113 protein-coding genes and 1 tRNA gene (2 of these 114 running past the window's edge) are annotated in these 113011 nt (G+C 63.3%); 47 read left to right on the forward strand and 67 right to left on the reverse strand.

The window, feature by feature from the left end; genetic code table 11:
* Positions 1 to 239, reverse strand: partial view of an alpha/beta hydrolase gene (locus EOA16_RS04870; RefSeq protein ID WP_127255972.1) — the beginning only. Its footprint begins 628 nt before the window's first position; only the first 239 of its 867 coding nucleotides appear in the window; it begins with the start codon at positions 237 to 239; its stop codon lies beyond the left edge, outside the window.
* Between the two features lie 82 nt (positions 240 to 321).
* Entirely contained in the window at positions 322 to 1137 is an 816-nt protein-coding gene (locus tag EOA16_RS04875; protein ID WP_127255974.1) for an oxidoreductase, read from the reverse strand.
* 102 nt (positions 1138 to 1239) lie between these two features.
* Here EOA16_RS04875 and EOA16_RS04880 point away from each other — a divergent pair, with 102 nt between their 5' ends.
* Positions 1240 to 1803, forward strand: coding sequence for a TetR/AcrR family transcriptional regulator (locus EOA16_RS04880; RefSeq protein WP_127255976.1), 564 nt, complete (start codon positions 1240 to 1242; stop codon positions 1801 to 1803).
* Positions 1804 to 1892: 89 nt separating this feature from the next.
* Here EOA16_RS04880 and EOA16_RS04885 read toward each other — a convergent pair whose 3' ends face one another.
* Positions 1893 to 2090, reverse strand: a complete 198-nt coding sequence (locus EOA16_RS04885) for a hypothetical protein (RefSeq protein ID WP_127255977.1) — start codon at positions 2088 to 2090, stop codon at positions 1893 to 1895.
* Between the two features lie 120 nt (positions 2091 to 2210).
* Positions 2211 to 2444, reverse strand: a complete 234-nt coding sequence (locus EOA16_RS04890; protein WP_127255979.1) for a hypothetical protein — start codon at positions 2442 to 2444, stop codon at positions 2211 to 2213.
* 310 nt (positions 2445 to 2754) lie between these two features.
* Here EOA16_RS04890 and EOA16_RS04895 point away from each other — a divergent pair, with 310 nt between their 5' ends.
* Positions 2755 to 3294 (forward strand): hypothetical protein, encoded by a 540-nt coding sequence (locus tag EOA16_RS04895; protein WP_245455853.1) that lies wholly within the window; start codon positions 2755 to 2757, stop codon positions 3292 to 3294.
* Between the two features lie 15 nt (positions 3295 to 3309).
* Here the strand turns inward: EOA16_RS04895 and EOA16_RS04900 are convergent, their stop codons facing one another.
* On the reverse strand, positions 3310 to 3585 hold the full coding sequence (locus EOA16_RS04900; protein WP_127255981.1) for a hypothetical protein: 276 nt from the start codon (positions 3583 to 3585) through the stop codon (positions 3310 to 3312).
* A gap of 145 nt (positions 3586 to 3730) precedes the next feature.
* On the opposite strand from EOA16_RS04900, the gene EOA16_RS04905 reads away from it, so the two are divergent.
* Entirely contained in the window at positions 3731 to 5752 is a 2022-nt protein-coding gene (locus tag EOA16_RS04905; RefSeq protein WP_127255983.1) for an amidase, read from the forward strand.
* A 10-nt stretch (positions 5753 to 5762) separates the two neighbouring features.
* Here EOA16_RS04905 and EOA16_RS04910 read toward each other — a convergent pair whose 3' ends face one another.
* The 8 genes from EOA16_RS04910 to EOA16_RS04945 all read right to left on the reverse strand — a co-directional run bounded on the left by EOA16_RS04910 (position 5763) and on the right by EOA16_RS04945 (position 13764).
* On the reverse strand, positions 5763 to 6251 hold the full coding sequence (locus EOA16_RS04910) for a hypothetical protein (protein ID WP_245455854.1): 489 nt from the start codon (positions 6249 to 6251) through the stop codon (positions 5763 to 5765).
* 50 nt (positions 6252 to 6301) lie between these two features.
* Positions 6302 to 6949: a ThuA domain-containing protein gene (locus EOA16_RS04915; protein ID WP_127255985.1), complete on the reverse strand. Its 648-nt coding sequence runs from the start codon at positions 6947 to 6949 to the stop codon at positions 6302 to 6304.
* 42 nt (positions 6950 to 6991) lie between these two features.
* Complete coding sequence (locus tag EOA16_RS04920; protein WP_164754127.1) at positions 6992 to 8014, reverse strand: LLM class flavin-dependent oxidoreductase; 1023 nt, start codon at positions 8012 to 8014, stop codon at positions 6992 to 6994.
* A 68-nt stretch (positions 8015 to 8082) separates the two neighbouring features.
* On the reverse strand, positions 8083 to 8970 hold the full coding sequence (locus EOA16_RS04925) for an ABC transporter permease (protein WP_127255989.1): 888 nt from the start codon (positions 8968 to 8970) through the stop codon (positions 8083 to 8085).
* Positions 8967 to 9926: an ABC transporter permease gene (locus EOA16_RS04930; protein ID WP_127255991.1), complete on the reverse strand. Its 960-nt coding sequence runs from the start codon at positions 9924 to 9926 to the stop codon at positions 8967 to 8969. Before EOA16_RS04930 ends, EOA16_RS04925 begins: the two co-directional genes overlap by 4 nt.
* A 7-nt stretch (positions 9927 to 9933) precedes the next feature.
* Positions 9934 to 11580, reverse strand: a complete 1647-nt coding sequence (locus EOA16_RS04935) for an ABC transporter substrate-binding protein (protein WP_127255993.1) — start codon at positions 11578 to 11580, stop codon at positions 9934 to 9936.
* Between the two features lie 34 nt (positions 11581 to 11614).
* Positions 11615 to 12391 (reverse strand): DUF427 domain-containing protein, encoded by a 777-nt coding sequence (locus EOA16_RS04940; protein ID WP_127255994.1) that lies wholly within the window; start codon positions 12389 to 12391, stop codon positions 11615 to 11617.
* A 14-nt stretch (positions 12392 to 12405) separates the two neighbouring features.
* Positions 12406 to 13764 (reverse strand): LLM class flavin-dependent oxidoreductase, encoded by a 1359-nt coding sequence (locus tag EOA16_RS04945; RefSeq protein WP_127255996.1) that lies wholly within the window; start codon positions 13762 to 13764, stop codon positions 12406 to 12408.
* A gap of 190 nt (positions 13765 to 13954) precedes the next feature.
* On the opposite strand from EOA16_RS04945, the gene EOA16_RS04950 reads away from it, so the two are divergent.
* From EOA16_RS04950 to EOA16_RS04970, 5 genes are all read left to right on the forward strand, one after another.
* Complete coding sequence (locus tag EOA16_RS04950) at positions 13955 to 15763, forward strand: ABC transporter ATP-binding protein (protein WP_127255998.1); 1809 nt, start codon at positions 13955 to 13957, stop codon at positions 15761 to 15763.
* A gap of 199 nt (positions 15764 to 15962) precedes the next feature.
* The gene (locus tag EOA16_RS04955; protein ID WP_127256000.1) at positions 15963 to 16385 is read left to right on the forward strand and encodes a hypothetical protein; all 423 of its coding nucleotides are present in this window, start codon (positions 15963 to 15965) and stop codon (positions 16383 to 16385) included.
* 277 nt (positions 16386 to 16662) lie between these two features.
* Positions 16663 to 18522: an ABC transporter ATP-binding protein gene (locus EOA16_RS04960; protein ID WP_127256002.1), complete on the forward strand. Its 1860-nt coding sequence runs from the start codon at positions 16663 to 16665 to the stop codon at positions 18520 to 18522.
* Positions 18522 to 20414: an ABC transporter ATP-binding protein gene (locus tag EOA16_RS04965; RefSeq protein WP_127256004.1), complete on the forward strand. Its 1893-nt coding sequence runs from the start codon at positions 18522 to 18524 to the stop codon at positions 20412 to 20414. Before EOA16_RS04960 ends, EOA16_RS04965 begins: the two co-directional genes overlap by 1 nt.
* A gap of 815 nt (positions 20415 to 21229) precedes the next feature.
* Positions 21230 to 22087, forward strand: coding sequence for an alpha/beta hydrolase (locus tag EOA16_RS04970; RefSeq protein ID WP_127256006.1), 858 nt, complete (start codon positions 21230 to 21232; stop codon positions 22085 to 22087).
* A 160-nt stretch (positions 22088 to 22247) separates the two neighbouring features.
* Here the strand turns inward: EOA16_RS04970 and EOA16_RS04975 are convergent, their stop codons facing one another.
* The 8 genes from EOA16_RS04975 to EOA16_RS05015 all read right to left on the reverse strand — a co-directional run bounded on the left by EOA16_RS04975 (position 22248) and on the right by EOA16_RS05015 (position 30635).
* Positions 22248 to 23039 (reverse strand): ABC transporter ATP-binding protein, encoded by a 792-nt coding sequence (locus tag EOA16_RS04975; protein WP_127256008.1) that lies wholly within the window; start codon positions 23037 to 23039, stop codon positions 22248 to 22250.
* 10 nt (positions 23040 to 23049) lie between these two features.
* Positions 23050 to 23889, reverse strand: a complete 840-nt coding sequence (locus EOA16_RS04980; RefSeq protein ID WP_127256223.1) for an ABC transporter permease — start codon at positions 23887 to 23889, stop codon at positions 23050 to 23052.
* Positions 23890 to 23917: 28 nt separating this feature from the next.
* On the reverse strand, positions 23918 to 24925 hold the full coding sequence (locus tag EOA16_RS04985) for an ABC transporter substrate-binding protein (protein WP_127256225.1): 1008 nt from the start codon (positions 24923 to 24925) through the stop codon (positions 23918 to 23920).
* 200 nt (positions 24926 to 25125) lie between these two features.
* The gene (locus EOA16_RS04990) at positions 25126 to 26424 is read right to left on the reverse strand and encodes a hypothetical protein (protein ID WP_127256010.1); all 1299 of its coding nucleotides are present in this window, start codon (positions 26422 to 26424) and stop codon (positions 25126 to 25128) included.
* Positions 26425 to 26533: 109 nt separating this feature from the next.
* Complete coding sequence (gene hutC / locus EOA16_RS04995; protein WP_127256012.1) at positions 26534 to 27265, reverse strand: histidine utilization repressor; 732 nt, start codon at positions 27263 to 27265, stop codon at positions 26534 to 26536.
* A gap of 32 nt (positions 27266 to 27297) precedes the next feature.
* Positions 27298 to 28323, reverse strand: a complete 1026-nt coding sequence (locus EOA16_RS05000; RefSeq protein WP_127256014.1) for a zinc-binding dehydrogenase — start codon at positions 28321 to 28323, stop codon at positions 27298 to 27300.
* 15 nt (positions 28324 to 28338) lie between these two features.
* Positions 28339 to 29661, reverse strand: coding sequence for a histidinol dehydrogenase (gene hisD, locus EOA16_RS05005; protein WP_127256016.1), 1323 nt, complete (start codon positions 29659 to 29661; stop codon positions 28339 to 28341).
* Positions 29662 to 29861: 200 nt separating this feature from the next.
* Positions 29862 to 30635 carry a glucose 1-dehydrogenase gene (locus tag EOA16_RS05015; RefSeq protein ID WP_127256018.1) on the reverse strand — a complete coding sequence of 258 codons (774 nt, stop codon included), beginning with the start codon at positions 30633 to 30635 and terminating at the stop codon, positions 29862 to 29864.
* Between the two features lie 130 nt (positions 30636 to 30765).
* Between EOA16_RS05015 and EOA16_RS05020 the strand changes: the two genes are divergently transcribed.
* Together EOA16_RS05020 and EOA16_RS05025 are read left to right on the forward strand one after the other, a co-directional pair.
* On the forward strand, positions 30766 to 31869 hold the full coding sequence (locus EOA16_RS05020; RefSeq protein WP_127256020.1) for a histidinol-phosphate transaminase: 1104 nt from the start codon (positions 30766 to 30768) through the stop codon (positions 31867 to 31869).
* A 126-nt stretch (positions 31870 to 31995) separates the two neighbouring features.
* Positions 31996 to 32349, forward strand: coding sequence for a hypothetical protein (locus EOA16_RS05025; protein WP_245455855.1), 354 nt, complete (start codon positions 31996 to 31998; stop codon positions 32347 to 32349).
* Between the two features lie 146 nt (positions 32350 to 32495).
* Here the strand turns inward: EOA16_RS05025 and EOA16_RS05030 are convergent, their stop codons facing one another.
* The 5 genes from EOA16_RS05030 to EOA16_RS05050 form a co-directional block, all read right to left on the reverse strand.
* Positions 32496 to 33179 (reverse strand): SGNH/GDSL hydrolase family protein, encoded by a 684-nt coding sequence (locus EOA16_RS05030; protein ID WP_127256022.1) that lies wholly within the window; start codon positions 33177 to 33179, stop codon positions 32496 to 32498.
* A gap of 63 nt (positions 33180 to 33242) precedes the next feature.
* Positions 33243 to 34196: an ABC transporter permease gene (locus EOA16_RS05035; RefSeq protein WP_127256024.1), complete on the reverse strand. Its 954-nt coding sequence runs from the start codon at positions 34194 to 34196 to the stop codon at positions 33243 to 33245.
* A gap of 3 nt (positions 34197 to 34199) precedes the next feature.
* On the reverse strand, positions 34200 to 35162 hold the full coding sequence (locus EOA16_RS05040) for an ABC transporter permease (RefSeq protein ID WP_127256026.1): 963 nt from the start codon (positions 35160 to 35162) through the stop codon (positions 34200 to 34202).
* Positions 35163 to 35170: 8 nt separating this feature from the next.
* Entirely contained in the window at positions 35171 to 36682 is a 1512-nt protein-coding gene (locus EOA16_RS05045; RefSeq protein ID WP_127256028.1) for a sugar ABC transporter ATP-binding protein, read from the reverse strand.
* An 81-nt stretch (positions 36683 to 36763) separates the two neighbouring features.
* Positions 36764 to 37843, reverse strand: coding sequence for a substrate-binding domain-containing protein (locus tag EOA16_RS05050; protein WP_127256030.1), 1080 nt, complete (start codon positions 37841 to 37843; stop codon positions 36764 to 36766).
* A gap of 345 nt (positions 37844 to 38188) precedes the next feature.
* On the opposite strand from EOA16_RS05050, the gene EOA16_RS05055 reads away from it, so the two are divergent.
* The 9 genes from EOA16_RS05055 (at position 38189) to EOA16_RS05095 (ending at position 46557) form a co-directional block, all read left to right on the forward strand.
* Entirely contained in the window at positions 38189 to 38839 is a 651-nt protein-coding gene (locus EOA16_RS05055; RefSeq protein WP_127256032.1) for an SGNH/GDSL hydrolase family protein, read from the forward strand.
* A 57-nt stretch (positions 38840 to 38896) separates the two neighbouring features.
* A complete protein-coding gene (locus EOA16_RS05060; RefSeq protein WP_127256228.1) occupies positions 38897 to 39991 on the forward strand; it encodes an ROK family transcriptional regulator in 1095 nt (364 codons plus the stop codon).
* A 135-nt stretch (positions 39992 to 40126) separates the two neighbouring features.
* Positions 40127 to 40819 (forward strand): XRE family transcriptional regulator, encoded by a 693-nt coding sequence (locus tag EOA16_RS05065; RefSeq protein ID WP_127256034.1) that lies wholly within the window; start codon positions 40127 to 40129, stop codon positions 40817 to 40819.
* A 3-nt stretch (positions 40820 to 40822) separates the two neighbouring features.
* A complete protein-coding gene (locus EOA16_RS05070; protein ID WP_127256036.1) occupies positions 40823 to 41902 on the forward strand; it encodes an extracellular solute-binding protein in 1080 nt (359 codons plus the stop codon).
* 24 nt (positions 41903 to 41926) lie between these two features.
* Positions 41927 to 42835, forward strand: coding sequence for an ABC transporter permease (locus EOA16_RS05075; protein ID WP_127256038.1), 909 nt, complete (start codon positions 41927 to 41929; stop codon positions 42833 to 42835).
* On the forward strand, positions 42832 to 43620 hold the full coding sequence (locus EOA16_RS05080) for an ABC transporter permease (protein WP_127256040.1): 789 nt from the start codon (positions 42832 to 42834) through the stop codon (positions 43618 to 43620). The genes EOA16_RS05075 and EOA16_RS05080 overlap by 4 nt, the downstream gene beginning before the upstream one ends.
* Position 43621: 1 nt before the next feature.
* A complete protein-coding gene (locus EOA16_RS05085; RefSeq protein ID WP_127256042.1) occupies positions 43622 to 44731 on the forward strand; it encodes an ABC transporter ATP-binding protein in 1110 nt (369 codons plus the stop codon).
* A 29-nt stretch (positions 44732 to 44760) separates the two neighbouring features.
* Positions 44761 to 46143: an FAD-binding oxidoreductase gene (locus EOA16_RS05090; protein ID WP_127256044.1), complete on the forward strand. Its 1383-nt coding sequence runs from the start codon at positions 44761 to 44763 to the stop codon at positions 46141 to 46143.
* Between the two features lie 57 nt (positions 46144 to 46200).
* Positions 46201 to 46557 (forward strand): cupin domain-containing protein, encoded by a 357-nt coding sequence (locus tag EOA16_RS05095; protein ID WP_127256046.1) that lies wholly within the window; start codon positions 46201 to 46203, stop codon positions 46555 to 46557.
* Positions 46558 to 46574: 17 nt separating this feature from the next.
* On the opposite strand, the gene EOA16_RS05100 is transcribed toward EOA16_RS05095, so the two are convergent.
* The 10 genes from EOA16_RS05100 to EOA16_RS05150 form a co-directional block, all read right to left on the reverse strand.
* Positions 46575 to 46841, reverse strand: coding sequence for a BrnA antitoxin family protein (locus EOA16_RS05100; RefSeq protein ID WP_127256048.1), 267 nt, complete (start codon positions 46839 to 46841; stop codon positions 46575 to 46577).
* Between the two features lie 100 nt (positions 46842 to 46941).
* Positions 46942 to 49788: a nitrate reductase gene (locus tag EOA16_RS05105; protein ID WP_127256050.1), complete on the reverse strand. Its 2847-nt coding sequence runs from the start codon at positions 49786 to 49788 to the stop codon at positions 46942 to 46944.
* 4 nt (positions 49789 to 49792) lie between these two features.
* A complete protein-coding gene (nirD, locus tag EOA16_RS05110; protein WP_127256052.1) occupies positions 49793 to 50122 on the reverse strand; it encodes a nitrite reductase small subunit NirD in 330 nt (109 codons plus the stop codon).
* A gap of 217 nt (positions 50123 to 50339) precedes the next feature.
* Entirely contained in the window at positions 50340 to 52790 is a 2451-nt protein-coding gene (gene nirB, locus EOA16_RS05120) for a nitrite reductase large subunit NirB (protein WP_127256056.1), read from the reverse strand.
* Positions 52791 to 52794: 4 nt separating this feature from the next.
* Positions 52795 to 53592, reverse strand: coding sequence for an ABC transporter ATP-binding protein (locus EOA16_RS05125; protein WP_127256058.1), 798 nt, complete (start codon positions 53590 to 53592; stop codon positions 52795 to 52797).
* Positions 53593 to 53603: 11 nt separating this feature from the next.
* Positions 53604 to 54494 (reverse strand): nitrate ABC transporter permease, encoded by an 891-nt coding sequence (gene ntrB, locus EOA16_RS05130; protein ID WP_127256060.1) that lies wholly within the window; start codon positions 54492 to 54494, stop codon positions 53604 to 53606.
* A 67-nt stretch (positions 54495 to 54561) separates the two neighbouring features.
* On the reverse strand, positions 54562 to 55878 hold the full coding sequence (locus EOA16_RS05135) for a CmpA/NrtA family ABC transporter substrate-binding protein (protein WP_127256062.1): 1317 nt from the start codon (positions 55876 to 55878) through the stop codon (positions 54562 to 54564).
* Positions 55879 to 56234: 356 nt separating this feature from the next.
* Complete coding sequence (locus EOA16_RS05140) at positions 56235 to 57473, reverse strand: CmpA/NrtA family ABC transporter substrate-binding protein (RefSeq protein ID WP_164754129.1); 1239 nt, start codon at positions 57471 to 57473, stop codon at positions 56235 to 56237.
* Between the two features lie 2 nt (positions 57474 to 57475).
* The gene (locus tag EOA16_RS05145) at positions 57476 to 58078 is read right to left on the reverse strand and encodes an ANTAR domain-containing response regulator (protein ID WP_013530455.1); all 603 of its coding nucleotides are present in this window, start codon (positions 58076 to 58078) and stop codon (positions 57476 to 57478) included.
* Between the two features lie 82 nt (positions 58079 to 58160).
* Complete coding sequence (locus EOA16_RS05150) at positions 58161 to 60230, reverse strand: NAD(P)-binding protein (RefSeq protein ID WP_127256066.1); 2070 nt, start codon at positions 60228 to 60230, stop codon at positions 58161 to 58163.
* A 274-nt stretch (positions 60231 to 60504) separates the two neighbouring features.
* On the opposite strand from EOA16_RS05150, the gene argE reads away from it, so the two are divergent.
* On the forward strand, positions 60505 to 61671 hold the full coding sequence (gene argE, locus EOA16_RS05155; RefSeq protein WP_127256068.1) for an acetylornithine deacetylase: 1167 nt from the start codon (positions 60505 to 60507) through the stop codon (positions 61669 to 61671).
* A gap of 39 nt (positions 61672 to 61710) precedes the next feature.
* On the opposite strand, the gene EOA16_RS05160 is transcribed toward argE, so the two are convergent.
* The 10 genes from EOA16_RS05160 to EOA16_RS05205 form a co-directional block, all read right to left on the reverse strand.
* Entirely contained in the window at positions 61711 to 62667 is a 957-nt protein-coding gene (locus EOA16_RS05160) for a LysR family transcriptional regulator (protein ID WP_127256070.1), read from the reverse strand.
* Positions 62668 to 62818: 151 nt separating this feature from the next.
* Positions 62819 to 64309, reverse strand: a complete 1491-nt coding sequence (locus EOA16_RS05165; RefSeq protein ID WP_127256072.1) for an aldehyde dehydrogenase — start codon at positions 64307 to 64309, stop codon at positions 62819 to 62821.
* A gap of 21 nt (positions 64310 to 64330) precedes the next feature.
* Positions 64331 to 65005, reverse strand: a complete 675-nt coding sequence (locus EOA16_RS05170) for a DUF1028 domain-containing protein (protein WP_127256073.1) — start codon at positions 65003 to 65005, stop codon at positions 64331 to 64333.
* A 5-nt stretch (positions 65006 to 65010) separates the two neighbouring features.
* On the reverse strand, positions 65011 to 65451 hold the full coding sequence (locus EOA16_RS05175; protein ID WP_127256075.1) for a RidA family protein: 441 nt from the start codon (positions 65449 to 65451) through the stop codon (positions 65011 to 65013).
* Between the two features lie 56 nt (positions 65452 to 65507).
* Complete coding sequence (locus EOA16_RS05180; RefSeq protein WP_127256077.1) at positions 65508 to 66782, reverse strand: NAD(P)/FAD-dependent oxidoreductase; 1275 nt, start codon at positions 66780 to 66782, stop codon at positions 65508 to 65510.
* A 153-nt stretch (positions 66783 to 66935) separates the two neighbouring features.
* Positions 66936 to 68540, reverse strand: coding sequence for a GMC family oxidoreductase N-terminal domain-containing protein (locus EOA16_RS05185; protein WP_127256079.1), 1605 nt, complete (start codon positions 68538 to 68540; stop codon positions 66936 to 66938).
* Positions 68541 to 68635: 95 nt separating this feature from the next.
* Positions 68636 to 69439 carry an ABC transporter ATP-binding protein gene (locus tag EOA16_RS05190; RefSeq protein WP_127256081.1) on the reverse strand — a complete coding sequence of 268 codons (804 nt, stop codon included), beginning with the start codon at positions 69437 to 69439 and terminating at the stop codon, positions 68636 to 68638.
* A 13-nt stretch (positions 69440 to 69452) separates the two neighbouring features.
* Positions 69453 to 70319 carry an ABC transporter permease gene (locus EOA16_RS05195; RefSeq protein ID WP_127256082.1) on the reverse strand — a complete coding sequence of 289 codons (867 nt, stop codon included), beginning with the start codon at positions 70317 to 70319 and terminating at the stop codon, positions 69453 to 69455.
* 96 nt (positions 70320 to 70415) lie between these two features.
* Positions 70416 to 71405 carry an ABC transporter substrate-binding protein gene (locus EOA16_RS05200; RefSeq protein WP_127256084.1) on the reverse strand — a complete coding sequence of 330 codons (990 nt, stop codon included), beginning with the start codon at positions 71403 to 71405 and terminating at the stop codon, positions 70416 to 70418.
* 436 nt (positions 71406 to 71841) lie between these two features.
* On the reverse strand, positions 71842 to 72114 hold the full coding sequence (locus tag EOA16_RS05205; protein WP_127256086.1) for a hypothetical protein: 273 nt from the start codon (positions 72112 to 72114) through the stop codon (positions 71842 to 71844).
* Positions 72115 to 72633: 519 nt separating this feature from the next.
* Here EOA16_RS05205 and EOA16_RS05210 point away from each other — a divergent pair.
* Positions 72634 to 73755: an NAD(P)/FAD-dependent oxidoreductase gene (locus tag EOA16_RS05210; RefSeq protein ID WP_127256088.1), complete on the forward strand. Its 1122-nt coding sequence runs from the start codon at positions 72634 to 72636 to the stop codon at positions 73753 to 73755.
* On the opposite strand, the gene EOA16_RS05215 is transcribed toward EOA16_RS05210, so the two are convergent.
* The 6 genes from EOA16_RS05215 to EOA16_RS05240 form a co-directional block, all read right to left on the reverse strand.
* On the reverse strand, positions 73752 to 74573 hold the full coding sequence (locus tag EOA16_RS05215) for a carbohydrate ABC transporter permease (RefSeq protein WP_127256090.1): 822 nt from the start codon (positions 74571 to 74573) through the stop codon (positions 73752 to 73754). The two genes, EOA16_RS05210 and EOA16_RS05215, sit on opposite strands and share 4 nt — an antisense overlap.
* A gap of 2 nt (positions 74574 to 74575) precedes the next feature.
* Positions 74576 to 75442: a sugar ABC transporter permease gene (locus EOA16_RS05220; protein WP_127256092.1), complete on the reverse strand. Its 867-nt coding sequence runs from the start codon at positions 75440 to 75442 to the stop codon at positions 74576 to 74578.
* Positions 75443 to 75498: 56 nt separating this feature from the next.
* Complete coding sequence (locus tag EOA16_RS05225; RefSeq protein WP_245455856.1) at positions 75499 to 76794, reverse strand: extracellular solute-binding protein; 1296 nt, start codon at positions 76792 to 76794, stop codon at positions 75499 to 75501.
* A gap of 82 nt (positions 76795 to 76876) precedes the next feature.
* Positions 76877 to 78424: a putative N-acetylmannosamine-6-phosphate 2-epimerase gene (locus EOA16_RS05230; RefSeq protein ID WP_127256096.1), complete on the reverse strand. Its 1548-nt coding sequence runs from the start codon at positions 78422 to 78424 to the stop codon at positions 76877 to 76879.
* Positions 78425 to 78492: 68 nt separating this feature from the next.
* The gene (locus tag EOA16_RS05235) at positions 78493 to 79242 is read right to left on the reverse strand and encodes a GntR family transcriptional regulator (protein WP_127256098.1); all 750 of its coding nucleotides are present in this window, start codon (positions 79240 to 79242) and stop codon (positions 78493 to 78495) included.
* A 129-nt stretch (positions 79243 to 79371) separates the two neighbouring features.
* Positions 79372 to 80184: an IclR family transcriptional regulator gene (locus EOA16_RS05240; protein WP_164754112.1), complete on the reverse strand. Its 813-nt coding sequence runs from the start codon at positions 80182 to 80184 to the stop codon at positions 79372 to 79374.
* Between the two features lie 68 nt (positions 80185 to 80252).
* Here EOA16_RS05240 and EOA16_RS05245 point away from each other — a divergent pair, with 68 nt between their 5' ends.
* From EOA16_RS05245 to EOA16_RS05280, 8 genes are all read left to right on the forward strand, one after another.
* The gene (locus EOA16_RS05245; protein ID WP_245455857.1) at positions 80253 to 81356 is read left to right on the forward strand and encodes a succinylglutamate desuccinylase/aspartoacylase family protein; all 1104 of its coding nucleotides are present in this window, start codon (positions 80253 to 80255) and stop codon (positions 81354 to 81356) included.
* A complete protein-coding gene (locus EOA16_RS05250; protein WP_127256100.1) occupies positions 81346 to 82290 on the forward strand; it encodes a threonine/serine dehydratase in 945 nt (314 codons plus the stop codon). The genes EOA16_RS05245 and EOA16_RS05250 overlap by 11 nt, the downstream gene beginning before the upstream one ends.
* Before the next feature lie 153 nt (positions 82291 to 82443).
* Complete coding sequence (locus tag EOA16_RS05255; protein ID WP_013530435.1) at positions 82444 to 83463, forward strand: sugar ABC transporter substrate-binding protein; 1020 nt, start codon at positions 82444 to 82446, stop codon at positions 83461 to 83463.
* Between the two features lie 116 nt (positions 83464 to 83579).
* Positions 83580 to 86123, forward strand: a complete 2544-nt coding sequence (locus tag EOA16_RS05260; RefSeq protein ID WP_127256102.1) for an ATP-binding cassette domain-containing protein — start codon at positions 83580 to 83582, stop codon at positions 86121 to 86123.
* A gap of 11 nt (positions 86124 to 86134) precedes the next feature.
* The gene (locus EOA16_RS05265; protein WP_127256104.1) at positions 86135 to 87157 is read left to right on the forward strand and encodes a Gfo/Idh/MocA family oxidoreductase; all 1023 of its coding nucleotides are present in this window, start codon (positions 86135 to 86137) and stop codon (positions 87155 to 87157) included.
* Between the two features lie 10 nt (positions 87158 to 87167).
* Positions 87168 to 88142: an ABC transporter permease gene (locus EOA16_RS05270; RefSeq protein ID WP_127256106.1), complete on the forward strand. Its 975-nt coding sequence runs from the start codon at positions 87168 to 87170 to the stop codon at positions 88140 to 88142.
* Positions 88139 to 88945: a creatininase family protein gene (locus EOA16_RS05275; protein ID WP_127256108.1), complete on the forward strand. Its 807-nt coding sequence runs from the start codon at positions 88139 to 88141 to the stop codon at positions 88943 to 88945. Before EOA16_RS05270 ends, EOA16_RS05275 begins: the two co-directional genes overlap by 4 nt.
* Positions 88945 to 90471 (forward strand): aldehyde dehydrogenase family protein, encoded by a 1527-nt coding sequence (locus EOA16_RS05280; protein WP_127256110.1) that lies wholly within the window; start codon positions 88945 to 88947, stop codon positions 90469 to 90471. The genes EOA16_RS05275 and EOA16_RS05280 overlap by 1 nt, the downstream gene beginning before the upstream one ends.
* 177 nt (positions 90472 to 90648) lie before the next feature.
* Here EOA16_RS05280 and EOA16_RS05285 read toward each other — a convergent pair whose 3' ends face one another.
* Positions 90649 to 92211, reverse strand: a complete 1563-nt coding sequence (locus EOA16_RS05285; protein ID WP_127256112.1) for a GMC family oxidoreductase N-terminal domain-containing protein — start codon at positions 92209 to 92211, stop codon at positions 90649 to 90651.
* On the reverse strand, positions 92201 to 92587 hold the full coding sequence (locus EOA16_RS05290) for a hypothetical protein (protein WP_127256114.1): 387 nt from the start codon (positions 92585 to 92587) through the stop codon (positions 92201 to 92203). The genes EOA16_RS05285 and EOA16_RS05290 overlap by 11 nt, the downstream gene beginning before the upstream one ends.
* 62 nt (positions 92588 to 92649) lie before the next feature.
* Between EOA16_RS05290 and EOA16_RS05295 the strand changes: the two genes are divergently transcribed.
* Positions 92650 to 93168 carry a ferritin-like domain-containing protein gene (locus EOA16_RS05295; RefSeq protein WP_013530428.1) on the forward strand — a complete coding sequence of 173 codons (519 nt, stop codon included), beginning with the start codon at positions 92650 to 92652 and terminating at the stop codon, positions 93166 to 93168.
* Positions 93169 to 93280: 112 nt separating this feature from the next.
* Here the strand turns inward: EOA16_RS05295 and EOA16_RS05300 are convergent, their stop codons facing one another.
* Positions 93281 to 93478: a hypothetical protein gene (locus EOA16_RS05300; RefSeq protein WP_013530427.1), complete on the reverse strand. Its 198-nt coding sequence runs from the start codon at positions 93476 to 93478 to the stop codon at positions 93281 to 93283.
* Between the two features lie 303 nt (positions 93479 to 93781).
* A tRNA-Ile gene (locus EOA16_RS05305) sits at positions 93782 to 93857 on the reverse strand.
* A gap of 134 nt (positions 93858 to 93991) precedes the next feature.
* On the opposite strand from EOA16_RS05305, the gene EOA16_RS05310 reads away from it, so the two are divergent.
* Positions 93992 to 94702 carry an SIMPL domain-containing protein gene (locus tag EOA16_RS05310; protein WP_127256115.1) on the forward strand — a complete coding sequence of 237 codons (711 nt, stop codon included), beginning with the start codon at positions 93992 to 93994 and terminating at the stop codon, positions 94700 to 94702.
* Positions 94703 to 94930: 228 nt separating this feature from the next.
* Here the strand turns inward: EOA16_RS05310 and EOA16_RS05315 are convergent, their stop codons facing one another.
* Both EOA16_RS05315 and EOA16_RS05320 read right to left on the reverse strand, forming a co-directional pair.
* The gene (locus EOA16_RS05315; protein ID WP_127256117.1) at positions 94931 to 95287 is read right to left on the reverse strand and encodes a hypothetical protein; all 357 of its coding nucleotides are present in this window, start codon (positions 95285 to 95287) and stop codon (positions 94931 to 94933) included.
* Positions 95288 to 95542: 255 nt separating this feature from the next.
* On the reverse strand, positions 95543 to 95989 hold the full coding sequence (locus tag EOA16_RS05320; protein ID WP_127256119.1) for a YcgN family cysteine cluster protein: 447 nt from the start codon (positions 95987 to 95989) through the stop codon (positions 95543 to 95545).
* A 197-nt stretch (positions 95990 to 96186) separates the two neighbouring features.
* On the opposite strand from EOA16_RS05320, the gene EOA16_RS05325 reads away from it, so the two are divergent.
* Entirely contained in the window at positions 96187 to 98337 is a 2151-nt protein-coding gene (locus tag EOA16_RS05325; protein ID WP_127256121.1) for an OmpA family protein, read from the forward strand.
* Between the two features lie 320 nt (positions 98338 to 98657).
* Positions 98658 to 99176, forward strand: a complete 519-nt coding sequence (locus EOA16_RS05330) for a TIGR00645 family protein (protein ID WP_127256123.1) — start codon at positions 98658 to 98660, stop codon at positions 99174 to 99176.
* A gap of 104 nt (positions 99177 to 99280) precedes the next feature.
* Here the strand turns inward: EOA16_RS05330 and EOA16_RS05335 are convergent, their stop codons facing one another.
* Positions 99281 to 100147, reverse strand: coding sequence for an NAD(P)-dependent oxidoreductase (locus EOA16_RS05335; protein ID WP_127256125.1), 867 nt, complete (start codon positions 100145 to 100147; stop codon positions 99281 to 99283).
* A gap of 21 nt (positions 100148 to 100168) precedes the next feature.
* Here EOA16_RS05335 and EOA16_RS05340 point away from each other — a divergent pair, with 21 nt between their 5' ends.
* Genes EOA16_RS05340 through EOA16_RS33055 form a run of 3 tightly spaced genes read left to right on the forward strand, consistent with a single transcriptional unit; the run spans position 100169 to position 100786 of the window.
* Positions 100169 to 100405: a protein transcription factor gene (locus EOA16_RS05340; protein WP_245455858.1), complete on the forward strand. Its 237-nt coding sequence runs from the start codon at positions 100169 to 100171 to the stop codon at positions 100403 to 100405.
* Positions 100402 to 100659 carry a type II toxin-antitoxin system VapC family toxin gene (locus EOA16_RS05345; RefSeq protein WP_245455859.1) on the forward strand — a complete coding sequence of 86 codons (258 nt, stop codon included), beginning with the start codon at positions 100402 to 100404 and terminating at the stop codon, positions 100657 to 100659. Before EOA16_RS05340 ends, EOA16_RS05345 begins: the two co-directional genes overlap by 4 nt.
* Complete coding sequence (locus tag EOA16_RS33055; protein WP_245455865.1) at positions 100553 to 100786, forward strand: type II toxin-antitoxin system VapC family toxin; 234 nt, start codon at positions 100553 to 100555, stop codon at positions 100784 to 100786. The genes EOA16_RS05345 and EOA16_RS33055 overlap by 107 nt, the downstream gene beginning before the upstream one ends.
* A gap of 6 nt (positions 100787 to 100792) precedes the next feature.
* Here the strand turns inward: EOA16_RS33055 and EOA16_RS05350 are convergent, their stop codons facing one another.
* Both EOA16_RS05350 and EOA16_RS05355 read right to left on the reverse strand, forming a co-directional pair.
* Positions 100793 to 101422, reverse strand: a complete 630-nt coding sequence (locus tag EOA16_RS05350) for a helix-turn-helix transcriptional regulator (RefSeq protein WP_127256127.1) — start codon at positions 101420 to 101422, stop codon at positions 100793 to 100795.
* Between the two features lie 8 nt (positions 101423 to 101430).
* Positions 101431 to 102303 (reverse strand): S1C family serine protease, encoded by an 873-nt coding sequence (locus EOA16_RS05355; protein WP_127256129.1) that lies wholly within the window; start codon positions 102301 to 102303, stop codon positions 101431 to 101433.
* Between the two features lie 168 nt (positions 102304 to 102471).
* Here EOA16_RS05355 and EOA16_RS05360 point away from each other — a divergent pair, with 168 nt between their 5' ends.
* Complete coding sequence (locus tag EOA16_RS05360; protein WP_127256131.1) at positions 102472 to 103422, forward strand: trypsin-like peptidase domain-containing protein; 951 nt, start codon at positions 102472 to 102474, stop codon at positions 103420 to 103422.
* An 18-nt stretch (positions 103423 to 103440) separates the two neighbouring features.
* Here the strand turns inward: EOA16_RS05360 and EOA16_RS05365 are convergent, their stop codons facing one another.
* Entirely contained in the window at positions 103441 to 103863 is a 423-nt protein-coding gene (locus EOA16_RS05365) for a VOC family protein (RefSeq protein WP_127256133.1), read from the reverse strand.
* 66 nt (positions 103864 to 103929) lie between these two features.
* On the opposite strand from EOA16_RS05365, the gene EOA16_RS05370 reads away from it, so the two are divergent.
* Positions 103930 to 104556: a TetR/AcrR family transcriptional regulator gene (locus tag EOA16_RS05370; RefSeq protein ID WP_127256135.1), complete on the forward strand. Its 627-nt coding sequence runs from the start codon at positions 103930 to 103932 to the stop codon at positions 104554 to 104556.
* Here EOA16_RS05370 and EOA16_RS05375 read toward each other — a convergent pair.
* The gene (locus EOA16_RS05375) at positions 104489 to 105445 is read right to left on the reverse strand and encodes a LysR family transcriptional regulator (protein ID WP_127256136.1); all 957 of its coding nucleotides are present in this window, start codon (positions 105443 to 105445) and stop codon (positions 104489 to 104491) included. The two genes, EOA16_RS05370 and EOA16_RS05375, sit on opposite strands and share 68 nt — an antisense overlap.
* A 110-nt stretch (positions 105446 to 105555) precedes the next feature.
* Between EOA16_RS05375 and EOA16_RS05380 the strand changes: the two genes are divergently transcribed.
* The 3 genes from EOA16_RS05380 (at position 105556) to EOA16_RS05390 (ending at position 106869) form a co-directional block, all read left to right on the forward strand.
* Positions 105556 to 106191 carry an FMN-dependent NADH-azoreductase gene (locus EOA16_RS05380; protein WP_127256138.1) on the forward strand — a complete coding sequence of 212 codons (636 nt, stop codon included), beginning with the start codon at positions 105556 to 105558 and terminating at the stop codon, positions 106189 to 106191.
* 141 nt (positions 106192 to 106332) lie between these two features.
* The gene (locus EOA16_RS05385) at positions 106333 to 106572 is read left to right on the forward strand and encodes a CopG family ribbon-helix-helix protein (protein WP_127256140.1); all 240 of its coding nucleotides are present in this window, start codon (positions 106333 to 106335) and stop codon (positions 106570 to 106572) included.
* 3 nt (positions 106573 to 106575) lie between these two features.
* Positions 106576 to 106869 carry a type II toxin-antitoxin system RelE/ParE family toxin gene (locus tag EOA16_RS05390; protein WP_127256142.1) on the forward strand — a complete coding sequence of 98 codons (294 nt, stop codon included), beginning with the start codon at positions 106576 to 106578 and terminating at the stop codon, positions 106867 to 106869.
* A gap of 20 nt (positions 106870 to 106889) precedes the next feature.
* Here EOA16_RS05390 and EOA16_RS05395 read toward each other — a convergent pair whose 3' ends face one another.
* Entirely contained in the window at positions 106890 to 107189 is a 300-nt protein-coding gene (locus EOA16_RS05395) for an AzlD family protein (protein ID WP_127256144.1), read from the reverse strand.
* A complete protein-coding gene (locus EOA16_RS05400; protein ID WP_127256146.1) occupies positions 107186 to 107920 on the reverse strand; it encodes an AzlC family ABC transporter permease in 735 nt (244 codons plus the stop codon). The genes EOA16_RS05395 and EOA16_RS05400 overlap by 4 nt, the downstream gene beginning before the upstream one ends.
* A gap of 169 nt (positions 107921 to 108089) precedes the next feature.
* On the opposite strand from EOA16_RS05400, the gene EOA16_RS05405 reads away from it, so the two are divergent.
* The 5 genes from EOA16_RS05405 to EOA16_RS05425 all read left to right on the forward strand — a co-directional run bounded on the left by EOA16_RS05405 (position 108090) and on the right by EOA16_RS05425 (position 111317).
* Positions 108090 to 108548 (forward strand): Lrp/AsnC family transcriptional regulator, encoded by a 459-nt coding sequence (locus EOA16_RS05405; RefSeq protein ID WP_013530158.1) that lies wholly within the window; start codon positions 108090 to 108092, stop codon positions 108546 to 108548.
* Between the two features lie 126 nt (positions 108549 to 108674).
* Positions 108675 to 109877 (forward strand): MFS transporter, encoded by a 1203-nt coding sequence (locus EOA16_RS05410; RefSeq protein ID WP_127256148.1) that lies wholly within the window; start codon positions 108675 to 108677, stop codon positions 109875 to 109877.
* A gap of 187 nt (positions 109878 to 110064) precedes the next feature.
* Positions 110065 to 110328, forward strand: coding sequence for a YMGG-like glycine zipper-containing protein (locus tag EOA16_RS05415; protein WP_127256150.1), 264 nt, complete (start codon positions 110065 to 110067; stop codon positions 110326 to 110328).
* Positions 110329 to 110378: 50 nt separating this feature from the next.
* Positions 110379 to 111014 (forward strand): outer membrane lipoprotein carrier protein LolA, encoded by a 636-nt coding sequence (locus EOA16_RS05420; protein WP_127256152.1) that lies wholly within the window; start codon positions 110379 to 110381, stop codon positions 111012 to 111014.
* A gap of 93 nt (positions 111015 to 111107) precedes the next feature.
* Positions 111108 to 111317, forward strand: a complete 210-nt coding sequence (locus EOA16_RS05425) for a hypothetical protein (protein ID WP_127256154.1) — start codon at positions 111108 to 111110, stop codon at positions 111315 to 111317.
* Positions 111318 to 111409: 92 nt separating this feature from the next.
* On the opposite strand, the gene EOA16_RS05430 is transcribed toward EOA16_RS05425, so the two are convergent.
* Together EOA16_RS05430 and EOA16_RS05435 are read right to left on the reverse strand one after the other, a co-directional pair.
* Positions 111410 to 111709 carry an HlyU family transcriptional regulator gene (locus tag EOA16_RS05430; RefSeq protein ID WP_027039266.1) on the reverse strand — a complete coding sequence of 100 codons (300 nt, stop codon included), beginning with the start codon at positions 111707 to 111709 and terminating at the stop codon, positions 111410 to 111412.
* Positions 111710 to 111821: 112 nt separating this feature from the next.
* On the reverse strand, positions 111822 to 112511 hold the full coding sequence (locus EOA16_RS05435) for a PadR family transcriptional regulator (protein WP_127256156.1): 690 nt from the start codon (positions 112509 to 112511) through the stop codon (positions 111822 to 111824).
* 270 nt (positions 112512 to 112781) lie between these two features.
* On the opposite strand from EOA16_RS05435, the gene EOA16_RS05440 reads away from it, so the two are divergent.
* Positions 112782 to 113011, forward strand: the 5' portion of a protein-coding gene (locus tag EOA16_RS05440) for a DUF2798 domain-containing protein (RefSeq protein WP_127256157.1). Its footprint extends 28 nt past the window's final position; only the first 230 of its 258 coding nucleotides appear in the window; its start codon is at positions 112782 to 112784; its stop codon lies beyond the right edge, outside the window.

Raw genomic sequence — 113011 nt, forward strand, 5'->3', positions numbered from 1 at the left:
GCACCGATGCCCCTGTTGTCGAAGGCAATCACTCGACGGTTCGCGGCGAGGCCATCGACGATGCGTGGATCAAAATTGTCCAGTTGAGCGCCGAGATGGTTGAGCAGGATCACCGGTACGCCGGTCTTGGGGCCGAGCTCCCGGTAGACGAACGCCGTGCCGCCGACATCCACCGAGCGCGTTGGCGTATCCTGGAACGATACCCGTGAGCGGGGCAACTGATTGAATCTATGCGTCATGCTTGGCACCTCCATCTGGTGGGGCTCGGGCAATTGTGTCGTTGCTAGTCGCATGTGGGTGAAACCTTCTGCTCGCAGTTCTTCAAACCGGCAGGCGGAACTGCTTGCGAAGGCTCTTGTCGAATACTCCTGCGGGGGCAAAGCGGCGCAACAGGCTGACCTGCCGCGCTGCTTTGCCGGCAGTGTAGCGCCGTCGCGGATTGGCATCGGTCGCCGCCTTGACGACCACCTGCGCCACCACTTCCGGCCGGTCGGCTACAGGCATCACATCGCGAAGCAGCGCTTCGAGCCCGGCTCGAGCCCGATCGTATTCTTTCAACAGAGAATCCGGCTGAATCCCGTTCTGGTCGAAGACAGTACGAACGAATGCCGGCTCGATGACGGAGACGCGGATATTGAAGGCACGAACTTCGTGGTCGAGCGATTCCGAATAGCCCTCGAGCGCGTGCTTGACCGCCGAATAGTGCGCTGAATACGGCGCCGGCACCAGGCCGAGCACCGAGCCGATATTGACGATGCGCCCTTCGCCACGCCGCCGCATCGACGGCAACATCGCATTGGTCATGCGGATGACGCCGAACAGATTGACGTCGAACAAGGCCTGCACCTGTACAATCGAGAATTCCTCGGCGCCTCCAAGCTGGCCGACGCCGGCATTGTTGACCAAGAGGTCGATTCGGCCGGTCTGCGACAGCACCGTCGAAACGAGTGCGGCAACGGCCTCACTGTCGGTCACGTCGCAAGCCAGCATGGTCACCCCGCCCGGGCCATTGTCGGCCTTGCGGCGGCTCGTTCCGAAGACAGTGAACCCCGCACGCGCCAAGGACTCGGCGCTGGCGCGGCCGATGCCTGAAGAGGCTCCTGTCACAACAGCGGTTTTTCCGGAATTTGTATTCATTTCGCGCTCCAAAATCGTCAGGCTAGCTTTTTCGAGCCATTTGCATTACAGTCATACTATCAGATTATGAACATAATGCAATAGCAGAAAGGAATAGCAGCCATGCGCTACGAAAAGGGTCGGAAGGACGCCTCGCGCGGACGGATCATGGAGGTCGCAGCGGAACGCTTTCGCGGCGACGGCATAGCCGCGTCCGGACTGGCGACCATCATGAGCGACGCCGGGCTGACGAACGGCGCCTTCTATCCGCACTTTCAATCCAAGGCGCAGCTTGTCCGCGAAAGCGTGGCGGCGGCGATGGAGCTTCAGGCGCAGCAACTGGCGGAAGCATTGGCTTCGGGCGTGGAGATGGCCATCGACACGTATCTGTCGGCCGAGCACCGGGACAATCCCGGAAAGGGCTGCGCGTCAGCTGCGCTACTGCCGGAACTCGCCCGTCAGCCGTCTGAAACGCGTGAAGCCTATACAGACCACCTGCTGGCTTTGGTGCGCCAGTTGGCGCAAGCGCTACCGCGGGCCAGGGATCCGGAGGGCGTGGCGCTGGCTGTCTTTGCAACGCTCCTCGGCACGCTGCAAATGGCCCGCGCCGTGGGCGGAACGGAATTGTCCGATCGCATCCTCTCGGCGGGGAAAGACGCGGCGAAGACGCTGATCGAGCAGCGTTAGCGCAATTCCAGGAAAAGTGTGAAACCGCAATTGCGTCAGGACAGAGGGATAAGGCGGCGCACCACCCTCGGGGCGGTCCGCGCCCGCCCCTAAACGTCGAGAGTGACCCTCATGCCGCGGACTTCGGCCATTTCCAGCAGCAGGTCCTGCAGTCTTTCATCCAGCGCGGCACCGGTCAGCGCCAGAAGCTCGGTGATGCTCTCTCTCATCGATATGACGGTGGCGCCTGTCTTCTCGGCGAGCAGCCGTCCGATGGCAGCTCGGATCAGCTCGTCCTGATCAGACATCGCTTCACCTCCCGACGCACTGCAACCTCCCCTTGCTTTCCATGCCTCACCGCCGCTTTCGACAACAGGGCGTGATTTTCCATACGGTATGATTTTCGATGCGACATCGGGCAGCTTTGCTCATGCCAGCAGATCGTCTCGATGAGCCCGCCAGTCGTTCAACACCGACAAGGAGGGCAGCAGCGAAAAATCGCCGGGCTGGACCGTTTCAACCGCTGCAAGCAGCGCCAGCGCCACTTCGTGTCGATAAAGCCCAATGCAAACGCCCCCTTCGACCGTTGCCGGCAATTCCGTGATTGTGTCGAAAATCGAAAACGTACCCGTTGGCTCTTCCACGATTTCGAAACGCCCCACCCGAAACCTCCCTCTGCACAAAAGTAGCGACCAACGCGGACATCCCCCAAGTGGTTCCCTGAGGCCGGCACTTTTTTCGCGCCTTGGTTGTAGCGCATGCCGGCAGGACAGTCATGCCCGCAGGGCGCGCACAGTCAAAACCGCTACGCACATTTTAAATCTTGACGCGTGTCAATTTTTTATAAAACATGCGCAAACGCCGGCATGGCATCAGCCGGCGCTCTGGGAGGAGCAATGCCTGACATCGAAAAACGCCCGAACCGGGGCTGCAGTCCGCACACCACAGGCGGGCAGCAGCCCTGTTGGCGGATTGTCGCGCCAGGCATCGGACTGGCCTTGCGCCGTTGGCGCCGATGCGCCGGCCGATCTGGTGCGCGCCTATCGCGGGCTGACGGCGCTTTCCTCGCACCACATTTCGGCGATGCGCGGGCTGATCGGCGAGCCGGCACGCGTGCTGGCCGCGCACCGCACCAATGGCGGCGCCAACACCAGCATTACTTTCGATTATGGCCATTTCGCTTGCCTGTATGACGCGGTGGTCGACGATCTCGGCCTGTTCGACGCCATGATCGAGGTGCGCTCCAACACCAGGCGCGTGCGCATCATCTACGACACGCCCTACATCCGCAGCCTGCCGACGCGGCTGGAGGTCACCGATGCTGGCCCGCTCGGCCCGGTGACGAAAACCTTCGGGCCTCTCTACGGCGATGCTTTCTCGAATGAACTCGAGATTTTCCACCGCCACATCACCGAAGGCACAAAGCCGTTGACCGACCTCGCCGATTCACGCCGCGACCTGGCGCTGATGGCCGAAATCATCGAGCGGATGAAGGAGAGTGGCGGGCTCTGAGGCGCTGCCTGCCGCCTACTTCCCACAGTGATGATCGTTGATCTTGTTCACCGCATTCGCGTCGGGTCCGACTCGATGATAGGAGCACGCGCCGGCCGCCGTCGTCACCAACTGCTGATCGTAGTAGCGCGGGCCGCCGAATAGGATGTCGATGAGATCGCCTTCGGCGGGAACGTAGCGTTCGGAGTGGACCCGGCGGTCGTGATGCCGGTCGCCAGCCAAGGCCAGATCGCAAACGCTTGCGCCCATGGCGACAGCGAGAGCTAGGATCGCAACGTATTTCGTGGTCATCGCCAATACCCTCCTGGCCATTCCGCAATCACACCATACATCCAAAACCGCCAGCCGGGCAAAAGTTCCGGAGATGGCCGCGATAGGCTCTTGCCGAAGCCGGCTGCCTCGCTCATCCATGCTGCGTGGAAATGAGGGATCCGTGATGACCGACGCCAGCCTTCACCTCGTCGAAGCGACGATCGACCAACTGCGCCGCGCGCTCGATGACGGCACCGTCACCAGCGTCGAACTGGTCGGGGCGTATCTCAGGCGCATCGCGCATTTCGACCGGCACGGTATCAGCCTCAATGCCGTCCCAGTGCTCAACCCTGACATGTTTGAGGAGGCGGCGGCCTCCGACCAGCGCCGCCGCAACGGCACCGTGCTCGGGCCGCTCGACGGCATCCCCTACACCGCCAAGGACAGCTACAAGGTATCAGGCCTGACGGTGGCCGCCGGCTCGCCGGCCTTCGAGCATCTCATTGCCAATGAGGACGCCTTCACCATCGCCCGGCTGCGCGCCGGCGGCGCCGTGCTGATCGGCCTGACCAACATGCCGCCGATGGCCAATGGCGGCATGCAGCGCGGCGTCTATGGCCGCGCCGAAAGTCCGTACAATGGCGACTATCTCACCGCCGCCTTCGCATCGGGCTCGTCGAATGGGTCGGGCACGGCGACAGCAGCCAGCTTCTGCGCCTTCGGGCTTGGCGAGGAAACATGGTCGTCCGGGCGCGCGCCGGCCACCAACAACGCGCTGGTCGCCTACACGCCGTCGCGCGGCGTCATTTCGGTGCGCGGCAACTGGCCGCTGGTGCCGACCATGGATGTCGTGGTGCCGCATACGCGCAGCGTCCCCGACATGCTCGAACTGCTCGACATCATCGTCGCCGACGATCCCGAGACGCGAGGCGATTTCTGGCGCGCGCAGCCTTGGGTCAGGCTGCCGAAAAGCTCCGACGTGCGGCCGCCGCGCTATACCGATCTCACGCTGGCCGGGTCGCTGAAAGGCAAGCGGCTGGGCGTGCCCAGAATGTATATCGGCCGCGACAGCGAGGCGGATGCGCCGATCGAAACCCGCGCCTCGGTGCTTGCCCTTTGGGAACAGGCGGCGGCCGATCTCAGGCGGCTTGGCGCCGAGGTAGTCGAGGTCGATTTTCCCCTCGTCTCCAACTACGAGCGCGACCGCCCCGGCGCGCGCACCATGCTCGAGCGCGGGCTGGTGCCCCAGGACTTCGCCGAGCGCGAACTCTGGGATCTCTGCATCTGGGGCTGGGACGACTTTTTGCGCGCCAATGCCGACCCGGCGTTGCCCGATCTCGTCTCGGTCGACGGCCCAAAGATCTTCCCGCAACCGCCGGGCACGCTGCCCGACCGCTATGAGGGCGGCTTCGACCTGAGGAAATATGTCGAGCGGGCGCGGTCCGGCGTCACGCCCGTCACGGAAATCCCGACGATTGAAGAAGGCCTGAAGGGCCTCGAAGCGACAAGGCGGATCGATTTCGAGGACTGGCTGGACGCGCAAGGCATCGACGCCGTGGTGCTGCCCGCCGCCGCCGATGTCGGACCGGCCGATGCAGACATCGACGAGGCGTCCGCCGCCCTTGCCTGGCGCAATGGCACCTGGGTCGCCAACGGCAATCTGGTCTGGCGCCATTTCGGCATCCCCACCGTCACCGTGCCGATGGGAACCATGGCCGATATCGGCATGCCGGTCGGCCTGACTTTCGCCGGCAAGGCCTATGATGATGTCAGGTTGTTGCGCATGGCCGGTGATTTCGAACGTGCCACGCAGCGCCGCGCCAGCCCGCCGCGCACGCCAGAACTTGCCGACGATATATTTTCAGGCCGCCCCGCCCGAGCCGACGACAGCAAGGCGCCAGCGTTCGCCATCACGCTTGCCGCCGAGACGCGGCCTTCCGGCGATCAGGACGAGATCTTCATCACGCTCAACCTGCCAAATGAGGTGTCTGGGACGGCCAGCCTCAAGGTACATGTCAACGGAGAGTCTGTCGCGCTGCAGCGAAGCGGTGCGTGCTTCAGCGGCCGCGCACTCGTCCCGGCCGCAGAGCATCAGCGGCTGCACAGCGCCTGGCGTGGCTCCTACGGTTCGATCGTCATAGCGGTGGTGCGGCTGGAGGATGGGCGCACCACTGGCGCCTTTGCGGTCACCGGCGGGATAAAATGAGTGCTGGGCACTAGGAGGGCAGAGAGGCCAGCCATTCTTCCCAAAATTCCTGCTGCATGTGGACGAAAACCGGAACCACGTCGACGCCGTCGTCAAATATATCGACCAGATCCGTCTCTTGGGGAAATTGTCCCATCTTCACCTTGCAGGCCATCAATCCGCGACTCTTCTCCATCACTATATTTTCGGGATAAACATTGGCACTCGCCCCGTAGCAGAAGGGCAGCAAACCATCGGCTTCGAGGCCCTGACGAATCTGGAACAGAGCTTCGAAAAAGTCTTCCTCTTCGGCCCTGATCACCTTGTCCCGGTAGCCGCATGTCAGGCTGCAGACGGCGCCCTCTACATGCAGTGTAAACACGGCTTCCTCGTCTCCGCCCGTGCCCCCTCCGACCAAAAATACTGTCCGCTGATGATCCATTCCGCCCCCCCCTTTGCTGTTCACCGGATGGTAGTTCAACAGCGGCCGGCTTTCTAGCCATTGCAGGGACTCAGACACCGCTGCTCCACGGTTCGCCGCTCGCCTTTCGCAATTGGTGCCGACAGAGGCTAGCCCCGCGCCGCCCAAAGCAAACCCCGCTCCACCATCAGCGCCATTTCCGGCACCGCGAACTCATCCGCCGTGTGACCAAGGGCGCTGTAGAAAACCTTCCCCGCTCCATAGCGACGCTTCCAGACGATCGGCATCACGACGCCGCCTATCCCCGGGAAATGCGCGTCGGTGAAGGTGGTCGTGGCCAGCACCTCGTTGCTCGGATCGACATGCATGTAATACTGCTCCGACCGATAGGCGAAATCGCTGACGCCTGATGTGATCGGGTCATCCGGCCTGGTGATCGCGACGTGATAGTCGATGATGTCGCCGGGATGCGCGACCCATTGGCCGCCGGTCATGAACTGATAGTCGGGCTCGTTGCGAAAACTGTCGCCCATCGTGCCATGGAATCCGCCGAGCCCGCTTCCCCCGCGAACGGCAAGCGTCAGGTTCTGCAGTTCGGTCTTCTCGATCGTCGACATCGTGATGACAGGCACGATGAGATCGAAGGAAGCAAGCTGCGGATCGGCGAACATCGCCGTGCCCTGGCCCAGCGTGACGTCGAATCCATTGCGTTCAAGCAGCGCGCGCACGACGTTGGCGCTGCGCTCTGGCGTGTGGCCTTCCCAGCCGCCCCAGGCAATCAGGGCCTTCTTCGGCATGACTTTACCTCCCTGGAAAACTCCGCTTCGATCGATCAGGCGTCAGCGCCAGCCCAGAGCCGGCGCGACATGAGTTAGTATCGCCTCGATGACATGCGCATTGTAGTCGACGCCGAGCTGGTTGGGCACGGTGAGCAGCAGCGTATCCGCCTCGGCGATCGCCTCATCCGCAGCCAATTCCTTGATCAGCACATCCGGCTCGGCCGCGTAGCTGCGCCCGAAGATCGCCTTGGTGTTCTCCTCGATGAAGCCGATCTGGTCGCGACTTTCGTTGCCGCGGCCGAAATAGCCACGGTCGCGATCGTCGACCAGCGCGAAGATGCTGCGGCTGACCGAGACGCGCGGCTGACGCTTGTGGCCGGCGGCCTTCCAGGCCTCGCGATAGATGCGGATCTGCTCGGCCTGCTGGATGTGGAACGGCTTGCCGCTCTCGTCGAATTTGAGCGTCGAACTCTGCAGGTTCATGCCGAGCTTCGCCGCCCATTCCGACGTCGCGTTGGTGGCCGCGCCCCACCAGATCCGCTCGCGCAAACCCTCCGAATGCGGCTCGAGCCGCAGCAGGCCGGGCGGATTGGGGAACATCGGCCGCGGATTGGGCTGTGCGAACCCCTCGCCGCGCAGCGTCTCGAGGAAGACCTCGGCGTGATGCCGCGCCATGTCGGCGTCGCTTTTGCCTTCCAGCGGCGCGTAGCCGAAATGGCGCCAGCCATCGATCACCTGCTCGGGCGAGCCACGGCTGATGCCAAGCTGCAGGCGCCCGCCGGCGATGATGTCGGCCGCACCTGCATCCTCGGCCATGTAGAGCGGGTTCTCGTAGCGCATGTCGATGACGGCGGTGCCGATTTCGATGCGGTTGGTCTTGGCGCCGACGGCGGCCAGCAGCGGGAACGGCGAAGCGAGCTGGCGGGCGAAATGATGCACGCGGAAATAGGCCCCGTCCGCGCCCAGCTGCTCGGCGGCGACGGCCAGCTCGATGGATTGTAAAAGCGCGTCCGAAGCCGAGCGCACTTGCGATTGCGACGAGGGCGTCCAGTGCCCGAATGACAGGAAACCGATTTTCTTCATAGCCATGCGATATAAGGATGCGCGTCAGGCTTCAATGGAAAAGAGATTTTCGACGCACCCGATCAGGCTCATGCATCGATGTTCTCGAAGGCGCCGATGCCTTGTGCGATCAGGTTCGTCGCCATGACCAGCGAGACGATTGCCGCGGAATTGAAGACGACGACCCACCATTTGCCGCCGGTCAGGAAGCCGTAGCCGTCGGCGACAGCCAGTCCCCAGTCGGCCGATGGCGGCTGGATGCCGAGGCCGAGAAAGCTGAGTGTCGCGATCGAAAAGAAAGCGTAGCCCAGCCTTGTGACAAGCTCGATGAGAATCGTCTCCCTGATGTTGGGCAGGATCTCCAGGAACATGATGGCAAGCGCGCCCTCGCCGCCGAGCCGGGCGGCGCTGACATAGTCGCGCTGCTTCTGCTCGCGCACGGCGGCGCGAACGGTGCGCGCCACCAGCGGCGCGTAGGCGATGCCGATCACCAGGATGACGGTCAGGTTCGACGGCCCAATCGCCACCAGCGTCATGGTGACGAGAACGATGAACGGAAACGCCATCAGCGTATCGAGCAGCCGCGCGCCGATGGCATCGGTGAGGCCGTCGAAATAGCCGAGCACCAGGCCGATGATGCTGCCGGCGGCAACGCCGGCCAGCGTCGCCAGCGGCGCAACCAGCAGGATATCGCGCGATCCGACGACTACGCGCGACAGCACGTCGCGGCCGAGCTGATCGGTTCCAAACCAGTGCAAGGCGTCGGGCGGCGTCAGCATCGCCAGGAAATCCTCGGCATAGGGATCGTAGGGAACGAAGAGGTTGCCGAACAGCGCGCAAACGACCCAGAGCAATAGCAGCAGCGATCCGACCACGACCGACGGGGCCAGTCCGGAGAAAGTGCTGCGGATCCTGCGCGCCACCGCAAAGCTGGCCACCGCGCGCCGCGGTGCGGGAAACTCCGCCAGATCCGTCATGGCGAGGTCCGGCGGCGTTGCCGCGGATCGAGCAGGGCCAGCACGAGGTCGCCCGCCGCCGCCGCCAGCACGAAGATTACCGCCATCACCAGCACGCCGGCCTCGAGCATCGGGAAATCACGGGCCTTGGCCGCGTTCAGGACCAGATTTCCAAGCCCCTGGATGCCGAACAACGCCTCGATCACCACCAGCCCGCCAAGCATGTATCCGGTCTGTGTCGCCAGCACCGCGACGGTCGGCGTCAGCGCATTGCGCAGCACGTGCCGAAAGATGATCTCACGCCGCTCGAGCCCTTTCAGGACGGCGGTGCGCGTGTAGTCGGCGGCCATCGCCTCGATCACCCCTGCCCGCGTCATCCGAGCGATGTAGCCGGCAAGGTTCAGCACCAGCGGCAGCGCCGGCAGGATCAGATAGTAGCCATGCGTCCAGAAGCCCGCGCCATCGGGCGCAACGCCGGAGATCGGGAACCAGTTCAGCCACAGGCCGAAAACAATGAGCAGCATCAGGCCGGAAACGAAATCAGGCACAATGCCGAAGGAGACGCCCGCCATCACGATCAGCCGGTCGATCAAGCGGCCGGCATTGAGACCGGCGATGACGCCGGCACCAACGCCCAGCGGAACGAGGAAGAGCAAAATAATCCCGGCAAGGGCCGCGGAGCGCTTGAGACTTTCCAGCACGAACGGCGCCACGGGCCCGCGCATCGACAGCGAGGTGCCGAAATCACCGGTCACGGCCTTGCTGAACCAGAGCCAGTACTGGACGAGAACCGGCTGGTCGGCGCCCAGCCGCTTGTTCAGTTCCGCCACCGCTTGCGCATCGGCAAAGGGACCGAGCATGACGCGACCGACATCGCCGGGCAGGACCTGCCCGGCGAAGAACACCAGGATGCTGACCAGCCATAGCGTGAGGACAAGTGTGCCCAGGCGCGCTGACAGAATGCGGCCGGTCAGCATGTCGCGATCATGCCTGGACGAAGGAAACGCGGTCGAGCAGGAGATGCGAAATCGCGGTGAAGCGCACGCCCTCGACCTTGGAGCTGACGATCCGGCTGTATTGCGAGAAGTAGCTGATGATCGCCGGAGTCTCGTCGAGCAGCAAGGTCTGGATCTTGCCGGCAACGAGGCGCTGTGCCTGCAGGTCGCGCGCCTTCGAGTAGTCGAGCAGCAGCGCATCATAGGCCGGGTTGTTGAAATGCGCCGCGTTCCAGGCTCCTGAACTCTTCAGCGTCGCGTTGAGGAAGATGTCGGGCGTGCCGCGATGGCCGTAGTCGGTGATGCCGAGCACCGAATCGAGCCATGGCGAGCTGCCGAAGGTCGCGGAGCCGTAATAAGCGTCCTGCGGCAGGACATTGAGCTTGACGTCGATGCCGGCCTTCCTGGCGAAGTTCTGGATGATCACCGCATAATCGGGGATGTCATAGGCGCGCTCGGTGGTCAGCGTCACCTCGAAGCCGTTCGGTACGCCCGCCTCGCCAAGCAGGCGCTTGGCCTCGGCAATGTCTTGCTTGCGCTGCGGCACAGATGGATCGGCCGAAGGGAAGATCGGCGCGAACGGGGTGTCGTTGCCGACGATGGCGCGGCCCTTGAGCAGGCCCTTGACCACCGCCTCACGGTCGATGGTAAGCGCCAGCGCGCGGCGGATGCGCTTGTCGGTGAACGGCGCCTGGTCGGTCCTGAGATGCACCTGGTCATGCGAGCTTGCCTGCACGCTGAGCAGCTTGAAGTTGGGATTGCCCTCGATCGCCAGTTCCAGGCGCGTCGTGCTCGGGATGACGTCGAGCTGGCCGGCCTGCAAAGCCAGCACCTGCGCTTGCTCGTCGTCGAAGAACTTGATCTCGACGCGGTCGGGCAATGCCTTGTCGCCCCAGTAATCCTCATTGCGCACGAAGCTGGCGCCCTGCTTGGGGCGGAAAGATTCGAGCTTGAACGGGCCGGTGCCGTTGAAGTTCTTCTCGAAATCGCCGGCATAGTCGGCCGGCAGGATGACGGCATTGTAGACGTCGGACGAGACATAGAAGGGGAAGTTGCTGTTCGGGCCGTCGAGATCGAAGGCGACCGTCTCGTCATCGACCAGCTTGGCGCCGCCCTTGGACAGGATGCCCTTGTAGGCCGACAAGGCCGACGAGCCGCTGGCTGGATCGACCAGCCGCTCGAAGCTCGCCACAACATCCCTAGCGGTGACCGCGCGACCATCGTGGAATTTCACCCCTTGGCGCAATTTGAAGGTCCAGCGGCTGGCCGTCTCGTTGGCCTCCCAGGACAGAGCGAGCTTCGGCTGCAGACCATCCTTCGGGTCGTCGAGGATCAGATACTCGCCGACCTGGCTGATCACCCCGATGCTGGCCGGATCGGTGACCGAAACCGGATCAATCGCCTTGGTCGGCTGGCCGAGCCCGACACGCACCGTGCCGCCGCCGGCACCCGCCGCGCGCGCCACGCCGGGATAGCCAAGCCCCTGCGAGACGGCAAAGCCGGTGAGGCCGAGCAGTGCGGCATATCTGAGGAGATCGCGGCGCTTGAGAAAGCCGCCCTGGTATTCGTCGACGGCGACATTCCAGATGTCCCCCGAAAGGTTACGAACTGAGTCGATATCTCTCTGTTTAGTCATGTTAAACCCCTGCTCTGAAATGAAGATTGAAAAGCTATGCGACGGGTTCGCCGTCGAGATGGATGCGGTCGACGGCCTGCGGATAGAAGGCGATGAGGCCCTTGATCTTGGGCATTTCCTCGATGGGATCCCGGTAGCTCCAGGCGATGTCCGGGCGCACCGTTCCGTCGCTCAGCAGGCCGGACCAGTAGGAGGCGATGCCCTTGTAGGGACATCGCGTCGTTGCGGCGGACGCCGTCAGCCGCTCCAGATTGACGTCGTCTGGATGCAGATAGAAACGCGTCGGCAAATGCGTCTCGAACAGCAGCACCGGGCGGTGGCTGTCGGCGATCGGCTCGCCGTCGAACCAGATTTGCACGTGGCTCGAGCTCTGCAGCACATCGATGCGCGCGTAGGGATCGCGGGCATGGACGAAGACTTCCTCTTCCTCCTCGAACCACTGGTCGACGGCTTTCCAGGTGAAGGCGATGCGGCCGGCCAGCGGCGCCAGGTTTTCATCCGGCGGCGACACGAACGACCACGCCGCGTTGGCACTGCGCCTGTCGCCGCTGTCGATATCCCAATAGGCGGTCTCGCCACCGACAGGGTGCGGCTCGCGATGCAGCGAGGGTTTCAGCACCGACGGGTCGACCGCTGACGGCGGGAAGAAATAGATCGGCAGAAAATGGTTCGAGCGCAGCACCAGCACGTTGCGGCTGTCGGCGATGGTGCGGCCGCCGAATTTGACGCGCACGCGCTTGGGGCTGTGCAGGACATTGACAAGCTGCGGAGCGGTCGCTTCGCGCGGCTGCAATCTTGGTGCGACAGTCATGATTGTTCTCCCGGTCAGGACACGGCGCGCGCATTGTCGCGCTGCTCGGCGAAGCGGTTGGCAGGCCGCGCCAGGCCGAAGCGGTCGCGCAGCGTTCCCGGCGCGTATTCGGTTGGGAACACGCCGCGGCGCTGCAGCTCCGGCACCACCTGTTCGGCGAAGTTCACCCAGTCCTCCGGCAGCAGCGGGAACATCAGGTTGAAGCCGTCGGCGGCACCGGAAACGAACCAGTCCTGCAACTGGTCGGCGATCTGTACCGGCGTGCCGGCGACGGTCGGTACCGAACCGCTGTTGGCGAGCTTGCGGGCGATCTCGCGCAGGCTGAGATTCTGCTTTGCCCACTGCTTGACCCGGTTGAGCGATGTGCGCCCGCCATTGAACGTGCTCTCGTCCGGCAGCGGCGGCAGCGGCCCGTCCGGCGGGAACACCGACAGGTCCAGCCCGCTCCAGCTCGACAGAAGGTCTATGCCGACCTGGTCGGGCAGCAAGGTCTGCAGATATTCCTGCTTCTCCCGGCCTTCCGCCTCGGAGGCGGCGACGATCGGCAGGATGCCGGGCAGGATCTTGAAGCTCTCCGGCCGCCTGCCGTGGCGGGCGAGACGCTCGTTGATGTCCTGCCGGTATTTGATGCCATCCTCCTTGGTGCTGTAGATGGCAAAGTGCGCATCGGCCTGGGCGGTGGCGAAGTTCTTGCCGTCCTCGGAGGAGCCCGCCTGGACAATCAGCGGATGGCCTTGCGGCGACCGCGAGACGTTAAGCGGCCCGCGTACCTTGAAATGCTTGCCCTTGTGATCGATGGGATGAACCTTGTCGGGGTCGGCGAAATAGCCTGACGCCTTGTCGATCAGCAACGCCTCGTCTTCCCAGCTGTCCCACAGCGCCTTGACGATATCGAGGAATTCGGCCGCGCGCTCGTAGCGGAACGCATGCTCGATGTTGCCGTCGCGGCCAAAATTGCGCGCCTCCTCGTCCATCGCCGAGGTAACGACGTTCCACGACGCCCTGCCCTGGCTGATATGGTCGAGCGAGGCGAACATGCGCGCCACATTGTAGGGCTCGCTGTAGGAGCTCGACGCCGTGGTGATCAGGCCGATATGCTTGGTCACGCCGGCCAGCGCCGACAGCAGCGTCAGCGGTTCGAGGCGGGCATTGGCGTAGTGGGCGACGCCGCTCTTGACCGAATCCCAGATCGAAACGTGGTCGGCGACGAAGATGGTGTCGATCCTGGCGCGTTCGGCCGCCTGCACGAGATCGCGGTAGAATTCGAAATCCAGCACTTCCCGGCCCGGCGCCCGCGGATGGCGCCACGACATCCGATGATCACCCTGCGGATTGAAGAAGAATGCGCTGAGGATCATGTGGTCTCGAGCCATGAAGGCCTCCTTCCAGATCTGCTCCGGAGACGGTCCCGCTGCCTCGGCAGACGGCGACAATCTCTCCTGAGCCGAGAAAGGTAGATTGCGCTCCGGTTTAATCCGAGTAATTTTATAGAGATAATGCATTGCAAAAGCGGAAGCGATTGCCCTTGATGGCGGCGCTGGAAGAAAGTGGTTTCAAGTCCCCATGTCCTCCTCGGTTCTGAACGTAGACCAGCTGTCCGTCGCCTATGACGGGCGCAAGGGATCGCATCCCGCTGTCAGCGGCGTGTCGCTGCACATCGGCGAAGGCGAAGCGCTCGGCCTGGTCGGTGAGTCCGGATCGGGCAAAAGCTCGGTGGCGCTCGCCATATTGCGCTATCTGCCGAAGAACGCCCGCATCGCGGCGTCGGCGCTGGAATTCCAGGGCCAGGAAATCCGCCATCTCTCCACCGAACAGTTGCGCCGGCTCAGGGGAGATCATATCGCCGCCGTCTACCAGCATCCGGGCGCGGCGCTCAATCCAAGCATGACGATCGGCCGGCAGATCACCGAGACGATCATGCGGCACCGCCCGGTTCGCCTCGACGAGGCGCGCGAGCGTGCCGTCGAACTGCTCGGCCGCGTCCGCGTCAGTCATCCGGAGCGTGTGCTGGGGCTCTATCCGCACGAACTGTCCGGTGGCATGCAGCAGCGCGCCAACATCGCCATCGCCATTGCGCTCGACCCGTCGCTGCTGGTGCTGGACGAGCCGACGACGGCACTCGACGCCAGCGTCCAGTCCGAGATCATCGCCATCCTCTCCGACCTGCGCAAGGATCACAAAACCAGCATCCTGCTGATCAGCCACGACATCAATATGATCCGCCGCTCCTGCGACCGGGTGGCGGTGATGCAGGCGGGCACGGTGGTCGAAAGCGGCGTTGCGGGCGATGTCTTCGACAACCCCTCGCATGTCTACACAAAGGCGCTCATCGCCTCGATCCCGGCGCTCAACTACACCAAGCGGGACGGAAGACTGGCGGAGACGGACGGCGTGCCAGCGCACCTAACAGCCCAAGGCGAAGACGCCGGCCTGCCAAAAGAACGCCGGATCGCGATCGTCTGCAAAGGCATCAGCCATGCCTTCGGCAGCCAGCCAGTGCTGCACCACGTCGATCTCGACATCGGCCAGGGCGAGACCTTCGGGCTGATCGGCGAGTCCGGTTCCGGCAAGTCGACACTGGCAAGGATCGTTACCGGCCTGCAGACGCCCAGCGCCGGATCGGTCGAACTGTTCGGCAAGACGGTCGCGCCGCGCGTCGAGAAGAGAGACCTTGCCGAACGCCGCGACGTGCAGATGGTCTTCCAGTCGCCGGACCGCACGCTCAATCCGCGCCAGCGGATAGGCAGGATCCTCGGCCGCCCGCTGCGCCGGCTCGCCGGGCTGCGCCGCAGCGAGGTGAGAGCCCGCGTCAGCGATCTGCTGGCCTCGGTCCGTCTCACTGGGGCCACGGCCGAGCAGAAGTCGCGGTCGCTGTCCGGCGGCCAGCGGCAACGGGCGGCAATCGCCCGGGCCTTTGCCGGGGTGCCGAAGGTCGTCGTGCTCGACGAACCAACCTCCGCGCTCGACGTCTCCGTCCAGGCGACCGTTCTCAACCTGCTCAACGACCTGCAGCGCGACAAGGACACCACCTATCTGTTCATCAGCCACGACCTCAGGGTCGTGCGCTACATGGCCGATAGGATCGGCGTGCTCTATCGCGGCCGCCTCGTCGAAACCGGCTCATCCGACCAGATTTTTCGCGGCCCCAACCACCCCTATACGGCCCTGCTTCTGGCCGCGTCCTCCGATGACGCCGAGCCGAAACTGTCCCCTCCAGCCGAGATCGAGGCTACAGCTGTCCCGAACACGGGATGCGCCTTCGCCGACCGCTGCCCCCTTGTCCTGCCCGAGTGCCGAAAGGCGGAACCATCAGCCATGGAGGTCGCAGCCGGCCACCGGATTGCCTGCTGGCGGCACGGCCAGGGTTTTTGAACGGCCCTACAGCAGTCCGAAGGTCCGCAGCGGCAGGGCGGCAAGCAAATCGTCGATGAATGGAACCTCTCCGACGGCTGCTGCGAAGTTCATGCCACCATGCCGGGATTGGGTGCTTCTTCGCATACAAGTATATATGTTTGTGCTAATATATAGAGGTCATGCACATTCGTTCATGACGAACATGTGGGAGGATGCGATGAAAACCATGAATCGCAGATCTGCGATTGCTCTCGGTGTGACGGTTGCCGCGATAACGCCTCTGTTCACCCTGGTGGCGTCCGCGAAGGTCAAGAAATACGGCCCGAAGGAAGGCAAGGAGATTGCGCCCGGTGTCAGAGTGGTTGAGGTCAGCACCGGCAACTCCGACATTCCCGCCTACAAGAGCATCGCGATTGTCGACGTGGTGTTTCAGCCCGGAGCACACGCGCCTCAAATGATGATGGACAACGACATGGTATGCACCATTACATCAGGCGCATTCACCATCAAGAAAGTAGACAAGGAATTCAAGCTCAAGACAGGTGACATGTACACCTGCGCCAAGGGCAAGACAGACGAGGCGACGAATACAAGCAAGGAGGTCGGCGTGCATCGTATCGCCGTGCTGATACCTGCCTAGCAGACCGCATTCCGGCCGGATGGAAGGTCGCACGCCGTCCGGCCGTCGCTTGCGTACAGCCGGGTGCTGGCCTCGTCCGGCCCTTCAGCAAGATCGGCAGGATCCCGCCGCTGGTGCCAGCCGGGTCGCAGTCGCATGCTCGCTTTCCGTTCAGGCACAGTGCGATACCGGAATTGGCTCTTGAACGGCCAAGTCGGACACGCGTAACATCGCGCCATCTGGATTGAGTCTGCTTTATTAGTCCGGGCTAACCTCCGGATTGGTTTGGATATTTCCCTTGAACACGCAAGCAATCGGCGGCGCGCCGGAGCGCGGCAAATCGTTTGCCCATGTCGCGGAAGCGTCGTGGGGCAAGGGCCTCAGCACCTTGCTCCGCATCGTGCGCATGACGCTGCGCCATCCCTGGCAGGTCGCCATCACCATCGTCTCGACCTTCATCGCCGCGACTTTGCAGCTTTTCATTCCGCGCCTGTTGGGACGCGCCATCGACCAGGCGCAGGGCGTGATGGCCACCGGTGCCGGAGCCGCGGCGGAACAAGCGCTGTGGAACACGGCGCTGACGCTGCTCGTCGTCTCGATCCTGCGCGGCCTCTTCACCATGGCGCAGAACTACTATGGCGAGGCCGTAGGCCACCGCACCGGCTATGAACTGCGCCTGGCTTTCTACGAGAAGATCCAGCGCTTGAGCTTCGCCTACCACGACAGGGTCCACACCGGCGACTTGATCACGCTCGGCCTGCTCGATCTCGACGGCGTGCGCATGTTCTTTTCCACCGGCATTTTGCGCGTGGTGCTGCTCGGCGTGCTGATCGGCGTCGGCGCCTATCTCTTGATCAGCACCGATCTCGTGCTCGGGCTGCTCAGCCTGAGCTTCGTGCCTTTCGTCGCCTGGCGGTCCTCGGTCACCCAGCTGGCATTGCGCAGCACCTGGCTGACGTTGCAGGAGCGCCTGTCGGTGCTGAGCCGGGTGATGGATGAGAACCTCGGTGGCATCCGCGTCGTGCGGGCTTTCGCGGCACAGCGGCACGAACTGGAAAAATTCGACCGCGCCAAGCTGTCGGCGCTGGAGCTTGCCAATCAGCGCGTCGACATCCGCGTCTCGAACACCAGCGCGATGAACTTCTCGTTCCTGGCCGCCATGGGGCTGGTGCTCTGGTTCGGCGGCCAGAAGGTGATCGCAGGCCAGATCAGCGTTGGCACGCTGGCCCAGTTCCTGACCTTCATGACCATCCTGCAGATGCCGGTGCGCCAGCTCGGGCTGATGGTCAACTCCTTCGCGCGCGCCTCGACCTGCGGCACCCGGCTGTTCGAGCTGCTCGACGCCGAGCTCGACATCGAGGACGCGCCTGATGCCAAGGACCTCGTCGTCACCGATGGCGTGCTGCGCTTCGACAATGTCGGCTTCCGCTATGAGGGCGCGGGCGATCGGCCGACGCTGTCGGGCATCTTCTTCGAGGCCCGGTCCGGCGAGACCATCGGCATCGTCGGTCCGCCGGGCAGCGGCAAGTCCACCATCGCGCACCTGATCCCGCGTTTCTATGACGTCACCTCAGGTAAGATCACCATCGACGGCCAGGATATCCGTGCGGTGACGCTGCAATCGCTGCGCAAGGCGGTCGGCGTGGTGCAGCAGGACGCGTTCCTGTTCACCACCTCGATCGAGAACAACATCGCCTACGGCAATCCCTGGGCGCGCGAGACCCGCATTGGGCAGGCAGCCGAGTACGCGCAACTGCACAATTACATCATGGGCCTCCCAGCCGGTTACACCACGGTCGTCGGCGAACGCGGCGCATCGCTTTCCGGCGGCCAGCGGCAACGCCTGACCATCGCGCGCAGCCTGATGCTGCGGCCATCGGTGCTGGTCTTCGACGATTCGACCGCGGCAATAGACGCCGGCACCGAGCAGCGCATCCGGGCGGCCATGAAGCGCTTCGCCAGGGACCGTGTCACGCTGATCATCTCGCACCGGCTGAGCTCGCTGGTGCATGCCGACCAGATCCTGTTCGTCGAGGGCGGCCGGATCGTCGAGCGCGGCACGCATGAGGAATTACTGGCGCTCGGTGGCCGCTATCGCGCGCTCTACGACCTGCAACTGCGCCCGGACGACGATCGGCCCTTGGTGGGAGCCGCGTGATGTCGACACAGAGCGAAGACGACAAGGAAGACACCAGCGGGCGGCCGACAAAGGCTGTCGTCGGCTCGCATCGCGACGAGGAAGAGGTTTTCGGCAAGGCCTACGATCCACACATCGTCAGGCGCATCTGGAGCTTCGTGAGGCCGTACCAGAGCCGGATCTTCATCTCGGTCGCCGCGGTGCTGGTGTTCACGCTGACGCAATTGGCGATCCCTCTGGTCATCCGCTACGCCATCGACCACGGCATGACGGCAGGCAGGCTCGACCGGTCGGTGATGATCGCCGCGATCGGCGCTTTCACGGTGATCATCCTCATCAACTACGCCGCCTCCTATGTACAGGAAAGCGTCGTCGGCAAGGTGGCCGAAAATGTGCTCTCCGACCTGCGCCGTGCCATGTTCAGCCATCTGCAGCGTGTCTCGCTGAGCTTCATGGACAAGACCGAGGTCGGCCGGCTGATGTCGCGTCTGCAGGGCGACGTCAATTCGATGCAGGAATTCCTCGAAACGTCGGTCATGTCGGTTGGCGACATCGTGCTGTTGTTCGGCATCGTCAGCGTGCTTTTGTGGCTGGATTTCCGGCTCGGTCTGCTGACGCTGTCGACCATGCCGGTGCTGTTCATCGTGCGCCTGTTCTGGCTGCCGCGCGCCAAGGTCGCCTTCATGGCCGCGCACGAAACCAACTCGATCGCCAATGGCGCGCTGGCCGAAGGCATCCACGGCGTGCGCACGGTGCAGAGCCTGGAGCGCCAGCACGTCAATTTCGACCTTTATGACGAGAAGGTGCTGGCCAACCTCAATGCCCATTTGAGGTCGGCGAAATACGCGCAGGTAATGGTGCCGATCGTCGACACGCTGACCGGCATCGCCATGGCGACGGTCATCGTCGTCGGCGGGTCGATGGTGCTGTCGCACAGCCTCGACATCGGCGTCATGGTGGCGTTCCTGTTCTACATTCAGCGCTTCTTCGACCCGATCCGCTCGCTGACCATGCAGTACAGTGTCATGCAGCGCGCCATGGCTTCGGGCCAGCGCATCTCCGAAGTGCTCGACGTGCCGGTCGATGTCAGCGACAGGCACGGTGCCGTGGCGCTGTCGCGCGACATGGACGGCTCGGTCGAGTTCAGGAACGTCACCTTCGGCTATCGGCCGAACCAGCCAGTGCTGAAGAACATCTCGTTTCGCGTCAATCCGGGCGAGACCGTGGCCCTTGTCGGCCCGACCGGGTCGGGCAAGTCGAGCTCGATGGCGCTGGTGCACCGCTTCTACGATGTCTGGTCGGGTGAAGTCCTGGTTGGCGGCCATGATGTGCGTGACCTGACGCAGGATTCGCTCGGCGATCAGGTCGCCATGGTGCTGCAGGAGCCGTTCCTGTTTTCCGGCTCGGTGCTGGAAAACATCCGCTACCACAAGACATCAGCCAGCCGCGAGGAAGTGGTGCGCGCTGCACAGGCCGTCGGTGCGCACGATTTCATCGAGAACCTGCCCGACGGCTACGACACCGAACTCGAGCAGCGCGGCGGCAATCTCTCGCTCGGCCAGCGCCAGCTGATCAGTTTTGCGCGCGCACTGGTGGCGGATGCGAAGATCCTGGTGCTCGACGAGGCCACGGCGAGCATCGATTCCTACACCGAGATGCTGATCCAGAAGGCGCTGATAACACTGCTGGAAGGCCGTACCGGGCTGGTCATCGCACACCGGCTGGCGACCATCCGCGGCGCCGACCGCATCATCGTGTTGCAGAACGGCGAGATCGTCGAAAGCGGCAACCACGAGCAGCTGATGGCAAGAAAAGGCCTCTACGCCCGCCTCTACAACATGAACTACGCCTCCTTCGACGACATTTCGGAAGGCGAGATGGAACTGGAAGCGGCGGTCGGCAAGGCGACGTGAATGGCCCAGCCTCGACCAACCGCAACCGCCTGACAACCCGATCTCCCTCGCGTCAGCTCGCCATAACATCTGCGGCGATGGGGATTGGCGCGCCTCTGGTCACAGCGACAGCCTACTGGACAGCCGGCGCAAGGTGGGCGGATTGGTACGCCGCTACGGCCATGAGGGTGGCAATTCCAAATGCAGGATGTGGAACTTCCGGTTCACCGCCAAGGTTTAGCATCTTGATGTTCGAAAAAGCCCGCGCTTCTCTGCCAGAGACACGGGCCCTTCAGGAGTACCGACTGACGCGGTTCAGGCAAGGACGCAGCTGGCCAAAAGCACCGTAAGAACAAGAGAGAGAGAGAGAGAGAGAGAGAGAGAGAGGTACGGCAAGAAGCCAGCGAGCCTCTTGAATGCTATTGCGCTGATTATCCGTTACCGGACCTAGTACCAGCGTCCGCGACCGTAAAAGCCGCCGCCGCCCAGAACAATAACAATAAGAACTATGACCAGAATTGTGGTGATATCCATATGCAACCTCCTGAGCGCGCTCGGATTTCGCCGTCGCCGCTCTTGCCCCGTAGGGCATGAATTGTTCCTGTCACTTTGACATCCACCAACGTTTCGCACGGCATTCTTGTTCCAATGGATGTATCAAGCATGATCAGCCCAACGGCCCCCGTTCGCGTAGGCCATTTGTGCCTCGCATGAGGGATAGTCTGGTTCGGCTTCGGCCTCTTCCGCCCGCCCAGTCTGGTACATCAACCTTCGACGACAGGCCAAGGTTCCGATGAGAGGTGGAACCTCCGACCGCAGCCGAGGTTAGCAGCTTGATGTTCGAAGGTTTCCAGCTTGAGAGAATCCAGCTACCCGAGGCGACTCTTCGGGTCAGACACGGTGGTTCAGGACCGCCGATCCTGCTTCTGCACGGCCATCCGCGTACACATGTCACCTGGCATCGTGTTGCGCCGCTTCTAGCCGAAAACCACACGGTGGTTTGCCCCGACCTGCGCGGCTTCGGGCAGTCTTCGATCCCCGAGGACACACACGATCATATAGGATCATCCAAGCGCGCCAACGCAAAAGACTGTGTCGCGCTCATGCGCCGTCTGGGTTTTGACCGCTTTGCGGTCGCCGGTCACGATCGCGGAAGCTATACCGCTTTCCGCACGGCGATGGATCATCCGACCGCGGTAACGCATCTCATCGTTCTGGACGGCGTTCCTATCCTGGAGGCGCTTGAGCGATGCGACGCCCGCTTCGCTGCCGAGTGGTGGCACTGGTTCTTCTTTGCCCAGCCCGACAAGCCGGAACAGGCGATCATGGCCAACCCGCAAGCCTGGTATGGCGGTTCCGGCGCTCAGATGGGCGCGGAGGCGTTTGCGGACTACACAGCCGCAATTCTCGACGCTCGTGTCATTCATGGGATGATCGAGGATTATAGGGCCGGCCTCTCGATCGACCATCTGCACGACGCGGACGACCGAACGGCCGGCCGACGGGTGCAATGTCCCACCATGGTTCTATGGTCGATGCGCGATGATCTGGAACGACTCTATGGCGATGTTCTCGGCGTATGGCGCCCGTGGACGACAAGCTTGCAGGGGAAAGGCATCGCCTGTGGACACCATATGGCTGAGGAGGCGCCAGATGCGCTCGCGACAGAAATCCTGGCTTTCTTGCGTCCTTAAAGCCGACCTCCGAGGGCGGCCCCGCCCTCGGTCAGTTGGAAAGCACGCATCCCGCCCTTGGCGCAACCAATCTGCAGCCTATCCGACCTGAGAACTCCGCGCCATAGACACGACGTCCCGAGTCATCACAGGCACGCAATCGTTCCGGGGCGCGGATGCGTCACCCCACCGATGCCATTTCGGGGCGTTTTGAACCCTCGCGAATGGCCTTGTGCACGCCGCGCTGCAGATCCATGAATGCAGGGCTTTCCATCACCTCTTCGCGGCGCGGGCGCTCGATATCGACGTTGAAGGTCTGCGTGATGCGTCCCGGCCCGATGCCCATGACGACGATGCGGTCCGACAGATAGACGGCCTCCTCCACGTCATGGGTGACAAACAGGACGGTCAACCTGTGTTCCTCCCAGATCTGGGTGAGCAGTTCCTGCATCTGATGCCGGGTCAAGGCATCGAGCGCGCCGAAGGGCTCGTCCATCAACAGCATCTTGGGGCGATAGGAAAGCGCACGCGCGATGGCGACGCGCTGTTTCATGCCGCCCGAGAGTTCGGCCGGATAGCGGTCGGCGCTGTCGGACAGCTTGACGAGTTCGAGATGCTCCAGCGCGATCCTGCGGCAGGTCGCGCGATCGTAGCCGGCGGCCTTGAGGGCAAATTCGATGTTCTGCCGCGCCGTCAGCCAGGGAAGCAGCGTGTAGGATTGGAAGACGACGCCACGGTCGAGACCAGGCTGCAGGATCGGCGCGCCATCGATGCTGAGATCGCCGACATCGAAGTCCTGCAGTCCGGCCACGATCGACAGCAGCGTACTCTTGCCGCAACCCGACGTGCCTACCAGGGAGACAAACTCATTGTCGGCAAGATCGAGGTTGATGTCGCGCAGCACTTCCGTGCGCCGCTCGCCGGTGCCGAAGCTCTTGTGGAGACCGGCGATCCGCAATTTGGGGGGCCTCATCGGCTGGACCTCATTGCGAGCGGCCCTCTTGCTTGAACAGCACCTTTTCCAGCGCCTTCATCACCTGGTCGGTGATGAGGCCGAGCAGACCAAGCAGCAGGATGTAGCCGATGATGGTGTTGGTCTGGAAATAGCGCTGCGACACGGTGATGCGATAGCCAAGCCCCGAAGTCGCGGCGACGAGTTCGGCCAGCACCAGCCACGTCCATGCCCAGCCCAGGCTGATGCGCAGCGTATCCCAGATGCCCGGCAAGGCGCTGGGCACGACAATGCGCGTCAGGATCTTGCGATCCGGCAGGCCGAGCGTGCGCCCAAGGCCGATGAAATCGGCGGGAACCCGTTTCACATTGTCCATGATCATCAGGACCTGCTGGAAGAAGGTGCCGATGAAGATGATCAGGAATTTCTGCGAATCGCCGGTGCCGGCCCAAAGGATGGAGAGCGGCACGAAAGCGACGACCGGCATGTAGCGGATGAAATCCACCAGCGGCTCGATGGCCGCTTCCCAGGAACGGAAACTGCCGATCAGCACGCCGATCGGTATCGACAGCGCCGAGGCGATGAGGAAGCCGATGGAGATGCGATACATCGAGGCTTTGAGGTCCAGCCACAACGTGCCGTCGGCAGCGAGCTTGGCGATCTGCGTCGCGACGCTGCCCGGAGAAGGCAGGAAGATCGGCTTTACCAACCCCAGTCCGGTCGCCGCCCACCAGGCAAGGCCCAGCCCCACGAACACGGCCACGGCGATCACCAGGAAGCGCGACCTGGCGATGGGCACGCCGATCCCGGAGGATCGGCGGCGCCTCGCCGGTTTCGCGATCGGTCCTGGCGCCGGTCGCTCCCCGGGCATCTGCGTCACCACCGCGATCCGGCCTTGATCATTCCGCCGCCTTGACGAAGGCCGGGTCGATCATCTGCTCCGGCGTCACATCGGCCTGCAGCAGCTTGGCGTTCTTGGCGGCGGCTTCGACATCGGCGAAGGTCTTGGTGGTGAAGTCGCCTATCAGCGCCGTCTTGTTTTCGGCGAGTGAGTAGTAGCGCACGCCGTCAAAGGCGGTGTTGAGGTCCTTGACGTCCGAACCGACAGCCTTGGCGATGATGGCGCGCCCACCGGGCGTATCAGCATTGTAATCCTTGAGCGCCGCGTCCCAGCTCTTGATCATGGCCAGCACCTGGCCGGGCCGCGACTTGATCACCTCGTCACGCACAACCAGCACGTCGCTGATCAGGCCGGGATCCTCGCCGGCGGTGAACAGCAGCTTGAGGTCCTTGTTCTGCGCCATGGCGACGGTGAGGTACGGTTCATAGGTCACCGCGACCGGTACCTGACCGGCGATCAAGGCGCTGCCGGCATCGGACGCCGGCATCGGAACCGGCTTCACGTCGTCGATCGACATGCCGTTCCTGGCGAGCGCGTATTTGAGCAGGATGTCGCTCGTCGTCCCTTCCTCGAAGGCAACCTGCTTGCCTTTGAGGTCTGTGATGGAGGTGACGTCCTTGCCGGCGATGATGGCGTCGGCGGTCATGGAGACGTCGAGCAGCAGCACGATCTTCACCGGCAGGCCGGCCGCAACCATGCCCATCGCCGTGTGGGTGGCGATGTTGGCGGCGTCGAGCTGGCCGCTTGCAAGTGCTGCATTGATGTCCTTGTCCTCGGCGAAGTTGACGATCTGGACGTCGCTCAGCCCGTTTGTCTTGAACAGGCCCTTGGCCTCGGCGACATGCCACTGGCCATAGCCGAGCCAGGGCTCGAGGCCGATCTTGAACGCTCCTGCCTCGGGCGTGGTGGGAATGGCCGCATCGGCCGCGTAGGCTGCCGGGGCGGCGGCGAGCCCGATGGCGGCGGCCATCACGAGCGCGCGAAATTGTCCTGTTAGGTTACGCATCATCTTTGTTCCCCTTGATGATCAGACCGCTTTTTCCAACTGAGGTAGCCGGTCTGGTGAGACTGCGGGTTTCTGCTCTTGCGGCACTGTGCCTCGGCGTCTTACCTGCCACTTCATGGTGAAGTGCTGACATATTTCAGCGTCAGCGGGCGCGGATGTCAAGGCTAAAATACATACATGCATATACAAGTTGGAAAGACTTAATTTTCACGCTTTTCCGGATCGATCCGGTCGAGGAAACCGGTCACCCGATCGGCCCCGGCAACGGGTTCGCTGCCGACCATGACCGCCACTGAAAAGGCAATGAGGGAAGAGACCGGCGTGTGGCTGCGCGCACCGGCGCGCAGGTTCATGACCAGCGTCGGCGAAAGGAAAAGACCTGCCCGCAACACCGCCCGCCAATCGGCCGGCAGCATGCCGCGCCGTTTGAGTTCCAGCAGCAATGGCCGCCACAGCGCGATCGCCTTGACCTCCAGCAGATCGCGGCGGACCGGGCTCAGGTCCCAGTCGGTGTCGACATGGAGCAGGTTTCCGTCCAGCCGCGCCTGGGCGCGAAAAGCCTCTGTCGCGGTCGCCGGATCATAGAGCCAGAACGGATGGGCGAAGATGTTGTGGAACGTCGCCTTCACCTCCGCCAGCAGCGTCGGGATGTGCGAGCCGGCAAAGGCGGGATCGAAGAAGGACAGCTCCGCCCTCCCCGCCTTCGCCGTGTACCAGACATTGGCGTTGTGGGCGTCGCCATGCGCGACCACGCCGCCTGCATCGGCAAGCCGCTCCGGCCGCAAGCGCACCGCCGCGGCATCGAAAAGCTCACCAACGCTATCGGTGTACTGCTGGCCGTTGATGACGAGTTTCAGCCGGGAAAACCGATCCCAATCCAGCTCCGCACCGGGAAAGACGAACGGCTTGCCGACATAGAAATCGGCCAGCCGGCCACCTGGCGACAAGCGTGTCTCGGCATCGATCAGGCGCTCATGAAACAGCCTGTGGATCGGCTCCGCCGCTACGTCTTCGACAGTCACCGGATGCAGCGTCTCGAGATAGACCTTGAGCAGCGTGGCTGACAGGTCGCGCTCGGCAAGAACGGCTTCTCGCCGCTTGCCGGCATCGTCCTGCGCATCCAGCGCGAACAGCACATCCGAAAATCTCGGATCCGTGCGGCGGCGATAGACAAGGATCTGCTCGCCGGGTTGGGCCGACATATGCACGGGTTGGTCGACCGGCAGGCCGGCGCGCGACAGAATCTCGGCGCGGTAATACTCGCCCGTCATCGCCTCTTCCCGCTCCTCCTGATGGAACTTGAAGAAGTAGGGGTTGCCGTCGTCTTCGAAGAAGCCGTTCAACGAATTGAGGCTGTATTTATCGAAGTTGATGCGGACATTGCGGGGACGCATCGCGAACAGGTCGCCCAGCAATGCCGCCAGCGCGCTTTGTGCTTCGGTAACATCATGCTGCGCGAGTGCCCGGATCCGCGCCGTGCGGCTCGGTGTCGGCGTCATCTGTCGCTCCTTCCGGCCAGTTCGTCCGCCGAGGACGGAGCCGTTCTCATCAGTACATGTATATACACTGGCAGCGAAACCGCTCCGACTTGCATTCGACCTGCTTCCGTTAGCTGCTTTTTGAAGGGGAATAGCGGCTGCCGAGCGAGTAGCGGCTGCCGGCATAAGTCAGCTTGCTGATCGTCGCCACCACCGCGCCCGTCCATGTCCGGCGGTGCAGGAAAAGGCAGCAGGCGCCGACATCGATGCCGAGATGTCGCGCCGTCTCGGCGTCGGCCGGGATTGCCGAGATGATATGCTCGACCTCGGTCACCGGGGTTTTCTGCATGAGGTAGTCATAGGTCGCAGTCTTCGAAAAATCCTGCTTGTCATAGTCGGGGATGAGGCTCGGATTGACGAAGCGCTCTTCGAGCTGCACCGGCAAATCATTCTCGAAATTGACGACGACGGAATGATAGATCGAGACGCGCTTTGCGAACTCGAACGACAGCGCCAGCTCCTTTGCCGGCATGATGGTTTCGAGGACGAGGACTTCGGAACGATGCCTGTTGCCGCGCTCGACGATCTCGGCTGCGATGTTGTTGATCTCGATCAGCGTCGACTGCGGCCGCGGCGGCGCGATGAAGGTTCCCACACCTTGCAGACGGATCAGGAACCCCGCCGAGGTCAACTCCCTGAGGGCCCGATGGACCGTCATCCGCGACACGCCGAGTGAAGCCACCAACTCATTCTCGGACGGCAGCTTGCGATCCTTGCCCCACCGGCCCGTTCCGATGTTCGCCAGGATGTAGTCCTTTACCTTCTCGTAGAGAGGGCTGGCCGTGTCGGGCAAAGTGATCATTTCAAAAGTCCTTTCCGGCGATTCATCGGAAATCACGAGTGCTCGACAGGCCGCCGCATGCGGATGATTGTTTTCAAGCCGTCGCTGCGCCCCGCCAACAGCCGCTCATAGGCAGCCGGAATGTCATCCAGGCCGATCTCCTGGTCGATCAGCGCCAGCAGCGGCTCGCTCAATTCACCCAGCATCCGCACGGCCTCGGGCAGTTCCTCGGCAAAGGCGTGGCATCCCAGCAACCCGATCTCGCGTTCGACCAGACTATTGGGATCGATGTCGAGGCGGTCATGGAAGATTCCGACCATGGCGACGGTGCCGCCGGGATCGAGAACGCCGAGCAGCTGATTGAGGGCCGCGACGCTGCCGGTCGCCTCAATGGCCGCGAGCAGCGGGGCATTGGCGGTTGCGGCGGCAATGGCATCCCGGTTCAGATCGACAATCGTGGCACCCGTCACCCGCGCCACGCGGGCGCTGCGAGCCTGGTTGCGGTCGGCGACGAGCACGGGGCCGGCAAAGATCCGCGACAGCAGCAGAGCGGCGAGACCGCCGATAGGCCCGCAACCGACGACAAGCACGGCGCCTGCCGTTTTCGGCAGCCGCCGCACCGCGTGCAGCGCCACCGCCAGCGGCTCGGCCATCGCCGCTACCCGCTCGTCGAGCGCGGCATCGATGACATGCAAAAGCCGTGCGGGCAGCACCGCCTGTTCGGCAAAGCCGCCGTCGCAGATCTCTCCCACGAAGCCCAGTGACGCGCAGAGATGCCGCCTGCCGGCATGGCATTGCGCGCAGTCTCCGCACCAGAACCTGGAATCGGCAACCACCCTGTCGCCGATGGCAATGGTATCGACGCCCGCGCCGACGGCAGTCACCGTGCCGGTCAGCTCATGGCCGGCCGTCGAAGGCGACCGGCTTATCCATTGGCCGGTGCGGAAATTGTGCAGGTCCGAGCCGCAGATGCCGGCGGCGGCGACCCTGAGCTTCACCCAGCCCGCATCCGGCGCGCCCGGCGTGGCGATGTCCTCGACGCGCAGATCGCCGGGTCCATAAAGTCGAGCGGCCTTCATCGCGATCGTTTCCGCTCAGCCGGCGAGATAGCGGTCGCGGATTTCCGAGACCGCGTTCTCATGCGAGCTGAACCCTTCGTAGCGGGCGAGCCTGCGGGCGTGCAGAGCGAGTTCCGGATAGGCCGCCGAGGTGACATAGCCGACCGACGAACGCTTGACGAAATCCGTCACCGAAAGTGGCCCGTAGGTTCGCGCCCAGCGGCTGGTCGGCAGCACGGCATTGGGTCCAAGCACGAAGTTGGCCAGCGTCACCGGCGTGTGCGGACCCATCAGGATCTCGGCCGCCTCGGTGATGCGCCCAAGATGCGCGAACGGCTCCTTCGACAGGATTTCGAGATGTTCGGGCGCATAATCGTTGATGAAGCGGTAGCTGTCTTCCAGCGACGCCGTCAGCACGATGCCGCCGCGCTTCCCGGTCAGCACCGCGCGCGAGAACTCCACACGTTGCTCGGTCATCCGCGACCAGTGCTCCGGAAGCGCAGCCAAGGCGGCTTCGGCGACCTTGCGGCTGTGCGTCACCAGATAGGCCGAGGAATCCGGCCCGTGCTCTGCTTCAATGAGAAGATCAAGCGCGGCAAGGCCGCCGTCGACGCTGTCATCGGCAAAGATGATCGCTTCCGACGGGCCGGCCGGAAGGCCTGTGTTGATGACCGAGGACAGGACGCTCTTGGCCGCCACCACCCACGGGCTGCCGGGGCCGACGATCTTGAGCGCGGGCTTCACCGTCTCGGTGCCGTAGGCGACGGCGGCGACGGCTTGCGCGCCACCGCATTTGTAGACAGTCCCGACGCCGGCGAGGCGCGCGGCGACGAGCGTTGCCGCATCCACCGAACCATCCGATGTCGGCGGCGTCACGATGGCGATCTGCGGCACGCCGGCAATCACCGCCGGCACCGACGTCATCATCGTCACCGACGGAAAGGCGCCCTTGCCGCGCGGAACGTAGAGCGCGACGGACGCGATCGGCGTGTACCGGTCGCCGGCATAGGCGCCCGGCCGGACTTCCTTGAGCCACATCGTTTCCGGCTTCTGCTCTTCGTGGAAGTGCCGGATGTTGTCGATGCCGAACTGGATGCTCTCGACGACATCCTTTTCGACCTTGTCGAACGCCGCGTCGAACTCGGCTTCCGACACCTGCAGTTCGCCCTCGGCGACATCGGCCTTGTCGAGTTCCCTGGCGAAGCGGATCAAGGCGGCGTCGCCTTCGTCCTTGACGGCTTGGATGATCGGCCGGACCTTCTCGACGAAGACCGTCAGATCGGCCTCGGCGCGCTTCAGCAGACTGGCGCGCTGGTCGGCATCGACGGATGACAAATCGTGGAAACTGATGTCGGACATGGCTGCTCGTTCTCCTGGAACTCTTGGAACGCAAGGACGGTTGGCGCAGGTCGGCCATATCGGCCGACAGGCCGACCCGGACAAGGATCAAAGCCGTCGAGAGGCTTCACTGGGTTAAAAGTATATACATGTATGTATGATGGTCGCCAGCAATTTTTCCATCGTCCTTCCCGTCGAAACTGCGGAGACAAACCGCGTCATCAGATCGAGGCGAGAAAGCCGCCATCGACTGGAATGGACTGGCCGGTTATGTAGGTCGCCGCATCCGAAGCGAGGAACACCGCGATGCCGTGCAGATCGGAGAGATCGCCGAAACGGCGCTGCGGGATCTTGGCCAGCATCGACTGCTGCCATGCCTCGTTGCTGTAGAAAACGTCAGTCATCGCGGTCCTGAAATAGCCCGGCGCGATGGCGTTGACCCTTATGCCAAGCTCCGCCCACTCCGCCGCCAGCGCCCGCGTCATGCCGAGCAGGCCCGACTTCGACGAGCCATACGGCACCGCGGTGGGGATTCCGACTTCGGATGTCAGCGAGCACAGATTGATGATGGCACCAGGACGGCCGGCGTCCCGCATCTGCCGCGCGGCGGCCTGGGCACAGAAGAACGCTCCCTTCAGATTGGTGTCGACGATCCTGTCCCACAGCGCCTCGTCGACGTCGAGCGAGGCCCGGACTTCCTCCATCCCGGCATTGTTGACGAGAATGTCGAGGCCGCCAAGCAGGCCGGCCGCCTCGTCGGTGGCTGCGCGGCAGCGGCCGACATCGGTGACGTCGAGGGCAACGGCGTGCGCCACCCCGCCGGCGGCGCGGATGGCCGTCGTTGTGTCCTGCAATGAGGCCAGGCTGCGCGCCGTGACCGCGACGTCGGCGCCGGCAGCACTCAGCGCTTCGGCGATGCTGCGTCCGATGCCCCGGCTTGCGCCGGTGACAAGCGCCTTCCTGCCGGAGAGATCGAAGAGAGAAGCATTGCGCATGTGATCCTCCTTGCCGGTGTCGATTTCCGCTTCAACGTCGAGACTACCAGATCAGGTTACATATACAAGCATATACAAACTATCTCAGCTACGGTACGGATGACGGAATCCACCGCAGAGGAGCCCGCCCGTGTCGAAAGCCTCGGATATGGTCCGCACCGAAGTCAACCGCCTGTCGCCTTACAATTCGGGGCTGACCATTGACGAGGTGCAACAACGATACGCGCCGGCCAGGATCGCCAAACTGGGCTCGAACGAAAATCCGCTCGGACCCAGCCCGACCCTTGCCACGATGATGCATGCCGGCTCCGAAATGTTCCGCCTCTATCCGGACCCTGCCGGGCGCAAGCTGCGCCAGGCGATCGGCGACAAATATGCCGTCACCGAGGACCAGATTATCCTGGGCAACGGTTCCGAAGACCTTCTCTCCATCATCAGCCGTGCCGTGTTGCGGCCGGGCGACGCCGTCGTCACGCTCTATCCGTCGTTCCCGCTGCATGAGGACTACGCGACGCTGATGGGGGCGACCGTCAAGCGCGTTGTCGTCAACGACGATCTCACCATCAATGTCGATGCGCTGGTCGAGGCGGTGCGCGAACGGCCGCGCATGCTGCTGTTCTCGAACCCGATGAACCCGGTCGGCAGTTGGCTCTCCGGCGGCGATCTGTCGAGGGTTCTGGATGCGACGAGCGACGAGACGCTGATCGTCATCGATGAAGCCTATGCCGAATATGCCGTGGGCGACGACTATACGTCGTCCCCGCCTTACCTAAGCCGATGCGACCGGCCATGGATCGTGCTACGGACCTTTTCCAAGGCATTCGGCCTGGCCGGATTGCGGATCGGCTTCGGCATTGTCGGCGACCCGGAACTGCGCGCGCTGCTCGACCGTGTCCGCACACCTTTCAACGCCAACGCCATGGCCCAGGCCGCCGCACTGGCGGCATTGGCCGATGAGGATCATCTTGCCAGGGTCGTTGCGCTGGCCACGGCGGAGAGAGCACGTGTCGAGACTTTCCTCAGGAGCAAGGGCCTCGACGTCGCCGCCTCCAGGGGCAATTTCCTGTTCTTCAACTGCCGGCAAGATGCTTCCGTCATCGTCGAGAGCCTGCTGCGCCAAGGCGTCATCGTCAAACCGTGGAAGCAGCAAGGCTTCAACACCTATGTGCGCGTCAGCATCGGTTCGGCTTCGGAGAACGACCACTTCATGGCCGCTCTGTCGGAGCTGTTGTGAATACACGCTTTGGTCGGGATTCGGGACGGACTGACCAATGACCTGCCCCTTGCGGCTGCGCTGTACCAGTCCGGACACCCCAGTCACTCTGCGGCGTGGTTGGTCCAACGAAGGCAGTGGATTTTTTTGAGCTTCAAGCCGACCGCAGGCCTTAACTTTCGTAGCGTGGGTTTCTACATCTTTGGGGTCTGCAAACGATCGAAGCTTGAGGAGCCTCCCTTGCAGCAAACAGATGACATCGCCGCCCGCCGATTGGGCATTCTCATCGAGCAGTATGTGGAAGCGCGCAAAAAGCGCTACGACTATGTGTCGACCGAGCAGGCCTATCAGGCCATCCGGCACGTCCTCAAACCTGCCATTCCCGATCGCGAACTCGACAACATGGTCGCCTCGCTTGCCGTCAAGAACGGGCTGGCGGTCGTTTTCGATCGCCAAACCAAAGCGTCCGCCGATGATATTCCTCTGGGGCCAAAGCCCTAGATCGATGCACATCCGCCGGAGGCTTGGCCACATCAATACGGGGCCAAACGCATCGTTCGGCCCCGCATCGATGTGTATCGCCGGAGGAACCTGCGATACACCTGCGCCGTGGGCCTGTGTGCCGCAAGCCTACGGGCGTGGCGGATTTAGGCGGCGGTGCTGACCTGGCCCGGCTCGAGGATCGACTTGACCTTGCCGGCCACCGCGCGTCCCAGATCCGCGTTGTTTGCGGCGGTGAAATGAATTCCGTCGACACCGTCCGTGGTGAGGTAATCGCCGGCATTGAGGAAATCGATCTTCATAAAATCCGCCATCGCCTTGTACTGCCTGGCAAGATCCCTGGATTTTTCGTGCCCGCCGCCGAACATGCCCTCGAACCACGGATCGGGCATCGGGGTCAGCGGCGGCGGCGCAATGACCAACGCCTTGGGGGCCGGATAAGGGGTGCCGATGCCGCCGGCACTGGTCAAGATCTGCCCGACCAACTTCGCCATTCCATTGGCGATCTCATAAGGCGTCCGGCGGAAATAAGACTTGGTGTCGTTGGTGCCGAGCATGACGATGACCAGGTCCAGCGGCAGATGGCTGGCGATGGCCGACGGCAGGTAATTGGCGCCGTTCAGGCGCGGATCGTTGGGGTCGTCGAGACAGGTCGTGCGCGCGCTCAGGCCTTCCTCGATGATGTGGTACCCCTCCCCCAGCGCCGCCGCCATCACACCGGTCCAGCGCTGGTCATAGGGGTAGCGGTAGGTCGGCGACCCCTCCTTGACCGGAACCCAGCCCCAGGTCAGCGAGTCGCCGTAGCACATGATGTTTTTTGGCGGTGACATCCATGTTTCTCCATCTGTTTGCAATTGTCTGAACGCTGGCGCGCCTGCTTTCGCCGTCTCAAGTCAGGAGTTTCGCACGCGCACTCCGTAGAAGATCGCCGCGCCGAGAATGATGACGCCCTGCGCGATGAGCTTGCCGGGCTCGTCGATGCCGAGCACCGTCATCACCACGAACAGCAACGCAAAGCACAGCGCCCCGAAGAAAGGCCCCCAGACGCCGCCGTCGCCACGACCGAAGACGACGCCGCCGAGGATCGTTGCCGCGACCGCCAGGATCGGCAGGTCGAGACCGACACGAACGCTGCCGACGGCGATCGAACCGGTCTGCACCAGGGCCGCGATCGCCGCGATCAGGCCGGCCAGCGTATGCGCCAGGATGACCGTGCGCTGGACCGGAACGCCGGAAAAATGCGCGGCTTCGGCATTCTCCCCGACCGAGGCGACGTAGCGGCCAAAGACGGTCCGCGACAGAAGCAGCCACACCAAAGCGGTCAGCAGGACCCAGAACAGCACCGGCGTCGGAACCGACAGGAATTTCGTGTTGTAGAGGTCGTTGAACAGCTTCGGCACATCGCCGGGCGGATTGCCGCTGGACAGGAACTGCACCAGCCCGACCAGGATGATGCTGACCGCCAGCGTGACGATGACCGCCGACACGCGCCGGCTCCCTATCATGAAGCCGTTGAACAGGCCGATGACGAGGCCGGTGGCGAGCGCCAGCACGACGAAGAAAGGCATCGACGCGCCGGGGAAAGTGCCCGACGAGATGAAATAGTTGATGAGCAGGATGATGCCGCCGCCGGAGAGGTCGATCGACTTCACCCGCATGACGACAAGCTGCCCCAGCACCAGAATGCCGAGCGGGACGATCTGCCTGACGAAGATACCCATGATGTTGAGGTTGAGCATGTTCGGCCGCGCGATCCACAGCGTCGCCAGCAGCACGAGAAAGACGAAATAGGACGGCGGTATGCGCAGCAGGCGCCGGGCGATCGGATTTGCGAGAACGGCAGCCATCTTTCAGAGCCCCATCTTCTTGCGGGATTGCAGCCCGACCACCGCCAGCAGGATGCCGCCCTTGATCGCCGTCTGGACAAAGGGCGAGACGTTGGCGAGGTTCATGCCATTGGCCAGCAGCGCCATGACCAGCGCGCCGATCACCGTGCCGTGCAGGCTGCCTATGCCGCCGGAGAGCTGGGTGCCTCCAAGGGCGACGGCGGTGACGGTGTCGAGTTCGAAAAGCAGCCCGACATTCGGATCGCCCGACACGATGCGCCCGGCCAGGAAGACGCCGGCAACGGCCGCGAAACAGGAACAGACCACATAGGCGAGGATGATGTTGCGGCGGTCGGAGACGCCGAAGTTGCGGGCAGCACTCTCGGCGCCGGACGAGATGCCGCCGCCGATCGCAAACAGATGCAGCCCGTACCGGGATCCGTAGAGCAGTTTCCACGCTGCCAGGATCACGATGATGCCCCAGAAAACCGGATAGGGAATGCCGAGGAAACTGCCCGAGACGGCATCGATGACGATCTCCGGCACCGTGCCGCCGGAGACGGGCCGCAAGATGCGCGTGATGCCGAGCACGATGTACTGCGTCGACAGCGTCGCGATGATCGGATGGACGTTGAAGCGGGTGATCGCCAGGCCGTTGATCAGCCCGATGAGTGCCGCTAGCACGAAGACCGCCGGGATCAACACGATCGCCGGCTGGTCGAGCGCCAGCACCGCGGTGGTGAAGCTGATGACCGAGCCGACCGATAGATCGAGCCCGCCGATGAGCACGACGACGAGCTGTCCGATGGCCGCGATGATCAGCGGCATCGCCTGGGCAACCAGGTTGAAGAGGTTTTCAGCCGTGGCGAACTGTGTCGTCTCGACGGTCAGCCACAGCGAAATGAGCAAGGCGACCAGCAGCGGCAGGCCCCACAGGCCCTGCCGCGTATTCCGGCCACTCAGGATGTTGAAAAGCGAACGATGCATGGAGGCCCCTAATGCTGGCGCGCGGAGCCGCCCGTCAGGGCCGCGTCGAGGATTTTGTGCTCGGTCGCCTGCACTGCCGGCATTTCGGCAACGATAGTGTCCTGGTGGACGACGTAGATGCGGTCGCATAGGCCGATCAATTCAATCGTCTCGCGCGACAGCACCAGCGCGGCGCCACCCTTGCGGGTGAAGTCGCGCAGCAGATGATAGATCTCGGACTTGGCGCCGATGTCGACGCCGCGGGTCGGCTCCTCCACCAGCAGAAGGTCGAGATCTGCGGCGAGATAGCGGCCGAGCAGGACCTTTTGCTGGTTGCCGCCCGACAGCGAGCCGACCGCAGCCGATGGCCCTGCCGCCTTTATGTTCATGACCTCCATCATGCGGGCGATGACGTTTCGATACGGCCGCGCCGGCGCAAGTTCGGGTCGCCTCGAATGCAATCCGATGGCGATGTTGTGGGCGATCGGCAAAGCGAGAAAGAGCCCCTCTTCCTTGCGGTCCTCGGGAACGAAGCCGACCTTCAGCCGCTGCAAATGGCGAACGCCTGATGATGCCGGGAGCGGCATCTTCAGCGCCTTGCCGTTGATGGAAATCGTCCCGGCAAAAGGATGGTAGCGGCCGATCAGCGATCTCAGGAAGCGCTGCTGGCCCTGCCCTTCCAGCCCGGCCAGGGCGACGATCTCGCCCTTGTGCAATGTCAGCGCCAGCGGCCGCGAAGTCTCGGTGATCCTGAGGTTCTCGACGCGCAGGATCTCGTCGCCCTTGTCGCCCGTACGATCGGGAAAAAGGTCCTGGAGTTCGCGTCCGACCATCATGGCGATGAGTTCGTCGGTGGTGATTTCGGACACCATCCTGGTACCGACCAATGCGCCGTCCTTCAGCACCGTCACCGTGTCGCACAGCTCGAAGATCTCCTCCATGCGATGCGAGATGTAGACGATGGCCTTTCCCTTATCGCGCAGGCGGCGGATGTTGCGGTTGAGCACATCGACATCGGCCGCGTTGAGCGCCGCCGTCGGCTCGTCGAGGATGAGCACGCCGGCGTCGGCCTGGATGCAGTGCGCGATCTCGACGAATTGCCGCTCGGCTATGGTCAGGTTGGAAACGAGCTGCGACGGGTCGAGCGCGAGTCCGAGTTCGCCAAGCGCCCTGGCGGTCTGGCTGTACATCGCGGGATAGTCGATCGAGCCGAACCGGGTCGTCGGCTCCCGGCCGAGAAACATGTTCTCGGCGATCGACAGATTGGGCAGCAGCGAATGCTCCTGGAAAACGGTCGAAATGCCGGCATCGAGCGCGGCGCGCGGCGATTTCAGATCGAGCTTCTCCCCGTTCATGAAGATCTCGCCGGAATCGGGCTGATGCACGCCCGCCAGGATCTTCATCAACGTCGATTTGCCGGCGCCGTTCTCCCCCATCAGGGCGTGAACACTGCCCGCCTTGAGATCGAGGGAAACGGAATGGAGCGCCTTGCTCCCTCCGAACGCCTTCGAAATGTGGGACATCTCGATAAGATTGGTCACGAAGCCCTCGAACGAACCGGATTCAACAGATGGAACGGCCTGCGGGGAATGCTTGTCCACTCCCCGCCAGCCACGGCGCCGTCACTTCTTGCCGTAATATTCCTTGAGCTTGTCCTCGGGCAGTTCGCTCGGCCACCAGACGTTGGCGGTCAGGTCGTCGCGATAGTATTTTTTGGCCTTGTCCTGGTCCCATCCGTCGGGATTGTAGACATAGCGCTTGTAGAGCTGCTGACCCTGGAGCAAAGCGACAGCGGCGCGCACGCCGGCAGCGCCCTGGGCGGGGCTGTATTCCGGCGAGATCGACTTGAAGCCGTCCGTGATCCACTGGCCGAAATAGCCATTGTTGCCCTCGCCCGAAATCGGCGGAATGGGCGTACCGAACTGCTTGAAGACATCGACGCAGGCGCGCGTCATGTCAGCGCCGGACGACCAGATGCCGTCGACCTGCGGATTGTTCAGGTAGAGCGTCTCGCACAGCTTCTTGGCCTTGTCGTACTGCCAGTCGCCATGCTCCTCGGCGATGATCTGCACATGCGTGCCCTTGAGCGATTCCAGCAGGCCGTTGTAGCGGTTGGTGTCTTCCGGATGGCCGGCAAGGCCACGCAGGACCCAGATCTTGCCGTTGTCGCCGACGGTCTTCACCAGCCAGTCGCCCATCACCTTGCCGAAATGCTCGGCGCCGCCCTGGATTTCTGTGGTGTAGGCGTCGGAATCGATGCGGCCGGTGTGAAGGATGACCGGGATGCCGGCGGCGACCGCCTTGGCAATGCTGGCATTCGCCGACGTGCTGGTCACCGGCTGAACGATGATCGCGTCGACATGCTGTGCGATCAGGTCCTCGATGTCGGCCACCTGTTTCTTCTGGTCGAAGCCGGCATCGAGCAGGATGAATTTCGAGATGCGCTTGTCCTTGGCCGCGGCGTTCTCCGCCTCATGCGCCACCTGCACCGTCCAGGTGTTTGCGTTGACGCCGAAGTCGCTCATGCCGATGATCCAGGGCGGATCCTTCTTGAACGCGCCGGCCGCGGTCATGCGCGTGTCGTCGGGGCGCGGCGCGACGCCGTCCATCAGCTTGACGTCTTCCGCATGCGCCAGGGACGTAACGGCGAGCGCTGATGCGACGAGCACTCCCAGACCGACGGTTTTCAGCAATCCTAACATTGAACTCTCCTCCTTGTGGTTGCCCCGGCCTACGAATTCGTATGGCCGGAGGTACGAATGCGTACGGGCCGCGAGACGCTCTCCCAATGCATGCTCGTCGTCGCAAACCGACCGATGCACGCAATTCTCCCGCCCCCGACCACATGCGTGGCGAGGCCCCAACACAGGCTGGACGACGATGACGGTTGAGAACTCCTCCGGCCACTTTAGAAGCACAGCGGATTCGCCCTGTCAATAGTTAGTCATGTTGAATGACTATTCCCTTGCTTGCCTTTCACCGCTCCGCTATCCATCATGAATGGCGCTCGCCGGCATCGGCGCGCTGTCAGTCCCGGCGGGAAAAACATGCGATCAGTCTTGTGCTACGGCGACTCCAACACGCACGGCCAGATCCCCGGCAGGGGGCCGCTCGAGCGCTATGGTCCAGATGAGCGCTGGCCGGGCATATTGCGTTCTCAGCTAGGTCCCGACTGGTATGTCATCGAGGAGGGATTGAGCGGCCGGACCACCGTCCACGACGACCCGATCGAGGGCGCACACAAGAACGGCCGAACCTATCTTCGCCCATGCCTGCAGAGCCATGCGACGCTCGACCTCGTCATCATCATGCTCGGCACCAACGACCTGAAGATCCGCTTCAACAAACCGCCGTCGGAAGTGGCCATGGGCATAGGCTGCCTCGTCTACGACATCAAGGAGCTGGCGCCCGGGCCGGGCGGCTCGACGCCCGAGATCATGATCGTGGCGCCGCCGCCGATGCAGGACGACGTCAAGGAATGGAAGTCGATCTTTGCCGGCGCGCCGGAGAAATCGCGCCTGCTGGCGCTCGAGTTCGAGGTCCTGGCGGACTCGCTCGAACTGCATTTTTTCGATGCCGGCTCGGTGGTGTCCTGCAGCGAAGCGGACGGCTTTCACATCGATGCCGAGGCGCACAGATTGCTGGGCACCGCACTTGCCCGCGCGGTCGACGCCATCGGCTGGAGCCGCTCGACATGAGCGACCATAGCGCCGCCAGGCAACGCGCTCTTACCGACGGGGCGACCCTTGCCTGACATGAGATTCGCGCCACCCAACCCCTTGCGCATCGCCGATCGTGCGAGCGGGCTGAATGCATTGAGCGTGCGCAGCTACAATGAGCGGCTGGTGCTCTCGCTGCTGCTTCAGAACGAAGGCATTTCGCGGATGGAAATCGGCGAGAAGACCGGCCTGTCGGCGCAGACGGCCTCGGTCATCGTCCGCTCGCTGGAACAGGAAGGCCTGGTCTCGCAGGGCGAGGCGCAGCGCGGCCGCGTCGGGCCGCCCACCATCCCGCTTTCACTCAACCCGGAGGGCGCCTATGCGGTTGGCGTCGGCTTCAGCCGGCGCAGGATCGACATCGCGCTCATCGATTTCATCGGCACCGTGCGCTTCCACATGCAGTTGCCGGCGGATGAAGCCAATCCCTTTCCGCAAAGCGGCGATCTGCTGGGTGCGATCAGGCAAGCCATGACCAGCCTGCCGGTCGAGGCGCGCAGCCGGGTCGCCGGCATCGGGCTGGCCGTCCCCGACGATGTCGACACGATGGCTGCAACCCGCAACGGATCGAGCACCTCGCTGAAGGCCTTGCAGGCTGAGATCGAGGAACAGATCAAGCTGCCGGTTTTCGTGCAGAACGACATCACCGCGGCAGCCGGCGGCGAGAGCATGTTCGGCGTCGCAAAGCCGCTCAACGACTATCTGTTCTTCTATCTCGGTGCACGGCTGCAGAGCAGGCTCATCCTCAACCACCAAATCTACAAGGGAAACTCCAGCGCCAGCTTCGATCACGGCCTGATGCGCCTGGAGAGCGAACTGGCCATGCGCGGGCGACCGTCCGAAATCATCTGGAGCAGCAGCCCTGAGTGGCCTGGTCTGGGCGAGGCCTACAGCACATGGCTGGGGGAATGCTCAAACCGCTTGAAAACGTCGATCTCAGCGCTGACCCAGTTTGTCGAATTCAGGACGGTCGTCCTGTCCAGCTATGCCCCGCAAAAGATCGCCGAGGCCCTGTGCGACGACATCGGCCGGGAATTCCCCGCCATCGAAGCGCTGCCGGCGCGCGTCACCATCAGCCCGAAGGCCGTCGGCGCGGCAAGCCTGCCATTCAGTTCGCGCTTCATGATCCAGTGATCGAGCCGAACCGGGGCTGCCGGTCGGCCGATCATGCCCCGCTGCAGGTCCATCGATGATTTTCAGGTGACCCGAGCGAATCCGCTTGCCAGGAGGCGTCACTTAATAGCATGTTAAGTGAACCCTGAGATCGCCATGAAAATCGCTGCGGATCACGCACTCAACGACAATGCCGCGACCAGCGCCGAAGCGCGTCGCTCGACGGTGTTGGGCAATCGCATCAAGGCCTATCGCACCACGCGGCGCCTGACGCTGCGCCAACTGGGCGACATGATCGGCACCACCGCCAGCTTCCTGAGCCAGCTCGAGCGCGGCCTTTCGGGAGCCAACACCAGCACGCTGATGCTGATTGCCAATGCGCTCGGCATCAGCCTCGCCGATCTTTTCGACGAATGCGAAGTGTCGCCGCACGCGGTGCTGGCACGCGCCGAGCGGCCGGCGCTGCCGACCAGCGAGGGCTACCGCAAGACGCTGCTGTCGCGCCGGCCGATCCGCGAGATGGAAGTCTATTGCGGCGAGTTCGCCGTCGGCGGCTCGACCGGCGACGTGCCCTACACGCACGGCAACGCAAACGAGATGTTCCTCGTGCTGCGCGGACGCGTGCAACTGACGCTCGGCGACGAGAGCTTCACCCTCGAAGAGGGCGACAGCATCGAATATTCGACCTCGACGCCCCACCGGACGATCAATGTCGGCGATACGGTGGCCGAAGTGCTGTGGATCATTGCGCCGCCGACAAGCGGCGCCATCGACCTCGACCAATATGTAGCCCGGAAAACGCTCGCGCCCGGTCTGCCAAAATCAAACAGCGAGCCATCGGAGGGTTAGAAAATGGGAAGCAGATCAAGATTGGCCGGGTTCGTCGGCGCCGCCGCACTGGCCTTGCTTGCGGCCGCCGCTCACGCGCAGAACGCACCGCCGGCCGGGACCGTGGTGGACGGGTCGCTGAAGGGCAAGACGCTGACCTTCGTCTCCTATGGTGGCATCTACCAGGACGGCCAGGTCGCCGCCCTCAAGGAATTCGTCGACAAGAGCGGCGTCAAGCTGCTGAACGACGGGCCGACCGAAATCGCCAAGCTCCAGGCGCAGGTGGAATCAGGCAATGTGACCTGGGATGTCGTCGATACGGACGATTTTCCGCCCTTCGTGCATTGCGGAAAACTGTTCCAGAAACTCGACCTGACCAAACTCGACATCTCGCACATCCCGGCGGGCCAGGTCGGTGAGTGCAGCGTGCCGGCGATGAACTACGGCATGGTCCTGATGTACAAGAACGACAAGTACAAGGACAATCCGCCGAAGGACTGGAAGGATTTCTTCGACACCGCGAAATTCCCCGGCACGCGCGCCATCGACGGCAGCGGCAGCCCGCTCGGAGGCCTGATCGAACAGGCCATCCTGGCCGATGGCGGCAAAGTCGACGCCATGACGCCGGCCGACATCGACAAGGGCATCGCCAAGATCAAGGCGATCGGTCCCGACACCATCTTTTGGAAGACCGGCGCAGAATCCCAGCAGCTCGCCGAATCCGGCGAGGCCGACATGATCATCATGTGGACCGGCCGCGCCATGACGGCGGTCAAGAATGGCGCTGCCTACACGCCGGTGTGGAAGGACTGGCTGGTCGTCATGGACCAGTTGACCATCCCGGTCGGCGCCAAGGACACCGACGCCTCCTACGCGCTCATCAACGCCTATCTCGGCAAGAAATCACAAGAAATCCTGACCGAGCAGACCTCCTACTCGCCAATCAACAACGAGGCACAGCCGAAGGTCGACGCATCCGTCGCAGCCTTCCTGACCAACACGCCGGACCACGCCAAGCTCGGCTACCAGCAGAACATCAAGTTCTGGGTCGCCAACTTCGCCGCCGCGTCCGACAAGTGGACGGCGCTGATGGCCGGCAACTGAGCCGGCTACCACTGAGGTGACGGCGTGAGCCAGACATCGCATACGCCGACGGCCGGGGGTGATCATCCCCGGCCGTCAGGTGCCGTGCAGGGGCCGCAGCCGCGCCTGCGCCTTGCCACCTATCCATCGCTGCTGGCGATGCCGGCCCTGCTCCTGCTTATCGCGGCTATGGGCTATCCCTTGCTGACCGTCACGCTGCGCAGTTTTTCGGACCCGGCCTGGGGCCTGCAGAACTATGTCTGGTTCTTCTCCACGCCGGTGAACGTCACCGTCCTGTTGCGCACCTTTTCCATCGCCGCCTGGGTCACCATCGTCTGCGTGATCGCAGCCTATCCCTATGCCTATCTCATGACGGCCGTCGGGCCGCGCCTGCGGCTGGTCCTCATCCTGTGCGTTTTGGTGCCATTCTGGGTCAGCGGCGTGGTGCGCACCCTGGCCTGGGTCATCCTGCTGCAGGATTCCGGCATCATCAATTCGGTCATCAGGCTGTTCGGCTTTGACGGCGTGAAGCTGATCCGCACGCAGACCGGCGTGGTCATCGGCATGGCGCAGGTGCTGCTGCCGTTCATGATCCTGCCGCTCTATTCGGTCATGCGCGGCATCGATTTGCGCCTCGTGCAGGCGGCGCGCAGCCTCGGCGCGCGCCCGGCACGCGCCTTCCTGCAGATCTACCTGCCGCTATCGCTGCCCGGCGTCTTCGCCGGCGCCATCATCGTCTTCATCCTGTCGCTCGGCTTCTACATCACCCCAGCCCTGCTCGGCGGCCCGCGCAGTACCATGCTGTCGACGCTGGTGCAGAGCCAGGTGCTCAGCCTGCTCAACTGGGGCCGCGGCGGCGCCATGGGCGTCGTGCTGCTGGTCGCGACCTTCGTGCTTCTGGCGCTCGCCGCCCCGCTGATGCGCCAGCGCCACAAGCAGGCGTCCAGATCATGAGACTAGCTCCGTTCCGCATTCTGCTCGGCCTGTTCTGCCTGCTGGTCGCCGTGTGGCTGGTGATGCCGACGCTGGTCATCATCCCGATGTCGTTCAACGAGAAGAAGTCGCTTGCCTTCCCGCCCTCCGGCTTCTCCTGGCAATGGTACGAGAATTTCTTCACCAACCCAGATTGGCTGTCGAGCTTCTTCAATTCGCTCAGGGTCGCGGGCCTCGTCGCCGTCGCCGCCACGCTGATCGGCACGCTGGCCGCACTCGGCCTGAGCCGCATGAAACATTCCGGCGCCGGCTTGTTGCGCGCCATCCTGATCACGCCGATGATCGTGCCCGGCGTGGTGCTGGCGATCGGCATCTATGCCGTCTACCTCGACTACCAGCTCGTCGGCACCACCACCGGCTTCGTCATCGCGCACACGATGCTGGCGATCCCTTTCGTCATCATCGCCGTATCGGCAAGCCTCGAAGTCTTCGACGTGCGGCTGGAGACGGCGGCGGCCAGCCTCGGCGCCGACCGCTTCACCGCCTTCCGCACCGTGACCTTGCCGCTGATCGCGCCCGGCATCCTGTCCGGGCTTTTGTTTGCCTTCGTCACCTCCTTCGATGAAATCATCGTCGCGCTGTTCATCACCAGCCCGTATTTGAAGACCTTGCCCGTGCAGATCTTCACCAGCATCACCCGAGACGCCGACCCGACGGTGACGGCCGTCGGAACCATCATCTTCATTGCCACGACGCTGATCATCAGCGCGGGGCTGATCATCAGCTCGAAATCGACGAGGAGTTGAGATGACTGCGAGGGAACGTGGCGCGGCCATCGACATCAAGGCCGCAACAAAGCGTTACGGCAATTTCACCGCGCTCGACGATGTCACCCTGCATATCGAGCCGGGCGAGTTCATGACGCTGCTGGGGCCTAGCGGCTCCGGCAAGACCACCACGCTCAACGTCGTTGCGGGCTTCACCGACCTCACATCAGGCGATCTTGCCGTCGGCGGCAAAAGCATCGTCGCCCTGCCGGCGCACAAGCGCAACATCGGCGTCGTCTTCCAGCACTACGCGCTGTTTCCGCACATGACGGTCGGCAAGAACGTCGCCTATCCCCTCACCTTGCGCGGCATGGACAAGCAGGCGCGCGACCGTCTCGTCGTACGCGCGCTGGACATGGTCAAGATGGCCGACTTCGCGCATCGCTATCCCTCGGAGCTCTCAGGCGGCCAGCAACAGCGCGTGGCGCTGGCGCGCGCCATCGTCTTCGATCCGCCGCTGCTGTTGATGGACGAGCCGCTCGGCGCGCTCGACAAGAAACTGCGCGAATGGCTGCAGCTGGAAATCAAGCGCATCCACCGCGAACTCGGCACCACTTTTGTCTATGTCACGCATGACCAGGAAGAGGCCCTGGTTCTGTCCGACCGCATCGCCGTGTTCAACCAGGGACGCATCGAACAGGTCGGAACCGGCCGCCAGCTCTACGACGAGCCGACGACCTTGTTCGTAGCCAAGTTCATCGGCGAATCGACCAGCCTGCGCGGCGAGGCCCAGACGTCCGGAAACGAGACCAGCCTGACGATCGCCGGCCAGAAGATCGTGGCCAACGGCAAGCTTGCCGGCGGCCGCAAACCGGTGGTCCTGCTGCGCCCGGAAAAGCTTTCGCTTGCCGGCACCAACACGCCGCCCGCTGCCGGGCAGAACAGCCTCACCGGTGAGGTCAGCGAAGCGATCTATCTGGGGTCGGGTTCGAAATACCAGGTGACGCTTCGCGACGGCTCGGTCGCCATCGTGCGCTCGTCGCTGGAAGCCACACCGTTCTCGATTGGTGACACGGTCGATCTGCGCTGGTCGGTCGTCGATGCAAAACTTCTTGCCGACGACGACCGCGCCGACATGACGATGACCTGATCGCTCTTTTCCCCGCAGGAATTTTAGACATGGACGCCAAAGTCAACGGCAACGTCTCGTTCTGGTATGCAGACATCGGTCTGCCGGCCTATCGCGCGCCGCTCCCGGGCGACCTCGAAGCCGATGTCTGCATCGTGGGCGCCGGCTATACCGGCCTATGGACAGCCTACTATCTCAAGCAGGCCGATCCATCGATCCGCATCGCCATCGTCGAGCGGGAGTTCGCCGGCTTCGGCGCGTCGGGCCGCAATGGCGGCTGGCTGTCCGGCGGCTTCAGCTGGTCGCGCGAGAAATATCTGCAGACGTCGACGCGCGGCGCCGTCATCGACATGGAAACCGCCATGCATGGCACGGTCGACGAAGTGATCAAGGTGACCGAGGCCGAAGGCATCGATGCCGATATCCGCCGCGTCGACAATCTGACAGTCGCCACCAACCCGCCGCAGCTCGAACGGATCAAGGCCGCCTATGCCGATGCGATCGGTTGGAGCGTGCCGCAGGACCGCGTCAGCCTGATCGGCCAAGAAGACGCCAAGGCCCGCATCAACATCAAAAATGTGCTTGGCGGCTATATCCACCACGGCACCGCGCGCGTGCAGCCGGCCAAGCTGGTGCGCGGCTTGTCCGAAGCCGTCGAACGGCTTGGCGTGCCGATCTACGAACAGACCACCGTGACCGGCATCGAGAAGGGCAAGGTCATGACGAACCGCGGCACGGTGCGCGCGCCGATCATCATCCGCGCCACGGAAGGCTTCACGGCCGGCATACCAGGCAACGAACGGCTCTGGCTGCCGCTCAACAGCGCGCAGATCATCACCGAGCCGCTGCCGCAGTCGCTATGGGACGAGATCGGCTGGCAAGGCCATGAACTCCTGGGCGACGCCGCGCACGCCTATTGCTATGCCCAGCGCACGAGGGAAGGCCGCATCACCATGGGCGGACGCGGCGTACCCTATCGCTACGGATCGCAAACGGATGTGCGCGGCCAGACGCAGCAGGCGACCATCGAGAGCCTGCATGCCATCCTCACCCGGCTGCTGCCGCAGACAGCCAGGCTTCGCATCGACCACGCCTGGTGCGGCGTCCTGGGCGTGCCGCGCGACTGGTGCACGACATCAGGCCTCGACCTTGAAACCGGCATCGGCTGGGCTGGCGGCTATGTCGGGCTCGGCGTCTCGAGCTCCAACCTTTCAGGCCGCACGCTGCGCGACCTCATCCTGCGCCGCGACACCGAACTGCCCCGCCTGCCCTGGGTCAACCGAAAGGTCAGCAAATGGGAGCCCGAGCCGATGCGCTGGCTCGGTGTCCACTCGATGTATCAGCTCTACCGCGTCGCCGACGAGCGCGAGGAAGCCGGCCTCCAGCACACGTCGAAACTGGCCGCGATCGCCGACCGCATCACCGGGCATTGAGCCTTCGGCAAAAGTCCAAAAACCTTCTGCATTTTCAGTGCCTGCCCGGAGACTGCCATGACTGACTTCCAGATCTTCGCCCACCTCGCCTCGATCGATCTCGGCGAGCCCGAACCCAAGCCGACCTCGATCAGCGGCGATCAGCTCGAAGCGTCGAAGACGCTGTGGACCTCGCCGGACGGCACACTGGAAGTCGGCGTTTGGGAGTGCACATCAGGCCGCTTCACGGCCTCGCGCGACAGCAATTCCGAAACCTGCCACATCGTCTCGGGCCGCGTCTCGCTGCATGGTCCCGATGGCCGCAGCGAGGACGTCGGCCCGGGCGAAATGCTGGTGCTGCCGAAAGGCTGGAAAGGCGAATGGACGATCCACGAGAAGACGCGGAAGCTCTACATCCTGCACTTCGAGGCGTGATCCGGCTGGTACAGCCGCTACTCGTCGTCTGAACGATTGCTCTCGGTGACAACAGGCTTGCCTTCTATCACCTGCCGCAAGGCGTCGTTGATGCGGTCCTGCCAACCGGGACCGTCCTCCTGGAAATGGTCAAGCACGGCGCGGTCGATCCGGATCGAAACAAGCTCCCTGACGCCTGGAGCGGCCGAAGGCTCACGAACCGGGGCAGCCGGCTTCTTTACTGGCTTGAAAGCCGCCTCGGCGGCCGTCATTGGATTTGTCGGTCGGCGCGGAGGATTTGCCATTGGGTGCCCCTGACTGAAGACGATTCGTGCTCGACACTGCAAGCTTGCACCACCTTAGCCCAACCAGCGTCGTCGCGCAGGTCCCCTTTGGTCAGGACGATCACTCGGCTGCCTGGAGACTCTGTGCGTTGATGATCACCCTGATCTCGGCGCGGCAGGAGCCGCAATTCGTGCCGGCATTCAGGGCCGCACCGATTGCCGCGACGCTGCCGCAGCCGCCGCGCACCGCTTCCGCGATCTGGTTGGCGCCGACGCCGAAACAGGAGCAGACGATGGCGCCGCGGTCGACGTCGATCCCGCCCGGCCGCCCGGCCACGATAGCCAGCCTGCCGCGCCGATCGACATGATCGGCGCTCAACTGTTCCGCCGCCCAGCCGCGCGACACGGCCACCGGGCCGGGTGCGACGAACAAGGCCCCGGACAGTTGATCCCCGTCGAAGGCGGCGATGCGATGCTGGCCGGCGTCGCGGTCGTGATAGGCAAGCATTTCCGCGCCCGGTGACGCGCCGGACAGCGACCCGGCAAAGCTGGCCCAGTCGATCTGGTCGTCGGCAAAGGCAAGTTCGACCCGCCAGCCGCCCTTGCATTTGGCCATGGCCCAGTAGGCCGCAGTATCAGGCGCCGGTCTCTGCCGCGTCACAGCAAAGCCGAAGGCCTTTGCCGTGAATTTCTCAATACGGGCAGCGACATGTTTCAGCGCCGGCTGGCCGGAAATCGGATCGGTGAGCGGCGCGGTCAGCGTGTCGAGCCGGCCCTTGGCGGAAAACTGATCGGTCCAGTGCATCGGTGCAAACAGGCTGCCCTGGCGCTGGCGCGCCGTCACCAACGCACGCACCAGCACGTCGCCGCGCGGACTGGAAACGCGTGCGATGTCGGCGTCGCCAATGCCAAAGCGCTGCGCATCCGCCGGGTGGATTTCGACGAAGGGTTCGGCGATGTGCTGCGAAAGCCGCGGGCTTTTCCCCGTCCGCGTCATGGTGTGCCAATGGTCGCGGATACGGCCGGTGTTGAGGATCAGCGGATAGTCGGGGCTGGTGCGGACTTCCGTGGTCGGGCGGATGGCGATGAAGCGCGCTTTGCGGTCGGGCGTGTAGAAATCGCCGTTGGCGAAGAAGCGGGTGTTTTCGCCCCCTGGTTTAAGTCCAGCTTGAGCGCCCCCCTCTGGCCTGCCGGCCATCTCCCCCTCGAGGGGGGAGATTGGCAGCTTCGCCGACTGCCCTTGGTTTGCGAAGTTGGTAATTGGCGAAAGCTGTAGTGACAGCCGATCTCCCCCCCTGAGGGGGAGATGGTCGGCAGGCCAGAGGGGGGCGTCTTGGCTCGGCGCTGGCCATTGAAAGGGCTCAAGCGCCTCATACCCCTCCGTATCGATCCCGGCATGAGCCCCAATATCGAAATCCCGCACGCCGTCATTCTCGAACCCCGACAGCGCGGCGTGCTCGGCGAACACCCCCGCCGGCGACGCATAGGAAAACGCTTCGCCAAATCCCATCCGCTTGCCCACCTCGGCGACAATCCGCCAGTCGGGCCTTGCCTCCCCGGGCACGGGCAAAAAAGCGCGCTGGCGTGAGATACGGCGCTCGGAATTGGTGACGGTGCCGTCCTTCTCGCCCCAGGCGGCGGCGGGCAGCCGGACATGGGCGTGCCGGACGGTGTCGGTCTGGGCCAAGACGTCTGACACCACGACGAACGGGCACGCCTTGATCGCCGCTTCGACGGCGCCGGCATCCGGCATCGAATCGACCGGATTGGTGGCCATGATCCACAGCGCCTTGATGCGCCCGTCGGCCAACGCCTGGAACATCTCGACCGCCTTCAGGCCGGGCTTCTGCGCGATATCAGGCGCGTTCCAGAAGCGCTGCACACGGTCGCGATGGTCTGGGTTTTCGATCTCCATATGGGCGGCCAGCATGTTGGCCATGCCGCCGACCTCGCGCCCGCCCATGGCGTTGGGCTGGCCTGTCACCGAGAACGGCCCAGCGCCGGGTTTGCCGATGCGGCCGGTGGCGAGATGGCAGTTGATAATGGCGTTGACCTTGTCGGTGCCCGAAGACGACTGGTTCACCCCCTGGCTGTAGACGGTCACTGTCTTGGCCGTCGCAGCAAACAGGCTGTAGAAACGACCAAGCTCGTCCTCGCTCAGGCCCGTGGCGGCGGCGACGCCGGCCAGGTCGAGCGCCGATGCCGCGAACAGCGCTTGCCCGAAGCCGGTCGTGTGCGTCGTGATGTAGGTACGGTCGAGCGCATTGTGCTGGCCGAGATAGGCGAGCAGGCCGGTAAACAAAGCGACGTCGCCATCGGGCGCGATCGCCAGATGCATGTCGGCGATGTCGGCGGTCATGGTGCGGCGCGGATCGACCAGCACGATCTTCATCTCCGGCCGCTTTTCCCGGGCCGCCGCGATGCGCTGGTAGAGCACCGGATGGCACCAGGCGAGGTTGGAGCCGACCAGCACGATCAGGTCGGCAAGCTCCAAATCGTCATAGGTTCCCGGCACGGTGTCGGAGCCGAAGGCGCGGCGGTGGCCGGCGACCGAGGAGGCCATGCACAGGCGCGAATTGGTGTCGATGTTGGCGGAGCCGACAAAGCCCTTCATCAGCTTGTTGGCGACGTAATAGTCCTCGGTCAGCAACTGGCCGGAGACGTAGAAGGCGACCGCATCCGGGCCATGCTGGGCGATGGTTTGCGAGAAGGTCGAGGCGACCAGGTCGAGCGCTTCGTCCCAGCCGGCGCGGCGGCCGTGGATCTCCGGATGGAGCAGCCTGCCGTCGAGGTCGATGGTCTCGGCCAGTGCCGAGCCCTTGGAGCAGAGCCGGCCGAAATTGGCCGGGTGGTCGGGGTCGCCGCGGACGGACACCTGCCCGTCCGCGGCGACCTTCGCCAGCACGCCGCAGCCCACCCCGCAATAGGGGCAGGTGGTCCTCACCTCGCGCGCTTCGTCGATCTCCATGAGTTCAGGCCGCGCGGCTGGCCAGCGCTTCCAGCGCAATGAACAGACGCTCGCCTTCGACCCGCACCGGAATGGTGCGCACGGCGCCCTCGTCGGCGCCGAGCGCCTTGCCCGTCTCCAGCAAAATCCCCCAATTGTGCAAGGGGCAGGTCACCGCCGTGCCGTGCACGATGCCCTGGCTGAGCGGTCCGCCTCTGTGCGGGCATTGGTCATCGATAGCGTAGACCTGATCGTCCTGGGTGCGGAAGATCGCGACCTTGCCTTCCGGGGTGGCGAGGCAGCGTGCGCCGCGGCGCGGGATGTCGGAAAGGGAGCCGATCGATATCCAGTTCATGGGGCATTCCTCGGCTTTGCTTGATCTGAATGCGCCAAGGCACCCCCCTCTGTCCTGCCGGACATCTCCCCCTCAAGGGGGGAGATTGGCAGCTTCACTCCCGGCGCCTTTTCTTCAACACTGGAGATTGGCGAAAGCAGGTGTAACATCCCATCTCCCCCCTTGAGGGGGAGATGGCCGGCAGGCCAGAGGGGGGTGGCTCGCGAAAACATCTCCATCACTCCGCCGCCTGCGCAAACCCGACCGAGGCCATCGGCCGGAATTCGTGCTTGTCCTTGCCGGAAACGCGTTCCGACCACGGGTCGACCTGGGCGAATTTCTGGCTGAAGACGAAGCGCTCGTAGAACGCCTTGCGCTTGTCGCCATCGTCCATGATCTGGCGCTTGATCTCGGGGATGCCGATGCGCTTGGCCCATTTGTAGATGCGCTCCAGATAGCGTCCCTGCTCGCGGTACATCTGCGTCAGCGCCACGATATGCTCAAGCGCCTCATCCTCGGTCCTGACCAGGCCGAGCACCTCGGTGCCCTTGATGTCGAGGCCGGCCGCCCCCGCGAAATGGATCTCGTAGCCGGAGTCGACGCAGATAACGCCGACATCCTTGCAGGTCGCCTCCGCGCAGTTCCTCGGACAGCCCGACACCGCCATCTTCACCTTGGCCGGCGTCCACGAGCCCCACATGAATTTCTCGATGCGGATGCCGAGGCCTGTCGAATCCTGCGTGCCGAAGCGGCACCAGTCCGAGCCGACGCAGGTCTTCACCGTGCGCAGGCCCTTGGCATAGGCATGGCCGGAGACGAAGCCGGCCTGGCCGAGATCGGCCCACACCGCCGGCAGGTCCTCCTTGCGGATGCCGAGCATGTCGATGCGCTGGCCGCCGGTGACCTTGACCATCGGGATCTCGAACTTGTCGACGACGTCGGCGATGGCGCGCAGTTCGGCGGCGTTGGTCACGCCGCCCCACATGCGCGGCACCACCGAATAGGTGCCATCCTTCTGGATGTTGGCATGGACGCGCTCGTTGATGAAGCGCGACTGGTAGTCGTCGGCATAGTCGTCCGGCCAATCGCAGACGAGATAGTAGTTGAGCGCCGGCCGGCATTTGGCGCAGCCGCAGGAGGTCGTCCACTCCAGTTCCTGCATGACAGCGGGAATAGTCTTCAGGCTCTTGGCCTTGATCAGCCGGCGCACCTCGTCATGGCCGAGGGTGGTGCAGCCGCACATCGGCTGCACCGCCGCCGGATTGTATTTGTCGCCAATGGTCAGCACCATCAGCTTCTCGACCAGCCCGGTGCAGGAACCGCACGAGGCAGAGGCCTTGGTGTGGGCGCGCACATCGTCGAGCGAGGTCAGCCCCTTGGCAGTGATTGCGCCGGTGATCTTTCCCTTGCAAACGCCGTTGCAGCCGCAGATTTCCGCATCATCCGGCAAGGCTGCAACGGCCGCCATAGGGTCCAGCGGAGCACCCCCCTGGTAGGATTGGCCGAAGATGAGCGTATCGCGCATCTCGGATATGTCGGTCTGCTTCTTCTTCAGATCGTTGAACCAGGCGCCGTCGGCCGTCTCGCCATAGAGCACGGTGCCGATGATGCGGTCGTCCTTGAGCACCAGGCGCTTGTAGACGCCAGCGGCCGCGTCGCGCAGCACGATCTCCTGGCGGTCCTCACCCTCGGCGAAGTCGCCGAGCGAGAACAGATCGATACCGGTGACCTTGAGCTTGGTCGGCGTGTCCATATGGACGAAGGCCGCCGCCTCGTTGCCGGCAAGCTGGCTGGCTGCAACCCGCGCCATCTCGTAGAGCGGTGCGACGAGGCCATAGACCTGGCCGTCGACCTCGGCGCATTCGCCGAGCGCGTAGATGTCGGGATCGTTGCTGCGCATGCCTGCATCGACGACGATGCCCCTGTTGACGGCGATGCCGGCCTGTTTGGCCAGCGCCGAATTCGGCCTGATGCCGACGGCCATGACCACCAGCGTCGCCGGAATGATGGTGCCGTCGGCCAGTTCCACCTGCCCGACCTTGCCCTTGCCTGTGATCGCCTGTGTATTGGCCTTGGTGATGACCTTGATGCCGCGCTGCTCCACTGCACGCTGCAGCAGATAACCGGCAGCCGGATCGAGTTGGCGCTCCATCAATGTCGGCATGACATGCAGCACGGTGACGTCCATGCCTTGTGCGTTCAAGCCCGCCGCCGCCTCCAGCCCGAGCAGGCCGCCGCCGATGACCACCGCCTTGGCCCGCGACTGCGCGGCGAGCATCATCGCCTGCACGTCGTCGAGATCGCGATAGGTCAGCACGCCCGGCAGATCGTGGCCGGGCACCGGAATGATGAACGGCACCGAGCCGGTGGCGATGACGAGCTTGTCGTAGGGCTCGGTGACGCCATGGTCGGAGGTGACGGTCTTCGCCGTCCGGTCGATGGCGACGATCTTGTGGCCCTTGTAGAGGGTTATGTTGTTGGCGATGTACCAACCGTCGCCATGGATGATGATCTCCTCATAGGCCTTTTCGCCCGACAGCACCGGCGACAGCATGATGCGGTCGTAATTGACGCGCGGCTCGGCGTTGAAGATGGTGACGGTGTAGCGGCCCGGAGCCTGTTCCAGCAGGTGCTCCAGCATGCGCCCAGGGGCCATGCCATTGCCGATGATGACAAGTCTTTCACTCATGGTGCTACTCCGCGGCTTCGACGAAGCGGTGGCGTTCGTAGAGGAACTTCAGCACCGCCTCGCGGCAGCGCAGGAAGGTCCGGTCGGAAGAGAGTTCGACGCGCCGGCGCGGCCGCGCCAGCGGCACGGCAAGCACCTCGCCGATGGTCGCGGCCGGGCCGTTGGTCATCATGACGATGCGGTCGGACAGCAGCACCGCCTCGTCGACATCATGGGTGATCATGATCGTCGTCGAGCCGAGCCTGGAATGGATGTCCATCACCGCGTCCTGCAGATGGGCGCGCGTCAGAGCGTCGAGCGCACCGAACGGCTCGTCGAGCAGCAGGATCTTGGGCTCCATGGCCAGCGCCCGGGCAATGCCGACGCGCTGCTTCATGCCTCCGGAGATTTCCGCCGGGCGCTTGTCCTTGGCATGCGCCATCTGCACGAGATCGAGATTGCGCATGATCCAGTCGTGCCGCTCGGCCTTGCTCTTCGAACGGCCGAAAACCTTCGATACCGCGAGGTTGATGTTTTCGTAGACGGTCAGCCACGGCAGCAGCGAATGGTTCTGGAACACCACGGCGCGTTCGGGACCGGGGCTGTCGACCTCCTTGTCCTCGAGCAGCACGGCGCCCGCGGACACCTTGGTCAGCCCGGCGACCAGGTTGAGCAAGGTCGACTTGCCGCAACCGGAATGGCCGATGATGGAGACGAATTCGCCCTTGTCGATGGTCAGCCTGATGTCTTTCAGCACCTCGCTGACCTGATTGCCACGGGCAAAGGATTTGTCGATATGGTCGAGCTTCAGATAGGCCGTCATCGCCGCTCTCCTCACTTTGCCGTTGTGCCGCGGGTGACGAAGGCGCCGACTGCCGCGACCAGCCGGTCGAGGCAGAAGCCGGTGACGCCGATATAGGCGAGCGCGACGATGATGTCGGGCAGCCGCGACGAGTTCCACGCATCCCATATGAAGAAGCCGATGCCGACGCCGCCGGTCAGCATTTCGGCGGCGACGATGGCGAGCCAGGACAGGCCGATGCCGATCCTCAAGCCCGTGAAGATGTAGGGCGCGGCGGCCGGCACCATGATCTTGACGAAGAATTCGAACTGGTTGAGCCGCAGGATGCGCGAGACGTTGCGGTAATCCTCGGGGATGTTGCGCACGCCGACGGCGGTGTTGATGATGATTGGCCAGATCGACGTGATGAAGATGACGAAGATCGCCGACGGGCTGGAATCGCGGAACGCGGCGAGCGACAGCGGCAGCCAGGCCAGCGGCGGCACCGTGCGCAGGATCTGGAACACCGGGTCGAGGCCGCGCATCGCCCAGATCGACTGGCCGACCAGCGCGCCGAGCGCGACGCCGACGATCGCCGCCAGGCCGAAACCGATGGCGACACGCTGCAGCGAGATCAGCACGCGCCATGCCAGCCCGATATCCTGCGGACCATTGTCGAAGAACGGATGCGCGATCAAATCGTAGGCCTCGTTCCACACCTGGGTCGGCGGCGGCAGGCTTGATGTCGGCGACGAACAGGCGATCTGCCAAACGACCAGCATCAGCGCGATGACGACGATGGGCGGTACCAGCGCGCTCGCCAGTTTGCCGGCGATGGCGAGCGGATCGAAGCGACGCCGCGCCCTGGCGGTGAAGGCGATGACCGCTGCCGGCTTCGCAGGAAAGGCCTTCACCTTGGTGTCCTCGATAGTCTGGATCGACATGTCTGGGGAAAACTCCTTGGGGGCAGGTAGTGATCGCAAGCGGCGCAGGGCGCCGCTTGCTGTTAGGCTACGCCGAGGCCTTGATCTTCAGGCTGTCGAGATAGGCGGACGGGTTGGCCGGATCGAAGATCTTGCCGTCGAAGAAGGTCTCGACGCCGCGCGACGACGACGCCGGAACGTCGGCTGCCGCGACGCCGAGATCCTTGGCCGCCTCGCGCCACAGATCCTCGCGGTTGACCTGATCTACCAGCGCCTTGATGTCGGTGGTCGGCGCGAACTTGCCCCAGCGGATGTTCTCGGCGAGGAACCACGTATCGTGGCTCTTGAACGGATATGAGACGCCGCCCTTCCAGAACTTCATGTAGAGATCGGTGCCGTTGGCGACGCGGCCATTGCCGTAGTTGATGTCGCCCTTGAGGCGGCCGATAATGTCGGCGACGGGCACGTTCATCCATTGCCGCTTGCCGATGATGGCGGCCATCTCGTCCTTGTTCTCAGCAGCCTCGCACCATTGCTGGGCTTCCATGACGGCCATCAGGATCGCCTTGGTGGCGTTCGGGTACTTGTCAATGAATTCGGCGCGCAAGCCGAGCGCCTTTTCCGGATGCCCCTTCCACAATTCGCCCGTCGTGGCGGCGGTGAAGCCGACGCCCTGGTGGACGAGCTGCTCGTTCCACGGCTCACCGACGCAGAACACGTCCATGTTGCCGACCTTCATGTTGGCAACCATCTGCGGCGGCGGCACGACGATGGTGGAAACGTCCTTGTCGGGATCGATGCCGCCGGCGGCCAGCCAGTAGCGCAGCCACAGATCATGGGTGCCGCCCGGGAAGGTCATGGCGGCCTTGATTTCCTTGCCGGCCGCCTTCTTGGCGGCGAAGGCGTCTTTCAGCTTCGAGGCATCGAGGCCGGCACCGGTGCCGGCATATTCCTGGGCGACCGAAATGCCTTGGCAGTCGTAGTTGAGCCGCGCCACGATCGCCATCGGCATCGGCTGGTTGTTCTGCGTCACCTTGCCGGTGTGCATGAGGTAAGGCAGCGGCGTCAGGATATGGGCGCCGTCGATGCCGTTGGCCGCGCCGCCGAGCATCAGATTGTCGCGTGTCGCACCCCAGGAGGCCTGCTTGAGCACTTCGACATCGGGCACGCCGAACTTGGCGAACAGCCCCTTCTCCTTGGCGATCATCAGCGGTGCCGCATCGGTGAGCGCAATGAAGCCGAGCTTGGCGCCGCTGACCTCCGGAGTGGCGGTCGCAGCATAGGCGCCGGAAGGGAAGAGCTTGCGGGCCGCCACGAACAGTGCCCCCGTCATCGCGCTGCTGACCAGAAAATCGCGGCGCGTCATGTCCTTGAGGGTCGTTCCAGTCCTGATCCGTTTCGTCATCGTCGTCTCCGGTTGGGCGCGGCCTGGGATCCGCGTCGTCGATTGCGTGTTGATCAAAACAAAAAAGCCGCCAGCCAGGTCTTCGCGTCCGGGTGACCGGGAGCGCGCATTGACCTGAGCGGCAGCTTTGCCTGTGGCGCCCGCCATTGGACGCCTGTTCCGTGACCCGCGAAGGGCCTGTCTATTTCAAAGCAGGAACCGTGCCAGTTTCGATAGGAATGAAAAAGATCAATGAAATCAGCAATGCATGCCGGTCACCGACACGTCGGGGCCTATGGCTGGCAGGCAAAAGATTGTTCATTAGAGCAATCGGCCGCACAATTTTTGTGCAATGCACAAGAATGGCGCGGAAATGATCAGGCTTTTGCGCGAGCCGATTTCAGGCCGGTAATGTACGCGTCGATCTCGTCCGGATCGAAGATTTGGCCGTCGAAGAACCCGTCCGGGCCAAGCACGAGGCCAGCGCCTGTCGCGCCGACCGCGGTTGCAACCTTGAGCGCGCCCTCGACTTTCGAATTGGCGCCAGGAAGCGCCACGCCAAGCGGCTTCAGCGCCGAACGATAGAGGTCTGGCCGGTAGCAGTCGCGGGCGATGGCAAGGTTTTCAGGCGTGTGCGCCACGTGCCCCCAGCGCACCATCTGGGTGTAGAACCACAGCGCATGGCTCTTCCACGGAAAGTTCGCCGCCTTGTCGAAGGGGAGGAAGAAGTCGTCGATGGTCCGCTCCCCGCCGCCGCCCAGTCGGAGATGGCCGGTCAGGATCGGCATCTGCACGGCCGGCGGCAGGCCGAGGAAGCCGGCCTGCGCCATTACAGCTGCCAATTCGCCATGGTTTGCCGGATCCTGGCACCAGCGCGCCGAGTGATGCAGCGCGCGCAGCAGCGCCGCCAAGGCCTCGGGGTTTTCGTCTGCCCAGACCTTGCGCACGCCGATCACCTTCTCCGGGCTGTTACGCCATATCCGCGCCTTGACGGTGACGATATGCCCGGTACCGGCGGCCACCGCAGCACTGTTCCAGGGTTCGCCGACGCAGTAGCCGTCGATGCGGCCCGTGGCCAGCGCATCCGCCATGAAGGGCGGCGGCACGATGACGATCTCGATTTCGCGCGTCGGATCGATGCCGCAGGCGGCGAGCCAATAGCGCAATTCGTAATTGTGCCCGGAATGGGGATGCACCACGGCAAAACGCAGCGGATCGCCACCGGCCGCAGCGCGCTCGCGGATGAGCGCGCCAAGGGAGGCGCCGGCGCGCGCCGGATCGAGGTCGGCCTCTGCGCCATGCGCCACCATCCCAGCCCAAACGGCGTTGGAGACGGTGACGCAATTGCCTCCAAGCCCGAGCGAGAACGGCACGATGGTTTCCGAAGCGAGCGGCGTCAGCCCGAGATTGCAGGCGAGCGGCATCGGTCCCAACATATGCGCGAGATGGAAGTGACCGATGGCGATGCGGTCGCGGATGTTGGCCCAGGACGTCTCGCGGTGCAGGGTGAGGTCGATGCCTTCCCGTGCCGCGAAGCCGAGCTCGCCGGCCGCGACCAGCACTGCGCTGTCGAATAGCGGCATGAAGCCGGCGGTGACCTGGTGCGCGGCAATCATGCTCATTCGTCCTCCGCCGGTCCGAGCAGCCCGGCGGCAGTCACCAGGCTCTGGGCGATGTCGCCGATCTTGCGGTTCTGGTTCATCGCCGTCTTGCGCAGCAGCGTGTAGGCTGCCTCTTCGGAGAGGCCGCGCGATTTCATCAGGATGCCCTTGGCGCGGTCGATCACCTTGCGGCTTTCGAGCTCGCCGCGAACCTCTTCCAGTTCGCGCGCCATGCGCGAAAAGGCGTTGAAGCGGCTGACCGCCATGTCGAGGATCGGCTTGACGCGCTCCTGCCGCAGACCGTCGACGACATAGGCTGAAACGCCGGCATCGACCGCCGCCTCGATCGAGGCCTGGTCGGAGCGGTCGACGAACATGGCGATCGGCCGTTTTACGGCGCGCGACAATTGGAACATGTTTTCCAGCATGTCGCGGTTCGGGTTTTCGAGATCGATGACGATGACGTCCGGCTCGATCTCGGCGATCCGCCGCGCAATGCCCGTCACGTCATGGATGACGGTGACCCGCTCATGGCCGGCCTCGCGCAGCCCCGCCTCGATGATCGCGGCGCGGATGCGGTTTTCATCGATCACCAGGACGGCGAGTGCGGTTCGAACCATGCCTGCATTGTGACCAAGCGAAGGAATTGTGCAATGCGGTATGGTTGAACAACCCGATATTCGCCGACCGCGCTGCAGGAGCCTAATCCGCCGCCAGCGCCGTCACCTCGCGGCGGAAGGGCAGTGCGTCGCCGATATCGGCTTCGTCCAACTCGCGCGCGAAGCGGTGGCCGGCATAGGTTGCCCAGGCGATCGGACCCGGAGCTTCGGCGTCGCCGATGACCTTGATCGAGCGGATTCCACTGTCGGCCCATTCGTCCCGCCGCGCCTTCAGCTCGTGCCAGGCGCCGTCGTCCTGCTGGCGCGACGTCACCAGCACGACCGCGTCAGCGGCGATGTCGCTTCGGGCGCCCGTATAGGCGCAGGCAGTGACAACCCCATCAGCCACGATGCGCGTCACGGTCCGGTTCAGCACGATCTCGACGCCGAGCTCGGCCAGCCGGCGATGGATGGCGCCCTGCTCCAGTGTGTTGCGGGTCCAGTCGGACACATAGGCCGACGGCGTCACCAGCGTCACCTTCGCGCCCTGCCGCGCCATCAGCTCGGCCAGAACACCGCCCATGTAATAGTGGTCGTCGTCGAACAGCACGACACTGCCGGTCGGCACATTGCCGCCCATCAGATCGTCCGGCGTGTAGACCGGCATGGCCGGGTCCACCGGCATGGGCACGACATGCGCGCGCGCCACGCCGTCGCGGCGCCATGTCGAGCCGGTGGCGATGGCAATGTTTTGAAAGCCGAAGGCCAGTATGTCGTCGGCCGACAATCGGCTTTCGAAATAGACGTCGACATTGGACATCTGGCTGAGCTGATACTGGCGATAGTCGCGGACGCGTCCCCATGCGGAGAGACCGGGCAAGCGGCATTCGCGCGCCACGCGGCCGCCGAGCTCGGTGCCGGCTTCGGCGATGGCCACCTGATAGCCGCGCAGGCCAAGCGCCCGGGCGGCCTCCAGCCCAGCGGGACCGGCGCCGACGATGAGCACACTGTCGCTGTCGCCTTTGGGCTGCATGCGTTCGGGATGCCAGCCCTTGCGCCACTCCTCCATGAAGGTCGGGTTCTGCGTGCAGCGCGAAATCGACATGGTCATGTCGCCGGTGATGCAGATGTTGCAGCCGATGCATTCGCGGATGTCCTCGATCCGCCCCTCCTCCACCTTCTTCGGCAGGAAGGGATCGGCAATCGACGGCCGCGCGCAGCCGATGAAATCGAGCGTACCGGACTTGATCATCTTCACCATCACGTCAGGCGACGTGAACCGCCCGACGCCGACGACCGGCTTCGAGGTCAGTTTCTTGATGCCGGACACCAGGCTCTCCTGCGCCCCCTCCTCCTTGAACCGCGACGGCCCCGAACAATCCTCCCAGGCGCCATGCGCCAGATCCCAGAGGTCGGGCAGGTCCGCATGCATCTCGATCATGTCGCGGACTTCGGAATTGGCAAAGCCGAGCTCGCCGATCATCTCGTCCAGCGACAGCCGCAGCGTCAGGCCGCAGGTGTCGCCGATGGCATCCCTGCCCTCCTCGATCAGCTCGCGCATCAGCCGCGAGCGATTTTCCAGCGAGCCGCCATATTCGTCGCTGCGCTGGTTGGTGGCCGTGGACAGAAAGTGCTGGATGATGCCGAAGCCATGCGCGCCGTAGAGGCAGACCAGGTCGAAGCCCGCCAGCCTGGCGCGTTTGAAGGCATTGCGGTGCCAGCGGCGCAGGTCACGAATATCCTGCTTGTCCATGGCGCGCGCCTGCACCGGATCGTTGGTGAAGGTCCGGATCGGCAGAGCCGACGGTCCGCGCGGCACTTCCTTGGTGTAGAGGTTCGGTCCGTTGATGCCTGAATAGGCCAGCTGGATGCCGGCCAGCGCGCCATGCTGGTGCATGGCCTTGGCCATCTTCGCCAGGGCCGGGATATCGGCATCGTCCCAGAGCCTGAGTTCGATGAAGGGCGTGATCTCCGAAGTATGGTGCATCTCGGTCTGCTCGGTGAAGATGACGCCCCAGCCGCCTTCCGACTTGATGCGGCGCATCTCGGCCGCGGCCGAGGGGTCGCGGTAGCCGCCGCCATTGCAATGCGGAACCTGATAGAAGCGGTTCTTGGCGGTCACCGGACCGATCTTCACGGGCTCGAACAGAATGTCGTAGCGTGGATCGCGCATGGAACGTGCCTTCCTGCCAGCGTCGCCTGCGGCATGCCCGATCATGGTTCGAGCCGTAGCGCAAGCGGCCCAGCTCAGTGGGTTGATGCCGTGAGACCATTCATAAGTTGCGGCAAGCGCCGGAAAACAACAGATTTCTTCTGTGCCGGTTAGGCCGCGCCTAATCGCACTTACCGGGATTAGCATCCGCTGAATCCCGGCTGAGCCAAATGCGACTTCAAGGCCACTGCCGCGCGATGCTAGATACACGCACGGCCAACGAGACATGAGACGCATGGACAGCATCCGGATTCTTGAAAAGCTGATCGCATTCCCGACGGTGAGCCGCGACTCGAACCTCGATCTCATCGGCTATGTCACGGATATGCTGGACGCGCATGGCATTGCCAGCCACATCATCCACAGCGAGGACGGCCACAAGGCCAACCTCTTTGCCACCATCGGACCGGCCGACGCTTCCGGCATCATGCTGTCCGGTCACACCGACGTCGTTCCCGTCGACGGCCAGGCCTGGACGCTGCCGCCCTTCGAGATGACGAATCGCGACGGCAAGCTTTACGGACGCGGCGCGGCCGACATGAAGGGTTTTGTGGCCTGCGCGCTCTCGGCCTGCCTCAAGGCCTCGAAAATGACGCTGCGGACACCGCTGCACCTGGCGCTTTCCTACGACGAGGAGATCGGCTGCATCGGCGTGCGCAGCCTCATCGACATGCTGCAGGCGGCCCCGCAGCGGCCGTTGCTGTGCATCGTCGGCGAGCCGACCGAGATGCATGTGGCGACGGGCCACAAGGGCAAGCTTGCCGCACGCGCCCTGTGCAAGGGACGCGAAGGCCATTCGGCGCTGGCCCCGCTGGCGCTCAACGCCATCCATCTCGGCTGCGACTTCGTCGCCGCCTTGCGCCGCGAGCAGGACAGGCTGGTGCGCGATGGCGCCCGCGACGGCGACTACGACATTGCCTACACGACCGTCCATGTCGGCAAGATCAATGCCGGCGTGGCACTGAACATCGTGCCGAACCTCTGCCAGGTCGACTTCGAAATCCGCAATGTCGCCGCCGACGATCCGCACGAGATTCTCGACCGCCTGGGCATGGAGGCCACGCGCATTGCCGCTGAAGCCTCGATCATCGCGCCCGAGGCGGCGATCGACATCGACATCACCAACACCTATCCCGGCCTGGCCACGCCAGCCAGTTCGCAGGCCGTCGCCTTCATCAAATCGTTGACCGGCGCCAACAACACCATCAAGGTGGCCTTCGGCACGGAAGGCGGCCTGTTCAGCCGTGATCTCGGCACACCGACGGTCGTCTGCGGGCCAGGATCGATGGCGCAAGGGCACAAGCCGGATGAATTCGTCAGCGTCGAGCAGATGCGCCGCTGCGACGACATGCTGGAGAAATTGCTGCAGCGGCTTGCCGACCAACAGCTTCAGCTGGCGTAGCCGGACGATTCCGGTTCCGCTGAATAGCCGAACCGGGCGCTACTTCTGCGGAAGCGCTGCCTGGCCGACGGCCCGCTCGGCGCCGAACACACCTTGCTCGACGACAAAATGCCGGCAGTGGTCGATGAACGCCTGGGCGGTTTGCGTCCGGTGTTCGGAATTGGGCAGCGCGACGCCCATGGTCAGCGGCCGCAGATCACCATCCAGCGGCACAAAGACCAGCGGCTTGCCGTCCGGCGCCAGCGTGTTGAGCGGCCGCATATTGGCGATGCCGTAGCCGAAGCCGTTGGCCACCATTGAGCGCATGACCGCGATGTCGCCGGTGCGCTCGGCAATGTTGGGCCGGATACCCCGCTGGTGGAATGCCGACAGGAAATATTCGCGGCTGTACGGCAGGTCGAGCAGCACCATCGGCTCGTCGGCCAGTTCCTCCGTCGTGATCGACGCCTTGGCCGCGAAACGATGCCCCGCCGGCAGCATGACATAGGCCGGCACCAGCATCAGCGGCTCGAAGGTCATGTCCTGCGACAGTTCGAGATCGTAGGTCAGGGCAAGGTCGATTTCACCGCGCTGCAGCATCTCGAGCAATTGCCCCTGATTGCGCTCGAACTGGCGCACGCGCACATCGGGATAAGCGCGCTCGAACCGCATCCGCAGCGCCGGCAGCACGATCTGCGCAAAGGTCAGCAGGCATCCCACGGCCAGCGGGCCGCGCACCTTCTCGGCAAAATCGCCGGCGACGTCATGCAAGGCATCGGCATCGTTGAGCAGCCGGGCGGCTTCCTTGAGGAAGATGCGGCCACCGGCGGTGAGCGACAGGCCATGCGAATGCTTGCGGACAAAAAGCTGGACGCCGAACTCGGTTTCCAGCTGCGCGATGGAGGCCGAAATCGATGGCGGCGACACATTGACCTGTTCGGCCGCCTTGGCGATGGAGCCGGCTTCGCCCACGGCAACGAAATATTCCAGCTGTCTGAGCGTGAAGCGTAGCGGCATGGCTGGCTATGTTGCCGGTTTGAGGGCTTCGATCAAGCCTAATGCATGTCGCGCAAAAGTGGCCCCGGTTTTGCGCAAACGACATGCATGGAGCAAAGGCCTGAAGCGCATTGCTTGAATCCGTTCAATCGCGATGCGCTTTGGGCGCCCATCAGTATTTGATCCATGTCGTTTTGAGCGCGGTGTATTTGTCGAGCGCATGCAGCGACAGGTCGCGGCCGAAGCCGGATTGCTTGAAACCGCCGAACGGCGTCATCGGGCTCAGCGCATCGACCGTGTTGACGGAAACCGTGCCGGCATGCAGCCGGCCGGCGATGCGATGCGCACGCGACAGGCTGTCCGTCCACAGCGATGCGGCGAGCCCGTAGGGGCTGTCATTGGCAATGCGGATCGCGTCGGCCTCGTCGTCGAAGGCGATGATCGAAAGCACCGGCCCGAAGATCTCGTCGCGGGCGAGCGGATCGGCAGGCGCGACATCGTCGAAGATGGTGGGTTGGACAAAGCTGCCGCGCCCGTTGACCATGACCAGGTCGCCGCCCGCGACCAGGCGCGCGGTTTTCTTGCCGGCCTCGACGAAGCGCATGACATTGGCCGCGTGGCGGCTATCGACCATCGCGCCCATCTTCGAAGCCGGATCGAGCGGATCGCCGGGTTGTGTGGCCGCCGCGCGCTGCACCAGTTTCTCCACCAGGGCATCCTTGACGCCGCGCTGGACGAGCAGGCGTGAGTTGGCGGAACAGACTTCGCCCTGATTGAAGAAGATGCCGAACGCCGCCATGTCGGCCGCCGCGTCGAGATCGCTGCAATCGGCAAAGACGAGGTTCGGGCTCTTGCCGCCGGTTTCCAGCCAGACCTGCTTCATGTTCGACTGCCCGGAATACTGCAGGAACATCTTGCCCACCGCGGTCGAACCGGTGAAGGCAAGGCAATCGACATCCATATGGCGGCCAAGCGCCTGGCCGGCGGTTTCGCCAAGGCCGGGCACCACATTGAGCACGCCGGCAGGCAGGCCCGCCTCCATCGCTAGCTCTGCCAGAAGCAGGGCCGACAGAGGCGACTGCTCGGCCGGTTTCAGCACCACCGAATTGCCCGCCGCCAGCGCCGGTGCACACTTCCAGGTCGCCATGTCGAGCGGGAAATTCCACGGCACCACCGCGCCGACCACGCCAAGCGGCTCGCGCCGCACCAGCACCAGATCGCCTTCGCCGGTCGGCGCAACCTCGCCATAGATCTTGTCGATGGCCTCGCCATACCACTGGAAGATCGCCGCCGAACCGGGAATGTCGACCGAGGCTGCATCCCTGACGAGTTTGCCCATGTCGAGCGATTCGAGAAGGGCCAGTTCATGCAGGTTTTCGCGCAGCAGCTGCGCCAGCCGCAGCAAGACCTCCTTGCGGTGCGCCGGTCTGGTGCGTGACCAGACGCCGGCGTTGAAGCTGCGCCGGGCGGCGGCAACCGCCAGATCGATGTCTTCCTCGCCGCAGGACGCCACCTCTGCCAGCACCTCGCCGGTTGCCGGATTGACGCTGGCGAAGGTCCGGCCCGAACGCGCCGCGACCGTCTTGCCGTCGATGAACGCCTTGTCGCGAAAGCGGATCGCGGACGCCTTGCCGATCCAGTCCTTGTGACTTAGCTCGCTCATCGCAGGTGACCCCTGTCTTGACTATTCATCGCCCGGCACGCCGTAGCTCGGCGCGTCGGATGGGTTGATGGCGCGGGTCACATACGCATCGAGCTGTGGCTTGTAGAGTTCCCACAACCTTGCCAGTTGCTCGATCGGGCAGTCGTCGGTCCAGTCGCAGCGCAGGTCGGCCACCGGCCATGCAACCTCGCGCACCAGCTTCATCCCGGCGGAATGGACAGGGCCGGCCTCGCCGCCGGCTTTCAGCGCGGCGCGCATAGTCGCGACGAGGCGGTCGCCGAGATGCCCCTCGGACGCCAGGAAGGCCTCGACCATGGCTTGCGGCACGCCGTCATGGGCCAGCATGTTGCCGCCGCAGGCGACATTGTCTGCTCGCGCCTCCGCCCAGATGCCAAGCGCCCTGGGTCCCGAATGGATCGCGGTCGTTCCGGCGGCATCGACAGCCAGCACCTGCCGGTATTCAGGATAGGCGCCGGTGCGCTTCAATATGGCAATCGCCTCCGCCGCCGACGCGCCGCGCGCCAGCAATTCGAGGCCGCGCAGGCCCAGCGTCGGATCGGTGACGTTCTGGCTGGCAATGGCGCCGGCGCCTGCCTGCGCATAGGCGCAACGCGCAGCCACGGCGGGCGACGAGGAGGACACCGCGACCCCGAACATGCCGGTGCGGCTGCACCGCGCGACAATGGAGAATGTCATGACTTTTAATCCGGGATGATCGAAGTGCGATCATCCGGGATGACGGCGGTGCCATCGATCTCGACCAGCCAGTCCGGCCGCGCCAGGGCCTGCACGACAAGGCCGGTCGAAACCGGATGCACGCCTTTGATGTACTCGCCCATGGTGCGGTAGATCGCTTCGCGATGGCGCACGTCGGTGATGTAGACCACCACCTTGACCAAATGCTCCATGGTGCCGCCGCACTCCTCGATCAGCTGGCGGATGTTCTGCATGACCTTGTGCGTCTGCTCGACCGGATCATGGCTGTCGATGTTCTTGGCCGTGTCGAGATCCTGCGGGCATTGGCCACGCAGATAGACGGTCTTGCCGCCCCGCGTAACGACCGCCTGGCACAGATCATTGTCGAGCTTCTGCTCGGGATAGGTGTCCTTGGTATTGAACTTGCGAATTCTTGTATGCGCCATCTTGGTCTCCGTCGGATCAGGCTCGAGGTCGGAATGTCCGTTTCAGGTGCCGTCTTCTATGCCACCTTGGTCTCGCGCTTTGCGAACGCATGGTAGGCCAGGTATTTGCGCTGCGTGGAAATATGGTCGGCCACATGCTGGGCGTCGTGCCAGACGCCCCAGATGAAGCTCGACCCCCTGCGCGATTGCCAAGGCAGGCCCAGGAAATAGATCCCAGGCTCGGTCGACACACCGCGCTGGTGCCTGGGCTTGCCCTTTTCGTCGAACACATCGACCTTCAGCCAGTTGTAATCGACGGTGAATCCCGTTGCCCAGATCATCGAACCTATCCCGGCTTCCGCCAGGTTCAGCTCGAGAATGGGATCGGTCATGCATTGCGGGTCCGGGCCGATCTTGCGGGCCTCGGGCTCCGGGGGAAGGTCGAGGCCGTTGCGGGCGACATAGGCATCTGCCTCGTCCAGAACCGACATGTAATTCGCATCGCCGCGCGCGATATTTTTAGCCAGATCGGGCGCGAAGGTCATCACACCGTCCCTGTAGGATTCCGTCCGGCCAACCAGCGTCATCCCTTGCCCGGCAAGACGCCGGAAGTCGATCGTCTGGCCGCCCCGCGCACCGCTGACCGCGATGGTGACATGTTCGGTGCCGGGCGCCGGCGCCTGGGCGTCCCACTTGCCCAAAACCCCAAGCCACCAGCAGAAGTCACGCTCGCGATAGGCCCGCGGCGGCCGATCGTGCGGCCCGACCGAGAGATATACGCGCCTTCCCGCGCGCTGGAGCTCGTCGGCGATCTGCACGCCGGAAGATCCCGAGCCGACCACCAGCACCGCCCCTTCGGGCAGCTGGCCGGGATTGCGGTAGGCGCTGGAATGGATCTGCATCGGTCCGACATCACCGGGAACGACGGCCGGGATGACCGGATGCTGGAAAGCGCCGGTGGCGGCAACCACGCTCCTGGCTTCGATCAAGCCATCCGAGGTTTCGACCTGGAAGCCGGGACGGCCGACAAGCCTTTGCACTTTCCTGACCTCCACGCCGCAGCGGATGGGGGCAGCGATCATGTCGGCGTAAGCGACGAAATAGTCGGCGACCTTCTCCTTGCCGATAAAGGCATCCGGGCCGGCATTGGGAAATTCCATGCCGGGAAAACGGTCATGCCAGGCGGGACCATTGGCAACCAGCGAGTCCCATCTTTCGGTACGCCAGCGCTCGGCGATGCGGCTCCGCTCGAGGACGAGATGAGGCACGCCGCACTTGCTCAGATGCTCGCTCATGGCCAACCCCGCCTGGCCGCCGCCAACAACAAGCGTGTCTACTGTTTCGACTGGCATTTCAGCGGCCCTTTCTGGCTCTCCCCGAGAGTTCTGCGCATGCGGCGGAGGTCTGGTCATTGGTTTACTGGAGGGACCGGACAGCGAAAATTACGATTTCACGTGGCAGTGGTTAGCTTGTCCCTAAATGCTGAATTGGCCGCGCGCAGACGGTTACGCCAGTATTGCCATAGCCGCCTTTTCGCCAATCATCATGGAGGGCGCATTGGTGTTGCCACCGATCAATGTCGGCATGACGGAGGCATCGGCGACGCGCAGATTGTCGAAGCCGCGCACCTTGAGGCCGGCGGGATCAACCACCGCCATGGCGTCGTTGCCCATCCTGGCCGTGCCAACCGGATGATAGACGGTGAGAGCCTCGGCACGCAGATAGGCGAGAATCTCGTCGTCGGTGTTCACGTCAGGTCCAGGCAGGATTTCCGGTCCGCGGATGCCGTCAAAAGCCGGCGAAGCAAGGATCGAACGCGCGACCTTTATGCCCTCGGCGAGGGTCAGGGCATCCTGTTCGTCACTGAAGAAGCGATGGTCTATGAGCATATTGCGGCGGGTGCCGTCGCGTTGAAGCGTGATTTCGCCGACGCTCCCGGGTCTCAACACACAAGTGTGCACGGCATAGCCGTGGCCATATTCGACGAGCCGGCCGCGATGGCTGCGATAGCCCGGCACGAAGTGGAACTGAATGTCGGGTATGCTCCCGGCATACTTCGTCCTGGCAAAGCCGCCGGCTTCGACATAGTTGGTCGTCAGCATGCCTTTGCGCCGGGCGAAATACTGGAACGGCGCCGCCAGCATCGCCGGAAGATTGCCGACCGAAAGGCCGAGCGTCTTGCGGCTGTTCGATCGCACCGTGATCATGCCATCGACATGGTCGCGCAAGTTCTTGCCGACGCCCGGCAGGTTCGCGACCGGTTCAATCCCCGCTGCTTTCAGCTCCCCGGCCGGGCCGACGCCGGAAGCAAGCAGAATGCGCGGCGATCCGATCGCACCCGCGCTGAGGACCACTTCGGCTCGACATCCTAACCGTTGGGTTGCGCCGTCCCTGATAACGTTGACGCCGGTGACGCGCCCGCGTTCAATCGCCAGATCGAGAACCTCGACGCCTGACAATATCCGCAGATTCGAGCGGCCGAGAACCGGCCGGACAAAGGCGCTGTAGGCCGAGAAGCGCTCGCCTCTGTTCTGGGTGACGTTGTAGATGCCGAGGCCGAGTTGGCCAGCGGCATTGAAGTCGCGGTTCTCGGGCAGGCCTACGCCTCTGCCCGCCTCAACCCACAGCCTGGATATGACGCTGGGATCGCGCGGATTGTCGACCAGCAATTCGCCGTCGAATCCATGATAGGCGGGGCTCTGCAACAGGCAGTTCCGCTCCAATTTCTTGAAGACCGGCAGGACATCGGCATAGGACCACCCGGCGCAGCCAAGCGCTGCCCATTCATCGTAGTCCTGCGCGGCGCCACGAATATAAACCATCGAGTTGATCGAACTCGACCCGCCAAGAACCTTGCCCCGGTTGACCGGTATGCGGCGGTTGTTGAGCAGCGGCTGCGGCACACCCTTGTAGCCGTAGTCGAAGTTCGGATTGCCGTAGAGCGAGAGAATGCCGGCCGGCACGCGCACCCTGGTGCGGTCGTCGCTACCGCCCGCCTCGATCAGGCAGACTCGAACTGCCGGGTCTGCGCTCAGCCTGTTTGCCAAGACACAGCCGGCCGAACCCGCACCAATGACGATATAGTCAAATTCCGTCGCCTCGATGCTCATGCCTTGCCCGTTTCGTGATCCACACCGAAGACTGCCGACGTCTGTTTCATGCATGTCGTCTTCCCAAAACCGGGGTCACTTTTGGGCGACATGCATTAGTGCTCGTCGTCTTCGTCGTTCTTCAGGAGCTCGAGGATCTCCCGCTTCATGGCGATGAAGTTCGGCTCCATGACCAGATCCATGCTGCGTGGGCGCGGGAGGCCTACGCGGATTTCCTTCTTGATCTGACCGGGCCGGCCGGACATGACGAGCACCCTGTCCGCCAGCAGGATCGCCTCGTCGATGTCATGGGTAACGAACAGGACCGTCTTCTTGGAATGATCCCAGATCCTCAGCAGAAGCTCCTGCATGCTGTGACGGGTTTGGCTGTCGAGCGCTCCAAAAGGCTCATCCATCAGCAGCACGTCCGGATCATTGGCGAGCGCGCGCGCAATTGCAACGCGCTGCTTCATGCCGCCTGAGAGCTGCGACGGGTAATGGTTGGCGAACTTTGCCAGACCGACCTCGCGGAGAAAATGCTCGACAATGGCCCTGCGCTCGGCTGGCGCAATGCCCTTCCGCTTCGGGCCATATTCGACGTTCTGCGCCACCGTAAGCCAGGGAAACAGCGTATAGGCCTGAAACACCATGCCGCGATCCGGGCCCGGCTCGGTGACTGGCTTGCCGCCGACAACGATCATGCCCCCGGTGCGCTCCTCAAGACCGGCGACGAGATAAAGCAGGCTCGACTTGCCGCAGCCGGATGGGCCGACGATCACACAGAACTCGTTGGGCACGACATGAAAGGAAATGCCATCCAGCGCCAGCACCGCATTGTCACCCTTGCCGTAGCGCAGGACCACATTGTCGATGCCTATGTCGGAACTCTTTGGTTTCGTCGTAAGATTCAGGGCGTCCATGTGTGCGCGTTCCTCAATTGGCCCAGGGAGCGACGAGGCGGCGGATGCCCCGGAACAATTGGTCGGTGCAAAGACCAAGGATGCCGATCATGGCGATGGCCATGAAGATCACGTCGACCTGAAAGCCGCGCATGGCTTTGAGCGAGATGTAGCCAAGCCCGCTGCGGGCGGCGACGAGTTCGGCCACGACGAGATAGGTCCAGGCCCAGCCCATGGTGACGCGCAGCACATCCAGCACGCTCGGAAGCGTGGCCGGAAAGACGATGTGGAAGACCGTGTCGCCTCGTTTCGTGCCGAGCGTATAGGCTGCGTTGACGAGGTCGCGCTGGACGCTGCGGGCGCTGTCGGCGACCATGACGAGCTGCTGGAAGAAGACGCCGAAGACGATGACGGCAACGCGCTGCTCGATGCCGATGCCGATCCACAGGATGAAAAGCGGCACGAAGGATGTCACCGGCAGATAGCGTATGAAATTGACCAACGGTTCGAGAACGGCCTGGACGATGCGGTAGGTGCCCATCGTCAATCCAAGCGGCACCGCAACGATGCTCGAAAGGACGAAGCCGATCAACACCACCTGGACGCTGGCGAAAACATGCTCCCACAACGACCCGTCAAGCGCCATGCTGATGGTGGTGGACAACACGGATTCGGGGCGAGGCAGGAACATTTCCTTGACCGCTCCGGAATAGGTCAGTGCGAACCAGCCGCCGATGACGGCGATCCAGACCATGAAGCCCAGCGTGATGGAAAGAGAGCGCGGCACAGCCCGAAACGGTGTGGCGATGACTTTCAGGACGGATCGACCGGCCTGACCTGCTTCCACTCTCGCGGTCACGCCATTGCTGACCAGAGAGCTCGTGTTCGGTGCTAGTGTCACGGGATACCCTTTTGGGCCGCTTGGACCGGAGGCGCGAGGTCCGCCTCCGGTTCAGCCAAATCACTTTGCAAGGCCAAGTTACTTTCCAAGGCCAAGCTATTTTGCAAGGAAGGACGTATCGACTAGGTCGTCGTACTTGATGTCCATCTTGAGCTTGCCGAAGCCGCCCCAGATATCGCCACCCAGCTTGATCAGCTTGCCGGCTTCGCCAGTCTCGCCACCGGCGAAGAATTCGGCGTTACGCTGCTTGCCGTAGAAGTTCACGCCAGCGGCCGAGGAGGCGAAGTCCTTCGGATCCTTCAGCCAGCCGCCGACGCCTTTGGCCATCACCTCATACGCCTTCTCAGGATTCTCCTTGATGAACTCGTTGGCCTTGTAGAGGCCCTTCACCAGCGCCTCGACATCTCCGGGGTTCTTCGTGATGTAGTCGCAGTTGAGCGCCACCACATCAACGATCAAGCCGGGCGTCTTGGAGGAGTCGATCAGCACCTGGCCCTTGTTTTCCTTCTTGGCCAGCGTCAGATGCGGTTCCCAGGTGACGGCAACGGGAATGCGGTCGGCCATGAAGGCGGCGGCGGCATCGTCCGCCGTCATATTGGTGATCTTCACATCGGCCTGGGTCAGACCGGCCTGCTTGAGCAGGACATTGAACCAGAACTGCGACACTGACCCCTCGTTCAGCGCAACGTCCATGCCCTTGAGGTCGGCGATGCTCTTGACCCCGCTAGGCGCGAGCACGCCATCGCCGCCATGGCTGTCATCCAGCGCATAGACAGACTTGAAGCAGACATCCTTCGAACGATACTTCATGATCTCGTCGACGGTCGAGGCGCTGCCGTCGAGCTCGCCCGCGGCAACAGCCGCCATATACAGCGATGCTTCCTCGATGATTTCGAGCGAGACATCGAGCCCACCTTCCTTGAAGTAGCCCATGTCACGGGCAAGGAAGAGCGGCCCGTATCCCACCCAGGTCGTCATGCCCAGTTTCAAGCTGCCAGCTTCGGCGTGGAGGCTCACCGATATGGCGCTCAGGGCAATGCCGGCCACAAGCGCGGCCCGGCGAAACTTCGAGATTATTGTTGTCATCACGTTCCCCTGTTTTTCTGAAGTCGGGCGTTATCCCGGCCCGAACGAAACCCGCTCCGGACGCATCGCCGAAGCCTGTCGCCTGACGTTCTTTTCTTGTTCTCTTTCAGCCGATGCCGGAGCAAAGCACGTTGGGTGCGCTGCACAAATTATGATTTTCAGTAGTTCGGCTTAGGCTGGACCTAACCAGACCGCACTGCGTCTGCGTCTGCGCCTTCGCGATTTCGCCTTCAGCAAGCTGCGCCATTTCTTCCTCGGTCAGCCTGGGAGCAACGCGGATCTATTTCCAGACTCCAGCCTTAGACCGCGCCAGCGATCGTGGACCCAATATCTGCTGGGCAACTCCGGGAAAAGCGTATGGCAGCCTTCCGTCGGGAATTGCGTGAAAACAAGGAGTTGGAGCGGCTCGATGAATCAAACTCTGAACCGCCTCCTTTCAGCGGTGCGCCAGCCTCAAGCGAGCACGTGCGCCCTCGAACTCAAGCGGCTTGATCGTCCCGCCATCCGTCTCGCCGTTGATCTCGCGCAGCAGCCTTTCGACGTTGGCCTTCGAGAACCGCTGGCGAAACGTTCGGTCGAAGGGCGTGAAGATGCCCACGAACGAGTTGGCGCGGTGCTCCAGCATCGTGTCCGCCTCCTGCGCGGAGATGCCGAACTGGCCTTGCAGAAAGACGATGAACTTTTGCCGTGCGTCCGGATTCTGAAGCACGAAGACGGGTTGCCCTTTCGATGCGCCGAGACGGCTGAGACGGTTCGCAGATCCGCCGCCAGCCGTGTTCGCGAGAGGACGCACCGATCGCGATCGTATCGTTGTCGAGCGTCCGGTCCCCGTGCATCGGATCGAAGGCGCAGAGATCCTGCGCCGTCAGCTCGACGGCGACCCTTGCGGCTCTCGCCTGGAAGCAGCGCAACCTTGCAGAAACCTTTCAGTTCGCGAATTCGCCGTTTGGCTTGCCGTAACGGGCATAGAGCCGGTAGATTTCCTTGCCTTCCACTACTCCGATATTGGTCAGGTGAAGAGGTAGGACTCGGCAATTTCCCATCAGCCCTGGTGCGGATATATTGGGCAGCCTGAGGCTTCGTGCTGTCGCTCGATGGCCTGGACACATCGTTCTATTTGCTCGGCGGGTGGAGTGACGTATCATGCTTGTAATGCCTTCGGCGGGCCGGAATTCTGGTGAGGCCTGCTTGCACGCCCTGCATTGTTCCTAGGGTCTGGCGACTGACGATGGGGAGCCCCGACGAGAAAGTCGATTGCATTGTCATCGGCGCCGGCGTCGTCGGCCTGGCGATTGCGCGGCGGCTGGCGCTCGATGGACGCGAAGTTCTTGTCGTGGAGGCCGAGGACAGCCCTGGGCTGGGCACGTCGAGCCGCAACAGCGAGGTCATCCATGCCGGAATCTACTATCCGAAGGGCAGCCTGAAAGCGCAGCTATGCGTCGAAGGAAAGAACGCGCTTTACCGCTATTGCGAAGCGCACGGGATTCCGCACAAACGCATCGGCAAGCTGATTGTCGCTGCCAGCGACGCGGAATTGCCGATCCTGGAGGGGATCCGGACCAAGGCTGCGGACAATGGTGTTACAGACCTGGAGATGCTCGGCCGCACGGATGTCGAACGGCTTGAGCCTGAACTGGATGTCGCCGGCGCGCTTTTGTCCCCGAGCACGGGGATCGTCGACAGCCGCGCGCTGATGCTGGGGTTACAGGGCGATGCCGAGAATGCCGGTGCCACCTTTGCGTTTCGCGCGCCGGTTCTCGGCGGCAGCGTCGCCGAAACGGGCTGCGAACTCCAGTTTGGCGGCGATATGGAAGGCTATCGGATTGCCGCAAATCTCGTCATCAATGCGGCCGGATTGTCAGCCCATCTCATGGCCCGGGGCCTTGCGGGAGGGTATGGCGGCAAAATCCCAGATGTCACCTACGTCAAAGGCAATTATTTTGCGCTTGGACGCCGCCCGTCCTTCAACCACCTTGTCTATCCGGTTCCGGAACCAGGCGGCCTCGGAGTTCACCTGACGCTGGATATGGCCGGATCCGTCCGTTTCGGGCCGGACGTCGAGCCCGTCGATGAGATCGGCTACGCGGTCGACCCAAATCGGGCCACACCATTCTACGCGGCCATCCGACGCTATTGGCCGGGGCTGAGAGACGGGGAACTGGAGCCGAGCTATTGCGGGTTGCGGCCTAAAACGAACGGGTTGCAGTTCGGCGATTTCGACATTCTGGCAGATCCGTCCGGACGGCTGATTAGTCTTTTCGGGATCGAGTCACCTGGCCTGACAAGTGCGCTCGCCCTGTCGGAGAGGGTTGTCCAGCTTGTCAGAAAGACGAACTTCTTCTTGCTTTAGCCTTTGACCGCTCCAGCGGTCATGGATCCTGATATCTGCCGATACATCACAAGCCCCAGCAAGGCCGGCGGCAAGGCGCCCAGCATCATGACGGCGGAAGCGGTTCCCCATTTTACGCCACCGCCGCTGGCGGCGAAAAAGAAGGACGCGCCGACCGTCATCGGCACGGCACGGCTGGTTGTCAGCATGAGGCCGAAGAGGAATTCGTTCCAGGCGGTGATGAAGCCGAAGATGAAGGTTGTGACGAGCGCCGGTCGGATGACGGGCCGGACGATCATCATCATCACCTGCAAGGAGCTTGCGCCATCGACTTTCGCCGCCTCGTCGAGTTCGGCCGGCACATCTGAAATCGCGTTCACCAGGATGACGAGTGCAAGCGGCACGTTGACGATGGTCAGGATGAGCCCGAGCCCGATCCGCGTATCGAGCAGGCCCAGCCACTGGTACATCATGTAGAGCGGGATCGCGAAGATGATCAGCGGCACGGCACGAAGATTGATGACGATCGGCAGAACCAAGCGCTTTCCCGCCTCGCTGCGCGCGATCGCATAGGCAGCCGGGAACGCGAGCACGATCGCAAGGCCGGTTCCGATCAGCGCCGCCACGGTGCTGTTCAGCAGATAGGCATAGATGTTGAAGCGGCTGGTCTGCGTCAGGACCTCCAGATAGTTGTCGAGCGTCGGCTGGCTGATCCACAAACCGGGGTTCGTCGAAAGCTCGCGCTGGCTTTTGAGCGATGTGATCAGCGTCACGACAATGGGGAAATTCATCGCCAGCACGGCGATGGCAAAAACGATCCAGCGCAGTACCCTGACCATCGTCAAAGCTTGCCGCGGCCGGCAAGCCGGTTAAGGCCGTGGAGAACGATGAACGACGCCACAAACAGGACAACCGAGGCGGCGACCGCCTTGCCGATAGCCCCTTCCTTGAAGAAGGCCTGGTAGACGTAGATCGACAGGGATGTCGTCGAGCCGCCGGCACCGCTGCCGGTCAGCGCATAGACATTGTCGAACACCCGGAAACCGTCGATGAAACGGATGAAAAACGCGATGACCAGCGTCGGCTTCATCAACGGCAGGTCGATCCAGCGGACGATCTCAAACGGTGATGCGCCATCGAGCGAGGAGGCTTCGCGCACGTCGAGCGGTATGGCCGAATAGGCCATGTAGAAGAGCAGGAAGGCGAAAGGCGTCCATTGCAGCGTCTCCACGACGACAAGGGTGCGGAACGCATTGTTGATGTCGAGGAAGGCCGGGCTGTCGCCGAACCATTCGAACAGATAGTGGGGGATGGGCCCCGCGAATTCATGCAGCACCAGCCGGTACATGAGACCGACCATGGCCGGCGCGACCATCAGCGGCAGCATCAACGGCGCCATCAGGACTGGGCGCTTGCTCAGAAGCGGCGCCAGGAAGATGGCTAGGAACAGACCGATCAGACATTCCGCTGATGCGGTAAGAATACCGAAGCGCAGAGAGAACCAGGCCGAGCTCCAGAATTCGCGGTCATTCAACACCGCGACATAGTTGCCGAAACCGCTCAACACCGGACTGCGCAGCGTCTCGAATGTGACGGTCGAAACGGAATAGATCAGATTGACGATCGCCGGAAAGCCGAGGAACAGCAGCAGGAAGCCGACCAGCGGCGTCAGATACATCCTGCCTTCGGCACGTGTCACAAGGGCCATGTCGATCCGCCAAACGCGCCGGACACCGGGCCTCGGCCCGGCGTCCGGCAAATGGTTCATTTCTTCAGAAGGTCCTGCATGCCCGCCTTGGTGTGGGCGAACGCATCCTCGAGGCTCTGCTGGCCGGACCAGTAGCCGGTAAACTCCTTTGCCTGCAGCTCATAGACCGGAAGCGCACCCGCGGACGTCGCTCCGGTCATGACATACCCGTACTTGCTGGCGAATTCGCCAAGCTTGACGAGGTCGGGACGTTCCTTCGCAACCTTGGCGACGACATCGGGAGACAATGCCGGCGAACCGCCGCTGCGCGCATAGAGCAAGGCCGCATCCTCGGTGGCGAGCCACTTCAGGAACTTGACGGCGCCTTCCTTGTTCTTGGCGTTCTTGTTGAGGCCCAAACCAAGGCCGTGGATATGATCAGCGCGTCCATCGGGACCTGCCGGCGGCGCGACGATCCCGGTCGCCTCGGCGACGGCCGGGGATTTTTCGGTGCTGGTCAGATCCGCCGCCGCGGCATTCCACTGCAGCGCCGTCGCGGCCTGACCGGATGCGAAGGCCGCGTTGGTTTCAGCATATTCGTAGCTCAGCGAATCCTTGGGCGAAGACCCGGCATCATAGAGTTTCTTGTAGAGCTCGAGGCCGGTCTTGTAGGCATCGGAATCCACCGTGACATTGCCGTCCTTGTCCATCCAGTCGCCGCCGTAGGAGCGCGGCAGCGACTGGAAGACCATCATGTTGAACAGCAGGTTCTTCATCTGCAGGACCGTGCCGTAACGCACCGGGCTGTCGGGGTTCACCTGCTTGGTGAAATAGAGGGCGGTGGCCGCCCAGTCGTCCCAGGTCCAACTGTCCGGGTCTTTCGGCTGCAGCGGCTTGCCGAGATATTTCTGGGCGATTTCACCATAGGTCTTCTTGGCGGCATCATCCTTCATCAAGGCGTCGATGAGATCCCTGCGGTAGTACATGAAGTGCAACGAAAGGTCTGTCGGCACGCCGTATTGCTTGCCGTCGAACTGCATCGTCTTGAGAACGGATTCGCCGAAAACCTTGGCCGCGTCCGCGCCAAGATCGACCGGCTCCATATAGGGCGCGTAGCGACCGAGGGAATAGGTGGCGACGAGGTTCACGTCGAATGCACTGGATCCGGCCGCCATGTCGGCCTGCAGCTTGTCGTAAAAGCCTTCGCGGTTGAAGAACAGCAGCTCCACCTTGTCGGCATCGCTTGCCTGCTTGTTGTAGGTTTCCACGGTTGCCCGCAGTGCGGTTTCCTCGGAGCCGCCAGGCCAGCCGAGCACGGTCACGGTTGCGTTGGCAAAGGTCGGCAAAGCCGTCCCCGCAAGGAGGGTGGCCATAAGCGCAAAAGACGTCCTGCTCAATTTCATGATCGTTCCCTTCTTTTTTGATGATTTTTGCATGGCATGACCGGGGACGCCGTTACCTTGCCCATTCGGCAAGGTCGGCAACACCGATGACGCCGGCGTGGCCTTCGAGCTTTGCCGCTGCGAGATCGGGGGAAAGGCGCGAGGGAACGTCGCTCAGATGCGCGCGCACCCGGTCGAGATAACCCTCGGCAAGACCGATACTGCCGCCGATGACGATCGATTTCGGATCGAACATCATCTGAATGTCCCGGCACAGCGTCGCGACCCGCGAGGCGCTCTGCGAGACGATGGCGCCGGCCCAGGCCTCCCCCTTCAGCGCACGCCCGAACACATCGGCGGCATCGGCCTTGAAGCCGGCCTTGAGGGCTTGCGAGGCGATCCAGCGGCCAGAGGTGCCGTCTTCGAGCGGAGCCCGGTCTTCAGACAGGCCACGGATCAGACCGAAGTGACCGGCTAGACCGGACAGCAATCGGCCGTTGCAAACGATGCCGCCGCCAATTCCGGTCGAGATGGTCAGAAAGACGATGTCGCGACCTTGCCCGGCGCCGAATTTGTATTCGCCCCAGGCAGCTGCCTGGGCATCGTTGAACGCACAGACCGGCTTGCCGAAAATAGCTGATGCCCTTTCGACCAGCGGGTAGTCATCGGGAATGCCAAGCGTCGCCGGGTTCAACGCCGACCAACGTCCATCCTGCACCAGTCCGGTCACCGCGATGCCGACGCGACGGAAGCGGCCGGACCATGCCGACGTGCTTTGCGCAAGGGATGCCAGCCAGGTGTCGGGCCCAGTCTCTCGCGCGGTCGGCACGATCGTGTCCTCGGTCACCTTGCCGCCGCTGACCAGCGCGGCCATGGTCTTGGTTCCCCCGATGTCGATGCCCAGCACGGTTGGGCCCGGCACGGTTGGGCCAAGAACGGTTTGCGCGCCTCTTGCCGCATAGGCGTCGGAAATCGCCTGGTGGAACCATGAGGTGACATGCTCGGTACGGGTGATCGCCGAGCCGACAACCACGGCACAGGCGCCGGCGCGCGCGGCGGCAGCCGCCTGCTCCGGCGACCGGATACGCCCTTCGGCGATGACGTAGGGCGTCAGGGTTCGCATTTGAGCGACGAGGGCGATGTCCGGATCTTCCGGCTCCGGCCCGCCGACATAGCCGGAAAGCGTCGTGCCGACGAAATCGACACCCGCGGCAAGGGCTCGGCGCGCGTCGTCAAGGCAAGAGCAATCGGCCATGGTCAGCTTGTTCCTGGCCTTGACGGCTTTCACAAGCGCTTCGACAGGAACGGGACGGACACGGTCCGTCGCATCGAAAGCGATGATATCGGCGCCCGCCTCGGCCAGGGCCTCGACATCGGCCAGATAGGGTGTGATGCGCACGGGGCTGTCGGTGAGATCGCGCTTGACGATACCGATGATCGGCACGCGGACCGCCAGGCGGGCGGCCGCGACATAGGGCACGGATTCGATGCGCAGGGCCTTGGCTCCGGCTTCAAGAGCGGCCCTGGCAAAACCTGTCACGAATTGCGCACTGTCCATCGGGCCGCCGGGAACCGGCTGGCAGGACACGATGAGACTGTTGGCGATGTCTTGGCGCTGCACGTCGGCACTCCCCTGTCGCCATCACGATAGATGGAAAATACCAGATTACAACCAGTTCATAACTGGTATTACCTTTGCAGCTCGAAGACGAAATCGTAGACGTCGCCCTTGTATCGTGTCTCGCAGTATTCGACGATCTGTCCGTCGGCGAGAAAGCAGCGGCGCTCGGTCATCAGCAGCGGTGCACCCGCCTCGCAATGAAGGTGTTTTGCATCCTCCAGCGACGCGCCGCGCGAGCGCATGCGCTGGATTGCCCTCTGAGGCAGGAGGCCGCGTGCATCAAGCGCTTCATAAAGGGAGTCCTGAACCATCTCGGGCGAAGGAAGGAAGCGAACCGGCACGGCCGAGACCTCGACGGCGATTGGCGCGCCATCGGCTGTCCGCACACGACGCATGCGAACCACATTGGTATTGCCCGCAATACCCAAGGCCATCATTTCGGCTGGGGATGGACGGCTTATCTGCTTGGAAAGCCATAGACATCCAGGCTTCAGGCCGCGCGCCAGAATATCCTCCGAAAAGCTCGTCAGCGTCGAAAGCGATTTTTCGACCCGCGACCCGATCTCGGTTTTGGAACCATGCCGGCGATTGAGCTGCCCTTCCTCTTCGAGCAGCGCCAGAGCTTTTCTCACAGTGACACGCGAGATCGACAGGGCTTCCGCCAGAACCCGCTCGCCCGGCAGAACCGCGCCGGCCTTCAACGCATTGGAGCGGATCGCTGCCTCGATCGCCGATTTCAACCGTCTGTAAAGCGGCACATCGGACGCTGTCGCTTCCATTTCCCGACTGACAAGCCCGATCAGGTTCACGGTTGTCATTGCCTTCCTCCCGCGCGAGAAGCACCCAGGATCAAAACATTCCTGACTGGACCTATACTGGTATTATCAATCCGGTGCAAACGGCCCGCGGACGGTGCCTCGTCCGCGCCCTCAGCGCACCACGATCCCTCAGCGAACCCGCGGTGACAGCTTCATTGAGATGCGGTCGCAGGCAGCACGCAGGACCTCCAGAGTATAGGCATGGCGGCTTTCACGCGTATGGCGATTGATATAGGCGACGATAATGGAGGCGACGGCGCTGCCGTCCGGTCCGATGACCGGACAGCAGATATCGGTGATGCCGACGAAGTCACGGCTCTCGCGCATCCAGTAGCCGTCCGCGCGGATGATACGAAGCTGCTTTTCCAGCGCGTCACGATCCAGCGGCGCCGGCGAATGCGCCGCACATTCATCGATCATCCGCGTCGCGACCTTTGGCGGCTGGAAGGCAAGAATCACATGGCCGGAGGTCGCGTCCGTAGCCAGGCGGCCGTAGCCGAGGCGCAGCGTGAACGCCATGTCCTCGCCGCCGGGAACGGCCGCGGTCACAACGGTCAAGCCATGATTGAAGACGACCAGGTGCGGCGACTGATTTGAGTCCCCGGCAATCTGCGTCAGCTCGGGCATGGCGGCGGACATGAGATCCTGAGCGCTCGGCGTGTGCAGTCCCAGCTTGAAAAGCTTGTCGGTCAACGAATAGGCGTCGGTCTCGGCGTTGCGCTCGATATATCGTCGCTCCTGCAGCGCGATCAGCATCCGGAATATTTCATTCTTCGAACGGCCGAGGCCTTCCGCGATCTCCTTCATCGTCAAGGGCGCCCGCGCCTCCGCCAGCAGCTCCAGGACATCCAGTCCCTTGGTCAGCGCCGGGGCCGAATAGGTCGGTTTGCCACTCTCTTTTGCGTCATCTGCCATTCGAAGAATCCCCGGTGGTCCACGCACGATAGAGACAAGAAATCGGAATTGCCATTGGTTTTATATCCAAACTTGACACCATATATAAAACTGACATGATGACGGGGACAATGAATTTCGAGGCCGACCCGATGACCGTACAGAGACCTGCAAACACTGTCCGCGCGACCATCACTCCCCGGAACAACAGTGTTTATACGTCGGTCGATTTCGATCGCGAGGGCAAGCAGATCGGCTCCTTCCATGTGCCCCAATCGCCGCACGACGATGCCTGGGGCACGGTCCGCGTTCCGCTAGCCGTCATCAAGAACGGCGACGGTCCGACGGTCCTGATCGAGGGTGGCAACCACGGCGACGAATATGAGGGACCGATCGCGCTCGGCGAGCTTCTGCGCGAGATCGATCCACGGGATGTTGCCGGTCGTATCATTGCGATTCCGGCCATCAACATTCGGGCCGTCGAGGCCGGCACCCGCACCTCCCCGGTCGACGGGTTGAATTTCAACCGCAGTTTTCCGGGCGATTTCAACGGCGCGCTGACAAGCCAGATCGCGGCCTATGTGCATGACATCCTGTTTCCGAAGGCCGATTACTTCCTGGATCTCCACTCCGGCGGCTCGTCCCTGATGATCTTGCCGAGCGCGATCATCGAGCCCTCCCCGACCGCGCAGGGGCATCGCAAGAACATCAAGGCGACGCTCGCCTTCGGGGCGCCGACCGTTGTCATGGTCGACAATCTCGGTGAAACCCGGACCTCGACCGCGTCCGCTAACCACCAGGGGCTGATCGTCATCGGCAGTGAGATGGCCGGCGGCGGCCTTGTCAGTCAGGATGCGCTGGCCATCTGCCGCCGGGGCATCCGCAATGTGCTGAAACATGCAGGCGTCCTGAAAGGCTCACCTGACATTGCCCCTGGCGCCAACGCACGCGTGCTCAAGGTGCCCGGAAGCGAAGGCTATCTGCTTTCCGAGGAGGACGGTGTCTTCGAACCCTTGAGCCCGCTCGGCAGTGCCGTCAGCAAAGGCGACCTTGCCGGACGCATTCACTTCCTCCACACGCCGTCGCGCGCGCCCATCGATCTGCTTCACCCCATCGACGGCATCGTTTTCGCCAAGCGTCAGCCCGGCCGCGTGCGCCCGGGGAATTGCTGCTTCGTGCTTGCCAACGAATATCCGGAGGCACTGACCGATGAGCCATGAAGACATCATGGCGGCTGCCCGGCGCATTGCGCCCTTCATACGGCGCACCCCGGTCGTCAAGCTCGACCATGCCACGGGCGCAGACCTTCAAAATGACGTCTATTTGAAACTCGAGTGCCTCCAGGTGAGCGGCTCCTTCAAGATCCGGGGCGCCACGAACCGGGTGAAAACGCTCGAGCCAAGCCGGATCGAAAACGGACTGGTCGCCGCATCCGGTGGTAATCACGGCCTGGCCACCGCCTATGTGGCCGCCCAGGCCGGCGTTCCCGCCACCATCTACCTGCCGAACAATGCAAGCCCGCTGAAGGCGGAAAAACTGCGCAAATGGGGCGCTGACGTTCGCTTTGCAGGCAATGTCTGGGATGAAGCGCATGAGGCGGCATCGGCCAAGGCAAAGGCGTGCGGCGCCTTCTACATGCATCCCTTCGCCGATGCGCAGATCGTGTCCGGTCAGGGCACTGTGGCGCTGGAGATGGTCGATCAGATTCCCGATGCCGACATCTACATCGTCGCGATCGGCGGGGGCGGCCTCATCAGCGGCATGTCCGAAGTCCTGAAGCACGTCAAACCCGACGCCAGGATCATTGGTGTCGAGCCGACCGGTTCACCGACCCTTCACGCCTCCCTGGCTGCCGGCCATGTCGTTCGCTTGCCCGAAATAACGACGAAGGTGGCGACCATGGCCTGCGGCCGAACGGACGAGAGCATCTATGCGATCGTCGCCAAGCACGTCGACGACATCGTCCTTGTCGAGGATGCCGACATGCAGAAGGCCGCTGAATTGCTCTGGTTCGAATTCGGCATCGCCGCCGACCTCAGCGGCGCGGCATCGCTGGCCGCGTTGATGAGCGGAGCTTTCAAGCCACCGCGCGGCGCCCGCATCGCCGGGCTTGTCTGTGGCGCCGGTGTCGAAGGCCTGAACGGCCGAGGTTGAGAAAGGCCGGTCCACGCAGGACGCGGCCCTGACATGGATACGGCACGAGTGCCGCGGAATACCGCCGGAATGCCTGTCGCTGGGACGGTCGTCGTGCGGAACATGAAAAAGAGGCGAAGAATCGCCCTGTCGCAACAAGAGGAGAATTGAAACATGCGCATTTCCTTGAAAGCATCCATTGCTCTGCTCGCACTCGCCATCGCAACGCCCTCGCTTGCCGCGGAAAAGGTTCTTGGGCTTGCGGCAATCGACCTGCAGAACTCCTTCTTCGTCCGCATGAAGGAAGCGGGCGACGTGGCTGCCGCCGACTATGGGGTGAAATCCACCTGGCAGAGCGCCGAGGGCAGCCTGGAAAAACAAGTCAGCATCATCGAGAATTTCATCAATCAGGGCGTCAGCGCGATCCTGATCGATCCGATCGACAAGAATGCGGTCATTCCGGTCATCCAGAAAGCTACCGCCGCCGGCATTCCGGTGATCACCATGGGCAACAAGGTCGAGGCCGGCTCGAACTATTCGACGCTCTATCCGGACTACGACAACATGTCGATGGTTGCCCGCGCGCTCGGCAAGTCGCTTGGCGGCAAGGGCGAAGTCGCCCTGCTTGTCGGTTCGCGTGGCAACTTCGTGTCCGACACGCGCGAAAAAGGCTTTGTCGAAACCCTGAAAAAGGAGTTTCCGGACATCAAGGTCGTCGGCATCGAGCCGACCGGCTGGGACGCAGCCAAGGCAACGAATGCCGCCCAGACATGGCTCACCACCTATCCGGACCTGAAGGCCATCGGCTGCATCTCCGACAGCCTTTGCCTGGCAGCCGATTCCGTTGCCAGCTCAATGGGAACCCAGTTGCTCTACGGCGGCTACGACGGCGACGCCGAGATGAAGCCGCTGATCGACGACGGCAAGATGGTGATGGACGTGCTGACCGGCGCCTATCGTGTCGGCTACTGGAACATCGCCGTTGCCGCTCGCCTGGCCAACGGCGAAAAGCTGCCGCAGGATCTCTACATGCCGACCTATTTCGTGACCTCGGATGCGACGGCGGCGAAGCTCAAGGCGGATGGCCTCACCTTCGAATACATCAACACCGATAAGGAGGCGGTGGAAGCCAAGAACTACACCGAACAACTCGGTCCCAAGGTTCCGGCGACCGCCATGACCCTGGCAAAGTAACAGCCTAAAGCGGCTCAAGCGCCGGATGACATATCATCCGGCGTCCCCTTTTCCTGACGATCGCCGTCGCCGCTTCCGTGGTGACCGCGCATGATGCTCGACAAGAGGACCGACCCATGTTCCAGTCCTGGACCTCTCCGTTACTGCGGCGCAACGAACCGGTTCTCATCGCGGTGCTGCTGGTCGCCATCGCCGTCTTCGGCTGGATCGACCCGCGTTTTCTGTCGACCGGCAATCTTGTCAGCATCGCGCAGCAGAGTGCGGTCATCGCCCTCATCTCTTTTGCAATGACGGCCGTGATCATCGCGCGCGGCATCGATATTTCGGTCGGCAGCAACCTCGCCTGTTCCGGCATCGCCGCGGGTCTTGCCTACACGGCAACCGGCTCGGCGAGCCTGAGCCTTCTCGCCGCGATCGGTGGCGGTGCCGCAATCGGTCTGCTCAATGGAGCGCTGATCGGCTTTGCCGGCATCTCTCCCTTCATCGCAACCCTCGCCACCATGGCGTTTGCACGCGGCCTGGCGCTCAGTCTCTCCGGCGCATCCAGCATCGCGGTCGCCGATCCGGTCCTGCTTTTCGCGGGACGCGAGACGATCGGCCTCCTGCCGGTCTCCGTCATCATCGCCACCATCTGCCTGGGCCTCTGGTGGTTCGTGCTCAATCGCACGGTGTACGGGCGCTGGATCTATGCGATCGGCGGCAATGCGGGAGCAGCGCGGGCCTCTCTGGTTCCCGTCGACCTCGTGCGCATTTCCGTCTACCTGATTGCCGGTGCGACAGCTGGGCTTGGCGCGATCCTCACCATCGGCCGCCTCGGTTCGGCACAGCCGCTTGCCGGCACCGGCCTTGAATTTACGGCCATCACAGCCGCGATCATCGGCGGCACGAAACTGTCCGGCGGCCAGGGCTCGATCTGGGGAACGGCGATCGGGGCGCTGCTGCTGGGCGTCATCAACACCGGCCTGTCCTTCCTGCAGGTGCCGCAGATCCTGATCTATTTCGTCACCGCGAGCCTCATTCTGGTGGCCGTTCTCACCAGCCAGCCGGAGAGTGTCGCCGCCTTGTTCAAGACCGGTGGCCGCAAGTCCACCCCGTCGCCCCGCAACGCCGCCGCAACACCGGCCGGCAAACACAGCATAGCGCTGCGCGGGCTTGGCAAGTCTTTTCCGGGCGTCAAGGCACTCGACGGTGTCAGCTTTGCCGTCTCGGCCGGCGAGGTGGTGGGACTTGCCGGCGAGAACGGGGCCGGGAAATCGACGCTGGTGAAGTGCATTTCCGGTCTGCATCGCCCGGACGAGGGCGAGATCGTCATCGACGGCAACGCCGTCCAGTTCCACTCCCCCAGCGACGCCAAGGGCATCAGCGTCATCCATCAGCATTTCAGCCTTTCGCCGGACCTGACGGTGGCGGAGAATCTCTTCATCGGCCGCGAACCGCACACCCGCCTGGGATTTCTCGACCGGGCCCGGATGCGGCGCGATGCGAAAACCATCATGAACGAGCTGTCGCTTGATATCGACATTGGCGCGGAGCTGCGAACGCTTTCCGTCGGGCAACGGCAGATGGTGGAAATTGCCCGTGCCGTTCTGTCCGATGCCTGGTTCTTCATCATGGACGAGCCGACCAGCGCGCTCTCCAACCGCGAGCGCGACCAACTCTACGACCTGATCGACAGACTGAGAGCTCGCGGCGCCGGCATTCTCTACATCTCCCACAAGATGGAAGAGATCTTCAGCCAGTGCGACCGCGTCGTCGTTCTGCGTGACGGACGCTTCATCGGCGAGCGCCAGACCCGCCAGACCAACGAGGCCGAGATCGTCTCCATGATGGTCGGGCGCGATGTCGGCGACATCTTCCCCTATCTCGAAGCGCAAGTTGGCGAAACCGCGATCGAGATCAGCAACATCTCCGATGGCAAGCTCTTGAAGTCGGCGACACTCAGCGTGTGCAGGGGCGAAATCGTCGCGCTCGCCGGCCTGATGGGCAGCGGCCGCTCCGAAGTGCTCAGGCTGATTGCCGGCTTCGAGACCATGCACGGCGGCACGCTCAGAATTTTCGGCGGGCAGCAGACCGGCGGCGACACCAAGGCCGCCAACCGCGCCGGCATCGTCTACATACCGGAAGATCGGCATCTGGAAGGCTTCGTCGGCACGATGTCGATCAGGGATAACCTGTCCCTCGCCTGGATTCGCGACAACAGCCACTTCGGCCTGCTGAGACCTCGCCGCATCTTGGCTCTCGCCCGCGATCTCATCGGCTCACTCGGCGTGCGGCCGGCCCAGCCCGACAAGATGACCATCGAGCTTTCGGGCGGCAATCAGCAGAAGGTCGTCATCGGCAAATGGCTTGCCACCAAGCCGAAGATCATCCTGCTCGACGAGCCGACACGCGGCGTCGACGTCGGCGCAAAGTCCGAACTCCATCACCTGATCGCAAGATTGAAGGCCGAGGGCGCGGCGATCCTCATGGTGTCGAGCGAGTTGCCCGAAGTCCTCGGCGTGGCCGACCGCATCGTCGTCATGCGCGAAGGCCACTCTGTCGGCACGCTGGCGCGTGGGGCGACGGAAGAAGACGTGATGACGCTGGCCTTCGGTGATCGCACGATCACACCGCCAGCCTGCGCACCCCGGCCAGCATCCAACCTTGCACCATGCCTGTAAGGAGAAACCCTTTGAGCAAGCTGAAGATCGCCATCGTCGGTGCCGGCTACATGGGCCTCCTGCATGCGCAGGTGGTTGCCGCCAGCCCTGTCGCGGAACTGTCGGCATTCGTTGATCCGAATGCTGCCACGGGAAGCAAGGCCGCGTCCGATTTCGGCGTCCGGCATTTCACCGATGCCGCCGCCGCGCTGACCGCCAATGCCGCCGACGCCTTCATAGTGGCGGCACCCGACACGCTGCATGAAGACGTCTGCCGCACGCTGCTCGATGCCGGCAAGCCGGTGCTGCTCGAAAAACCGATGGCTCATGATCTTTCCGCCGCCAAGGCGATCGCGAAAGCAGCTGAAAGAAGCGGCGCACGCCTGTTGGTCGGCCACATCCTGCGGTTCGACCCGCGCTATTGCGAGGCCGCGGCAGCGGTGAAATCCGGGCGGATCGGTGAGCCGATCCACGGCAGCAGCGGCCGTTTCACCAATCGCGAAGTCGGTCTTCGCATGAACGGAAACTCGAGCGTCTGCTTCTACCTCGGCGTGCACGACGTGGATGCGCTGCAATGGATCTCGGGTTCGGACATCACCGCCGTCTACTCCCGGCCCGTCGCCAAGCTCATGCCTTCGCTCGGGGTTCGCTCCGAAGATGCGATCTTCTCCACCGTCGAGCTGTCGAACGGAATGAGCGGACAGCTCTACTTCGGCTGGACACTGCCACCGACCGTTCCGACCGGCATCTGGGCACGCACTGAAATCATCGGCACCGAAGGCATGATCGACCTCGACGTGCGCGACCACGGGCTACGCATCCTGTCGCGTGGACAGTGGTCGCAACCCGACGCCCTGCACTGGCCGACCGTCAATGGTCGTATCACCGGGGATCTCTTCGAGGAAGTCCACCATTTCATAACGGCGGTTCGCGACGACACCCCCTTCGTGATGCCGCTCGGCGACGCCCTGCGCGCCGTCGCCGTCAATGACGCAATCCTGCGCAGCGTCAAATCAGGCTTGCGCGAACCGGTCGAAGATTGGCACATCCGATGAGAGAACCCTCATGACCCGCCAACAGAACATCTGGTGCAGGCGCTTTCTCGATCTCTCGCCGTTGATCCTGCTGGTCATCCTGCTGGCGATCTTCGCGCTCATCGACGCCCGCATCGTTTCAACCGCCAGCCTCATCAACATCGTCGCACAGGCGACCCCGATCGCCATACTGGCGCTTGGCGCCCTGATCGTTCTGCTGACGGCAGGCATCGACCTGTCCGCCGGCGTCGGCGTCGCCTTCTGTGCCGTCTTCATCGCCAGCCTGATCGACGGCGGCGCCGGTCTGCCGCTTGCCCTGCTTGTCGGCTTTGCCGTGATGGTGGTGATCGGCCTCGCGAACGGCGCCGTTATCGCACTGTTGAAGATACCGCCCTTCGTGACGACACTGGCCACAATGGTCGCGCTGCAGGGCGCAACGCTTGCCGTTGCCTCCAAAGGCGTCCTGATGCTGAAGGATCCGGCGCTTCGCGCGGTCGGCATCGAGCGCAGCTTCGGCATTCCCAATGTCATCTTCGCAACGCTCCTGATCGTTGCCGTAGCAGCAATCCTGATGCGGCACAGCCGTTTCGGGCTGCGTACCTATGCGCTCGGGTCGGATGCCGGAGCCGCGGAACTTGCCGGCATCCCGGTGACGAAACACACGATCCTCGTCTATTGCGCCTCCAGTATCTTCGTCTTCCTGACGGCTGTGATCATGATCAGCCGGGTGCCGGTCGTGACGCCCAATATCGGCGGTACCTCGCTGCTTCTGGACGCGATCGCCGCTGCCGTGCTTGGCGGCACCAGTATTTTCGGCGGACGGGGAACGGTGTGGGGCGCGGTCGTCGGAGCCTTGATCGTCAGCCTGCTGACGACGGCGCTTCGGGTGTTCGGCACGGACCCGTCCAGCCTCGAACTCTACAAGGGGGCAATCATCATGGTCGCTCTCCTGGCCGATTCCGGCATGACCTACGCCAAGGCCCGGCTTGTCGAGGCAGCACGATGAGCGAGCCAGTTCCGGCCTTGCCGATCCCGCCCAGGTCCAGCTTTGCGTTGATGACCTCGCCGGATACGGAAAGACACGCGGCAGCCGGCGTGCACAAACCCGTCGTCATTCTGCCGCTCGGCGCCGTCGAGCAACATGGCCCGCATCTGCCGCTCGGCGTCGATTGCTGGCTTGCGGAAGCGGTTGCTCTCGCCGCGGCGGAAGGACAGGCCTCCATCCGTGTTGCCGAACCTTTCGCCTATGGCTCGTCCGAGCATCATCGCTCCTTCTCCGGCACGATGAGCCTCAGTCCGCAGACCTTCATCGCCGTTCTCGTCGATCTCTGCAGCTGCCTTGCCGATGACGGCTTCCTGCCGGTCATGCTGAACGGCCACGGCGGAAACCGCGCCGCCATCCAGGTGGCGATCACCACCCTTGGCCAGCGCGGCATCGTCACGGCGGGGTTCTCGTATTTCGATCTCATCGCCGACGTGGCGGCGCAGGCCCTGCCCGATGCCGCCACGGGCACCGGTCACGCTTGCGCGCTTGAAACCTCGTTGATGATGCATGTGCTTGGCGACAGCGTTCGCCGCGATCTCATCCCGCCAGGCGGCACCCCGCCATCCTGGCCGGATCCTCACCTTTACGCCGCGCCGGCCGTCACCGTCTGGCGCCGTTTCGAAGCCATCCGCGACAACGGCGTCATCGGTACGCCGTCGGAGGCGAGCGCGGAGGCGGGCAGCAGACTTTTCAACGCAGCCGTGGAGCGCAGCCGCGCCGCCATTTTGAACATCCAATCCGAATTCGGCCAAAGGAACGCATGATGACAGTCCATTTCAAATCTTCTCTCGAAGGCCCCAACCTGCGTGGCATGGCAATCGTCTCGGAGCCGGAGGCCGCCGCCCGCATCGGCATCAATCGCATCGGCGGCGAGTGGATTGCCGGCAGCTCCGGCAAATTCTTGAAAATCGACAGTCCTTCGACGGGCGAGCATCTCGGCTATCTCTCCCTTTCCACCCGCGCCGATGTCGGCCGCGCGGTGAAAGCCGCCGAAGGCGCACGCGAGGCCATGCGCAAGATGGGAACCTTCGCGCGCGCTCAGCTGTGCATGCGCATTGCCGACGCGATCGACAGGCGCGCCGAGGAGCTGGCGCACCTGCTCTGCCTGGAACAGGGCAAGCCCTTCCACAGCGAGGCAAAGGCCGAAGCGTCGGCAGCAGCTCTCGGTTTCCGCAATGCGGCAGAGCAGATGAAGTGGCTGGAGACGGCGGCGTTTCCGCTTGCCGATGCCAACAAGCGAGCCTTCAGCTTCCTGCAACCGAAGGGCGTCTTCGCTATCATCACGCCCTGGAATTTCCCGCTTGCCCTGCCCTGCCTCTATTATCTCGGACCGGCCGTCGCAACGGGCAACACCGTCGTCTGGGTGCCCGCGCCGACGACGTCGCTGATCGCCACGGCACTCGTCGAATGCTTCATCGAGGCGGGACTGCCGGACGGCGTCATCAATCTCGTTCTGGGTGACGGCGCGGAGGTGGGCGACGAGGCGGTCGTTCATCCGGGCACCCATGCCATCGGCTTCACCGGCAGTTCCGCCACCGGCGCGACGATCGCCCGGCGTGGCGCGGGCAAGCCGCTTCTGCTCGAAATGGGCGGCAACGGTCCGACCATCGTCCTGGCCGATGCCGATATCGACATGGCTGCCGCCCAGGTGGGAGCCGGCTGCTTTGCCAATGCCGGGCAGATCTGTACGGCCACCGAACGCGTGCTGGTGCACAAATCCGTCCACGACCGTTTCATCGAAGGTCTCGTGAAAGCGGCTTCGAAGGTGAAAATGGGCGACCCTTTCGATCCGGCGACCACGATGGGTCCGATCAACAATGCGGTGGCCGTCGACAAGGTGCTCTGCCACATCGCGGACGCCCGCTCACGTGGCGCCGAGATCGTCACCGGCGGCAATGTGGCGTCGGGTTTTGCCACCAATCTCTATTTCGAGCCGTCGATCGTCACAGGACTGACCCGGGAAAGCCTGCTCAATGTCGAGGAATCCTTCGGGCCGATCGCACCCGTGCTGACCTTCGAGACCGACGAGGAGGCGATGGAACTTGCGGCGTCCAGCCCCTACGGCCTGTCGGCCGCGGTCTTCACAAGCACCATCAAGAGTGCCTTTGCCTTTGCTGAAAACCTGAAGGTCGGCATCGTCAACATCAACGAGATGAGCTGTTATTGGGAGCCGCACATCCCTGCCGGCGGCGCCGCCGGGACGCAGAGCGGCCTCGGTCGCACCGGGGGTCGACACACGCTGATGGAAATGTGCGACCTGAAGACGATTACCGTGGATGTCACTCGCTGACATTCAAAGCCCGCGCCCAGAGCCGGATGATTTCAGGTCGATACGACCTGAAATCATCCGGCTCTAACTCAAAGACATAGAGCATGATGCCGTCCGAAAACCGCTTCGCACTCTTCGGCATCATGCTCTTGTGCGCAGACCTACCCTCGCGACCGTATGCCGTCCAGCAGCGAGCTGTCAGATGGACCGGCGCAGCCTGTCGGCCATTTTCTCGCCAATCATGATCGAGGTGAGGTTGGTGTTTGCCTGGCAATCGAGCGGCATGATCGACGCATCGATAACCCGCAGCCCTTCAAAACCGTAGACCCGGCATTCCGGATCGACCACGGCCTCGCCGGGCCGCCCCATGCAACAGCCTCCGATCCCATGCTGCGCATCGGAAGACTGCGCCAGCAGGAAATTGTCGACCTCCTCGTCGCTTGCCGTTTCGAGCCATGACAAAGGCAGATCGGAATCCCCCAGCAGGACGCGCTCGGCGATCGCCTGGATCGGCGCCTGCCGGGCAATCTCGCCGAGGTGGCGATAAGCGATACGCATGCGCTGAAGATCCATTGGATCGTCCAGCATGTTCTCTTCAACGATCGGCTGGTCGAAGGGATTGGCGGAACGCAGTTGCACGGTGCCGCGGCTTTTGGCCTCCATCAGGATCAGATTGACCATGGCCTCGCCGAACTGGGCGCTGTCGGATTCCACCCCGATACCGCCATGGTTCATGGCGACGTAGAGGATGTCGTCGCGCTCGGCACCCGGCACGCCGGAACTCATCCGCACACAGCAGTTGGTATGCCGCGTGTCGACATCGGTCGCCTTGAATTCGGGCTTCAGCTTCAGTTCGATCCGGCAATAAGGATGGTCGAAGAAACCTTCGCCGACCGGCAAGTCGGCAAGCACCTCGATGTCCTTTCGATTCAAGAGAGCCGCCGGACCGATGCCCGAGCGCTGCAGGATCACCGGAGAGTGGATGGCGCCGGCCGAGACGATAACCAGCGGCGCCTCGAATTTGCGAACCTGACCGGCCACGATGGCCAAAACGCCGATCGCTTTCTTGCCATCGAAAAGCACCTTGTCCACCGTCGCCTGCCCGATGATGGTGAGGTTGGGCCGGTCGCGGGCAGCTTCCAGATAGCCGTCATTGACCGACACGCGCCTGCCGGCTCGACTGTTGATGGGATAGGTGCAAGCCCCTTCGGCATCCGGAGCATTGAGATCGTCATGCCAGGGATGGCCGAGAGCCATCGCGCTTTGGCGCATGGCCTTGTCGACGCTTCCCCAGCTTTCGACAGGCGCTCGGTAGATCGGAATCGGCCCATCGCTGCCGTGAAAATTGGCCGCGATCGGGTCGTCTTCCAGGCGGCAGAAGAAGGGCAGCACGTCGGCTCCCGACCAGCCCTTGCATCCGATTTCCTCCCAGCGGTCGAAGGCATGGAGCACGCCGCGAATGGCAATCTGCCCATTGACGGCCGTCGAACCGCCAAGCCCTTTGCCGCGCCAGTAGACCCGATGCTCCTGCCGCTTGGTGCGGCGAGCCATCAGGTCGGGATACATGTATTGTTGCTGAAAATGATCGGGAAGCAGCAGGTTGAAGGGATTTGGACTCGCCATCTCGGCAGGTTGCTCGCCGCTCCGGTAGTCCGGCCCTGCTTCCAGCAAAAGCACGTTCGTGGCCGCATCTTCGGTGAGCCGGGCGGCAAGAACAGCCCCGGCTGCGCCGGCTCCCACAACGATGACATCAAAGGGCATGCCGCACTCCCTGGATCCGACCAATGCACGGCTTACTCGACCGCGACATCATGTTGATTTCATTGTGCACGATCATCTGCCGGCATTCAGGCTCGGCGACGGGCGCCGGAACCGACCACCTTAGCTGCCGTTGCACAACCGCAAGATCATCATGATTTGTTTTATATGTAAATATGATTTTGTATATGAACCCATCGGAAGTGTTTCTTTTCACCATCTGCTCCATATGGCGCGACGAATCCCGGTGCTCTTCGCCCCCTGCCGGCGGCTCTCGCACCGTCATCGCCATCGCCTTTTGATATCGATCGGCTCTCGACAAAAGCGGTGTTTGACGTGCTGCCCTTTCACGTCGCTCCCAGGGAACAACTGCTTCCATGGAAAGTTAGTCCATGGCTACACCGCCGGTGAGCTTTCATGATAATCCAAGGGAGACAAATCATGGCGACTGCAAAAAGAGCGACGACAAAGGGACTGGAGGCTTTGTTCCTCGATGGGCTGAAGGATATCTACTACGCCGAAAAGAAGATACTCAAAGCCTTGCCGAAGATGGCAAAGGGCGCCGAATCCGAGGAGGTGGCCGCAGCCTTTGAGAAACATCGCATGGAAACCGAAGGCCAGGTCGATCGGCTGGAGCAAGTGTTCGAACTTATGGATAAACCGGCCCGCGGCAAGACCTGTCCCGCGATCGACGGCATTCTTGAGGAAGGGTCGGAAATTCTCGACGAATACAAGGGCGACCCAGCGCTGGATGCAGGGCTGGTCGGCGCGGCACAGGCCGTCGAACATTATGAAATCGCGCGCTATGGCACGTTGGTGGCGTGGGCTGAACAGCTTGGCAAGAGCGACGTGGTCAAGCTCCTCAACGAGACATTGAAAGAGGAGGTCGCGACGGACGAAGCGCTTTCCGGGTTGGGCGAAGGCGGTGTCAATGAGCGCGCCCTGGAGCAAGCTGCCTGACTGGACGTCCTGACCGACTTTCGCGACTTGTCGCGGCGTCGTCGCTACCCCCTTCAGATGCGATCAGACCCACCCCGAAACTTCGGGGTGGGTCTGCTGAAATCACCCGCGATCAGCGGTTTTTGTGGCTTTGTTCGCCAGCTTTCACGTGCTGTTCGTGGGTTCCACCACGCATGCCGGATCCATCGCCCTGCTGCCGTTGGCCACCACCAGCTGCCTGCTGTTGCTGACGGTTTTTATTGTCGGCGTTCTTGTGGCTCTGCTGGCCTGCCTTCACGTGCTGTTCGTGGCTACCACCTTGATTGGGCATTCTTCTTCTCCTTCACAATCCACGAGGCGACAACCGCCTCCCTTGCCTAAGAAGAGTCGGACGCGAACGTTCCCTCACGTAATATTTTGTGAAGGCTGGTCAGACAAAGCCTGGCGTTTGGAGGCGGCCGAGATGGATGTCAATTCGGCCGAAACGCGCCGGATGGGCGAAGCTTTGTTCGAGCGGATGAACAATCGCTCCCGAGCCACCATGGGATTGCCGTCGCGGGTTGCGGCAACCCCGCTCGTGGCCACGTATCCTCGAGGTTTGTCAGCCATGTCCCCGGGCTGGACACAGACTGAATGGTGGGCCCGGAGGGACTCGAACCCCCAACCAAGCGGTTATGAGCCGCCGGCTCTAACCATTGAGCTACAGGCCCCACGCGGGCTGGATTAATGTTTTTCGCATCGCGGCACAAGGCTTTCCCGATGGGCTTCCCCAGATCGCCCAAATCAACCCATAATCGCGCTCTACGCGACGTCTGCGACTTGATCGCAGACCAAGGAGATTTTCATGACCAGACATCTTTTGCCTCTCGCGCTCGCCGCTGCAATCGCTTTTCCGGCGATGGCTGGAGCCACCGATCTGCCGACGCCGCCCCGCATCGTCGTGTCGGGCGAAGGCGAAGCAACCGTAGCCCCCGATCTGGCGGTCCTGACGCTGAGCGTCATGCGCGAGGCCAAGACCGCGCGCGCCGCGCTCGACGCCAACAATGATGCCATGGCCGCCGTGATCGCGGCGATGAAGTCGGCCGGCATCCAGGACCGCGACCTGCAGACCGCGGGCATCCAGATCAACCCGCGCTACAACTACACCAACAAGCCGGATGGCAGCCAGGAAGCCGAACTCGTCGCCTATCAGGTGACCAATACGCTGTCGGTGCGGGTGCGCGATGTCGACAAGACCGGCGAGATCCTCGACAAGGCGGTGTCGCTTGGCGTCAATCAGGGCGGCGGCATTGCCTTCACCAATGACAACCCGGCGGCAACGGTCACCGAGGCGCGCAAGAAGGCGGTCGCCAACGCCATGGCCAAAGCCAAGACGCTGGCCGGGGCAGCGGGCGTCAGCCTAGGCCGGGTGCTCGAGATCACCGACCAGAACATCGCGCCGACGCCAATGCCGATCAACGCCAAGGCCTTCGACGCGGCGGGTGCCGCGGCTCCCGTGCAGGCTGGCGAGAATTCCTACAATGTGCAAGTCACCGTCACCTTCGAATTGAAGTGAGCGGCTCTGACGATCCGTGGCTGAGCCTGGCCCCGGCAATCATCAGCCAATAGCGCGCATGAAAAACCCCGCGGGATTGCTCCCGCGGGGTTTTTTCGAGCCACACCCTTCAAACGGAAAGGGGCTCCGCTAGTCCCAGCTGATCTTGCTAAGATCATGCTGCCCACCCGTGTCTCCAGGCTGATCCTCACAGAGGATCGGCCCTCCAGGATTCGGCCAAACCCGAGCTTAGCGATAGATAACCGGGCAGCCGCGCTCATTGGCGAACACGACGACGACGCGGTCGCCATCCTGGCGGCCCGCCACTTTCACCGTACGACGGCTGACGTCGACAATGCGGACACGGTGGAGGCCCATGCGTTCGGCCTTGTCGAGGGCGCGGTCCGGCGAGCAGCCACGGCGCCAGTCGCCACGGCGCTCGTCACGGCGATGGCGATAACCGTCGTCACCGGTATAGACGCCGAAACGCGGATCGTTGTTGTTGCCGAAGCCGAGGTAGAGGCTGTCGGCGTGAGCGGGAACGGCCGCCAGCGTGCCGAGACCGACCAGGGCCGAAAGGGCTGCCGTCTTGATCGTGTTGAACATCGTCTTCTCTCCTTTTTGCGGGCCTTCGCCCGTCCTCGTGAACCGATGGGGGGAGAATGCGCTTGCCTGTCTGAACTCTTTACGAACCTGCCGTTCATCTCCGGTTCATATGGCGGGAAGAAGGAAAATTCCGGCTATTCGCCACCGTCCCCAGCCCTTGGTGAAGCCCAGAACGCCTGACTCGGCGCCCGGTTCCGACGCCTCGGATTGGCCGAATGCCTTCGAACGCGGGGCTCTCGCTCACCGCCGCTGGTCCTACGGCTCCTCGTCCAGCACGTAGTCAAAATAGTCTTCCGGCTCGGCAAGATCGGTTTCGCTCGCCTCGACCCGGCCGCGCATCGAGATGCCGGCTTCATGCACGGTCTCGGCGCTGCCGGACACCAGCCGGTGCCACCAGTAGAGGTCGCGGCCCTCGGCCACCAGCCGATAGGCACAGGTACTGGGCAGCCAGCTGATGGTTCGCACATTCTGCGGCGTCAGCCCGACGCAGTCGGGAACGCGCGCCAGCCGGTTGACGTAGTCCGAACAGCGGCAGGTGTCGGCGTCGAACAGCCGACAGCCGACGCTGGTCCAGTAGATCTCGCCGGTATCCTCGTCCTCGAGCTTTGACAGGCAGCATTTACCGCAGCCGTCGCACAGCGATTCCCATTCGGCCGGGCTCATCGACTCCAGCGCCTTGGTTTTCCAGAATGGCGTTTCCATCTCCGGGATGTGGCCCCGGCCGCAGGCAAGGTCAAGCGCGGCAATGGTCGCAATTGCGGCTATCGTCAGGTGAATGACATGAAGTTGCCTTCAAAAGGTCGGTCAATTGCCCCGTACGGCCTCTATCCGTGCCAGACTGGAACCAATCGGCACAAGATCGGTTTCGGCAAGGATGGGACCCCACAAGGAGAATTTCGATGAAACGCCAACCACGGATTCTGGCAGGCACCGCACTTGGCCTGTTGATGGCATCCGCGCCGTTGGGCGCGTTCCCGCTTCAGGGAAGTGTCGCGTCCGGCCTTGCCCAGCGCACGGCAGCCCCATTCATTTTGGCGCAAGCAGCGTGCGCGGAGGGCGAACCGGCCGAAGCCTGTGCGCAGAAGCAGCAGGCGGAGCCCGAACAGAAGCGGGAGCGCAAGAAGGCCGAGCCTGAACAGCAGGCCGCGCCTGCCCAGAACGAGCAGCCCGCCGAGGAGCAGCAGCCACGCCGGAAGAAGCGCGACCAGCAGCAGCAAACCGAGCAGGCGCCGGCCGAACAGGCAGCACCCGCCGAGGAACAGCAGCCGCGTAGGAAGAAGCGCGACCAGCAGCAGCAAACCGAGCAGGCGCCGGCCGAACAGGCGGCACCCGCCGAGGAACAGCAGCCGCGCAAGAAGACGCGCGACCAGCAGCAGCAGGCCGAGCAGGCGCCGGCCGAACAGGCAGCACCCGCCGAGGAACAGCAGCCGCGCAGAAAGAAGCGTGATCAGCAGCAGCAGACCGAGCAGGCGCCGGCCGGCCAGGCAGCACCCGCAGAGGAACAGCAGCCGCGCAGAAAGAAGCGTGATCAGCAGCAGCAGACCGAGCAGGCGCCGGCCGGCCAGGCGGAACCGGCCAACGACAATCAGCCCGGCGAGCAAGCCAAGCCGCGCAAGAAGAACAAGCAGGATCAGCAGGCCCAACCTGAAGTCGCCCCGGCACCGAAGGAGGCTCCCGCTGGAGAGGCGACGGCCCCTGCCGGCGAACAGCCCGCGGCCCAGGGCGAGCAGCCCCAGGACACGACGAAGAAGCGTGTCAGGAAACCTGCCGGCGAGCAGCCGGCGACAGCCGAACAACCAGCCACGGGCGAACAACCAGCCAATGGTCAGACGGCGGCACCGGTACAGGGCGAAAAACCGGTGCAGGGCGAAGCTCCGGCCGATCCAAACGCCGCTCCCATCCTGGACAGCCAGAAGGACGCCGAGCGCAAGGGCGGCGGCCGGAAACATGGCGACAAGAACACCCAGCAGAATGGCGAGCAGCAGAATGGTGGGCAGAATGCCGAGCAGAGCGGCGATCAGGGGCAAAAGCCGGTGGCCGCTCCCGTCGACCAGGGTCCGCCTCCGACCGACGACAAGGCCGCACAGCAGGAGATCAAGCCCGAGAAGATCGCTCCGGTGACGGAGGAAAAGGGTACGCGCGTAGAGCGTGCACCCGATGAGAACGTCCGCGACCGCCGGCGTCCGAAAGGCGTTGACGTCGTCAGGGAACTCGGCGACCGCGTCATCCTGCAGTTCAACAATCAGACATTCGTCGAGAGCAATGACGCCCCGCGCATGACCCGCGGTGCCAGGAACGTCTATTATGAGGATCTGTCGGGCGACCGCACCCGGGAAATCGTCGAGCGTGACAACGGTGTTCAGATCGTCACCATCCGCAATCGCTATGGCGACGTCATCCAGCGTTCGCGCATTGCGCCGGATGGACGCGAATATGTGCTGAGCTATGTCGACGAGCGGCATTATCAGGACGACAGCGACTGGCGCGATCCCGGCGATGATCTGCCGCCGATGCGGCTGACCATCCCGCGCGAGGAGTACATTCTGGACTCCGAGGATGTCCAGGATCCGGACGACTACTACACCTTCCTCGAACAGCCGCCGGTGGAGAAGGTCCAGCGCCTCTACTCGATCGACGAGGTCAAACGTTCGGCCCGCGTGCGCGACATCGCACGTCGCGTCGATCTCGACACGCTCAACTTCGAATTCGGCTCGGCCTCGATCTCCGACACCGAGGTGCAGAAGCTCGAGGGCGTCGCGACGGCCATGGAGAAGCTGTTGAAGAAGAACCCGGCCGAGACCTTCCTGATCGAGGGTCACACCGACGCCGTCGGCACACCGGAGGCTAACCTCGCTCTGTCCGATCGCCGCGCGGAAGCGGTGGCGGAGGCCTTGACCAACGCCTTCGGCATCCCGCCGGAGAACCTGACGACGCAGGGCTATGGCGAGGAGTATCTGAAGGTCAATACGACGGCGCCGAACCGCGAGAACCGGCGCGTCGGCATTCGCCGCATCACCTCGCTGGTGGCACCGGTCGCCAGCAACAATTAGGCCATGATTTCAAAACCATGACCTGGTTTGCGGAATCGGCACGAGAAGCATCCATCCCCGGCCATGCCGGGGATGGATCGACATGCCGGGTTCAACAAGAATTGTACCGGTATGCAACCGGGCTCATTGAATAGAAGGCGCACCTACCCCAGATTCAAGGCTGGGCGTTCCCTGCCCCGTCCCGACTCCAGCGGGACGCATTGAGCCCCGCCGGACCCTTTCCGGCGGGGCTTTTTGCTTTGCAAACTTTGTCTTGCAAACCGGGGCGACCTAGCCGAAATACGGCTTGCTCCCCGTAGAGAACAGACCGGAACCACCTCATGAAGCGTCTCGAACTCGCCATCGAATCGATCATTCTCGCTTCACGGTGGCTGTTGGTCGTCTTCTATCTCGGGCTGGGCGTGGCGTTGGCGATCTATGCGCTGTCCTTCGGCAAGAAGCTTTATGAATTCATCACCCTGGCGTTCACGCTCGGCGACACCGACACGATCCTGAAAATGCTCGGCCTGATCGATGCCGCACTGGTCGCCTCGCTGGTGGTGATGGTCATCATCTCGGGCTACGAGAATTTCGTCAGCCGCTTCGACGACCAGGACGGCGGCGTGCACTGGCTGGGCACGATCGATGTCGGCTCGCTGAAGGTCAAGGTCGCCTCGACCATCGTCGCCATCTCGTCCATTCACCTCTTGCAGGTGTTCTTGAACTCGTCGTCCTACACGACCGATCAACTGATGTGGCTGACCATCATCCACCTCGCCTTCGTCGTCTCGGCCCTGATGCTCGCCTATATCGACCGGCTGATGGGCCTGAGCAAAGGCAAGAAGGACGAGGAGGGCTGACGCCCGCCAGGCGTTGAATCATTCCGGCAGGATCGAAGCTCTATCGCCTTGCATGGGCAGGATTTCCCGGCGCTCGATGATTGCCGATTGGCTGCCTCGAGCCCCTAATAAATTCCCTTTATCTTCGTGTCCGTCCGCGCAAACACGTCGTCCGGCACGAAGAAATCGCCGGCCAGTGGCCCGGTCGCTCCCGGCGCGTAGACCGAAAAGTCGCTGACGCCCTCGGCGCGCAGCACCTCCTCGTCAATGTAGAAATTGCCTGATGTCTCGCGCGCCGGCCGCATGAAGATGGCATGCGCGGCATCGGCCATGATGTCGGGCAAACGGCTCATCGCCGCCACCGTCGCGCCGCCAAGCAGATTGCGCACCGCCGCCGTGTCGATGGTCGAGATCGGCCATAGCGAATTGACCGCGATGCCGTCCTTGGCGAATTCGGCGCTCATGCCAAGCGTGCACATCGACATGCCGAACTTGGCCATGGTGTAGGCGACATGGTTCTTGAACCATTTGGCCTTCATGTCGAGCGGCGGCGCCAGATTCAGGATGTGAGCATTTTGTGCCAACTTCAGGTGCGGAATACACATTTTGGACACCAGGAAGGTGCCGCGCGTGTTGATCTGATGCATCAGGTCGTAGCGCTTCATGTCGGTCTCCAGCGTTCCGGTGAGTTGGATGGCGCTGGCATTGTTGATGCAGATGTCGATGCCGCCGAACTTTTCCACGGTCCTGGCGACCGCATCGGCAACCTGTGCCTCTTCACGGATGTCGCACAGTACCGGCAGCGCCTTGCCGCCGGCCTGCTCGATCTCTTCGGCCGCCGTGTAGATCGTGCCCGGCAACTTCGGATGCGGGTCGGCGGTCTTGGCGGCGATCGTCACATTGGCGCCGTCGCGCGCCGCGCGCAACGCGATCGCCAGCCCGATGCCGCGCGACCCGCCGGAGATGAACAGCGTCTTTCCCTTGAGCGACATTTTTCCTCCGCGTGCGTTGTCTTGTTGCGCGATCCTTGCCTGTGGCGCCATCGGTTACAAGAGCTTGCGGCGGGAAGCCGTGGTGACGCAGCGGAGGCTGGCGCACGCGAACGGCTGGTGCCGCGCGAAGAAACCTCTGATCTGTTTCAGCGGTTAATGGCGATTGCCGACAGCGCCGGAAAAGTCCCCAGACGTGAGAATGCGATGACCGATGACGAAATCCTCGGTTACGATGAGTTCGGAATCCCGACGAAATGATCATCGATTCCTCGGCCCTGGTCGCCATTCTGCGTCTCGAACCAGGCTACGAACGTTTCGTGCTGGCGATCGCGCAGGCCAAGAGACGGCTACTGGCCGCGCCAACCTTCCTTGAAACGACAATGGTGCTCGCAAGCGGCCGGCAAGATGAAATCCTGGATCGCCTCGATAGCTTCCTACGCAGCTCCTCGATTGATCGCCTTTACCGCCGACCACGCCGCCGTCGTCCGCCAGGCGTTCCTGTGCTACGGTAAGGGTCGGCACCCGGCGGCGCTGGACTTCGGTGACTGCATCGCCTACGCGACAGCGCGGCTCGAAGCCATGCCGTTGCTGTTCAAGGGTGATGATTTCCGCCTCACCGACATTGAAGCGGCGGTGTGATCGATATCAGACCAGCACCAACCCCTGCCGCATCGCAATGGCGATCGCATCGGTGCGGTTGGCCGCACCGAGCTTGATCAGGATTGCGGCGACGTGGAACTTCGCCGTGTGCACCGAAATATTGAGCCGGCGCGCGATCACCTTGTTGGGCGCACCCTCGGCCAGCAGCGCCAGCACTTCCCCCTCGCGCGGCGACAGCGAAGGCCGGACGACATGCTCGTCGGAGGCTTCATCCTCGAACGGCTCGCCGTCGCCGGTATTGAAACGCTCATGGCGCCCGCTTCTGCCATCGCCCGATATGCGATAGCCGGCCGCGGCCAGCCGCGCCGCCGCGGCGATCAACAGATCGTCCGCGCCCGCGGGCAGGACGGCCAGCACCTCACCGGCGGGCCGCTCGACGTTGGCGCGTCCCGACAACAGCACCCGTGGAATGGAGGCCGGCACAGCATCACCGCTGCTGTCGTCAACGATGGCTACATCGGCTCTGCCGACCACGACCGGCGACAGATCATCGCTCGCCGCAAGCGAGGCCGCCAGGCGCTCGGCACGCGATGCATCGCCAAGCGCAATCAGCACCACCAGCCGCCGCGAGACGGCACCGTCAGTCATGATCCGGTCGCTGGTGAGCGTGTCCATCACTCCTCTCAGGAAAGCGGCTTTTCGCCGATCGTCAGCGCGACATCGCGCTGTTCGCCGCCGCGCACCACGCCGAGCGTCACCGAAGCGCCGGCGCTGTCGGGTCCGAGTCTACGGATCAGGTCGCGCGGGCCATGCACGGCCTCGCCGTTCCACGCCACGATGATGTCGCCGAGCGAGAGACCGGCGGCCTTGGCAGGACCCTCGTCATCGAGGCTCATCACCATCGCGCCATGCGCGTCGCGGTCCCGTACCGGATGCAGGCCGGCGCCGAGATAGCCGCGCGCGACATGACCTTTCTCACGCAGGGTCGCTACCGCCCGCTCGATCGTCTCGTAAGGCATCACCAGCGCCCTGTGGCGCGGTCCGAACAACATCATGCCGATCAGCGCGCCCTTGGCGTCGAGCACCGGGCCGCCTTCGAAGCGGCCGCCGGCGCCGACGGCAAGATTGATGCGCCGGTCGATGCCGCCGCCGCGCAGCGAGCGCCAGGCCGGACCGACTTCGCCGACCGAACCCGACACGGCCAGAGCGGAGCCCTGGCTGTTGCCGATGGCAATGGCGAGATTGCCGGGCCGTACCGCATCGGCCTTAGCCAACGGCGCGGCGCTGACGGCCCCCGCCGGCTTCAGCAGGGCAACGCCGGTCGACGGATCGCGGCCGACCAGTTCGGCCTTCACCGTCTCGCCGGAGGCCAGCACCAGTTCGATCTCCTCGCCGGCCTCGACAGCCTCTTCGGCGGTGACAAAATAACCGTCGCGCCAGTGGAAGGCACTCGCAGTGCGGTGATGATGCGTGGCAAAACTCGCCGTTGCCGGCGCCGCCTTCGCCGCGAGATCGGCGATCGCCTCGGAAAACGCACTCAGATTGAAGTCGCTCATGTTGGTCTCCTGGGTTTGTTCGTGCCCCAGATATCGCTCGACAGCGCGTTCAGAGGTACTCGCCTGACGGCTAGTTGCTGGTTTGACTGGCCATCTGGTCAGGTCGCGACGGTTCGGCCCGCTCCGCACATATAGTCATCCTTTCGCCTGAAAACACGGAGCCTGATCATGGCCCTCGCCGCCACCAAATTCCAATCTGATGACACGTTGCTCGACGCCTATTCGATGACGGTGGCAGACGCCGTCGACCGCATCGGCCCGGCCGTCTGCCGCATCGAGCGCGTTGGCGGCCAGGGTGGCCATGGTTCCGGCTTCGTCATCGCGCCGGACGGGCTGGTCGTCACCAACTTCCATGTCGTGGGTGATGCCAGGACAGTGCGCGTCTCAATGCCTGACGGCGCTTCCAGCGAAGGCCGCGTGCTGGGCCGCGACCCCGACACCGACATCGCGCTGGTGCGCGCCGACGGCAGCTTTGCCGATGTCGCGCCGCTGGGCGATTCCAAGCGGCTCAGGCGTGGCCAGATCGCCATTGCCATCGGCAACCCTCTGGGCTTCGAATGGACCGTCACCTCCGGGGTCGTCTCGGCGCTCGGCCGCTCTATGCGCGCCTCCACCGGCCGGCTGATCGACGACGTCATCCAGACCGACGCGGCGCTCAACCCCGGCAATTCCGGCGGGCCGCTGGTGTCGTCGGCGGGCGAGGTCATCGGCGTCAACACCGCCGTGATCCACGGCGCGCAAGGCATCGCCTTCGCGGTCGCTTCCAACACCGCCAATTTCGTCATTTCGGAGATCATCCGCTTCGGCCGCGTGCGCCGTGCCTTCATCGGCGTCTCGGCCGACACCGCCAATCTGCCGCGCCGCGCCGCCCTGTTGTCGCAAGTCTCCACTAGCACCGCCGTGCGCCTGCGCAGCGTCGAAAAGGACGGCCCGGCAGCCAAGGCCGGGCTTAAGGAGGGCGACATCATCGCCGCGATCGACGGCCGCCCGGTCACCGGCGTCGACGACCTCGTGCGCATGCTCGACGCCGAACGCATCGGCCGCGAGACGCTGTGCACAGTCGTGCGCCGCACCGGCGTCAGCCAGGTGACGGTGACGCCGGTGCCAAGGGTAAGTTGAGGCCGTTCGTCTTCTGATCTAGGCAACGGCCCCTTCAACGAATTGAGCCTGAAACTCCGGGCTTAGCGGGATCGGCTTGATCACGTCGATCAGCACGCCATTGGGGTCCTTGGTGATGAAATGGCGCTGGCCGAAAGGTTCGTCGCGTAGAGAGCGCAGGATCGGCAGGCCGGCGGCGACGACGCGCTCATAAACAGCGTCCGGGTCGCGAACCTCGAAATTGATCAGCAGGCCCGAAGTGCGGCCCCGCCCCTCTTGCGGGATCGTTTCGTGGTCACCCTGGACGATGCCGAGATTGACTCTTCTGTCCTCCACCGATTGCAGATGCACGTACCAGTCGCTTTCGAACAGCGGCCGGAAGCGGAAATGCCTCACATAAAAAGCCGTCGTGCCGGCGACGTCACCGGTCATCAGCACCGGGTAATAGCTCGTCGTCTTCATCTTTCCTTCTCCCGTCAATTAACATACAATCTGCATGTAAATTTGATTAACATACAGGCTGCATGTATGCAACACGATTCCGCGCGTCGTTCTAATCGTGACCGCACCGAGGCGACGCGCGCCGACCTGATCGCCGCCGCGCGAAAGCTGTTCACCGAAAAATCCTATGCCGAGACCGGCACGCCGGAGATCGTTGCCGCCGCCGGCGTGACGCGCGGAGCGCTCTATCATCACTTCGCCGACAAGCAGGCGCTGTTTGCCGCCGTGGTCGAGCAGGAGGCGGCAGCGGTCGCCGAGGAGATCGAGCGCGCCTCGCCGCCTACGCTTGATGCCCGCGACGCGCTGATTGCCGGCTCCGACGCCTATCTCGCCGCCATGCGCGCGGCAGGCCGCACGCGGCTGTTGCTGCTCGACGGCCCGGCCGTGCTTGGCCGCGCCGCCATGGACGCGATCGACAATCGCCACGGCAACCGCTCGCTGCGCGAAGGGCTGGTCGCGGCGATGCGGGCGCAAACGATGACGAGATTGCCGGCCGACGCGCTGACCGCACTGCTCGGCTCCGCCTTCGACCGCGCCGCTCTGGCCATCGAGGCCGGCGCGTCGGCCGAGGACTACCGCGCCGTGCTCATGGCACTGATCGATGGACTGTCTCGTGCTCCTCATCAGGCACCTCGCCCGGTTCGAACTCGTTGAAGCAGCCGAGCTGGCGCTTGAACTGGTCGATCAGCCAGGCCGCCGCCGGCTTCGGGCTGCGATCGTTGCGGTGCATGGCAAACAGCGGCGATCTCACCTCCCTGAAGGATTCGAGGTCGATTTCCACCAGCCGGCCACTCGCCAGGTCGTCTGATATCAGCCAACGCGGCAGCCCGCCCCAGCCCAGCCCCTCGCGCATCAGCGTATGCTTGGTGCGCACATCCGTCAGCCGCCAGGTGCGGTAGGCGAAGACGCCGAAGTCGCGCCCCTTGGTGCGCTCCGACTGGTCGGTGACGACAAGCTGCGTGTGTTCGCGCGCATCCTCGATTGCCACCGGCTTCGGCAGCAAGGCCAGCGGGTGGCTGGGCGCGGCGGCCAGCACGATCGACATGAAGCCGATGCGCACAAGATGCACGTCGACATCGCCCAACAGGCCGCCTATGCCAAGATCGGCTTGCCCGCTGACGACATGATCGGGGATCAGGCCGAGTGTGCCGATATGCAGCCGCAGCATCACGGTCGGAAACTGCGCTTCGAATGCCTTCAGCACCCGCACCAGCACCGGCGACGGCAACGCTGCGTCGACCGACAGCGCGACTTCAGCCTCGAGGCCTTGATGATGGCCGTCGACGCGCGAGCGGATGCGCTGCAGCACGCCGACCATGCGGCGTGCATCCTCCAGCATCGCCCGGCCGATCTCCGTCAGTTGCGGCTCGCGCGTGCCCTCGCGCTCGAACAGTTTCAGCCCGAGCTGCGCCTCGAGATTGGCGATACCATAGCTGATGACGGACTGCGCCCGGTTGAGCTTGCGACCGGCGGCCGAGAAACTGCCGGTCTCGGCGACCGTCACCAGGATCTGAAGCTGGTCGAGTGTCGGATTGGGTTGCATCACCATATCTATTTAATGGATGGATCGTATATAAAATATACCAGTTTATCGAATGGATCGATAGCCCCATATCTGGCGGGACAAATCATTCAACCGCTGGAGAGCCCAAAATGTCCATTCTTCTTGTCACTTCGAGCCCGCGTGGCGCGGCCTCGCATTCGACCCGCATCGCTACCGAATTCGCTGAAAAGCTCGTCGCCGCCGACCCGTCGAACACGCTTGTCGTCCGCGACCTTGTCGCCAACCCGCTGCCGCATATCGACGCCGACTATGCCAGCGGCATCTACGTGCCGGCAGAAGCTCGCACTGCACGCCAGGCCGAAGCCGTCGGCGTCTCCGATGTGGTGCTCGACGAGCTGTTCGCCGCCGACACGGTGATCCTGGCCACAGGCTTCATCAACTTCAATATCTCCTCGACGCTGAAGTCCTGGGTCGACCACATCTCCCGTTCCGGCAAGAGCTTTGCCTATGGCGAGAACGGCCCCAAGGGTCTCGTCACCGGCAAGAAGGTCTATATCGTGCTGGCTTCGGGTGGCATCTATTCCGAAGGTGCGGCCGTGCAATTCGATCACGCCATTCCCTACCTGCGTGGCGTGCTCGGCTTCCTCGGCATGACCGATGTCGATGTCATCCGCATCGAAGGCGTTGGCATGGGTCCTGACGCGGTGACCGCAGCGCTCGCCAAGGCGACCGCCAAGGTCGATGCCGTGGTGGCCGCCAGCCAAGGCGTCGCGGCGGCGGCGTAAGGGAAAGACTTAAGTTGAAGGGCAGACCCCGCTTGTTTTGCCGACAGTAAACAGCGCAAAGCGACCAGAGTCCTTTGGGTGTGACTTGACGATCCACTTTGGTTCACTCACAATCACAATGAACCAAAGTGGATCGAAACCATGACAGCTTTCACCGTGCGGCTTCCCGACGACACGACAAACAGGCTCGACCAACTTGCCGAAAAGCTCGATCGCTCGCGCTCTTATGTGGCCGCCAAGGCCATCGAAGACTTTGTAGCTCGTCAAGAATGGCAGCTCGCTGAGATAGAGGCCGGGTTGGCCGAGGCCGAGCGCGGTGAATTCGCCAGCGAACAAGAGTTGGCCGCCGTGATCGGGAAGTACGTCAAGCCCGCCGGCTGATCCATGAGCCGCAAGACAATCCGTTGGACCAAGCGGGCTTTGCGTCGGCTTGGCGAAATCGGCGCGCATATCGAGAAAGACAGTCCCGAAGCTGCCGCTCGTGTCATCGGGCGCATCTTGTCCGCAGCGGAGTTGCTCACCGAACAGCCGGCTATGGGGCGCGTTGGACGCATCAAGGCGACGCGAGAACTCGTTTTGGCCGATTTCCCATATATCGTCCCCTATCGCGTAAGCGAAGATGCGGTCGAAATACTTACCGTCATACACGCCGCCCAACAGTGGCCAAAGAGCCTGTGAGCCAACTGGCCGCTGCCTTTCTAGCCGATGAAATGCCTAAGCACCCCCGCCGAAGCGACTCCGATCAGCACAGTCGGCAGCATGGAAAGCCGCATGGCGGCTACCAGAGTGACAGCCAGCGCCAGAATATCCGCCGGGGACTTCGACACGAAGGCCGGCGCGATCACCGAGATCAGGACGCAACCAGGTGCCGCCTCCATCACCGCCGTGGCGCGGGCACCGAGCGTGCGGTTGCGCAGCACGACATAGCCGCCGGTCCGGGTCAGGTAGGTAACGGAGGCCATCAGCACGATGGTAAGCAGGGTCGCCATGTCGATCATGCATCACCCGCCATCAGCCAGGCCGCGACCAGCCCCGACACGGCACCCGCAGCGACATACCAGGCACCCGGAACGAAGAGATAGACCAGTGCCGCAACGACGAGGCTGACCAGCCAGGGCCGCGCCGCCGCCATACCCGTCCACATGCCGCGCATCAGCACCAGGAAGACGGCCGGGAACGCCATGTCGAAACCGTAGGTCTCGACATGGCCCAGCATCGGACCGAGCAAGGCACCCAGCGTGGTGAAGGCCACCCAGGTGAGATACATCGCCAGCGCCGCGCCCATATAGTAACGCGGGCTGAAGGCCGGCGTGATGCCGGCGGCGGCGCGCTGTTTGGCATCGGCCAGGCCCAGCGCCCAGCTTTCATCGCACATAAAGAAAAGCGCCGGAAACACCTTGCGCTTCGGCAGGTGGCGCAGGAACGGCGCCAGTGCCGCACCCATCAGCAGGTGACGGCTGTTGACCAGGAAGGTGATGGCGACGATGAGCACGATGTGCGGCGGCGACGTCCACAATTGGATCGCGGCGAATTCCGAGCCGCCGGCGAAGTTCAGCCCTGTCATCATAGACAGTTCGACCGTACTCAGCCCTTTCTGCGTGGCCTGGGCGCCGAGCACCAGCGCGTAAGGGATGGTGCCGAACAGCACCGGCGCGCAGGACGTCACGCCACGGCGGAACTCGGATCCCGAGCCATCGCCCGCCGCCTCGACTGTCTGTGAAATGCTCATGGTTACTCATCGGCCGGCCTGGCGGCCGCCGCTTCCTGCGTCTGAAATCAACTGATGTCGGCGGCAAACATACCGATATTTGCTCGCAATTTGGTTGCAAAGATTGTTGAGTTTTACGTAATCTTGGCATTAAATGTCACAAATTTACCAATACATGGAATCCAAAATCATGAAACTTGATGAGATCGACAAGCGGATCCTGCGGGCGCTGCAGCGCGACGGCCGCATGGCCAACAACGATCTGGCCAATGAGGTGGGGCTGTCGCCATCGCCTTGCCTGCGTCGCGTGAAGCTGCTGGAGGAGGCCGGTGTCATCGACCGCTATGTCGCCGTGCTTAACCCGGCCAGCATCGGCAAGGGTCTGACCTTCTTCACCCGCATCTGGCTGAAAACGCAGGACGAGGACACGATCGAGCATTTCGCCACCGAAGTCGCCAAGCTGCCGCAGGTGATGGAGTGCTATTTGATGCTCGGCGATTGCGACGCCATGGTGCGCGTGGTGGCGGCCGGCATCGACGATTACCGCCGCTTCCAGTCGGAACATTTGAGCCGCATCAAGGGCGTGCAGAACGTCAAGACCGACGTCCCCAGCCAGACGATCAAATACACGTCGGAATTGCCGATCTGAGCTGCTGAAAACGGCGCCGGGCTAGACTGGATAAAAAATGCAACCGGATTGTAGGATCGGCCTCGGTGCCAGCGTCCTTCGGGTGCAAGCAGCGCTGAGCGCTGCCCTCTGGCATGGGAGATTTGAATGAGCCTTTCCTATCGTTGGGTCATCGTCGCCGCTGGCGCGCTGATGTCCTGTGTCGCCATCGGGACGATGTTTTCGCTGGCGATCTTCCTCGAGCCGATGGCGATCGACACCAACTGGTCGCGCGCCGGCATTTCCAGCGCCATGACGCTCAATTTCCTGGTGATGGGCCTCGGCGGCTTTGCCTGGGGCGCCATTTCCGACCGTTTTGGCGCCCGCATCGTCGTCACGATCGGTGCGGTCCTGCTTGGGCTGGCGCTGGTGCTGGCCAGCCGCGCCGGCTCGCTGCTGAGCTTCCAGATCACCTATGGCGTGCTCGTCGGCCTCGCGGCAAGCGCCTTCTTCGCGCCAATGATCGCGCTGACCACGGGCTGGTTCGACACCAACCGCAGCCTTGCCGTCTCGCTGGTCTCGGCCGGCATGGGCGTGGCGCCGATGACGATCTCGCCCTTCGCCCGCTGGCTGATCTCGGCCTATGACTGGCGCACCGCCATGTTCGACATCGGCATTACGGCCTGGATACTGCTGTTGCCGGCGGTTCTGCTGGTCCGCCAGCCGCCGACGCCGGTGGCGGCCGATACTGGCTCCGCGCCGGTTGCCGAAGGCGCCGGCCTGACAGTCGGCCAGGTGCTGCGCTCGCCGCAATTCATCGTGCTCGGGCTGACCTTCTTTGCCTGCTGCGCGGCGCATTCCGGGCCGATCTTCCACATGGTCAGCTATGCCATGCTGTGCGGCGTCGCCCCCATGGCGGCCGTCTCGATCTACAGCGTCGAGGGCCTGGCGGGCCTCGGCGGCCGGCTGTTCTACGGCGTGCTGGCCGACCGGCTGGGCGTCAAGCCGGTGCTGATCGCGGGCCTGGCGATCCAGGCGATCGTCATTGCCGCCTATCTCTCGATCAGCCAGCTCGGTCAGTTCTACATGCTGGCCGTCATCTTCGGCGCCACCTATGGCGGCGTCATGCCGCTCTATGCGGTGCTGGCGCGCGAATATTTCGGCCAGCGCATCCTCGGCACCGTATTCGGCGCCGCCACCATGCTGTCCAGCCTCGGCATGGCGCTGGGACCGCTGGCCGGCGGCATGGTGTTCGATGCCTACGCCAACTACCACTGGCTGTTCATCGGCTCGGCCATCATCGGGCTCGGCGCGGTCGGCATCGCGATCGCCTTCCCGCCATTGCCGCGCAAAGAGTTGCAGGTGGCTTAGTCCGGGTCGATTTCCCAAACCTTGCTGGCCAGGCACGCAATCAGCCTGGCCCGTTCGTTCGCTGCGGATCCTGTCCCGGCACGCGGCTCCGCCGGTCTGGCGCTTGAATGACACGCAACGGGCGATGGATCGAAAAGCTCTCTTGAGCATTTAAGCCTTGGCTAATAGTGGCCCCAGGAGAGAACCAATGAAAAAGACGCTGCTCGTTTTGAGCCTGCTCATTCCGCTCTCGGCGTGCTCCCGTACCGAACAAGGTGCCGCCGTCGGCGGCTTGGGTGGCGCGGCCGTAGGCGCCGCAGTGGCCGGAGACCCTGTGGAAGGGGCGGTTGTTGGCGGTGCGGTTGGAGCGATAGCCGGGGCCGTCATCGGCCACGCCAGCGAAGCCGGCCAGTGCAGATATCGCGATCAGTACGGCCGGGTTTACGTCGCGCGGTGCCCGAACGGCTACTGATCTCAAGGCGCGTGATCTCCTTCGATCACGCGTCTGCTGGGGTTAATCGAATGGCCTATCGGATCAAAAAGCTGCTGGGTTTCTTGTTTGCCGCTGTCGGCGCTGCCGCGGTGAACGCCGGGTCCACGATTGCGATTTCCGCCGCGCCGGTTGAAGCAAAGACGATTGCCGATCACTTCTCATCGGTGAAATCCATGTCGGGGGATTTCGTGCAATCAGGCCCGAAAGCGGAAAGAAAACACGGCAGGTTTTTTCTCCAGCGCCCAGGCAAGATCCGGTTCAACTATGCAGGCCAATCTGGGGTCAGCGTGATCGCGGATGGCAAATCCCTGGTTGTTTATAACAGGAGACTGAAGACATCGCGGCTTTATGCTCTCTCGAAGACGCCGCTTAAGCTGCTGCTCGACAACAAGGTCGACTTCTCCGGCAGTCGCCTCAAAAGCATCAGAGACGATGGCGCCCAAGTTACCGTCAAGCTGGCCGACAGATCGGCTTTCGGCAATTCGAACATCTCCATGGTGTTCGACAGAAAATCGCTCGATCTGCGCAGATGGAGCCTCACCGACGAGAAGGGACTTACCACGACGGTGACCATCTCAAATGTGAGGCAGGGAGTTCGCGCTCCCGAGGGCACCTTCGTTATCGATTATGCGGCAAACCGTGAATTCAACACGACAACGAAATAGCCGAAACCGCAGCCATAGTCACAGCGCCGGAACCAATAGGATCACCGGCGGTTTAGTCCATGAAGGGACCGGAACCGCAAAGGACGCGGCACAATGATTGAAATTCACAGCATCGAAGCGGCCAACGCCAGACTGCGCATAAGAAGAGCAGAGAACTCTTTGAAGCGCGCCAATGACTTGCTGGACGAGGAAGCCGGCGTCGCCCTTAATCTGGCATTGTGCGGCCGGATAAGGGCCGCTCAAAGGCACCTGATCGAGGCCAGGGCACGCCTGATGTCGATCGATCCCGCCGGAACGAATTGACCCGCTGGCGGCCGCACGTCAACCCCTGAACGACAGGTCGCAACGCCCGCGTGGTTACGCGGTGCTCCGGCGGCGATGATCCGCCCTCGGCCCTACCCGAAAATCCGTTCGCCCTGCTCGTCAACGAGTTGGATGCCCTTCTTGATCGAGATGTCGACAGCGTCGTCGAGCCCGGCGAAGCGGTCGGCGCGGATGAATTTGTGTTCCTTCACCACGCCGTCGATCTCCTTGGAGACGACGCCGCATGTCTGGTACTGGCCATCCGCCTTGTAGGGCGTGGCGCTGACCAGGAAGCCCTTGTGCTCAACCTGCTTGGCTGGCGCTGCACTCGTCGGCTCGGCCGTCTGGGTTCCGCCGCCGCCACCGCCGAAAAGACGCTTCAGAAAAGACATCGGACTTCCTCCAACAGCATTCATCCCGCACCATGTAGAGTGATGCGGGATGAATTTCACTATCGGTCCTTGGCCCGGCGGGCAAGGGCGGCGTCCCATCGGCCGGAGGAGCTTACTTGTGCGACAGCGCTTCCAGCGCCTCGGCGGCGGCTTCGAGGATGGCGATCGCCTCGGCCTGTTTGTCGGCCGGGGCGTCGACGAAGTCGCCCAGAGCCGCGCGCAGCCGGTGGCGGACTGCGCGGAATTCGTCGCGTGCTTCCGAACGATCCCCGCGGCCACCCCGGCCGCCACGACGCCCGCCCTCTTCGCTCTCGTCGTTCCAGCCGAACCAGTCGCGCGCCTTGGCCATTTTGCGGCCGAAGCGCTCGAGATGGTCGAGAACGCCGTCGATCATCTCGCGGTTGTCGGCGAGATGCGCCTGGCCCGCTTCGGTAATCGAAAACACCTTCTTGTTGCCGTCGGCGGCGGAGGTGGCATAGCCGGCCTCTTCCAGGAAGGTCAGCGTCGGGTAGACCACGCCCGGGCTCGGGCTGTAGATGCCGCTGGTGCGCTCTTCCAGGGCCTTGATGATGTCGTAGCCGTGGCGCGGCGCCTCGGCCAGCAGCGACAGCGTGATCAGCTTGAGGTCGCCATCGGCCAGCATGCGCCCGGCGCGGAACATGTCGCCCGGGCCGCCGCGCCCGCCACCGCGACCGCCATGCCCGAACGGGCCGAAGCCGCCGCCCCCTCTGCCACCAAATTTGCCGGCCATGTGCATGAACATGCGCTCGCCGAAATGGTTGTTCCCAAAATGTTTGTGCATTGATTGCTCCTTGAGTTGTATCTTACGATATATCTTAATTAGGCGGGTCAATCGATGGAGTCAAGATATATCTTACGATGTATCTGAATGCGGCGCCAGAGGCTTGCTTTCACCGGAACGTGCCGCTAGAAGACCCGCGAGCGCCTCGGCTGCTCCGTAAGCGTCTGACGTCAAGCAACGCATCCAACCCGGTCTTTCCGGGCAATTCAGCCGGTCACCGGCGAATGGATGCCAATGCGACGGACCGGATACTTCAGGGAAACTCTCAAAATGACTGCAAGACATCAGCGCAGGAAGCTGCCTGCGCGCTATGCCGCTGTTCTTAGCCCGCTGGTACTGTCGCTGTTGATGACCTTCATCGTCTCGTTCATCTCGACGTTGAAAAGCCTTGGCTTCCACCCCGAGCTGCCGTCCATCTGGCTGACCGCCTGGGGCCTGTCCTGGCTGGTGGCGTGTCCGACGCTGCTGCTGGTTCTGCCGGTGGTACGCCGCATCGTCGG

The sequence above is a fragment of the Mesorhizobium sp. M7A.F.Ca.US.008.03.1.1 genome (assembly GCF_003997495.1).
Lineage (GTDB): Bacteria > Pseudomonadota > Alphaproteobacteria > Rhizobiales > Rhizobiaceae > Mesorhizobium.

Coding starts and splice junctions, on each gene's coding strand:
- EOA16_RS04875 (WP_127255974.1), bottom strand. CDS start 1,137: ATGAATACAAATTCCGGAAAAACCGCTGTTGTGACAGGAGCCTCTTCA.
- EOA16_RS04880 (WP_127255976.1), top strand. CDS start 1,240: ATGCGCTACGAAAAGGGTCGGAAGGACGCCTCGCGCGGACGGATCATG.
- EOA16_RS04885 (WP_127255977.1), bottom strand. CDS start 2,090: ATGTCTGATCAGGACGAGCTGATCCGAGCTGCCATCGGACGGCTGCTC.
- EOA16_RS04900 (WP_127255981.1), bottom strand. CDS start 3,585: ATGACCACGAAATACGTTGCGATCCTAGCTCTCGCTGTCGCCATGGGC.
- EOA16_RS04905 (WP_127255983.1), top strand. CDS start 3,731: ATGACCGACGCCAGCCTTCACCTCGTCGAAGCGACGATCGACCAACTG.
- EOA16_RS04915 (WP_127255985.1), bottom strand. CDS start 6,949: ATGCCGAAGAAGGCCCTGATTGCCTGGGGCGGCTGGGAAGGCCACACG.
- EOA16_RS04920 (WP_164754127.1), bottom strand. CDS start 8,014: ATGAAGAAAATCGGTTTCCTGTCATTCGGGCACTGGACGCCCTCGTCG.
- EOA16_RS04925 (WP_127255989.1), bottom strand. CDS start 8,970: ATGACGGATCTGGCGGAGTTTCCCGCACCGCGGCGCGCGGTGGCCAGC.
- EOA16_RS04930 (WP_127255991.1), bottom strand. CDS start 9,926: ATGCTGACCGGCCGCATTCTGTCAGCGCGCCTGGGCACACTTGTCCTC.
- EOA16_RS04935 (WP_127255993.1), bottom strand. CDS start 11,580: ATGACTAAACAGAGAGATATCGACTCAGTTCGTAACCTTTCGGGGGAC.
- EOA16_RS04940 (WP_127255994.1), bottom strand. CDS start 12,391: ATGACTGTCGCACCAAGATTGCAGCCGCGCGAAGCGACCGCTCCGCAG.
- EOA16_RS04945 (WP_127255996.1), bottom strand. CDS start 13,764: ATGGCTCGAGACCACATGATCCTCAGCGCATTCTTCTTCAATCCGCAG.
- EOA16_RS04950 (WP_127255998.1), top strand. CDS start 13,955: ATGTCCTCCTCGGTTCTGAACGTAGACCAGCTGTCCGTCGCCTATGAC.
- EOA16_RS04955 (WP_127256000.1), top strand. CDS start 15,963: ATGAAAACCATGAATCGCAGATCTGCGATTGCTCTCGGTGTGACGGTT.
- EOA16_RS04965 (WP_127256004.1), top strand. CDS start 18,522: ATGTCGACACAGAGCGAAGACGACAAGGAAGACACCAGCGGGCGGCCG.
- EOA16_RS04970 (WP_127256006.1), top strand. CDS start 21,230: ATGTTCGAAGGTTTCCAGCTTGAGAGAATCCAGCTACCCGAGGCGACT.
- EOA16_RS04975 (WP_127256008.1), bottom strand. CDS start 23,039: ATGAGGCCCCCCAAATTGCGGATCGCCGGTCTCCACAAGAGCTTCGGC.
- EOA16_RS04980 (WP_127256223.1), bottom strand. CDS start 23,889: ATGCCCGGGGAGCGACCGGCGCCAGGACCGATCGCGAAACCGGCGAGG.
- EOA16_RS04985 (WP_127256225.1), bottom strand. CDS start 24,925: ATGCGTAACCTAACAGGACAATTTCGCGCGCTCGTGATGGCCGCCGCC.
- EOA16_RS04990 (WP_127256010.1), bottom strand. CDS start 26,424: ATGACGCCGACACCGAGCCGCACGGCGCGGATCCGGGCACTCGCGCAG.
- hutC (WP_127256012.1), bottom strand. CDS start 27,265: ATGATCACTTTGCCCGACACGGCCAGCCCTCTCTACGAGAAGGTAAAG.
- EOA16_RS05000 (WP_127256014.1), bottom strand. CDS start 28,323: ATGAAGGCCGCTCGACTTTATGGACCCGGCGATCTGCGCGTCGAGGAC.
- hisD (WP_127256016.1), bottom strand. CDS start 29,661: ATGTCCGACATCAGTTTCCACGATTTGTCATCCGTCGATGCCGACCAG.
- EOA16_RS05015 (WP_127256018.1), bottom strand. CDS start 30,635: ATGCGCAATGCTTCTCTCTTCGATCTCTCCGGCAGGAAGGCGCTTGTC.
- EOA16_RS05030 (WP_127256022.1), bottom strand. CDS start 33,179: ATGTCACCGCCAAAAAACATCATGTGCTACGGCGACTCGCTGACCTGG.
- EOA16_RS05035 (WP_127256024.1), bottom strand. CDS start 34,196: ATGGCTGCCGTTCTCGCAAATCCGATCGCCCGGCGCCTGCTGCGCATA.
- EOA16_RS05040 (WP_127256026.1), bottom strand. CDS start 35,162: ATGCATCGTTCGCTTTTCAACATCCTGAGTGGCCGGAATACGCGGCAG.
- EOA16_RS05050 (WP_127256030.1), bottom strand. CDS start 37,843: ATGTTAGGATTGCTGAAAACCGTCGGTCTGGGAGTGCTCGTCGCATCA.
- EOA16_RS05055 (WP_127256032.1), top strand. CDS start 38,189: ATGCGATCAGTCTTGTGCTACGGCGACTCCAACACGCACGGCCAGATC.
- EOA16_RS05060 (WP_127256228.1), top strand. CDS start 38,897: ATGAGATTCGCGCCACCCAACCCCTTGCGCATCGCCGATCGTGCGAGC.
- EOA16_RS05065 (WP_127256034.1), top strand. CDS start 40,127: ATGAAAATCGCTGCGGATCACGCACTCAACGACAATGCCGCGACCAGC.
- EOA16_RS05070 (WP_127256036.1), top strand. CDS start 40,823: ATGGGAAGCAGATCAAGATTGGCCGGGTTCGTCGGCGCCGCCGCACTG.
- EOA16_RS05080 (WP_127256040.1), top strand. CDS start 42,832: ATGAGACTAGCTCCGTTCCGCATTCTGCTCGGCCTGTTCTGCCTGCTG.
- EOA16_RS05085 (WP_127256042.1), top strand. CDS start 43,622: ATGACTGCGAGGGAACGTGGCGCGGCCATCGACATCAAGGCCGCAACA.
- EOA16_RS05090 (WP_127256044.1), top strand. CDS start 44,761: ATGGACGCCAAAGTCAACGGCAACGTCTCGTTCTGGTATGCAGACATC.
- EOA16_RS05095 (WP_127256046.1), top strand. CDS start 46,201: ATGACTGACTTCCAGATCTTCGCCCACCTCGCCTCGATCGATCTCGGC.
- EOA16_RS05100 (WP_127256048.1), bottom strand. CDS start 46,841: ATGGCAAATCCTCCGCGCCGACCGACAAATCCAATGACGGCCGCCGAG.
- EOA16_RS05105 (WP_127256050.1), bottom strand. CDS start 49,788: ATGGAGATCGACGAAGCGCGCGAGGTGAGGACCACCTGCCCCTATTGC.
- nirD (WP_127256052.1), bottom strand. CDS start 50,122: ATGAACTGGATATCGATCGGCTCCCTTTCCGACATCCCGCGCCGCGGC.
- nirB (WP_127256056.1), bottom strand. CDS start 52,790: ATGAGTGAAAGACTTGTCATCATCGGCAATGGCATGGCCCCTGGGCGC.
- EOA16_RS05125 (WP_127256058.1), bottom strand. CDS start 53,592: ATGACGGCCTATCTGAAGCTCGACCATATCGACAAATCCTTTGCCCGT.
- ntrB (WP_127256060.1), bottom strand. CDS start 54,494: ATGTCGATCCAGACTATCGAGGACACCAAGGTGAAGGCCTTTCCTGCG.
- EOA16_RS05135 (WP_127256062.1), bottom strand. CDS start 55,878: ATGACGAAACGGATCAGGACTGGAACGACCCTCAAGGACATGACGCGC.
- EOA16_RS05140 (WP_164754129.1), bottom strand. CDS start 57,473: ATGATTGCCGCGCACCAGGTCACCGCCGGCTTCATGCCGCTATTCGAC.
- EOA16_RS05145 (WP_013530455.1), bottom strand. CDS start 58,078: ATGGTTCGAACCGCACTCGCCGTCCTGGTGATCGATGAAAACCGCATC.
- EOA16_RS05150 (WP_127256066.1), bottom strand. CDS start 60,230: ATGCGCGATCCACGCTACGACATTCTGTTCGAGCCCGTGAAGATCGGT.
- argE (WP_127256068.1), top strand. CDS start 60,505: ATGGACAGCATCCGGATTCTTGAAAAGCTGATCGCATTCCCGACGGTG.
- EOA16_RS05160 (WP_127256070.1), bottom strand. CDS start 62,667: ATGCCGCTACGCTTCACGCTCAGACAGCTGGAATATTTCGTTGCCGTG.
- EOA16_RS05165 (WP_127256072.1), bottom strand. CDS start 64,309: ATGAGCGAGCTAAGTCACAAGGACTGGATCGGCAAGGCGTCCGCGATC.
- EOA16_RS05170 (WP_127256073.1), bottom strand. CDS start 65,005: ATGACATTCTCCATTGTCGCGCGGTGCAGCCGCACCGGCATGTTCGGG.
- EOA16_RS05175 (WP_127256075.1), bottom strand. CDS start 65,451: ATGGCGCATACAAGAATTCGCAAGTTCAATACCAAGGACACCTATCCC.
- EOA16_RS05180 (WP_127256077.1), bottom strand. CDS start 66,782: ATGCCAGTCGAAACAGTAGACACGCTTGTTGTTGGCGGCGGCCAGGCG.
- EOA16_RS05185 (WP_127256079.1), bottom strand. CDS start 68,540: ATGAGCATCGAGGCGACGGAATTTGACTATATCGTCATTGGTGCGGGT.
- EOA16_RS05190 (WP_127256081.1), bottom strand. CDS start 69,439: ATGGACGCCCTGAATCTTACGACGAAACCAAAGAGTTCCGACATAGGC.
- EOA16_RS05200 (WP_127256084.1), bottom strand. CDS start 71,405: ATGACAACAATAATCTCGAAGTTTCGCCGGGCCGCGCTTGTGGCCGGC.
- EOA16_RS05210 (WP_127256088.1), top strand. CDS start 72,634: ATGGGGAGCCCCGACGAGAAAGTCGATTGCATTGTCATCGGCGCCGGC.
- EOA16_RS05215 (WP_127256090.1), bottom strand. CDS start 74,573: ATGGTCAGGGTACTGCGCTGGATCGTTTTTGCCATCGCCGTGCTGGCG.
- EOA16_RS05220 (WP_127256092.1), bottom strand. CDS start 75,442: ATGGCCCTTGTGACACGTGCCGAAGGCAGGATGTATCTGACGCCGCTG.
- EOA16_RS05225 (WP_245455856.1), bottom strand. CDS start 76,794: ATGGCCACCCTCCTTGCGGGGACGGCTTTGCCGACCTTTGCCAACGCA.
- EOA16_RS05235 (WP_127256098.1), bottom strand. CDS start 79,242: ATGACAACCGTGAACCTGATCGGGCTTGTCAGTCGGGAAATGGAAGCG.
- EOA16_RS05245 (WP_245455857.1), top strand. CDS start 80,253: ATGATGACGGGGACAATGAATTTCGAGGCCGACCCGATGACCGTACAG.
- EOA16_RS05250 (WP_127256100.1), top strand. CDS start 81,346: ATGAGCCATGAAGACATCATGGCGGCTGCCCGGCGCATTGCGCCCTTC.
- EOA16_RS05255 (WP_013530435.1), top strand. CDS start 82,444: ATGCGCATTTCCTTGAAAGCATCCATTGCTCTGCTCGCACTCGCCATC.
- EOA16_RS05260 (WP_127256102.1), top strand. CDS start 83,580: ATGTTCCAGTCCTGGACCTCTCCGTTACTGCGGCGCAACGAACCGGTT.
- EOA16_RS05270 (WP_127256106.1), top strand. CDS start 87,168: ATGACCCGCCAACAGAACATCTGGTGCAGGCGCTTTCTCGATCTCTCG.
- EOA16_RS05275 (WP_127256108.1), top strand. CDS start 88,139: ATGAGCGAGCCAGTTCCGGCCTTGCCGATCCCGCCCAGGTCCAGCTTT.
- EOA16_RS05280 (WP_127256110.1), top strand. CDS start 88,945: ATGACAGTCCATTTCAAATCTTCTCTCGAAGGCCCCAACCTGCGTGGC.
- EOA16_RS05285 (WP_127256112.1), bottom strand. CDS start 92,211: ATGCCCTTTGATGTCATCGTTGTGGGAGCCGGCGCAGCCGGGGCTGTT.
- EOA16_RS05290 (WP_127256114.1), bottom strand. CDS start 92,587: ATGGAAGCAGTTGTTCCCTGGGAGCGACGTGAAAGGGCAGCACGTCAA.
- EOA16_RS05295 (WP_013530428.1), top strand. CDS start 92,650: ATGGCGACTGCAAAAAGAGCGACGACAAAGGGACTGGAGGCTTTGTTC.
- EOA16_RS05300 (WP_013530427.1), bottom strand. CDS start 93,478: ATGCCCAATCAAGGTGGTAGCCACGAACAGCACGTGAAGGCAGGCCAG.
- EOA16_RS05310 (WP_127256115.1), top strand. CDS start 93,992: ATGACCAGACATCTTTTGCCTCTCGCGCTCGCCGCTGCAATCGCTTTT.
- EOA16_RS05315 (WP_127256117.1), bottom strand. CDS start 95,287: ATGTTCAACACGATCAAGACGGCAGCCCTTTCGGCCCTGGTCGGTCTC.
- EOA16_RS05320 (WP_127256119.1), bottom strand. CDS start 95,989: ATGGAAACGCCATTCTGGAAAACCAAGGCGCTGGAGTCGATGAGCCCG.
- EOA16_RS05325 (WP_127256121.1), top strand. CDS start 96,187: ATGAAACGCCAACCACGGATTCTGGCAGGCACCGCACTTGGCCTGTTG.
- EOA16_RS05330 (WP_127256123.1), top strand. CDS start 98,658: ATGAAGCGTCTCGAACTCGCCATCGAATCGATCATTCTCGCTTCACGG.
- EOA16_RS05335 (WP_127256125.1), bottom strand. CDS start 100,147: ATGTCGCTCAAGGGAAAGACGCTGTTCATCTCCGGCGGGTCGCGCGGC.
- EOA16_RS05345 (WP_245455859.1), top strand. CDS start 100,402: ATGATCATCGATTCCTCGGCCCTGGTCGCCATTCTGCGTCTCGAACCA.
- EOA16_RS33055 (WP_245455865.1), top strand. CDS start 100,553: ATGAAATCCTGGATCGCCTCGATAGCTTCCTACGCAGCTCCTCGATTG.
- EOA16_RS05350 (WP_127256127.1), bottom strand. CDS start 101,422: ATGGACACGCTCACCAGCGACCGGATCATGACTGACGGTGCCGTCTCG.
- EOA16_RS05355 (WP_127256129.1), bottom strand. CDS start 102,303: ATGAGCGACTTCAATCTGAGTGCGTTTTCCGAGGCGATCGCCGATCTC.
- EOA16_RS05360 (WP_127256131.1), top strand. CDS start 102,472: ATGGCCCTCGCCGCCACCAAATTCCAATCTGATGACACGTTGCTCGAC.
- EOA16_RS05365 (WP_127256133.1), bottom strand. CDS start 103,863: ATGAAGACGACGAGCTATTACCCGGTGCTGATGACCGGTGACGTCGCC.
- EOA16_RS05370 (WP_127256135.1), top strand. CDS start 103,930: ATGCAACACGATTCCGCGCGTCGTTCTAATCGTGACCGCACCGAGGCG.
- EOA16_RS05375 (WP_127256136.1), bottom strand. CDS start 105,445: ATGCAACCCAATCCGACACTCGACCAGCTTCAGATCCTGGTGACGGTC.
- EOA16_RS05380 (WP_127256138.1), top strand. CDS start 105,556: ATGTCCATTCTTCTTGTCACTTCGAGCCCGCGTGGCGCGGCCTCGCAT.
- EOA16_RS05385 (WP_127256140.1), top strand. CDS start 106,333: ATGACAGCTTTCACCGTGCGGCTTCCCGACGACACGACAAACAGGCTC.
- EOA16_RS05390 (WP_127256142.1), top strand. CDS start 106,576: ATGAGCCGCAAGACAATCCGTTGGACCAAGCGGGCTTTGCGTCGGCTT.
- EOA16_RS05395 (WP_127256144.1), bottom strand. CDS start 107,189: ATGATCGACATGGCGACCCTGCTTACCATCGTGCTGATGGCCTCCGTT.
- EOA16_RS05400 (WP_127256146.1), bottom strand. CDS start 107,920: ATGAGCATTTCACAGACAGTCGAGGCGGCGGGCGATGGCTCGGGATCC.
- EOA16_RS05405 (WP_013530158.1), top strand. CDS start 108,090: ATGAAACTTGATGAGATCGACAAGCGGATCCTGCGGGCGCTGCAGCGC.
- EOA16_RS05410 (WP_127256148.1), top strand. CDS start 108,675: ATGAGCCTTTCCTATCGTTGGGTCATCGTCGCCGCTGGCGCGCTGATG.
- EOA16_RS05415 (WP_127256150.1), top strand. CDS start 110,065: ATGAAAAAGACGCTGCTCGTTTTGAGCCTGCTCATTCCGCTCTCGGCG.
- EOA16_RS05420 (WP_127256152.1), top strand. CDS start 110,379: ATGGCCTATCGGATCAAAAAGCTGCTGGGTTTCTTGTTTGCCGCTGTC.
- EOA16_RS05425 (WP_127256154.1), top strand. CDS start 111,108: ATGATTGAAATTCACAGCATCGAAGCGGCCAACGCCAGACTGCGCATA.
- EOA16_RS05430 (WP_027039266.1), bottom strand. CDS start 111,709: ATGTCTTTTCTGAAGCGTCTTTTCGGCGGTGGCGGCGGCGGAACCCAG.
- EOA16_RS05435 (WP_127256156.1), bottom strand. CDS start 112,511: ATGCACAAACATTTTGGGAACAACCATTTCGGCGAGCGCATGTTCATG.